Genomic DNA, 112,702 nt, shown 5'->3' with positions numbered 1-112,702 from the left:
GCGGGAAGTCTACACTGCGTCGATGACGGCGTGGTGGATTGCTATGTTAGGGTTTTGTACAAGGCAGGATGCTTCACACCCCGGGCTTGAATTCCCAGTTCTTCCACGCGGCCAGCACCGCATTCGGGTATTTGGGCTTGCCCCGGCTGCCGTTGTAGCGGCCCAGCGCCAGGTACAGGTCGCCCCGCTCCATGTCGATATACATGCGCAGGATCGCGCAGCCATAGCGCAGATTGGTCTGCATGTGGAACAGGCGGCGGCGGTCGCCGTCGCCGATTGCCTTGGTCCAGAACGGCATGACCTGCATGTAGCCGCGCGCGCCGGCAATCGAGATCGCATACTTGCGATAGGCCGACTCCACCTGGATCAGGCCCAGCACCAGTCCCGGATCGAGCCCCGCGCGCGTCGCTTCATACCACGCGGTCTCGAGAAACTCGGTGCGGGTCTGGACGTCGGGCAGGCGCTTGGCCAGGCGCGGCGACATCTGGTCGAACCACGCCTGGTAGCGCGCCCGCCCCGCCTCGGTGCGGAAGGTCGGGCGCGGCGGACGCGCGTCGGCGATGGCGTTGGCCAGCGCCAGGCGCACCGAATCCGACAGCGCTTCTTCTTTCTGGTTGCCGGCATGCGCCGGCGCCGCCAGACCGAAGGCCAGCGCCAGCAGCACGCCTCCGATCCGGGAGGCCAGGCGCAACGCCATCACTTGCCCAGCTTGGCCTTGATGAAGCCGACCATATCGCCGACAGCCACGCCGCTCGCTTCTGCATCGCGGCGGCCCTGGTATTCGAGGTTGCCTTCTTTGAGGCCACGCTCGCCGATCACGACGCGATGCGGCACGCCGATCAGTTCCCAGTCGGCGAACATCGCGCCCGGACGCAGGCCGCGGTCGTCGACGATGACGTCGATGCCGCTTGCCGCCAGCGACGCATACAGCTGCTCGGTGGCGTCCTTGACCATCTCGCTGCGGTCCATCCCCATCGGGCACAGCACCACTTCGAACGGCGCCAGCGCGTCCGGCCAGACGATGCCCTTGTCATCGAAGTTCTGCTCGATCGCCGCGCCCAGGATGCGGGTCACGCCGATGCCGTAGCAGCCCATCTGCAGCGGCGCAGGCCGGCCGCCGTCGTCCAGGAAGGTCGCGCCCATCGCCTGCGAATACGCGGTGCCTAGCTGGAACACGTGGCCCACTTCGATGCCGCGCTCGATCGCCAGCACGCCCTTGCCATCTGGCGACGGGTCGCCTTCGACGACATTGCGCAGGTCGGCCACGATTGGCTCGGGCAAATCGCGGCCCCAGTTCACGCCGATGTGGTGGAAGTCTTCTTCGTTCGCGCCGCAGACGAAATCGGCCATGTTGGCGACCGTGCGGTCGGCCACGACGGTGACTGGGAGCTTTGTGCCGACCGGGCCAAGGTAGCCCGGCACGGTGCCGAACACCTCGAGGATTTCGGCTTCGGTCGAGAAGCGGTGGCCGGCCAGGCCCTCGACCTTGCCGACCTTGATCTCGTTGAGTTCATGGTCGCCGCGCAGCAGCAGCACCCAGTAGCTCTTCTTGCCGTCGTTTTCGGTAGTCAAAGCGATGGTCTTGACGGTCTGCGCCAGGTTCACGCCCAGGAGCGCAGCGACGGTCTCGCACTTGGTCGTGCCCGGGGTCGGGGTCTTGGTCAGCGTCTGCGTGGCAGCGCCGCGCTCGCCGCTGGCCACGGCTTCGGCCGCTTCCATATTGGCCGCGAAATCGGACGTCGGGCAGTAGACCAGCGCATCTTCGCCAGTGCTGGCGATGACGTGGAATTCGTGCGAGCCCGTGCCGCCGATGGCGCCGTTGTCGGCCGCCACCGCGCGGAACTTCAGGCCGAAGCGCGTGAAGATGCGGGTGTAGGCGTCGAACATGGTCTGGTACGACGTCTGCATGCCGGCGACATCGCGGTCGAAAGAATACGCATCCTTCATCGTGAATTCGCGGCCGCGCATCAGGCCGAAGCGCGGACGGCGCTCGTCGCGGAACTTGGTCTGGATGTGATAGAAGTTCACCGGCAGCTGGCGATACGACTTGATCTCGCTGCGCACGACGTCGGTGATGACTTCTTCGGACGTCGGCTGGATCGCGAAGTCGCGGCCATGGCGGTCTTTCACGCGCATGAGCTCATCGCCCATCTTGTCCCAGCGGCCTGTTTCTTGCCACAGTTCGGCCGGCTGCACGAGCGGCATCAACAGTTCGATACCACCAGCGCGATTCATTTCTTCACGGACGATCGCTTCGACCTTGCGGATGACGCGCAGCCCGACCGGCATATACGTATAGATGCCGGAACCCAGGCGCTTGATCATCCCGGCGCGCATCATCAGCTTGTGGCTGACGATCTCGGCATCGGAAGGCGCTTCTTTCAGAGTAGAAATAAAAAATCGTGAGGCACGCATATCTGTGAATTCTTTTTAAAAAGAGAGGGTTATAATCGACCTAATTTTAAAGGATTAGCCGGCTGATGCGTCCAATCTTTCTACAAACAGGGTCCGGAACCAGCATCATCGACCGCGCAAGCGGTGCGGAAACCCCATGGGCGTAAAAATACGTAAGTAAAAACATAAGGGAACGTCCGCCGGCAGAAAGTATCGAGGTGCACTTATGCTCGACCGTGAAGGGTTTCGGCCCAACGTCGGCATCATCCTGCTGAACGCTAACAACGAGGTCTGGTGGGGCAAGCGGGTGCGAGAGCACTCATGGCAATTTCCTCAAGGGGGAATCAAGTACGGCGAAACACCCGAGCAGGCAATGTACCGCGAGCTCGAGGAAGAAATCGGTTTGCGTCAGGAGCACGTCAAGATCGTGGGTCGCACCCGCGACTGGCTGCGCTATGAAGTGCCCGATCACTTCATCAAGCGTGAAATTCGCGGGCATTACCGTGGCCAGAAGCAGATCTGGTTCCTGCTGCGCATGGTCGCGCGCGACAACGAAGTCAATCTGCGCCTGACCGACCACCCCGAATTCGACGCGTGGCGCTGGCACGACTACTGGGTGCCGCTCGATGTCGTGATCGAGTTCAAGCGCGACGTCTACCAGCGCGCGCTACAGGAACTGTCGCGCTTTCTGAGCTGGCCGGCCAAGGGCCAGCACGGCGAGCGGCGCCACAGCGCGCGCTATCTGCGTCAGCCGCATGGCCGCGCGCAGCCTGGCGCCAAGGCAGGGCAGGAGCTGCTCGGGGCGGCCGGGCCGGGCAATCCGGCGGCGCCCGATGCACTGGTGCTGGCGCCGAACAAGTAGGCTGTAGCGATCGGAAGCGGCGCAGGCCGCTTCTCGATTTCATGCTTAAAGCATTGCTTTGATAGCAATATTCGCCGGTACAATGGTGGCATGAGCCCACTTATCCGTCACCTGCGTTTGCTGCTATTGCTACTCGCCGCGCTGACAGCGGCGCCTGCTGCCCATGCCTGGCAGAACACGCCGGCGCGCTGCCAGCTGAGCCTGTTGACCACCCTCCCCATACGGTACACCGGCCCGAGCCTGAGCCTCACGCTCGAAGGCCGGATCGACGGGTCTCCGGCCGACATGCTGATCGACACCGGCGCGGCCGGCAGCATCCTGACGCGCACCGCGACCGAGCGCCGCGGCCTGGCACTGCGCTCAACCGATGCACTCGCAAGCGGTATCGGCGGCGTTTCGCGCATTTACACGACGCGCATCAAGGAATTCAAGGCCGGACCGGCGTCGATCACGAATAGCCGCGTGAACGTGCTGAGCGACTTCGGCACCGCGCCATCGTTCGACGCCATCCTGGGCGCCCCGTTCCTGCTCCAGTCCGACCTCGAGATCTCTCTGGCGACCAAGGAAATCAAGTTTTTCAAACCGACCAACTGCGACAATGCGGTGCTGTCGTACTGGGACCATGACGCGGTACAGATCCCCTTCAAATGGCGGTCGGCCGGGCGCGACAATCCCCAGTTCAAGGTACTGCTGAATGGGAAAGAAGCAACGGCGATCATCGATAGTGGCGCCTCAACCACAGTCATCACGTACCGGGCGGCCGAAAAGGCGGGCCTGAAGATGGATGCGCCCGGTGTCGAACAGGCAGTTGCGACAGGCGGGGTGGGTTTGAAGCGCATCGCGCGCTGGAACGCGACGCTGGGCACGCTGCAGATCGGCCGCGAGACCATTGAAAACGCCGACGTCGGTGTGATCGCCGCGGACGATTTCGATGCCGACGTGATCCTGGGCGCCGATTTCCTGCGCTCGCACCGTGTATTGTTCGCCATGAGCCAGAAGAAGCTGTATATCAGCTACGTCGGTGGCGATGCGCTTGGCCAATGGCGCCGCATCGAGCCCTGGTTGCAACAGGAAGCCGACGCCGGCAACGGTGACGCCCAGATGATGGTGGCATCGATGCATGGCCGCGGAAACGGCGTCCCCCTGGACAAGGTACAGGCGCATGCCTGGGTCGACAAGGCAGCGGCCGGCGGACATCCCCGCGCCAATCTGATGGTCGGCGCGCGTCTGGTCAAGGAACGGCGCTACGCCGAAGCAGCCGTGCGAATCAGGCAGGCGCTGGACCGCCTGCCGGCCGATCGCAGCGGCGCACTGCTGCTGTACACGGCGCGCATGCACAACGGTGACACGGCGCTGGCGCGGCGCGAACTGGAAGCCACGTTCAGTCACGACACCGATGAATGGCCAGGGCCACTCGCCGATTTCTATCTTGGCAAGATCGATGAAGACAAACTCATGCAGCTGACCGTTGCCGCGCCCGACCCCTCGGTACAGCGCATTTGCCAGATGCACTTTGCGATCGCCGAGGGATACCTCTTTGCGGGCGATACCGAACGCGAGAAACTGGCGCGGGAGAAAGAGGCTGTCTGCCGCCCGGCGCCCACGTCCACGCCCTGAGAGCCGGCCCCGCGCCGGACCGGCGGCTGCGCTACAATGCCCGCTCTCCCCTTTTTTCGCCCCCTCCTGCCATGTTCACTCCGTCCTCGCACGACGTGCGCCGCTTTTTCTGCGACGCCTATCGCAAGCAACGCAATGGCGAGATCCTGACGCCGATGGACGCCATCGCGGCCGACTGGATCGTGCAGCATCCCGAATACCACGACCAGTTCGAGGACATCGAGGCGGCAATCGCGCGCGACTATTCGGTCGAAGGCGGCAAGCCCAATCCGTTCTTGCACCTGTCGATGCACCTGTCGATCGCCGAGCAGATCTCGATCGACCAGCCGCGCGGCATCCGCGCCGCGCATGACATGCTGGTGGCCAAACGTGGCGAGCACGATGCCCACCACGAAATCATGGAGTGTCTGGGCGAGATGATCTGGGCCTCGCAGCGGGGCGGCGTGCCGCCCGATACCGAGGCGTATATCGAGTGCGTGCGGCGCCGCGCGTTTGCCTGAATGCGACGTGACTTGCGCGTGATTTACGCCAGCTTGTCGTCCGCGACCCGGTAACGCGGGTCTTCCACCAGGTTCACCTCGATCATGTCCTGCGCCTTTTCCAGCAGCTCGCGGCAGTCGGGGCTCAGGTGGCGCAGGTGCAGGCGCTTGCCCAGCAGGCGGTAACGCTCGGCCAGCGCGTCGATTGCCTGGATCGCCGAATGATCCACCACGCGCGCGTGCAAAAAGTCGATCACGACATCCTGCGGATCGTCCTTCGGCGTGAAGATACCCTGAAACGCACTCACTGACGCGAAGAACAGCGTGCCGTCGAGCGCGTACACTTTCCAGCCTTGATCATCGACCGCGACCGCCGCCTTCACCTGGCGCGCATGCTGCCACGCGAACACCAGCGCCGAGACGATCACGCCGGTGAGCACCGCCACTGCCAGATCGACAACCAGCGTGATCGCCGCCACCAGCACGACCACGAACAGATCCGCACGCGGCACGCGCCCGGCCAGGCGGAACGTGCCCCATTCGAAGGTCTTTTCACAGACGACGAACATCACGCCGATCAGCGCCGCCAGCGGAATCGCCTCGATCCAGCTGGAGCCGAACAGGATGAAGCACAGCAGGATCACGGCCGCCGCGATGCCCGACAGCCGCCCGGTCGCGCCGCTGTTCACGTTGATCATGCTCTGGCCGATCAGCGCGCAGCCGCCCATGCCGCCAAACACGCCGCTGACGACGTTGGCCGCGCCCAGCGCCAGCGATTCGCGGTTCGGCTGGCCGCGCGTGTCGGTGATTTCGTCGATCAAGGTGAGCGTCAGGAGCGACTCGATCAGGCCCACGCCCGCCATCACGAGCGCGTACGGGAACACGATGCGCAGCGTGTCCCACGTCATGGGCACGTCGGGCAGCGCAAAGCTCGGCAAGCCGCCGGCGATGGAACCGAGGTCGCCCACGGTGCGCGTCTCGACGCCCAGCAGCGCGCAACCGACGCTGGCCACCAGGATGCCCACCAGCGTGGACGGCACCGCTTTGGTGAGGCGCGGCGTCAGGTAGATCACCGCCATCGTGATGGCGATGATGACGCCCATCGTGACCAGCTGCGCGGCGGGCATCCATTCTGGCGTGCCGTCAGGGCCCGCCACCTTGAAGTGCCCGAACTGGGCGAGAAAGATCACCAGCGCCAGCCCGTTGACGAAGCCGAGCATCACCGGATGCGGCACCATGCGGATGAATTTGCCGAGCCGCGCGGCGGCAAACAGCAGTTGCAGCACGCCCATGAGCACCACGGCCGCCAGCAGGTACTGCGCGCCATGCTGCACCACCAGCGCGATCATCACGACGGCCAGCGAGCCGGCGGCGGCCGAGATCATCCCGGGCCGCCCGCCGAACGCGGACGTGATGAAGGCGACCAGCACGGCGGCGTACAGGCCGGTAAGGGGCGACAGGTGGGCAACCAGGGCGAAGGCGATCGCCTCGGGCACGAGGGCCAGGGCGACCGTCAGGCCGCTGAGCAGGTTGGTTTTGAGGTAGGCAGGCGAAAGAGATGACACGAAGAGCTCCGGCGGGTGACGCGGCAAGGGGCTGGCATGTTACCAGCAAGCGCCTTGCGCGTCTGGCGCCGGGCTTATTTCTTGGTCACCAGCTGCCCCGGCAGACTGCCCAGGTACGCGCCGAGATCGGCCATGTCGCGGTTCGACAGCGGTTGCACCAGCGCCGACATGATCGGGTTCACGCGCCCGTTCGGGCCGGCCCCGCGCTTGTAGGCACGCAGCGCCGTCGTCAGGTAGTCGGCGTGCTGCCCGGCCAGCTTGGGATAGCTCGGGTCGATCGGCTTGTTGAAGTCGGCCCCGTGGCACGAGGCGCAGTTGTGCGTCTTGGCCAGCGCCGCGCCGCGCGCGATGTCGGCGGCCGATGCGCTCGCGCCGAGCGCGCCCAGGACCAGCGAAAAGACAATCCGTTGCATGGCGTGGTTCATCGCGTGGCCACCGTCTGTTGGGAGTAATAGGCCGCCACGTCGGCGATGTCCTGGTCGGTCAGCGACTTGGCGATATTGACCATCGACGGATGCTTGCGGTCGCCCTTGCGGTAGGCCTTGAGGGCGGATTCGAGATACTTTGCCGACTGGCCGCCGATCATCGGCACCCGGTAGACTTCGGGGAACGCCGTCTTGTAGCCACCCTGGATGCCGTGGCAGCCGATGCACATCTCGACCTTGGCGACGGCCGCCTTGGGATTGCCGACGACTTCTGCAGCCGTGGCGACGGCGCTGCCGGCGGTACAGGCGCATGCTGCCAGTACCAATGGTGCCAAACTTGTTTTCATGGGCGTCTCGTTAGTTGTAATTCGAAAACCGCAACCGCATAAAAAGTTAGCAAAGGTCTACCAACGGGCCGATTCTATCTGAAGACTTGACACCAGTCTACAAACCGGACGGCAGCGGCGCGCCCGGGGTTATGGCGTATACTTCCTGCCACCGACCGACTCGACAAAGCACCCGCCATGCATGCAGCTCCCCGCTTCGAAGGCAGCGACAAGTACGTCGCCACCGCCGACCTGAAACTGGCCGTCAACGCGGCCCTGACGCTGGGCCGCCCGCTCCTGATCAAGGGCGAGCCGGGCACCGGCAAGACCATGCTGGCCGAAGAAGTCGCGGCCAGCCTGGACATGCCGCTGCTGCAGTGGCACGTCAAATCGACCACCAAGGCCCAGCAGGGCCTGTACGAATACGACGCCGTCTCGCGCCTGCGCGACTCGCAACTGGGCGACGAGCGCGTGCGCGACATCCAGAACTACATCGTCAAGGGCGTGCTGTGGCAAGCCTTCACGGCGCCCGAACCCGTCGTGCTCCTGATCGACGAAGTCGACAAGGCCGACATCGAGTTTCCCAACGACCTGCTGCGCGAACTCGATCGCATGGAGTTCTATGTGTATGAAACGCGCGAGATGGTCGTGGCCACCCACCGCCCGCTTGTGATCATCACATCCAACAACGAGAAGGAGCTGCCGGACGCCTTCCTGCGCCGCTGCTTCTTCCACTACATCCAGTTCCCGGACCGCGAGACGATGGCCGACATCGTCGGCGTGCACTTCCCGAACCTGCGTCAGGATTTGCTGGCCGCGGCGCTGCAAAGCTTTTATGCCATGCGCGACGTCCCCGGCATCAAGAAGAAGCCATCGACCTCGGAATTTCTCGACTGGCTCAAGCTGCTGCTGGCCGAGGACGTGCCGGCCGAAGCCCTGCGCGCCAGCGCCGAAGGCAAGGTGGGTATCCCGCCGCTGCACGGCGCCCTGCTCAAGAACGAGCAGGACGTCGGCCTGTTCGAGCGCCTGATGTTCATGGCGCGGAACAACCGGTGATGGTGGCGCCAGCCCCCTCGATGCGATGCTGATCGATTTTTTCCGCGCCCTGCGCGATGCCCGCATCCCGGTCTCGATCCGCGAATTCCTGACGCTGCTCGACGCGCTGCAACGCGGCGTGATCGCGCCGTCGCTCGACGACTTCTACTACCTCGCGCGCCTGACGCTGGTGAAGGACGAAGCCCATTTCGACAAGTTCGATCGCGTCTTCGGCGCCTGGTTCCGCGGCATCGATGCCGTGTTTGACGAGAAGGCCGAGATTCCGCTCGACTGGCTGATCAAGCGCTTCGAGCGTGAACTCACGCCGGAGCAGAAAGCGCAGCTCGAAAAATTCGGCTACGACAAGCTGCAACAGCGCCTGCAGGAACTGCTGAAAGAGCAGAAGGAACGCCACGCGGGCGGCAGCAAGTGGATCGGCACCGGCGGCACGTCGCCGTTCGGCCATGGCGGCACCAACCCGGAAGGCATCCGCATCGGCGGTGAGAGCCGCAACCGGACAGCGGTCAAGGTATGGGACCAGCGCACCTACCGCGACTACGACGGCGAGCGCGAACTGGGCACGCGCAACCTGAAGGTGGCGCTGCGCCGTCTGCGCCGCTTCGCGCGCCAGGGCGCAGCGGACGAACTGGCGCTGGACGACACGATCCGCGCCACCGCCAGCAATGCCGGCTGGCTCGACATCCGCATGCGGCCCGAGCGCAAGAACCGGATCAAGGTCGTGATGCTGTTCGACGTCGGCGGCTCGATGGACGACCATATCGAACGTACCGAAGAACTGTTCTCGGCCGCCAGCAGCGAATTCAAGAACATGGAGTTCTACTACTTCCACAACTGCGTCTACGACTACCTGTGGAAGAACAACGCACGCCGGCACAGCGAGCGCTTTGCCACCTGGGACGTGCTGCGTAAATATCCGGCCGATACGCGCGTGCTGTTCGTCGGCGACGCGACCATGAGTCCCTACGAAGTCATGGCGCCCGGTGGCTCGGTCGAATACAACAACGACGAAGCCGGCGCGGTCTGGCTGGCGCGTTTCATGACCGCGTTTCCGAAGTGCGCCTGGCTCAATCCCGAGCCCGAGCACCTGTGGCAGTACCGCCAGTCGATCGCGCTGATTCGCCAGGTGATGAGCAACCGGATGTTCCCGATCACGCTGGAGGGCCTGGAACGGGCCATGCGCTTGTTAAGCAAGTAGTGTTAGCACGGACACGGACGCGGGCTGCCGGGCGCACTAGAATCGCGCAACGATAAGAAGAAGGAGACCGCATGCCTGACCTGTTGTCCGTATTGACGAGCCTTGCCTGGCCCCTGGCGATTGCGCTGGCGTGGCTGGCCGGTGAATTTGGCCAGCGCTGGACCGGCCTGCCCCGCATCAGCTTCTACGGCCTGGTCGGCTTCGCGCTGGGCAGCTCGCAGATCGGCGTGCTGCCCGCTGCCGATCTGGGCCCGGTCGCGCTGCTGGCCAATATCGCCTTCGGCCTGGTCCTGTTCGAACTGGGTAACCGCATCAACCTGCGCTGGCTCGTCAACAATCCGTGGATCGGCGTGGCCGGCCTGGTCGAGTCCAGCCTGACGTTCGTGCTCGTCTACCTTGTCGCCATCGCGTTCGGCGCGGCCCAGATCACGGCGCTGCTGATGGCGGCGCTCTCCATGGCCACCTCGCCTGCCACCGTCGTGCGGGTCATCAACGAACAGAAAAGCTCGGGCCAGATGACCGAGCGCGTGCTGCACCTGTCGGCGCAGAACTGCGTGCTGGCCGTGTTCGCATTCAATGCCATCATCGGCGTCTGGCTGTTCCACACGCAGGACGCCGTCAGCGAGGCACTGTGGCAAAGCCTGGTCATGCTCGCTGCGTCGATCGTGGCCGGCGCCGTGTTCGGCTTACTGGTGCCGGCGCTGCTGCGCGCGATCGGCAATGCGCAGCAGGATACGACCGTCGCATTCGCCCTGGCCGTGATTCTGCTGGTGTCGATGTGCGATGTCGGCGGCCTGTCGCCGGTCGTGGCGGCGCTGGCCTTCGGCCTGACCGTGCGCTCGCGCCGCGTGACCTTTACCCAGACCCAGCGCAATTTCGGCGCGCTCGGCGAAGTGCTCACCGTGCTGCTGTTCGTGTACGCCGCCTCGACCCTCGACTGGCGCCTGGTGGCAGCCGGCGGCGTGATGGCGGTGGTCGTCGTGCTGGTGCGGCTGCTGGCCAAGACCGCCGGCGTGGCCGCGTTCTCGCACCTGTCGGGCGTCACCTGGCGCAAGGGCGCGCTCACGGGGCTGGGCCTGGCGCCGCTGGCCGTGTTCGTGATCCTGATGCTCGAACATGCGCGCTATGCCGGCCTGAAAGTGGTCGACGACCTGCACGCGATGGCCGCGGTGGCGATGCTGCTCGAAGTGTTTGGTCCGATCATCATCCAGCGCGCCCTGATCTGGGCGCACGAAGCACCGGAGTCCCATCATGCCGCTTGACGCGTTTACCCCGTCCACGCCGCTCACCTTCGGGGTCGAGCTCGAACTGCAACTGGTCAATCTGTCGGACTTCAACCTGACCGCCGCCAGCCCCGATCTGATGCATCTGCTGGAGCGCAAGCCGTTCCCTGGCAACGTCACGCCCGAGATCACCGAGAGCATGATCGAGATTAATTCGAGCGTGCACACGGCGTATGGTCCCTTGCTGGCCGAGCTGACCGAGATCCGCGACACGCTCGTCGCGGCAAGCGACACGCTCAATATCGGCATCGCCGGCGGTGGCACGCACCCGTTCCAGCACTGGTCCGACCAGCGCATTTCAGCCAAACCGCGCTACGAATACCTGTCGCAGCTGTATGGCTACCTGGCCAAGCAGTTCACGGTATTCGGCCAGCACGTGCACATCGGCTGCGCCAACGGCGACGATGCGATGTACCTGCTGCACGCACTGAACCGCTACCTGCCGCACTTCATCGCGCTGTCGGCGTCGTCGCCCTTCGTGCAGGGCCACGACAGCCTGTTCGAATCGGCACGCTTGAATTCCGTGTTCGCGTTTCCGATGAGCGGGCGCGCGCCCTTCACGCTCAGCTGGCAGGAGTTCACCGACGTGTACTTCGCCAAGATGGAACGCACGAACATCATCAAGAGCATGAAGGATTTTTACTGGGACCTGCGACCCAAGCCCGAATTCGGCACGATCGAGCTGCGCGTCTGCGACACGCCGCTGACCGTGGAGCGCGCCGCGGCGCTGGCCGCCTACCTGCAGGCGCTGTGCCGCCATCTGCTTGAGCGCAAGGACGAGGCCCCTGTTGAAGACGACTACCTCGTCTACAACTACAACCGCTTCCAGGCCTGCCGCTTTGGCCTGGATGGCAGCATCACGCACCCGAAAACCTACGAGAGCATCGTGATCCGCGACGATATCCTGGCCACGCTCGAACGGATGCTGCCGCACGCCGAAGCGCTGGGCAGCGTCGAGGCGCTGCAGCACCTGGCAGCAGCCGCGCGCGGCGGCAGTGACGCGGCGATCCTGCGCCGGCATGCCGAGCGCGAAGGCTCGGTCGAAGGGATGGTCAATGCGGCGATCGGGCACTTCCGGGGTGACCGCAGCGCCTGATCGGGCAACCGCTTACCCGGCCACCGGCACGCCCTTGCCGACCCAGCCCGTCTTCATGAAGCGCGCCAGCAGCGGCTGTTTGGCAGGCGCCGGTGCCGGCAGCCTGGCGTCGACCACGTTGGCCCACTGGTCGGCCAGCTGCTCGCAGGTGGCGCGCAGCACCGGGTCGATCATTGGCAGGCGCGCCAGCGCGCACAGGTGGCGCTCGATCACGGACGCCAGCTTGACGCACGGCGGCTCGCCGTCGCCTTTCGCGCTGTAATGCGACATCAGGTGCAGGAGCGAGGCAACCAGGAGCGTGTCCTGGTTGCGCGGCTCGGCTGCTGCGGATGGCGTGGTGGGTGTGGGGGAAATCGTCATGCGAAGCGCTCCATGGACCATAACAAGACAATGAGATGAGAATGATTCTCATTCATTATTCCTGTGTCACACGGCGAAAGCAAGCGATTTCGTGCTACAGCCGCGTCTCGCGCGCCGCACGCAAGAACTCGTCGAGCACCGGCGTGCAGTCGAGCAGATCGACACCGCCCGCACGGTGGAACTCGGGGTGCCACTGCAAGCCCATGACGAAGTTGGCGCGCTGGTAGCGGATCGCCTCGATGATGCCGTCCGGCTCGGACATCGCCTCGATGCGGATATCGCGCCCCAGGTCCTTGACGGCCTGGTGGTGAATCGAGTTGACCATCGCCTGCTGGACGTTGGGGAACATGCGGCCCAGGGACGAGCCCTTGGGAAACACGATCGCGTGGCGATGCGCGTCATACAGGTCGTGCACGTGCGCCAGCGCGTCGGGGCGGTCGGTGGCGACGTCCTGGTGCAGCGTGCCGCCGAAGGCCACGTTGATCAGCTGGCAGCCACGGCACACGCCCAGCACCGGCTTGCCGGCGTCGACAAATTCGTGCAGCAGTTCGAGCTCGTACACGTCGCGTGCGCGGTCGCCGCTCCATTCGGGACGCGTGGGCGTTTCGGAATAGGTTTGCGGGGCGACGTCGGCCCCGCCCTGCAGCACGAGGCCATCCAGATGACGCGCATAGTGGCGCAGCGTGATGTTGCTGGGATGGAGCAAGCCGTTGGTATTGACCGTCGGGATCATGAACACCAGCACGTCGCGCGACATGACCCACTGGGCAATCGATTCCTCGAGATACTGCAGGTTCTTGCTCAGCAGCCCCTTGGCGCCCGCTTCGGGGTGAAAGATACGGGCCGAAACACCGATGTGCAGCGTGCGCTGCATGATGTCGCGACTGAAGCGTTCACGCAGCGAGCGAAAGCGCGACGTGATGACCCGGCCGGCCAGGGCCATCGGGTTGTCGCCATCGCGCAGGTAGCGCGCCGGCCCGCGTGCGTGCTGGCCGCCGCTGGCGCGCCGGTCGGGCACGCGCACGCGTGTCTCGCGACGTTCATCGATATCCGCCTCTGGCGAGGGGTCGTCTGGATTGCGCTTGATGGGTTCGTCTTCGGTCATGTCAATAATATAACTTCGGCAATGCTGCGCACGATTCAAAGTTGTTACAAAAGGTCGCCATGTGCTCAGACCGGCACGTCGAGCAGCTTCTGGAACGTTAGCATCAGGTGGCGCCCCGCCACGGGCGTCTCGAGCAAGCCGCGGGCGCCGGCCAGCCGGGCTCGCGCGCTGTCGTAATGAAACGATGGCGTGACCATGAACACCACGGGTGTGCGCCCGGCCCCGGCCTGCGCCTTGATCGACGAGCACAGTGCATACGGTTCGATGCCCGGGACCGCCGTGTTGATCAGCACCAGCGCCACCGGCGTTTCGTCGCACAGGCGCACGGCGGCGGCCTGGCTGTCGGTCCATTCGACGCCGATCCGGCGCGGCCCGAGCACCTGCGCCACCCGGTTGCGCAGGTTGCACGCCTGATCGACGATCAATACCGAACCATCGACGGGCCCATGGCGCAGTCGCGTGTAGAATGCGGGCGTTTCAAGATCCGGCCCCAGACGCGGACGGCGGCGGCGTTCGGCCAGCACACGGCGCGCACGGGCGCCGTGCTGGGCCAGCGCATGCACGCGCGTGTCGAGCAGTTCGGCCAGCTGGCCATGCAGCGCCCGTTGGTCAAGCGGGCGGGTTAGAGTCGGCCAACAGGTGCTGCCAGTGCCGCCGATGACCAGTGCCGGTTGCAGTGCATCGGGTGGCCGGCACGCCAGTTGCGCCAGCGCAAACGGGCTGTCACCGTTGGCAACCAGCAGATCCGGCTCTTGCAAACTATCGGCATGCAGGCAAGAATACGACGGCCCGGCGCCCGGCGCGTCTTCGAGCAGCGCCGCCAGCCGGGCGGTTTCAACCGGATCAAAGCCGATCGGACGCACGGTGAACAGACAATGGGATCGCTGCATCGGGCCCCACCCTTCTTGCATCGATTATGTATTTACAGCGTAATCTAGCACAAAGGTGCAAGGCGAAAAGCACGACATAAGCGCAAAATACTGTATATTTATACAGTTAAAAAGCATTTCCTTTTCCGCTCGACAAGATAGAATGCCAACGCATTCTACAAATACTCTTCAAGATGGCCTCCAAGAAACCCGCTCCAGACTACAGCGAATCATCCATCCGTGTCCTCAAGGGACTCGAACCTGTGAAACAGCGTCCGGGCATGTACACCCGCACGGAAAATCCGCTCCACATCATCCAGGAAGTGATCGACAACGCCTCTGACGAGGCGCTGGGTGGCTATTGCAAGAACATCAGCGTCACGATGAACCCGGACGGCTCGATCACGGTCGAAGATGACGGCCGCGGCATCCCGGTCGGCATCCACCCCGAAGAAGGCGTGTCGACGGTCGAAATCGTGTTCACGCGTCTGCACGCCGGCGGCAAGTTCGACAAGGGCTCGGGCGGCGCGTATGCGTTCTCGGGCGGCCTGCACGGCGTCGGCGTGTCGGTCACCAATGCGCTGTCCAAGCGCCTCGAGATCGAGGTCTGGCGCAAGGACGATCAGGGCAACGGCCAGCACAAGCTGGTGTTCGCTGCCGGCGACGTGATCGAGCCCCTCACCTCCGCGCCGTTCGAGCGCGGCGGCAAGAAGAACGGCACGCGCGTCACGGCCTGGCCGGACGGCAAATACTTCGATTCGCCGACCATCCCGATGAACGACCTGCAGCGCCTGCTGCGCTCGAAAGCCGTGCTGCTGCCGGGCGTGACGGTCACGCTCACGAACGCCAAGGGCGAAGTGCAGACCTGGCGCTACGACGAGGGCCTGCGCGGCTACCTGACCGAAGCGCTGGCGCAAAGCTCCAACGGCGAAACCCTGATCCCGCTGTTCGAAGGCGCGCAGTACGCCGCGGCCGGCGACGACAGTTTTGCCGAAGGCGAAGGCGCGGCCTGGGTCGTGGCCTGGACCGAAGAAGGCGGCGTGGTGCGTGAATCCTATGTCAACCTGATCCCCACCGTCAGCGGCGGCACGCACGAAGCGGGCCTGCGCGACGGCCTGTATGGCGCCGTCAAGAACTTCGTCGAGCTGCATGGCCTGCTGCCGAAAGGCGTCAAGCTGCTGCCCGAAGACGTGTTCGCGCGCGTCTCGTTCGTGCTGTCGGCCAAGGTGCTGGACCCGCAGTTCCAGGGCCAGACGAAAGAACGCCTGAATTCGCGCGACGCGCTCAAGCTGGTCTCGACCTTCACCAGGCCGCCGCTCGAACTGTGGCTGAACCAGCACGTCGAATACGGCAAGAAGCTGGCCGAACTCGTGATCCGCCAGGCGCAATCGCGTCTGCGCTCGCTGCAAAAAGTCGAAAAGAAAAAATCGTCGGGCGTGGCCGTGTTGCCGGGCAAACTGACCGATTGCGAATCGAACGACATCACGCGCAACGAGCTGTTCCTGGTCGAGGGCGACTCGGCCGGCGGCTCGGCCAAGATGGGCCGCGACAAGGAATTCCAGGCCATCCTGCCGCTGCGCGGCAAGGTGCTCAACTCGTGGGAAACCGACCGCGACCGCCTGTTCGCCAACAATGAAATCCACGATATCTCGGTGGCGATCGGCGTCGACCCGCACAGCGCGGGCGACTCGCCCGACCTGACCGGTCTGCGCTACGGCAAGATCTGCATCCTGTCCGACGCCGACGTCGACGGCTCGCACATCCAGGTGCTGCTGCTCACGCTGTTCTTCAAACATTTTCCGGCGCTGTTCGCGAACGGGAACATCTGCATCGCGCGTCCGCCGCTGTTCCGCGTCGACGTGCCCGCGCGCGGCAAGAAGCCGATCCAGAAGCTGTATGCGCTGGATTCCGGCGAGCTGCTGGCGATCGAAGACAAGCTGAAAAAAGAAGGCCTGAAGGAAGGCGTGTGGAGCATCTCGCGCTTCAAGGGCCTGGGCGAGATGAACGCCGAGCAGCTGTGGGAAACGACGATGAACCCGGACACGCGCCGCCTGCTGCCCGTGTTTTTGGGCGACTACGACCACGCCGAATCGTCGGCACGCTTCAATATGCTGATGGGCAAAGGCGAAGCCGCCGCGCGCCGCGCCTGGATCGAAGAACACGGAAACGAGACCGAGGCCGATATCTAATACGCCGCACCGGCCATCCGCCCCGCGCGCAACAGAACAGACACCATGACGAACCAACCAAGTCTCTTTGAACAGCAACACGAGCCGTCCGACGTCGAGACGCTCACCCTCTCCACCTTCGCCGAGCGCGCCTACCTCGACTACGCCGTCTCGGTGGTCAAGGGCCGCGCGCTGCCGGACGTGTCGGACGGCCAGAAGCCGGTCCAGCGCCGCATCCTGTACGCGATGAATGAACTGGGCCTGGGCCCGACCGCCAAGCCGCGCAAGTCGGCGGCCGTGGTCGGCGACGTGCTCGGCAAACTGCATCCGCACGGCGACCAGTCGGTGTACGACGCGCTGGTGCGCATGGCGCAGGACTTCTCGCTGCGCTACCCGCTGATCGACGGCCAGGGCAACTTCGGCTCGCGCGACGGCGACGGCGCTGCCGCGATGCGCTACACCGAAGCGCGCCTGACGCCGATTGCCCGCATCCTGATGGATGAAATCGACATGGGCACGGTCGACTCGCAGCCCAACTACGACGGCTCGACCACCGAGCCGCGCACGCTGCCGGCGCGCCTGCCGATGGTGCTGCTCAACGGCGCCTCGGGCATCGCGGTCGGCCTGGCCACCGAGATCGCGTCGCACAATCTGCGCGAAGTGGCTGCTGCCGCCGTCGCCATGATCCGCAATCCGAAGATGTCGCACGCCGAGCTGATGGCCATCGTGCCCGGCCCCGACTTCCCGGGCGGCGGCCAGATCATCACGCCGGCCACCAGCATCGCCGACATGTACGCGGTGGGCCGCGGCTCGATGAAGGTGCGCGCGCGCTGGAAGATCGAAGAACTGGCGCGCGGCCAGTGGCAGGCGATCGTCTACGAACTGCCGCCGGGCTGCTCGTCGCAGCGCGTGCTCGAAGAAATCGAAGAACTCACCAACCCGAAGGTCAAGGCCGGCAAGAAGGCGCTGCTGCCCGAGCAGCTCGCGCTGAAGAACACGGTGCTGGGCGCGCTCGATACGGTGCGCGACGAATCGGGCCGCGAAGCCGCGGTGCGCCTGGTGTTCGAGCCGAAGTCGAAGAACCAGGACCAGAACGAATTCATGCTGATGCTGCTCGCGCACACGTCGCTCGAGTCGTCCAGCCCGATCAATATGGTGATGATCGGCGGCGACGGCCGCCCGCGTCAAAAAGGCCTGGGCACGATCATCCAGGAGTGGATCGATTATCGCTTCACGACGATCCGCCGCCGCACCGACTTCAAGCTGGCCAAGGTCAACGACCGCATCCATATCCTGGAAGGCCGCGAGACGGTCCTGCTGAACATCGACAAGGTCATCGCCATCATCCGCAACTCGGATGAACCGAAGGCCGCGCTGATCGAGGAATTCCGCCTGAGCGAACGCCAGGCCGAAGACATCCTCGAGATCCGCCTGCGCCAGCTGGCGCGCCTGGAAGCGATCAAGATCCAGCAAGAGCTGGCCGACCTGCGCAGCGAGAAGGAAAAGCTGCAGGACATCCTCGAGAACCCGTCGTCGATGAAGCGCCTGATCATCCGCGAAATCGAAGCCGACGCCAAGCAGTTCGGCGACGAGCGCCGCACCGTGATCGAAGAAGCACAGCGCGCAGTGGCCGAGCAGAAGGTCGTCGACGAACCGGTGACCGTCATCGTGTCCGAAAAAGGCTGGGTGCGTGCCCGCACCGGCATCGGCCACGACCCGGCGCAGTTCGCGTTCAAGGCCGGCGACTCGCTGTACAAGGCATTCGAATGCCGCACGGTCGACCATCTGCTGGGCATTGGCGACAACGGCAAGGTGTATTCGGTGCCGGTGGCGGCGCTGCCTGGTTCGCGCGGTGACGGCGTGCCGATCACGACGCTGGTGGACCTGTCGGGCGGTATCCGCATCCTGCATTATTTCGCGGGTAATCCCGAGACGCGCCTGCTGCTGTCGACGTCGGACGCCTTTGGCTTCATCACCAGGGCGGGCGACATGGTCAGCCGTCTGAAAGGCGGCAAGTCGTTCATCACGCTCAACGACGGCGCGACACCGCTGCCGCCACGGATCGTGACCGACAGCTGCGGCGCGATCGCGTGCCTGTCCGAAAAGGGCCGCGTGCTGGTGTTCGGCATTGACGAGATGAAGGTGCTGACCAATGGCGGCCGCGGCGTGACGCTGATGGAACTCGAGCCGAAAGAAACCATGCTGGCAGCGCAGCCGATCAACCAGAAGGGCCTGAACGTGATCGGCACCTGGGCCGGCGACAAGGCCCGCACCGTGGAGCTGTTCGCGTCAGGCCTGGAGCCGCACTTCGGCAAGCGCTCGCGCAAGGGCAAGGCGTTGTCTGCGCGCATGAAGGCGCATGATCTGGGGATGCGGGCAGCCGAAACCGATACCGTGAAAACGTAACGCGACCACAATCCCGTTCAGTAAAACAGCTGGGGTCAGGTCTGACATTCGGACACGACCTCAGCTGCGCCATTTCCCCAGCCGGGGTCAGGTCTGACATTCGGACACGACCTCAGCTATGCCATTCTGAATGGTATTTTGCCCCAGTATTAGCATGGCGCGGTGCCAGCTAGTTTTGACTACCGGACTGTCGAGATCGTGTCCGAATGTCAGACCTGACCCCCGCTTTTCCAGCTAGTTTTGACTACCGGACTGTCGAGATCGTGTCCGAATGTCAGACCTGACCCCCCGCTTTTCCAGACGAAAAAAATGCCGGCTGAGCCGGCATTTTTCATTGGAGCTGTTTGCTTAGTTCTTTGCAGCAGCCTTGTGGACGTCAGCCTGGGCTTCAGCGCGGACCTGTTCGGTCTTGGCAGCAGCGGTTGCCTTGTCGGCAGCAGCGTCGACTTGCGCTTTCAGCACTTTCTCGTCAGCCTTGATCATCTTCTTCTCGGCCTTCAGGTTCGCGTCAGCCACTTTGCCTTCGGCCTTAGCCATTGCCTTGGCGCGGTCTTCCGGATCAGCTTTGGCGACGTTGGCAGCAGCGTCGGTGTGGGTCTTGACCAGCTTGGCGTGTGCATCGCCCTTGGCTTCGGTCGCCTTGGCCACGGTCTTGTTCAGCTTTTGGTCAGCCTTGACTGCAGCCTTGATTTCTTTTTGTTCGGCCTTGATGACGTCTTTTTCGGCGCTGGCTTCCGCCTTCACGATGCGGTTGTCCGCAGCGGTGGTGGTTGGGGCGGTGGTCTGGGCGTGAGCAGCGGTAACCATCAGGCCGGCGATAAGGGTTGCGATCAGTTTGTTCATGATGAGTTTCCTTTTGGTGGTCGCTGTACAAAGCGGGTTGCCCGTGCAGTCGTTGTTGTTTTTCAGTGATTCCAGAATACGGCTTCACCACCGTCCGGTCTGTTAGCCACCACACGCAGAAATTGTCAGAGTTGTAAGCAAAGATTACTGACGAACAGAACCCGCATACAAATCGATGATGTCCGTGACCCCGTCGCGGCACACCGGGCAGAACGCATCGCTGCGGTCGAACATCAGGCACTGCATCGCGGGCCGGTAGTAACCGCTGGCCTCATAGTTGGCACCTTCAAACGCGCCAACCGCGTGGCGGTGCGGCTGCCGGTCGAACAGCGCGTTGGTCTGTTTGAGGTCTTCATGGAACAAGGCGCTCATCTCCGACTCCGGCCGGCTGGCCTCGCGCAGTGCGGCGCGCTTTTTCTGGTAGGCGCGCGACGCGGCCTCGTATTCAGCCTTCGGCCATGGCGTCGGCAATGGCGTACCGGCCGTCACATGACGCTGCCATTTGAGCCTGGCCGGGTCACGCAGCGCCGTGACGTTCGGTTCCCACGGCTCCATGCGTCCGCTCGCTGCGGCGTAGGCCACCGGCGACGTGTAGTACTCGTCGGCCAGGCCCGCGAAGTGGTGACCAAACTCGTGCACGAACAGGTAGTCAGCCCAGTCATTGCTGGCTGCCGCGGTGCTGAACTGGCCGAAGATCCCGCCGCCGCCGTAGGTCTCGTTGTTGACCAGGATCTCGATGAATTCGTACGGCGCATGCTGGGCGATGTCGCGCAGTGCGCGGTTGTCAAGCGTGAGCACATAGCGCTCGCTCCCAAAAATGTCGTAGCGTGTGCCCAGCGCCGAGGCATGGTGTACACCGGTCGATGGCCGGCTGATGCCCGATTGCCCGGTCGGCACGGCCATCGCCCAGACATTGAAGTCCCTCGCCCGCTCCTTGAACGGCGAGACCGAAAACAGGTGCGCCGACAGGCGCCGCGCATCCTGCTCGAATTTTTTCATCTCTGCCTGCGTGTAGCCATCGCCCAGGATCAGCAGGTCGACCTTGTCGGGTGACGGGCCGCTGACCCGGATCGGGATCGGCTTGGCCGCCGCCGGCGGCTGGCGCTTGACCACGTCGGGTGCGTTCGGATCGACGTCGATGCTCCAGGCGACCGAAAACTGGTTGCGCTCGTCGCGCTTCAGGATGCGCACGCGCACCGGCTGCGCGAACTGGGGAAAGCGCACCGACTCGCTGAAACTGCGGCTGATGCGCCCTGCTTCCTCGGTCGTGCGCCACTCGCCGAACACGGTGGAGAAACCGCGCGAGTACAGCACGTCGCCCGTTTTCGGATCGACCACTTCGACGCGGTTCTGGCCACGGTTGGTGTCGTCCAGATTGCGCGCGGCGCTACCGGGCCAGGGAAGCGGCTCGATGACGACGCGTTCGATCGCGTAGTTGTCCGCCAGCGCATTGCCGCTGTGCGTGTAGTCCAGGCGGACCGTGGCCGGCTGCGCGGCGTGGGCGAGTGAAGCGAACGCGCCAAGCAGCAGCGCAGCAAAGGAGTGAAACAGGCGCATCGCGAATCCCCGACAAGTAGATCGCGCTATTCTAAGCCCGCCGCGACCTGCAGCGACGCCGTCACCTGTCAGATGTGCCAGGCCAGGACGATTGACCCGGCCGGACAGCCACGCCACAATCGACCTGGTCACCCTTGTCGAACCGGAGTTCCGATGTTCCGCCTGCGCGCCTGCCTTGTCGTTCCGCTGTTCAGTGCCTGCCTGGCCCACGCCGCCCCGGCCTGCAAGCCCGGCCAGCCGGTCGACGAAAGCGGCTTCGTGGAGATCGGCGGCATCGCACAGTGGGTCACCGTCAGCGGCGACGACTGTGCCAATCCGGTGCTGCTGTACGTGCATGGCGGCCCTGGCAATCCGACTTCTGTGTTTGGCGCCGGCCCGTATGCGTCGTGGCGCAAGCACATCACGCTGGCGCAATGGGATCAGCGCGGCAGCGGCATGACCTGGGGCCGTCACCGCCCTGGCGAGGACGTCCCCTTGCGCATCGAACAGCTGCGCGACGATGGCCTCGACGTGGCGCGCTATCTGACGCAGCGTTTCGGCAGGGACAAGGTGATCCTGCTGGGCAGCTCGTGGGGCTCGATGATCGGCGCCCACATGGCCAAGGAGAAGCCAGGACTGTTCTGCGCCTATGTCGGCGTGGCCCAGCTGGTGGGTTACCGGGACAATGCCACGTCATGGAGCACGGTCATTGCCCGCGCTAGAAAGGCGAATGACACTGCCACCGTCACGCAACTGGAGGCGCTCGGCCCGCCGCCCTGGACCAATCCGCGCAACTTCGGCATCGTGCGGCGCGCCGTGCGCAAGTACGAGGCGCCCAACATCGATCCGACGCCGCCATCCTGGTTCGAGGTGCTGCCTTTGTATGCTTCGCCGCAGGCGAAGGCCGACTACACCGAGGGCGAGGATTATTCGTTCCTGAAGTTCGTCGGCTGGAAAGGCGATGGCATGGCGTCCACGATGGACCTGTACCGCCTGGGCACGCGCTACGAGCTGCCGGTCTATCTGGTGCAGGGAACTGAAGACCTGCTGACCGAGCCGAAGGTCACGCGCCGCTTCTTCGAAGCCATCACGGCGCCGGAGAAGGCACTGGTCGAGGTGCCGCGCGCCGGCCACGATCCGAACGGCCCGCTGATCGATGCACAGCGCCAGGTGCTGGCCGGGCGGCTGCAGTGGCGCTGCGACTGAGCGTTCATCGGTACTGATACAGCGGCCGTTGCACCACGATCGGCCTAATATCGAGCCGCACGTTGTAGACCGAATAGGCTTCGCTGTACGCCGACTGGTAGCCGACCGTCTCGTTCACGCGACCGAGCTTGAACTCGAAGCCCAGGTCGGGCCGGTCGGCATTCGGGCTGTCGAGTGACAGGCCGATCGCATCCGGCTGGTCGCTGTCGACCAGCTTGGACATCAGGTCGACCACCGTGCCGTTGCCGAGGATATCGGCCGAGAACAGCGGCCCGCGCCAGTACGGCTTGTTGGCATCGAGCTTGCCGCGCACTTTCTCGGGCGCCGGCGTGAACACCTTGCTGTCCAGGTTGAAGCGGTCGCCGTTATCCAGATAGCTCAGGCGGCCATTACTGAGGTTGAAGGTGCCGTCGCGCGTGGCGGCGTTGCTCAGGTCAACCAGCAGCGCACCGCGATAGCCAAGCACTTCGACGTCGCGCTTCGGCCCCACCACCATCGCCGTGTTTTCGTCGATGCCAAGGCCGATGTTGTAGCCCTTGGCCAGCATCGCCGGCAGCATGCGCGCAAAGCGCCCGCGCACCAAGAGGTGCTGGTCGATGAAGACGTCGTCGCCGATGAAGCCCAGGCCGCGCGTGATCTGGCGACCATCGGCCACGCCGTGCTGGAGCGTGCCCAGCACCGAACGCGGATGGCCGAACATCGTGGCGCTCATGATGGCGGCGCCGGCGCTCGAGCCGGCGATGACGCCGCCGCGCCGGTACATGTCCCACAGCGCATCGAGCAGTTGCGTGTTGCTGCCATCGGGCCGGCGCAGCGCGTTCGTGATGCGCGCCTGATCGCCACCCGAGAAGTAGGCGCCGCCGGCCGAACGCACTGCCTCGACCAGCGCCGGATCTTCGGCTGCGGCGCGCACGTCGGAACCGTCGAGGCGTTCGGCAACGGGGACGAAGAAGGCGTTGGCGCCATGCTGGTCCAGCCGTTCGATGAGATAGTTGCCAGCGCGCTCGGGGCTGGCCGAGGCCGAAGCGAACACCGCGATGCGGGCATTCTTGCCACCGGCAAGCTGCACGATGCGCGACCAGACGGCGTCGTTGTCATCGCGCAGCGCGCCACCAATGATGACGAGCGAGCCCTTCGGCTGCGGTAACGCTGGCATGGACGGCAACTCGGCGGCGTGGCTACTGATGCTGGCGACGACGCCCAGCGCAAGCGTGGCATGGACAACAAAACGGACGAAAAATTGGCACATGCGACTTCCCCCGATGAGTCATCAGCGTAAGCCTGATTCCAGTTTCACGTCGCCATGTTGAGTGCGCTCAGGATAAGTAGATGTTGGGAAAGTAACGCTCCATCAATGTCTCTGGATGCAACGGCGGGGTGAACCCGAAGCGTTCGTACAAGCCGTGGCAATCCGATGTGGCCAGCGTGAAGCGGCGTAATTGCTGCAGGCTGGGATGCCGCATCACCACACCGATCAATTGCTTGCCATAACCACAGCCACGCGATTCCGGCACGACGAACACGTCCACCAGGTTGGCGAAGGTGGAAAAATCGGTGATCACGCGCGCAAAGGCGATCTGGCGACCATCGAGGTAGCCGCCAAAGCACAGCGAGTTTTCAATGGCGCGCTCGACGACGGGCCGCGAAATCCCCACCGCCCAGGTGGACTGCTCGCTGAGAAAACGGTAGATCATTGGAATGTCGAGACGGGTCTGGTCGGTGCTGACCTCGAAGCTGGAATCGTTCGTCATCATGGCCTGGACAAGGTGACAAAAAGTCATTCTAGCGCCGATTGGTACCAACGCAAGCGGCGATGTGGCGTGCCGCACCGGATTTCGCCAGGCCCCGCATGGAAGCCTGTCCGCAAGCCTGCCTGCGAGCCCGGGCAGCCATGCCGCATGGCACACGGGCAGCGCAGTTTATAATCAAGGGATCCCCAACCGGAATCCCACCATGACCGAACAATTCTCCAAAAAAGCCGAAGCCTGGTCTGCCCGCTTCTCCGAACCTGTATCGGATCTCGTCAAGCGCTACACCGCATCGGTCTTCTTCGACAAACGCCTGGCCCCGCACGACATCGAGGGCTCGCTGGCGCATGCCGAGATGCTGGCCGCCCAAGGCATCATCAGCGAGCACGACCGCGCTGAAATCGAACGCGGCATGACGCAGATCCGGGCCGAGATCGACGCCGGTACCTTCGAATGGCTGCTCGACCTTGAAGACGTGCACCTGAACATCGAAAAACGCCTGACCGAACTGGTGGGCGACGCCGGCAAGCGCCTGCACACGGGCCGCTCGCGCAACGACCAGGTCGCAACCGACATTCGCCTGTACGTGCGCGCCGCGATTGACGACATCGTCACGCTGCTCGCCAGCCTGCGCGGCGCACTGACCGACCTGGCCGAACGCCACGCCGACACGATCATGCCGGGCTTCACGCACCTGCAGGTAGCCCAACCGATCACCTTTGGCCACCACATGCTGGCCTACGTCGAAATGTTCGGCCGCGATGCCGAGCGCATGCTCGACGCGCGCCGCCGCGTGAACCGCCTGCCGTTGGGCGCCGCCGCACTGGCCGGCACCACCTTCCCGATCGACCGCCTGCGCGTGGCCAAAACGCTCGGCTTCGACGACGTGTGCCACAACTCCCTCGATGCAGTGTCAGACCGCGACTTCGCGATCGAGTTCACGGCCGCCGCATCGATTCTGATGATGCACATCTCGCGCATGTCCGAAGAACTGGTCATGTGGATCAGCCCGCGCATCGGCTTCATCGACATCGCCGACCGCTTCTGCACCGGCTCGTCGATCATGCCACAAAAGAAGAACCCGGACGTGCCGGAGCTCGCGCGCGGCAAGACCGGCCGCGTGTATGGCCACCTGATTGGCCTGCTGACCCTGATGAAAGGCCAGCCGCTGGCCTACAACAAGGACAACCAGGAAGACAAGGAACCGCTGTTCGACACGATCGACACCGTGATGGACACGCTGCGCATCTTCACTGACATGGCCTCGGGCATCACGGTCAAGGCCGAGAACATGCGTTCGGCAGCGCTGCAGGGCTATGCCACGGCGACCGACCTGGCCGACTACCTCGTCAAGCGCGGCCTGCCATTCCGCGACGCCCACGAAGCGGTGGCGCATGCCGTGCGCGCCTGCGACGATGCCGGTTGCGACCTGTCCGAGATGTCGCTCGAGACGCTGCAGACGTTCTCGCCGCTGATCGAAGAGGACGTGTTCGCGGTGCTCACGCTCGAAGGTTCGGTGGCCGCGCGCGACCACGTGGGCGGCACCGCGCCGAACCAGGTCCGCATCGCCATCGAGCGCGTACGCAAGCAGCTGGCCGAGTAATTTCACACCCCTGGAGCGGGCTGGCGCTGTTGCAGCGCCGGCCCGCTTTTCCACGCCTTTTTAGATTGATGACGCCATGACCGCACTGCCCGCACGCGACTACGCCGCCTTCCTGTTCGACATGGACGGCACCATCCTGACATCGATCATCGCCGCCGAGCGGGTCTGGGCCGACTGGGCGCGCAGCCACGGGCTGGACGTCGACGTGTTCCTGCCGACGATCCACGGCAAGCGCAGCGTCGACACCGTGCGCGGCCTGGGCCTGCCGGACATCGACGCGGAAGCAGAAGCGCACCGCATCACGCTGGCCGAGATCGACGACGTCGACGGCATCGAAGCGATTGCCGGCGTGGCTGCTTTCCTGGCCACGCTGCCAGCGGAGCGCTGGGCGATCGTGACGTCGGCGCCGCGCGCGCTGGCGCAGGCGCGTATCGCCGCAGCCGGCCTGCCGCTGCCGCCGGTACTGGTCGCGGCGGAAGACGTCAAGCACGGCAAGCCGGCGCCGGACCCGTTTTTGCTCGGCGCCGAGAAGCTGGGCATGCGCCCGGAAGAATGCCTCGTGTTCGAAGACACGCTGGCCGGCTTGCAATCGGCCGCCGCCGCCGGCATGGACAGTGTGATGGTCACCGCCACGCACAAGCATCCGGTCGAGACCGACGTGACGGGCGTGCCGGATTACGATGATTTGCGGGCGATTCGTACGGGTGAAGGCTTGCTGCAGCTGCAGCGTACGCGCTCGTAATTTTTTCAAGCCGTTCGACGCATGTTGAACGCGTGGATGGGAGACCCATCCACCCTATGATCCGTGGCACTGCGTAGGGTGGACGTGTTTCACGTCCACGCGTTCAATCAATGCAAAGACGATTCGTCCACTGCGCGCTTCTGCACCAGCGTCAAAATGTCATAACTGGCCACCAGCTCATCGCGCTGGTTGGTCACCTGCACATCCCACGCCACCACGCCCTGCCCCCGGCCCTGTTCATCCGTGCGGTTGCGATCGACCTTGCGCTTGCACGTCAGGCGCGCGCGGATCGTGTCGCCGATCGCCACGGGCGCCACGAAGCGCAGATTGTCCAGCCCATAATTGGCCAGCACCGGCCCTGGCGCCGGCGAGACAAACAGGCCCGCGGCTGCCGACAGCACGAAGTAACCGTGCGCGATGCGCTGCCCGAACTGCGTGTCCTTCGCCGCGATGGCATCGAAGTGCATGTAGAAGTAGTCGCCCGAAACGCCGCCAAAGTTGACGATATCGGCCTCGCTCACCGTGCGCCGGTGCGTCAGCAGCGAGTGCCCGACTTCCAGGTCCTCGAAATGCCGGCGGAACGGATGCAGGTCGCTTTCCTTGACCGCGCCGCCGCGCACGTATTCGCCCGTAACGGCGCCGAGCATCGTGGGCGAACCCTGCACCGCCGCGCGCTGCAGGAAGTGCTTCACGGCCCGGATACCGCCCAGTTCTTCGCCGCCACCGGCGCGCCCAGGCCCGCCGTGTTTCAGTTGCGGCAGCGGCGAGCCATGGCCGGTGCTGTCCACCGCCGCCTCGCGATCAAGAATCAGCACACGGCCGTGTGACGCCGCCACGATCGGCACCGCATACGCGGCCAGCGCCGGATCTTTCGTGGCAAAGGTGGTCACCAGGCTGCCCTTGCCGCGCGCCGCCAGCTCGAGCGCTTCGTCGATGTCGGTGTAGGTCATCAGGGTGCTGACCGGGCCGAAGGCTTCCACGTCGTGCACGGCGTCGTTGACCATCGCATTGCGGCACAACAGCAGCGTGGGCGAGAAGAAGGCGCCGCTGGCGACGTTCTCGCCCACCGGCTTGAACCCGTCGCGCGCACCGAACAGCACCTCGTTGCCGCGCGCGAGCAGCTCGACCCGCGCGCTCACGTCACGGTGCTGGTCCATCGAGGCGAGTGCACCCATGCGTACCCCCTCCACCTTCGGGTCGCCCACCGTGATCTTCGCCAGGCGATCGCGCAGCCGCTCGCCGACCGCGTCGACCAGCGCTTCCGGCACGATCACGCGCCGGATCGCCGTGCACTTCTGGCCCGCCTTGCCGGTCATCTCGCGCGCGACTTCCTTGATGAACAGGTCGAACTCGGGATCGGATGGCGTCACGTCGGGTGCCAGCACCGCGCAATTGAGCGAATCGGCTTCGGCGGTAAACGGCACCGAGGCGCGGATCAGGTTTCCGTTCGCGCGCAGCATCGCGGCCGTGTCGGCCGAGCCGGTGAACGTGACGGCGTCGAAGCCGCCGAGGCGATCGAGCAGGTCGCCCGTGCTGCCGATCACGAGCTGCAGCGCGCCATCGGGCAGCAGGTTCGAGTCCACCATCATCTTGACCACCGCGTGGGTCAGGTAGCTGGTGGCGGTGGCCGGCTTGGCGATGCACGGCATCGCGGCCAGAAAGCTCGGCGCAAATTTTTCGAGCAAGCCCCAGATCGGGAAGTTGAAGGCGTTGATGTGCACCGCCACACCGCCCCGCGGTACCAGGATATGGGTGCCCGCAAAGCCGCCCCGCTTTCCCAGCGCGATGGCCGGGCCTTCGTGCAGCACGTTCGACGACGGCAGCTCGCGCGAGCCCATGCTGGCGTAGGCGAACAGCGTGCCGATGCCGCCTTCGACGTCGACCCAGCTGTCCTGGCGCGTTGCGCCGGTCAGGTGGGAGATGGCATACAGTTCTTCCTTGCGCTCCATCAGGTACAGCGCGAGCGCTTTCAGCGCGGCGGCGCGCTCCTGGAATGTCTGGCGCATCAGCGCCTTGACGCCCGTCTTGCGCGCAAAGGTGAGCGCTTCGTCGAAGTCGATCTTCTCGGCGTGCGTGTGATAGATCAGGGTGCTGTCGAGCGCGCTGTGCAGCGGCGTATGCGATGCGGCGCCGTGCCAGCGGCCGGCGATCAGGCTTTGCAGTGTCGGGATGTGGCCCATAAGGTCTCCAGTAGGTTCAGGACTTCGGCGTGTGCAGCGCGCTCGTGTCGAAAGCAATGCGGCCACGGTCCGGCGCCACGGCGGTGTCGGCATCGACTTCGCGCATCGTCTGCAGCGAGCGCACGGCCAGCTCGTGGTACTGGCGTGTGCCGAAACTCTTCCACGCGACGTCGTCGTCGCTCAAGGCGCGCACCACCTTGGCCGGCGTGCCCATGACCATCGAGCGCGGCGGGATGACCATCCCGGCTTTCACGAAGCTCATCGCGGCGACGATCGATTCCGCGCCGACGACGGCCTTGTCCATCACCACCGCGTTCATGCCGACCATCGCATTGCGCCCGACGCGGCAGCCATGCAGCACGGCGCCGTGGCCGATGTGGCCATCGACTTCGACGACCGTGTCTTCCAACGGAAAGCCGTGCATGACGCACGAATCCTGCAAGTTGGCGCCTTCTTCGAGGATCAGGCGCCCGAAGTCGCCGCGCAGGCTGGCGCACGGGCCGATATAGCAGCGCGGGCCGACGATCACGTCGCCGATCAGCACGGCGGAAGGATGCACATAGGCGCTCGGATGCACGACGGGCCGCACACCATCGATTTCGTAGACTTTGACCATTCGGCTAGACCCGCTCGACGATCAGGGCGATGCCCTGGCCGACGCCGATGCACATCGTGCACAGCGCGTAGCGCCCGCCCGTGCGGTGCAGCTGGTTCACGGCGGTCATGACGAGGCGTGCACCGGACGCGCCCAGCGGATGGCCCAGCGCGATCGCGCCGCCGTTCGGGTTCACGTGCGCCGCATCGTCCGGCACGCCCAGGTCGCGCAGCACGGCCAGACCCTGCGCGGCAAAGGCCTCGTTCAATTCGATCACGTCCATCTGGTCCAGCGTCAAGCCCGTCTGCGCCAGCAGCTTCCTGACAGCGGGCGCCGGGCCGAAGCCCATGATGCGCGGCGCCAGGCCGACGGTCGCCATGCCGATCACGCGGGCGCGCGGGGCCAAGCCGTGGCGCGCTGCGGCCTCGCCAGAGGCCAGCAGCAGCGCGCAGGCGCCGTCGTTCAGGCTCGAGGCGTTGCCGGCGGTGACCGAGCCGTCCGGGCTCACCACGCCCTTCAACTTCGCCAGCGCCTCAATGCTGGAATCGGCGCGCGGCTGTTCGTCGGTGTCGACGATGCGCGTTTCCTTCTTGCCCTGGAGTGTGACCGGCACGATCTCGTCCTTGAAGACGCCAGCGGCATGCGCCTGCGCCCAGCGCTGCTGGCTGCGCAGCGCGAACGCATCCTGATCGGCGCGGCTCACATTGAATTCGCGCGCCACGTTTTCGGCCGTTTCGGGCATCGAGTCGATGCCGTACTGCGCCTTCATGCGCGGATTGACGAAGCGCCAGCCGAGCGTCGTGTCCTCGATTTTTGCGGCGCGCGAAAACGCGCTGTCGGCCTTGCCCATGACGAACGGCGCGCGCGTCATGCTCTCGACGCCGCCCGCGATCACCAGCTGCGCTTCGCCGGCCTTGATCGCGCGCGCCGCGGTGCCGATGGCGTCCATGCCGGAGCCGCACAGGCGGTTGATCGTGTTGGCCGGCACGTCCTGCGGCAGCCCGGCCAGCAGCGCGGCCATGCGGCCGACGTTGCGGTTGTCTTCGCCCGCCTGGTTCGCGCAGCCGTAGAACAGGTCGTCGACCTGGGTCCAGTCCACGCCGGGGTTACGGGCCATCAGCGCGGCGATGGGCAGCGCGGCCAGGTCGTCGGCGCGCACGGTCGAGAGCAGCCCGCCGTAGCGGCCGAAGGGCGTGCGGATTGCATCGCAGATGAAAGCGTCAAGCATGCTGGTTTCCTTGTTCATTGTTTGGGACGGCCGTCGACCACGCGCCGGGCTTTGCCGGTCAGCGTGCGCTCGATGCCTTGCGGCGGCAACAGGCGCACACGCGTGGTCACGCCGACATAGGTCTTGATGCAGTGCTGCAGTTCGCGCGCCTGCGTCTCCACGGCGTCAGGCGCAAGCCGCGTATCGCGCAGCTCGCACAGCACCTCGAGCGTGTCGAGATGGCCGTCGCGCGCCACGACCAGCTGATAATGCGGCGCCAGCGCCGGCATGCGCAGCACCAGTTCCTCGATCTGGCTGGGGAACACGTTCACGCCGCGGATGATCAGCATGTCGTCCGAGCGCCCCGTGATGCGGCCCATGCGGCGCATCGCGCGCGAGGTCGGGGGCAGCAGGCGTGTCAGGTCGCGCGTGCGGTAACGGATGATCGGCAGCGCTTCCTTGGTCAGCGACGTGAATACCAGCTCGCCCTCTTGCCCATCGGGCAGCACCTCGCCCGTGTCGGGGTCGATGATCTCGGGGTAGAAATGGTCTTCCCAGATCACCGGGCCATCCTTGCTCTCGATGCATTCGCTGGCCACGCCCGGGCCCATTACTTCGGACAGGCCGTAGATGTCGACCGCATCGATGCCGGCGCGCGCCTCGATCTCGCGCCGCATCGCATCGGTCCACGGTTCGGCGCCGAAGATGCCGACCTGCAGCGACGACGCTGCAGGGTCGAGCCCCTGGCGCGTGAATTCCTCGACGATGTTGAGCATGTATGACGGCGTGACCATGATGATCGACGGCTTGAAGTCGCAGATCAGCTGCACCTGTTTTTCGGTCTGCCCACCCGACATCGGCACGACCGTGCAACCGAGGCGTTCGGCGCCGTAGTGCGCACCCAGGCCGCCGGTGAACAGGCCGTAGCCGTAGGCGATGTGCACCAGGTCGCCCCGGCGCCCGCCGGCGGCGCGGATCGAACGCGCCACGATGTTCGCCCAGGTGTCGATATCGTTCTGCGTGTAGCCAACGACGGTGGGCTTGCCGGTGGTGCCGGACGACGCATGCACGCGCACCACCTGCTCGCGCGGCACGGCGAACATCCCGAACGGGTAGTTGTCGCGCAGGGCTTTCTTTTCGGTGAACGGAAATTTCGCCAGGTCGGCCAGCGTCTTGACATCGGCCGGATGCACGCCGGCGGCATCGAACGCGGCGCGGTAGTGCGGCACGTTGTCATACGCGTGCTGCAGCGTCCATTGCAGGCGTTGCAGTTGCAGCGCCTGCAATTCGTCGCGGCTGGCGCGCTCGATCGGTTCCAGGTCGCCCGCTGCGGGAAGGTGTTGGACCATCTGTCGACTCCTTGTGGTTCAGGCGTCCACGGGCGCCACGGTGCCGCTGATGCGATGCGATTTGCCGCGAAACAGCGCGATGGTGCGCCCGTCCGCGGTCTTCACCGTGACGTCGTAGACGCCGGTTTTGCCCTGCAGCGCCTGCTCGGTGGCTTCGGCCACCAGCACGTCGCCAGCGCGGCTAGGAGCGAGATAATCGATCGTGCAGCCGGCGCCCACGGTGCTGAGGTTGTGCGAGTTGCAGGCGAACGCAAAGGCGCTGTCGGCCAGCATGAAGATGTAGCCGCCGTGGCAGGTCGCATGCCCGTTGAGCATGTCGGCGCGCACGGTCATCGTCATGCGCGCATAACCGGGGCGGATTTCATCCAGCACCATGCCCAGCGCCTGGCTGGCCGGGTCGCGTTCGAACATCGTGCGCCCGGCCAGCTCGGCGAGCGCCTGTGCGTTCTGATCCTGACCATCATGCATGAAAGCGCGCCCCCTGCGGATCGGCAGCCAGCTTGCGGCGCAGCAGCGGCGAGACGCGGTAGCGGTCTTCGCCATACGTCGCGGCCAGATTCGACAGCACGGTCACGACCTGCCCCATGCCGATCGCATCCAGCCAGGCCAGCGGCCCGCGCGGATAATTCACGCCCTTCTGCATTGCGATGTCCACGGCGCGCGCGCTGCACACGCCCTGGTGCACAGCGTCGGCCGCTTCGTTGGCCAGCATCGCCACCGTGCGCATCACGGCCAGGCCGGGGATGTCGTCCAGGCGCGTGACGACGAAGCCGGCAGCCTGGAACAGGCCGACCGCAGCCTTCCAGGCTTCATCGCTGCACCCGTCAGCGCGTGCGAGCGCGATGCGCGGCGCCGTGGCCGCATCGAACAGCAGGTCGAACACGATCGTGTCCCGCCCGTTGTCCGCCTGCGCGCGCTCGGTGGCGCTGCGCCCGTCAGTGAGATGGATCGCCGCACCGCCGCAGTACAGGCCCGGTGCGGCTTCGATCTCGGTCAGCTCGATGCCGGAAGCCTGCAGCCGCGCGACAAGCGCATCGACGCTGCCGGGCGCACCCGCGTACTTGACCGCCGCTGGCCGGTCGCAGGCAGCTTCGGACTGCACGACCGGCGTTTCCACACCGTCGCCATAGCGATAGAACCCGCGCCCCGTCTTGCGGCCTAAATAACCCGCGTTGACCAGCTCCTGCTGCAGCACCGATGGCGTGAAGCGCGGGTCGCCAAAGTACGCCGCGAACACCGACTGCGTGACCGAGAAATTGACGTCATGCCCGATCAGGTCCATCAGCTCGAAGGGTCCCATGCGAAAACCGCCGCACTCGCGCATGACGGCGTCGAACGTGGCAACGTCGCCCGCCTGTTCGAGCAGCAGGCGCAGGGCTTCGCCATAGAACGGGCGAGCCACGCGGTTGACGATGAAGCCGGGGGTGGACTTGGCATGCACGGGGCTTTTGCCCCATTTCTCGGCGGTCGCGTACACGACCTGCGCGACATCGCGCCCCGTCGCCAGGCCGCTCACCACTTCCACCAGCGCCATCAGCGGCGCCGGATTGAAGAAATGCATGCCGACCAGGCGTTCGGGATTCGCCAGTTGCGCGCCGATCGCTGTGACCGAAATCGATGACGTGTTGGTCGCCAGGATGCAGTCGCTGGCGACGACGGCTTCGAGTGCGGCAAACAGCGCGCGCTTGACCTGCAGGTCTTCGACGATGGCCTCGATGACCAGCACCGCACCGGATGCTTCGTGCAAGGCATCGATGCGGCGCAGGCGCTCGCGCGCGAGATCGGATTCGACGGCGCCCATGCGGCCCTTCGCGACCAGGCGCGCATAGGTGGCGCCGATCTGCGCGATGGCCTTGTCGGCGGCGCCGGTGCGGGTATCGAACAGCAGGACCTGATGGCCGGCCGTGGCCGCGACCTGGGCGATGCCGGCGCCCATCGCGCCGCTGCCGATGACGGCAATCGTCGAATGCGGTGGCAGTGACTGCATCCCTACTCCCCCTTGAAATGCGGCGCGCGCTTGGCCAGGAATGCGGCGACGCCTTCGCGGTAGTCGTGGCTGTTACCGAGTTCGCGCATCATGTCGGCTTCGAGCTGCAGCTGCTGTTCCAGCGTGTTGGCATAGCTGGCCTGAAAGGCGCGCTTGGTGAATGCCAGGCCCTTGGTCGGCGCGGTGGCAAAGTGTTTCGCCATGGCCAGGGCTTCGTCCATCAGCACGTCGTCCGGCACGCAGCGCCAGATCAGGCCCCAGGCTTCGGCTTTTTCGGCGCTGAGTTTTTCGCCCAGCATGGCCAGGCCCATCGCGCGCGCGGGGCCGATCAGGCGCGGCAAATGCCAGGTGCCGCCGGTGTCCGGGATCAGGCCCAGTTTGCTGAAGGCTTCGATGAAGCTGGCCGATTTCGCGGCCAGCACGATGTCGCAGGCCAGCGCTAAATTAGCCCCGGCGCCGGCGGCCACGCCGTTGACGGCGCAGATGACGGGCATCGGCAGGTTCTTGAGCGTCAGCACGAGCGGCGCATAGAACTCCTCGACCGACGCGCCCAGATCGACACTGGGCGCACCCGGGTCGACGGCGCGGTCGGCCAGATCCTGGCCGGCGCAAAAGCCACGGCCGGCGCCGGTCAGCACCAGCACGCGCACGGACTGGTCGGCCTGCACGCGGGCAAGCGCATCGCGCACTTCGAGGTGCATGGCACGGGTGAAGCTGTTGAGGCGATCGGGGCGGTTCAGGGTCAGGACGGCGACGCCGCCTTCTACCTTGAACTGGATGCTGTCGTAGTTCATCGTGGTCTCCGTTTTTTGTTCTGGTGGCGCGCGGCTATTCGGCGATATCGAAGTCCACCACCACCTTGTCGGTCACCGGGAAACTCTGGCAGCTGAGCACGAACCCGCGCGCGACTTCATAGTCTTCCAGCGCGTAGTTCACGTCCATCTCCACTTCGCCAGCCAGCACCTTGCAGCGGCAGGTGGAACACACGCCGCCCTTGCACGAGTAGCGCATGTCGATGCCGGCGCGCAGGCCCGCGTCCAGCAGCGATTCGGTGTCCCGGTCCATCGTGAAGCTGGCGGCGCTGCCGTCCATGATCACGGTCACTTCGGTGTGCTGGCGCGCGCTGGCAGCAACCGCCCGCGGCGTGCGCTCGCGGGTGGGCGCGCTCGCGGCAAACAGCTCGATGCGGATCTGCTCTTTCGTCAACCCGGCTGACTGCAGCGCGCGTGAGACGCCATGCATCATGTCTTCGGGCCCGCAGATGAAGGCGACGTCGATCGCCTTGATGTCGATCCACTGGCGCAGGAACTGCGTGCACTTGTCTTCGGTGATGCGGCCGTTGAACAGTTCAATGTCCTGCTGCTCGCGGCTCATCACGTACACCAAACGCAGACGGTCCATGTACTGGTCTTTCAGGTCGGTGAGTTCGTCGCGAAACAGCACGCTCGACGAGGCGCGGTTGCCGTAGACGATCGTGAAGCGGCTGCCCGGTTCGGCCAGCAGCGTGGTCTTGACGATCGACAGGATCGGTGTGATCCCGCTGCCGGCGGCAAACGCCAGGTAGTGGCGGGCGCTGGCTGCGTCGAGCGGCACATTGAAGTTGCCGCTTGGTGGCATGACGTCGAGCTGCGCGCCCGGTTGCAGGCTGTCATTGGCCCAGCTCGAGAACTGGCCGCCGGGCGTGCGCTTGATCGCCACGCGCAACTGGTCGTCCTGCACCGCCGAACAGATCGAGTACGAGCGGCGCACCTCGTCGCCATCGATCGTGGTGCGCAGCGTCAGGTACTGGCCCTGGCGGTAGGCGAAGGTCTCTTTCAATGCCGGCGGCACGTCGAACGTCACGCACACGGCGTCGCGCGTTTCGTGTTTCACCTTGCTGACGGTGAGGGGATGGAATTGGCTCATGCTGGGCTTTAATGACACTTGAAGTAATCGAACGGCTCGCGGCAATCGAGGCACTTGTAGAGCGCCTTGCACGGCGTCGAGCCGAATTCGCTGGTCAGCTGGGTGTGCGCCGAACCGCAGTGCGGGCAGCTCACGGCCGGCGCAGCGCGACGGCGGATGCCGGCGTGCAGGCCGCTGATGTCGATCGCCTGCTGCACGGGCGGCGCGATGCCGTAGCCGGTGAGGGCGGCCTTGCCGGCAGCGCTCATCCAGTCGGTGGTCCAGGCAGGCGCCAGGCGCGTCGCGATGCGCACGCGTTCGAGGCCATGCGCGCGCAGTGCGTCGCCCACGCTGTCGGCGATCACGGTCATGGCCGGGCAGCCCGAATACGTCGGCGTGATCGTGACCACCCACGTGTCGTCGTCCAGCGCCACGTCGCGCACGATACCCAGGTCGACGATCGAGATGACGGGGATTTCCGGATCGGCGACCTCGCCCAGCCAGGCCCAGACCTGCTCGACCGAAACGGCCAGCGCAGTCATCACCAGGCCGCGCCCGGATAGGCGCGCTGCAGGAACTGCATCTCGGCCAGGATGAAGCCGAGGCGCTCGCTGTGCCGGCCCTGCTTGCCGCCGCGCTGCATCCAGGCGTCGGGCGATGGCATGGTCAAGGTGGCTTCGGTGAATATCTCAGCCAGGTGGTTCAGATAAGCTTCGCGCAGCGGCCCGACGGCCGGCGCGACGCCCTGCGCCACCATCGCCTCGTCGACCGCGTCGTACAGGAACATCTCGCCGCTGTACATCCACAGGTCGTCCAGCGCGGTCTGCATCATCGCGTGGCTGGTGGCCGTGCCGTCGCCCAGGCGCACCACCAGGTCGCCGCTGCGGCGCAGGTGGTAGGTGACTTCCTTGAGCGACTTGGCTGCGATCTCGACGATGCGTGGGTCGCTCGAGCGGGTCAGGCCATCCATCAAAAAGTAATGCCACGCATCGAACAGGAACTGGCGCATGACGACGTCGGCATAACTGCCATTGGGCTGCTCGAGCAGGATGCAGTTGCGGTACTCGCCGCTGTCGCGCAGGAAGGCCAGGCGGTCTTCGTCGCGGCCCTGGCCTTCGAGTTCGGCAGCGTACGACAGCCACATGCGGGTCTGGCCCAGCAGGTCGAGCGCCACGTTCGACAGCGCCATGTCTTCTTCGAGCGCCGGTCCCTTGCCGCACAACTGGCACAGTTGCTGCGACAGGATCAGGGCGTTGTCGCCCTGGCGCAGCAGGTAGTCGATTTTTGCATCCATGGGATTGGTCTCCGGCGCGCTCACAGGTTCTTGACTTCTTCCGGCATCGGGAAGAACGTCGGATGGCGATACACCTTGCTGTTGGCCGGCTCGAACAGCGACGATTTATCGGCCGGGCTGCTGGCGACGATGTCGGCGGCGCGCACGACCCAGATCGAGACGCCTTCGTTGCGGCGCGTGTAGACGTCGCGCGCGTTGTTGACCGCCATTTCGGCGTCAGGCGCGTGCAGGCTGCCGACGTGCTTGTGGGCGAGGCCATGCTGGCTGCGGATGAAGACTTCCCACAGGGGCCATTCTTTGCTCATTGTTGTCTCCGTATTGCCATCGCATCGTGTGAGTGTGCGAATGTGCGGTGGAATCAGGCGGCCACTTTTTTTGCGGCCTGCTTGTCGGCGTGCGCCACCAGCGCGTCGCGGAACCATTCGCCGTCGTCCCAGGCTTTGACGCGCGTGCGCAGGCGCTCGCGGTTGCACGGGCCGTTGCCCTTCAAAACGTCGTAGAACTCGCTCCAGTCGATCGCGCCGAAGTCGTACGAGCCGCGTTCGGCATTCCATTTGAGGTCGGGATCCGGCACCGTGAGGCCGAGGTACTCGGCTTGCGGCACGGTCTGATCGACCATGCGCTGGCGCAGTTCGTCGTTGGAGAACAGCTTGATGCGCCAGGCGCTCGACTGCGCGCTGTTGACCGACTCGGCATCGGACGGCCCGAACATCATCAGCGACGGCCACCACCAGCGATTGAGCGCATCCTGCGCCATCGCCTTCTGCTCGGGCGTGCCCCTGGCCAGCGCCATCATGATGTCGTAGCCCTGGCGCGCATGGAACGACTCTTCCTTGCAGACGCGGACCATGGCGCGCGCATACGGCCCGTACGAGCAGCGGCACAGCGGGATCTGGTTGATGATCGCCGAGCCGTCGACCAGCCAGCCGATCGCGCCCATGTCGGCCCAGCTCAGGGTCGGGTAATTGAAGATGCTCGAATACTTGGCTTTGCCGGCATGCAGGGCCGCCAGCAGCTCGTCGCGCGAGACGCCCAGGGTCTCGGCCGCGCTGTACAGGTACAGGCCGTGGCCAGCCTCGTCCTGGATCTTGGCCAGCAGGACTGACTTGCGCTGCAGGGTCGGCGCGCGCGTGACCCAGTTGCCTTCCGGGAGCTGGCCAACGATCTCGGAATGGGCATGCTGCGAGATCTGCCGGATCAGCGTCTTGCGGTATGCTTCCGGCATCCAGTCCTTCGGTTCGATCTTGATCCCGGCGTCGATACGCGCCTGGAATGCCCCCTCTTCGGCGCTCATGTCCTGTTCTGTGCGGACTTTATTGAGGCCTGTCTCCACCATTTGTGCGTACATGGATCTCTCCCGTTGCAAAACCTGTGCGAATCATAATACGATACAAAAAATCGGAAGTACACAATAATTTTGAATCATATCGAGCCCGATCGTGAATGACATGACCAGCACCCAGTGGATTGCACTCAGCCTGGCCACCGATCCACCGCGCCATAAATCGCTGGTGATGACGATCTGCGGCGACGCGATCGCGCCCCACGGCGGCGCCTTCTGGCTCGGCAGCATGATCGAGCTGCTCGCCCCCTTTGGCGTGAACGACCGGCTGGTGCGCACCAGCGTGTTCCGGCTGGTGCAGGAAGGCTGGCTGACGGCCAGCCGCGAAGGCCGGCGCAGCCGCTATGCGCTGGCGCCGACGGCGCTGCCGCGCTTTGAACGCGCCAACCGCCGCATCTACGCCGCGCCCGGGCAGGACTGGGATGGCCGCTGGACGTTCGTGCTGGCCACCAATGGCAGCATCGACAGCGACCTGCGCGCGCTGGTGCGCAAGGAACTCGAATGGGAAGGCTTTGCGATGCTGGCCAGCGGCGTGATGGCGCATCCGGCGCCCGACCGCGACCTGCTGCGCGATATCCTCGCGCGCACGGGCGCCGAAGGCCGCGTGTTCGTGTGCCAGGCAGATGAGGTGCCGGATGCCGGATCGCGCCCGCTGCCCGAACTGGTGGGCGACTGCTGGAACCTCGATGCGGTGGTGCTCGGGTACCGCGGCTTCATCGAGACGTTTGCGCCGCTGCCGGCATTGCTGGCACGCGGCGACGTCAGCCCGGCGCACGCGTTCGCGATCCGCACCTTGCTGATCCACGCCTACCGACGCGTGCAGCTGCACGACCCGATGCTGCCGCTGCCGCTGCTGCCCGACCCGTGGCCGGGCGCCGACGCGTATGCGCTGGCACGCACCATTTATCAACTGAGCCACGAACGCGCCGAGGAACACGTGCTGGCCATGCTGCGCGTCGAGGATGCGGCCACGCCCGAAGCAGATGCGGCGTTTCACGGCCGCTTCGGCGGGCTGGCGCCACGGTAGCGCGGCGAAAGCGGTATCATTTCTTCTTTGACGTCTTCCCAACACAGGACAACACCATGTCTATCAAGATCAGCAGCCAATTCGACGCTGGCGCCATCGAGGTCGTGAACGCCACGAGCGCGAACGCCATCGACCTGAACATCCGCAAGGATTCGCACGCCGACATCATCCAGTGGTTCTACTTCCGCCTGCAGGGCGCGCAAGGGCAAGCCTGCACTATCCGCCTGCTCAATGCCGGCAAGGCCGCCTATCCGGCCGGCTGGGAAAACTACCAGGCGATGGCGAGCTACGACCGCGTGAACTGGTTCCGCGTGCCGACGTCGTTCGACGGCAACGTGCTGGCGATCGAACACACGCCCGGCATGGACAGCGTGTATTACGCCTACTTCGAGCCGTATTCGTTCGAACGCCACCTCGAGCTGCTCGACCGCGCCCAGATGGCCGAAAACGTGCGCATGCTCGACCTGGGTTCGACCGTCGACGGCCGCGACCTGAACATGCTGGTGATCGGCGAGCCGGCCGAAGGCAAGAAGAAGGTCTGGGTCATCGCGCGCCAGCACCCGGGCGAGACGATGGCCGAATGGTTCGTCGAAGGCATGCTCGACGCGCTGCTCGATCCGGCCAACCCGTTCGGCCGCCAGCTGCTCAAAGAGTCGGTGTTCTACGTCGTGCCGAACATGAACCCGGACGGCTCGGTGCGCGGCAACCTGCGCACGAATGCCGCCGGCGCGAACCTGAACCGCGAGTGGCGCAATCCGAGCATGGAGCGCAGCCCTGAAGTCTTCCTGGTGCGCCAGAAGATGCACGAGACGGGCGTGGACGTGTGCCTCGACGTGCACGGCGACGAAGGCTTGCCGTACGTGTTCGTGGCGGGCAGCGAGTCGCTGCCGAACTTCACCGCCGAGCAAGGCGCGGCGCAGGCCAGCTTCATTGCCGACTTCAAGATCGCCAGCCCGGACTTCCAGGACGTGCACGGCTACGGCAAGACGCCGTACACCGACCAGACCCTGACCATGGGCTCGCCACACATCACGCACACCTTCGGCGCCCTGTCGCTGACGCTCGAACTGCCGTTCAAGGACAATGCGAACGACCCGGATCCGCTGGTCGGCTGGGACGGCGCACGCAGCGCGCGCCTGGGCGCAGCGGTGCTGCAGCCAGTACTCAAGGCAATCCGCTCGCGTAAATAACAGCTAACTATGTAATGCAAAGCGCCGTCAAATCGACGGCGCTTTTTTATGGCGGCTGCACGGCTTACAGGCCCACAGCTGCACAGCTGGGGTCAGGTCTGACATTCAGACACAACCTCAGCCTTAGCCACTTCCAATGGTATCTTGATCAGTATCAGCGTGGCACGGTGCGAGCTAGTTTCGACTGCCCGACTGTCGAGATCGTGTCCGAATGTCAGACCTGACCCCAGCTTTTCGGAACGAGGCCGCGCAATGGAAAGCGCCGTCGGATCGACGGCGCTTTTTTTATGGAGGCTGCACGGAGCGCATCAACCGTGCGGGTTAGAGATCGACGCCCAGATGTGCCTTTACCCAGGCGTTGGCGTCGCTGCTGCTGTCGAAATGCAGGGTGGCGATCGCGGTTTTATCCGGCGCCAGGAAAGTGGCATACACCTTGCGGCCGTCCCCGCTCGAGCTGAGCAGATCGGATTGGGGAGCGAGCTCCACGGTGGCTACCAGGTCGAGGTTCAGCAGCACCGTCTTGGGGCTGCTTTCCTTGTCGATGCGAACGAAGCGGGTCATGCGTTTTCCTTAGTTGCCGGCAATGACCATGTTCTCGATCAGGATCGAGCCCGTGGTCTTGTTGCCGCGAACCAGCGTGTCGGTGCCGACGGCAACGATCTGCTGGAACATATCGCGCATATTGCCGGCGATCGTGATTTCTTCGACCGGATACTGGATCACGCCCTGCTCGACCCAGTAACCGGATGCACCGCGCGAATAGTCGCCGGTGACGTAGTTGACGCCCTGCCCCATCAGTTCGGTAACCAGGAGGCCCGTGCCGAGTTTGCGCAGCATGCCTTCAAAGTCATCGGTGCGGCGGGTGGCCGTCGAGACGATCTCGAGGTTGTGCGCGCCGCCGGCGTTGCCGGTCGTTGGCATGCCCATCTTGCGCGCCGTGTACGACGACAAGAAATAGCCTTGCAGCACGCCATCGCTGATCACCTTGCGGCGCACGGTCTTGACGCCTTCGTCATCGAACGGGGCCGAGCCAACGCCGCCGATCAGGTGCGGGTCTTCGACCACCTGGATATGCGATGGGAACACCGGCTTGCCGAGCATGTCGAGCAGAAACGTGGACTTGCGGTACAGCGCGCCACCGGAGACGGCTTGCACGAACGCGCCCAACAGGCCCGCGGCCAGCGGCGCTTCGAACAGGACCGGGCAGGTGCGGGTGTTGAGCTTGCGGGCATGCAGGCGCGCCAGCGCGCGCTCGGCGGCGTAGCGGCCGACTTTTTCAGGTGCGGCCAGTTGCTTCGGGTCGCGCGACGACGTGTACCAGTCGTCGCGCTGCATCCCGTTGCCCTTGCCGGCAATGGGTGCGACCGAGATCGTGTGGCGCGAGAATGGATAGCCACCGAGAAAACCACGCGAATTGGCGGCGACGAAGTGCGACTGCTGCACGTAGACGCTGGCGCCTTCGCTATTGGTGATGCGCTTGTCGACGGCGAACGCGGCGGCTTCGCAGCGCTGGCCCAGCTCGACGGCTTCTTCGGTGGAGATCGGCCACGGGTAGAACAGGCGCAGGTCGCGCGGCGCGGTTTCGATCAGGTCGGCGTCGGGCAGGCCGGCGCAGTCGTCCTCGGCTGTAAAGCGCGCGATGTTGGACGCGGCTTCGACCGTGGCCTTGAGCGAATCGGCGGAAAAGTCGGACGTGCTCGCGTTGCCGCGGCGCTGGCCAAAATACACGGTGATGCCCAGGCCCTTGTCCTTGTTTTGCTCGACCGTCTCGATGTTGCCTTTACGCACAGAAACCGACAGCCCGCTCCCTTCACTGATTTCGACCGCTGCATCGGACGCACCCTGCTCGCGCGCAAGCGCCAGCATGTCGCGCGCCAGCTGTTTTAGCTGATCCTGGGTGTGGGTAAAAGGGGTGTCATTCATGTGTGTTTTTCGTGGCCGTCCCTAAAACAGTTATCATAGCAGCCGTTTACTGTTTTCACTGATCGGCCCAGCGCCAATCAAATCATCCAAATCATGCCTAATCCAAATCGCGGCTCGGTGGGCTTCCAGTCCAACGAGTTCGAACCAGAGTACGACCGTCCTTCCAAATCTGAGCTCAAGCGCCAGTCGAACGAGTTGCAGAAGCTTGGCGAGCAGCTCGTCGAAGCAGCGCGCGACCGCGTCAAGCGCGTCGAGATGCCGGAGGACGTGCGCGATGCCATCCTCACGTGCCAGACCATCACCAACCACGAAGGCCGGCGCCGCGCGCTGCAATTCGTGGGCAAGAAAATGCGCACGCTGAACGAAGAAGAAGTCGCCGTCATCCAGCGCACGATCGACAGCTGGAAAGGCGCGTCGAAGGCCGAAACAGCATCGCTGCACGCGCTCGAACGCCGCCGCGACAAGCTGCTGTCGGATGACACCGCGCTGACCGTGCTGCTCGAAGAAAACCCCGAGCTCGACGTCCAGCACCTGCGCACCCTGATTCGCAACGCGCGCAAGGAAGTGGCCGAGTCCAAGCCGCCGAAAGCCTTCCGCGAAATCTTCCAGATCCTCAAGGACCTGCAAAAGAAGAAGAAAGCCGATGCGGCTGCCGCTGCCGACGACGAAGAAGCGAACGATGACGAGTCCGACGACGAGTAACGCTGTCGGCAACGACGAGCTGGTGATCGGCCTTGTCTCCGTTTCCGACCGCGCCAGCGGCGGGGTCTACGAAGACAAGGGCATCCCGGCGCTGAACGACTGGCTGGCCAGCGCGCTCACGACGCCGTATCGCATCGAGACGCGCCTGATCCCGGACGAGCGCGCGGCCATCGAAGCCACGCTGATCGAGCTGGTCGACACGGCGCGCTGCCACCTGGTGCTCACCACCGGCGGCACCGGCCCATCGCGGCGCGACGTCACGCCCGAGGCCACGCTGGCCGTGGCTACCAAAGAGATGCCGGGCTTCGGCGAGCAGATGCGCCAGATCAGCCTGCGCTTCGTGCCGACCGCGATCCTGTCGCGCCAGACCGCCGTGATCCGTGAAACCGCCGACCACGCGGCCCTGATCATGAACCTGCCGGGCCAGCCCAAGTCGATCAAGGAAACGCTCGAAGGCCTCAAGGACGACGCCGGCGCCACGATTGTCGGCGGCATCTTTGCGGCCGTGCCCTACTGCGTCGACCTGATCGGTGGCCCGTATATGGAAACCAATCCGGCGGTGAGCAAGACCTTCCGCCCCAAATCGGCATTGCGAAAGACACCATGACCCAGTTGCTGGACAATATCGAAATCGAGACCGCCCCGAATCCGACCATCGCCGTCGTCTGGCTGCACGGCCTGGGCGCCGACGGCAACGACTTCGTGCCGCTCGTGCGCGAACTGGACCTGACCGGCCTGCCGGGCATCCGCTTCGTGTTCCCGCATGCGAACACGATGCCGGTGACGATCAACGGCGGCTACGTGATGCGCTCGTGGTACGACATCGTCGCCACCGACCTCACGCGGCGCGAAGACGAAGGCGGCCTGCGCGCATCGCAGCTGCAGGTCGAGGCGCTGATCGCCCGCGAAAAAGCGCGTGGCATCCCGGCCTCGCGCATCATCCTGGCCGGCTTCTCGCAGGGTTGCGCGATGACGCTGCAGACTGGCCTGCGCCATCCAGAGAAACTGGCGGGCATGCTGTGCCTGTCAGGCTACCTGCCGCTGTCCAGCGTCGCCGGTGCCGAGCGCAGCGAAGCAAGCCTGGGTACGCCGATCTTCATGGCGCACGGCGTGCAGGATCCGGTGGTGCCGTTTGCCCGCGCCGAAGAGTCGCGCAAGGTCGTCGAGGCGCTCGGCTACCAGGTCGAGTGGCATGCGTATCCGATGCAGCACACGCTGTGCCTCGAAGAGGTGCAGGACATCTCGGCCTGGATTCGCAAGGTCGTCGCGTAACCACGCACGTCAATGTAGGGTGGATGGCTACGCCATCCACGCGGTGATGGTTGGCAGCCAGATCATCCGGCACGACAGCGGCACCGATAACCATCACCGCGCGGACGGCGTAGCCGACTGCGCGTCCCGGTCTCACCCTACGGCTGCCTCCACCGCATCAGCAAGCCGCGACACGATCTCCGACAGCTCCCCCGGCGTCACGATGAACGGCGGCGCCAGCAACACATGGTCACCCAGCTGGCCATCGATCGTCCCGCCCATCGGATACACCAGCAAGCCGCGCGCCATCGCCTCGGCCTTGATCGCCGCGTGCAGTTTGACCTCCGGCGCAAACGGCGCCTTCGTCTCCCGGTCCCGCACCAATTCCAGCGCCATGAACAGCCCGCGCCCGCGGATATCGCCCACGTGCTCGTGCGTGCCAAACGCATCGCCCAGCATCTGCCGCAGCAGCGCGCCGCGGCGCCCTACCTGCGCCAGCAGATCGTCACGCTCGATCACCTGCTGCACCGCCAGCGCCGCCGCTGCCGCCACCGGGTGGCCGATATACGTGTGCCCGTGCTGGAACATGCCGCTGCGCTGGCGCAGCGTGTCGACGATCGCCTCGTGCGCGAGCACCGCGCCGATCGGCTGGTAGCCGGCGCCCAGGCCCTTGGCCACGGCCACGATGTCCGGCGCCACGCCCTCCTGCCCGATCGCGTACATGCTGCCGGTGCGGCCCATGCCGCACATGACTTCATCGGCGATGAACAGGATGCGGTGCCGGTCGCAGATATCGCGCACGCCCTGGAAGTAGCCCGGCGTGGGCGGGATCGCGCCACCGGTGGCGCCAACCACCGGCTCGGCGACAAAGGCGATGATGGTGTCCGGCCCGGCCTTGATGACGGCGGTTTCGAGTTCGTCGAGCAGGCCGGCCGTGTAGTCGTCGAGCGACATGCCTTCGCCGCAGCCCCGGTAGGCGTAACAGGGCGCGACGCGCAGCGCCTCTTTCAGCAGTGGGGCAAAGGCGCGCTTGCGCCACTCGTTGCCGCCCACGCCCAGTGCGCCCAGCGTGTTGCCGTGGTAGCTCTGGCGGCGCGCAATGAATTGCGTGCGCTGCGGCTCGCCCGCCTCGACCCAGTACTGGCGCGCCAGCTTGAGCGCGGTTTCCATCGCTTCCGAGCCGCCCGAGACGAAATACACGCCGCCCATGTCCTGCGGCCCGCCGGCGATCAGGCAATCGGCCAGTTGCTCGGCCACGTCGGTGGTAAAGAACGCGGTGTGGGCGTAGGCGCAGCGGTCGATCTGGCGGTGCATGGCCGCGATCACGTCCGGGTGGCCGTGGCCGAGCGACGACACGGCCGCGCCGCTGCTGGCGTCGAGGTAGGTCTTGCCGCTGCTGTCGCGCAGCACGATGCCCTCGCCGCCAACCGCCGTGGGCGGCATCTGGCGCAGGTTGCGGTGGATGATGTGGCTCATGGACGGCTCCCTCGGCGGTGACTGCAACGCTTGACGATAAGCGTGCTCCGAGGCACTTCTTTTGATTTTTAGCGCGGGCCGTGCGAATATTTTCCTGCCTTCAATTTCGATACAACAGGCGGGTATGCTCGATGAATGAACGTCTCGGTCCCATCCCCGATCACGCGTTGACCACGGCCCAGCGCGCCGCCGCGCAGGAGATCATCGACGGCCCGCGCGGCGCCGTCTACGGTCCGTTCGTACCGCTACTGCGCAGTCCCGAACTGATGCTGCATGCGCAGCGCATGGGCGAGTACCTGCGCTACCGCAGCATGCTCGGCGTGCGGTTGTCGGAGCTGGCGATCCTGGTCACGGCGCGCCAGTGGGACCAGGCCGTCGAATGGGCGATCCATGCGCCGATCGCAGCGCAGGCGGGGATTCCGTCAGCCGTCATCGCGGCGATTGCGGCGCGTGAGCGGCCCGCCGATATGCTGGTCGACGAAGCGGTGGTGCACGACTTCTGCATCGAGCTGCACGAGACAAAAACGGTGTCGGACCGCGTGTATGCGGATGCGCTGGCACTGTTCGGTGAACAGGGCGCGGTCGACCTGACGGGGATCTGCGGGTACTACACGCTGCTGGCGATGGTGATGAATACGGCGCGCACCGCCGTACCGGATACAGGCGAGCCGCGCGGCGGCCCACCCTGACACAACTTACTTCGGATACGCCACGACGTCGGCCTGCTGCTCGCCGAGACCGGCAATCCCCAGGCGCAGCTGGTCGCCCTTTTTGAGGAAGCGCTGCGGCTTGCGGCCCATGCCCACGCCCGGCGGCGTGCCAGTGGTGATGATGTCGCCCGGCTCGAGCGTCATGAAGCGTGACACGTAGCTCACGAGTTGCGCGACGCTGAAGATCATGCTGGCCGTGTTCCCGGTCTGCATGCGCTTGCCGTTCAGTTCCAGGTACAGGTCGAGGTCCTGCACGTCGAGGATCTCGTCGCGCGTGACGAGGAACGGGCCGACCGGGCCGAAGGTATCGCAGCCTTTGCCCTTGTCCCACTGCGAACCCATCTCGAACTGGAAGGCGCGTTCGGTGACATCGTTGACGACGCAATAACCGGCGACGAACTTGAGCGCATCTTCTTCGCTCACGTACTGCGCGCGCGTGCCGATGATCACCCCGAGTTCAACTTCCCAGTCGGTTTTCTTCGAGCCTTTCGGCAGCTGGATCGGATCGTCCGGGCCGTTCAGGGCGCTGATCGCCTTGGTGAAGAAGATCGGTTCCGTTGGCACCTCGGCGCCTGTTTCGCGCACGTGGTCCAGGTAGTTCATGCCCACGCCGATGAATTTGCCGATGCCCCTGACCGGCACGCCCAGGCGCGGATTGCCGCGCACGAGGGGCAGCGTCTTCTGGTCAAGCTTGGCGAGTTTGCGCAGCGCCTTGTCGGACAGCTGCGACGGATCGATGTCGTCGATGATCCCGGACAGGTCGCGCAGGCGGCCCTCTTCATCGAACAGGCCCGGCTTTTCCTTGCCCGGGCGGCCATAGCGGACCAGTCTCATGATGTCATTCCTGTAGAAAAACGCGAATGATACCAATGAATGGTGTCAACGACTCATCTCATCGACTGCGTTAGTGGCTCAGCAGGTAAGCGCTGATGTCGATCGCATCGCGCTCGCTCACGCCCATGTTCGGCATCGCATTGCCCGGATCGATCGCCTGCGGATCGCGGATCCAGCGCACCAGGTTGGCCTGGGTGTTGGGCAGCTTGCCGGCAATGTAGCGCTGCTGCGCGAGCTCGTCGAGCGGCCTACCCACGCGCACGTCCGAGCCAGGAACACCCGGCACCACGTGGCATGAATGGCAGGCATACTGCGCGGCGGCGATCTTGCCGCGCACCGGGTCGCCCACGATGCCGGGGGCCAGTTTCGGGCCGCAGCCGGCCAGCAGCACGGACAAGCCGAGAATGATGGTGATCGTGGATTTCATGGCTGGCCTTCCTGACCCTGCTGTGCGCGGCCCGTTGCTGTCTGCTCGACATGCGGCGGAACCGCACCGCCCGCCGTCATCCGTTTGAAGTCCTGGCTCGTCATGCCCGGCATGGCGCCCACGAACGCCACCACCGCCCACATGTCCGGCTCACTCAGGTGGTATTCCCAGGCCGGCATGCCGCTCATCTTGATGCCGTTGCGGGTGATCCAGTACAGCTCGCGCGTCTTCCAGTTGACATCGGCGTCGACCAGCGGACCCGGGGCCGGCTGCATGCTCATCCCGATCGTATTGGGCGCGACGCCCGGCCCGCCGTGACATTGCACGCAGTTGGCCTGGTAGACGAGCGCGCCGCGCTGCAGGCGTTCAGGCGTGTTCAGGTTGGGTGGCACCACGATATCGCGCGCATGGTTCTGCACTGAGTACTGCATGCCCTCGCCGAGCACCCGATAGACGAACGCGTAATGTGGCGTGATCGCACTCAGGTCATAGAAGCCGCCGCGCAGCACGATCAGGCCACCGACGGCGCCGATCGTGCCTGCCCCGAGCAGGGTCAGCACCATGGTCTTGACAATAAGTCGTGCGCGATTCGATAGCATAGCCTAGGGCGTCCAGTTGAAAGAATGACATCTACTTTCCTTGTATTATAAAAGCCATCGCTTTTTCACGAAAAATCAACCGTGCGCAACCCATCTCGTCAATATCAAGGCCTGTCTTCTGTGCTGAGGGCATTCCGCCCTACGCACCTGACGACAGGCGCCCTGCTCTGCGCCGCAGCCCTGGCGAGCGGCTGCGCAAAAGAAGAACCCGCCTCGCGCGTTGTGGGCGGCGATCCCGAACGTGGCCGCTTACTGGTGCAGCAGTACCAGTGCGCCGCCTGCCACTTCATCCCCGAAGTACAGGGTCCGAACGGCGATGCCGGTCCGTCACTGCAGTACATGGGTCGCCTGAGCTATATCGCCGGCAGCATCCCGAACCAGCCCGAGAACATGATCCGCTTCCTTCAGAATCCCCCTGCCGTGAAACCCGGCACCCTGATGCCGGCGCTCGGTATTACCGACGACGAGGCGCGCCACATGGCCGCCTTCATGTATTCGCTCAAATAATATGACTCCCTTGAGCGACATCCAGTCCGTCATGCATCCGGCCGGCGCCGACGCGGCCATCATCTATCAGTTCACATGGGTCCTGTTCGTCGGCGGCACGGTGATCTTTGCCATCGTCATGGGCCTGCTCGCGCTGGCCATGCGGCGTCAGGCGCGCCCGATCACTCCCGGCGTCTGGATCCTCGGCGCCGGCATTGCGTTCCCCGTCATCGTGCTCACCGCGCTGCTCACCTGGAGCACGTGGCGCACCGGCCAACTGGTGCCGCAAACCTCGCACAAGGCATTGACCATCTCGGTTACCGGCAAGATGTGGTGGTGGGAAGTGCGCTATCGCGACCCGGCCAGCAACCGCGAAATCATCAGCGCCAACGAGATCGTCATTCCGGTCGGCGAATCGGTGTACCTGGGCTTGACCGCATCGGACGTGATCCACAGCCTGTGGGTGCCGTCGCTGGCGGGCAAGCGCGACATGATCCCGGGCCGCGTGACGGGCCTGAACCTGCGCGCCGACAAGCCGGGCACCTACCGCGGCCAGTGCGCCGAATACTGCGGCGAGCAGCACGCACGCATGGCGTTCCACGTGATCGCCCTGCCGCGCCCTGAATTCGACGCCTGGCTCGCGCGCCAGGCCCAGCCGGCCGTGCCGGCCGACACCACGGTGCTGCAGCGCGGCCGCGAGGCCTTCCTCGCGCAGCAGTGCCAGACCTGCCACACGATCCGCGGCGTGACCGATGTCGCGCCGCAGCTGGATGCCCGGATTGCCGATGCCCCGCGCCTCGGCCCCGACCTCACGCACATCGGCAGCCGCCGCCACATCGCCGCCGGCACGCTGCGCAACCACCGCGGTACGCTGGCCGGCTGGATCGCCGACCCGCAAGCCATCAAAACGGGCGTCTTCATGCCGCCCTCCCCGGACCTGGACGGCGAGACCCTGCGCGCACTGGCCACCTACCTTGAGCACCTGAAATGACGCGCGACGCAACCTTACCCAACTCCGCCCCACGCCCGCCAGAGGAGCTGGAAAAACTGGAGGCCGTGTGGAAGACGCCATCCGGCCTGGGCTTCTTCAAGTCGGTCAACAACACCAATATCGGCCTGCTGTACATCGGCACCGCGATCCTGTTCTTCATCCTGGCCGGCATCCTGGCCCTGATCATGCGGGTGCAGCTGTCGGTGCCGGACAACGATCTGGTCTCGGCCGGCACCTACAACCAGATCTTCACGATGCACGGCACCGTGATGATGTTCCTGTTCGCGATTCCGATCGTCGAGGCGATCGCGGTCTACCTGCTGCCCAATATGCTGGGCGCGCGCGATCTGCCGTTCCCGCGCCTGTCCGCGTATGCGTTCTGGTGCTACGCCTTCGGTGGCCTGGCCTTCTTCTGCACGCTGTTCTGGGGCCTGGCGCCGGACGGCGGCTGGTTCATGTACCCGCCGCTGACGGGCATGAAGTATTCACCCGGCCTGAACGCCGACTTCTGGCTGCTCGGGATCGGCTTTATCGAAATTTCCGCCATTGCCGGCGCCATCGAACTGATCGTCGGCATCCTGTTTACCCGCGCGCCGGGCATGACGCTGCGCCGCATGCCCGTGTACGCGTGGGCCATGCTGGTCGTGGGCGTCATGATCGTGATCGCCTTCCCGGCCGTGATTGCCGGCACTGCCCTGCTCGAACTCGAGCGCGCGCTGAACCTGCCGATCTTCGACCCCGAACGCGGCGGCGACCCGATCATCTGGCAGCACCTGTTCTGGTTCTTCGGCCACCCCGAGGTCTACATCATCTTCCTGCCGGCCGCCGGCATGATCTCGACGATGATCCCGACCATCGCCGGCAACCGCCTGGTGGGCCGCCGCACCATTGTCGTCGCGCTGGTCGGCGTGGGCATCTTCAGCTTCGGCCTGTGGGCGCACCACATGTTCACGGCGGGCCTGGGCGTCATTGAAATGAGCCTGATCTCGGCGGCCAGCATGGCCGTGGCGATCCCCACCGGCATCCAGGTATTCGGCTGGATCGCCACGCTCTGGAGCGGCCGTATCAGGATGAACGCGCCGACTCTGTTCATGCTCGGCTTCATGTTCATCTTCGTGCTCGGCGGCCTGACCGGCGTGATGGTCGCCGTTGTCCCATTCGACTGGCAGGTACACGACACCTACTTCATCGTGGCCCACCTGCACTATGTGCTCATCGGCGGCATGGTGTTCCCGGTGTTTGCCGCGATCTACTACTGGATGCCGCTCATCAACGGCAACACGATGTCCGAGCGCCTGTCGAAATGGACGTTCTGGCTGCTGTTCGGAGGCTTCAACATCAGCTTCTTCCCGATGCACATCACGGGCCTGTTCGGCATGCCGCGCCGCGTCTACACGTATTCAAGCGAGATGGGCTGGGATGCCCTGAACATGATCTCGACCCTGGGTTCGTTCCTGTTCGCCCTCGGCATCCTCTTGATGATCGTCGACGCCACGCGCACGCTGCGCCGCCCGACGAAGGACGTGGGCAATCCGTGGAATGCGGCGACGCTCGAGTGGCTGCCGTCGGAAGACTACGGCAACCGCAGCATCCCGATCGTCACATCGGACGACCCGCTGTGGGACCAGCCGACGCTGTCGAAGGAAGTCGCCGAAGGCCGCCACTACCTGCCCAACACCGTCACCGGCCGCCGCGAAACCATCTCCACCAGCCCGGTCAGCGCCAGGCCGACCTACCTGATGATTCTGCCGGGCGACAGCTGGCTGACCGTGCTGGGCGCCTTCGGCACCGCCGGCTTCTTCCTGCTGCTGACCGTCAAGGCCAACGTACTGGCGATCATCTGCGGCCTGATCGCGATCGGCTCGATCATCGCCTGGCTGTGGCAGTCGGACCAGAAGGTGCCGATGCGCGAGGCCGACATCGGCGGCGGCGTCACGCTGCCGATCGGCGCGCGCGGCACGGCGTCGCACTCGTGGTGGGGCACGTTCATCATGCTGATCGTGCTGTTCCTGATTTACTGCTCGTTCGCCTACGTCTACATCCACACGTCGATGCGGCTGCAGATCTGCCCACCGCCTGGCGCATCGCTGCCAGCGTGGTCGTGGACGCTGCTGTCGGCCGCCATGCTGCTGGGCGGCTCCGCGCTGGTGTGGCTGAGCGACCGGGTGTCGAACAAGCTCACGCCGTGGGTGCTGATCGTGGCACTGGCCTGCACCGCCGGCGCCTTCGGCGTCGACGTCTACAGCTGGCGCCTCGTGGACCTGGACGGCACGCGCGACACGTGGAGCGCGTCGATCTCGATCCTGCTCGGCTTCCAGGGCCTCATGCTGTTCGTGCTGCTGCTGGCCGCGCCGTACCTGTGCGTGCGCGCCTGGCGCGGCATGATCGTCCCCGAGAACCGTGCCACGCGCGACAATATCGCGCTGATCTGGCATTACGTGACGCTGCAGGGCCTCGCCGGATTCCTGGTGATCCGTGGCCTGCTGCTGGTGATGGAGTGATGCGATGAGCGACCATTTCTTTTCGCGCGCCACGCGTGCTTCGCTGCCCCTGCTGATCTGGGGCGCGCACTTCGCGTTCGCCTACATCGTCGCCGCGAGCCAGTGCACGCCGGGCGCGCTGCGCGCCGGGGGCCCCAATCCATGGCTGCTGGGGGGCGCCACGCTGCTGTCGATGGCGGCGTGCGTGTGGATCGGCGCCCTGGCCGGCAAACGCCTGCGCCAGGGGTCCGACGAGTTCGTGGATTATGTGGGTGCGGCCAGCGCGGTGCTGGCCGTGGTGGCGCTGGCGTGGACCGGGATTCCGGTGCTTCTGGTGACGGGGTGTGCCTGAGAATCTGACGCGAGAACGGAAACGCCAACAATCGACGCGTGGACGGCAGAGCCGTCCACCCTACGTTGCTGACATCGGTAGGGTGGAAGGCTCTGCCTTCCACGCGGTGATGGTTGACAGCGAGATCATCCGGCGCAAGTACGGATCGTCGCCGGATAATTGACGGGTGTTATCCGGCGTCCGGCACCACCCGCCAGATCACGTTGCCGACGTCGTCGGCCACCAGCACCGCGCCCTTCTTGTCCACGGCAACGCCCACCGGCCGGCCCTGCGCTTCGCCATCCTTGTTGACGAAGTCACTGAGGATGTCGACCGGCTTCCCGTTCGGCATGCCATCCCGGAACGGAATGAACACGACGTTGTAGCCCGAGCGCGGCTTGCGGTTCCATGAGCCGTGGTTGCCGATGATCGCGCCGTTGCGGTACTGGGCCGGCAGCAGCGCGCCTTCATAGAACGTCAGGCCCAGCGCGGCCACGTGCGCCCCCAGCGCGTAGTCGGGCACGATCGCCTTGTCCACTAAATCAGGCCGCTGCGGCTTGACGCGCGCATCGATGTTCTTGCCGTAGTAGCTGTATGGCCAGCCATAGAAGCCGCCCTCTTTCACCGACGTCAAGTAATCGGGCACCAGGTCGCTGCCGATTTCGTCGCGCTCGTTCACGACCGTCCACAACGCGCCCGTCTGCGGATTCCACGCCATGCCGTTTGGATTGCGCAGGCCTGACGCGAATACGCGCGTGGCGCCACTGGCCAGGTCCACCTCAAGGATCGCGGCGCGGTTCTTTTCAACGTCCATGCCGTTCTCGGCGACGTTGCTGTTCGAGCCGACCGTGGCATACAGCTTCTTGCCGTCCTGGCTGGCGATGATGTTCTTGGTCCAGTGGTGGTTCAGCCCGGCCGGCAGCGGCGCGACCGGCTGCGCGGCTTGCGTGATTTCGGTGGCGCCTTCCTTGTAGTTGAAGCGCACGATGGCATCCGCATTGGCCACGTACAGCATGTCGCCCACCAGCGCCATCCCGAACGGCGAATGCAGGTTCTTCAGGAAGACCGTTTTGAGTTCGGCCACACCGTCGCCGTCGGCGTCGCGCAGCAGCGTGATGCGGTTCGCGCTCGGCACGCCAGCGCCGGCGCGCGCCATCACCTTGCTCTGTATCCAGTTGCGGATCCCGCCGGCCTCCGGCTTGGCCGGGGCATTCGATTCGGCCACCAGCACGTCGCCGTTGGGCAGCACGTACACCCAGCGCGGATGGTCGAGCGCCGTGGCGAAGGCGTTCACTTCCAGGCCGGCCGCCGCCGTGGGCATCACGCCGGCGGGCCAGCCGGTGGCCTTTGCGATGTTGACGGTGGGGATCAGGGTTTTGCTGGGCGCCTTGAGCTCGGGCTGCGGCCCGATGTCGGCGCCTTGCGGCAGCGTCGATTTGTCGCCGCAGGCGGCCAGCAACAGGATGGTGGCGCCGGCGCACAGGCGCGGCAGATGGTGTCGCATGGTGTTCCCCCAAAATACAGAATGGGGAAATCTTATATTGACAAAACATTACACCACGTACGTTACGGGGCAGCAATCTCAGGTCGCCGGCAACGGAGTACCCCTGCGGCGCCGCGCGTACAGCCACAACCCTGGCACCTGGATCAGCACCAGCAGCGCGAACGCGCAGCGGTAAGCGGCGGCAGGCGCGTGGCCCAGCAGGTCGGGCTGCCACAGCCCGATCACCACGCCAAAGCCGGCCTGCACCAGGAAGGCGCCGATGAAGATCAAGAGGTTCAGGAAGGTGGCGGCGCGCCCGGTCAGGGCCCGTGGCATCGACTGGGCCACGATCGCGTAATCGATGCCGGTGACCGTGCCTGCCAGCGTGAACATCACCGACAGCCATGGGAAGCTGGGCCGGTAGCCGATCACGAACGCGGCCTGGATCAGCACGAACATCGTGATGCCGGCGGCCGCCACATCGAGCGGCGGCATGCCGCGCCGCCCGGCCCACTCGGTGATCATCCCCACTGCGATGGCGCCGAACACCACGGCCGCCATGCCCAGGTACAGCAGGTAGGCGACAGCGTCTTCCGGGTACAGCGCCACGTCGGCCAGCCAGCGTCCGATCCACAGGCCCTGTACGCCGAAGAACACCGCGTGCGGCACCAGTACCAGCGCCACCACGGCGCGAAAGCCGGGCGCGCGCCAGACCTCGCGCAGCGCCGGCAAGAGCGGTGATAACGGGCTCCGGGCAGGCGCCGCATCATCCGTCTTCGGGTACAGCAGCGCGATCAGCAGGCCGGTGCAGGCGACCAGGCCGGCCAGCAGCACGAACAGGCCACGCCAGTCGGTGTACTCAAGCATTGCGCGCACCGGCATCGTGGCGCTGGCCGCGCCCATGCCGCCGACGGCGATCAGGTAGCCGTGCACCGACGGCAGCCGGCTGGGTGCGATCCAGATCGACACGGCCTTGACCGCCGCCATGAAGCAGCCACCCAGGCCGCACCCCATCACGGCGCGCGCCGCGAGCAGGCTCCAGAAGCCGCCGCCACGCGCAAACAGCACCGCGCCGCAGGACGCCACCAGCAGCATCGCCACCTGCACGCGGCGCGGCCCGTAGCGGTCCAGCGCCATCCCCACCGGCAGCTGGGCCAGCGCGAACGCAAAGAAGAACGCGCTGGTGAGCAGCCCCAGTTGGCCCGGCGTGAGCGCGAGCGCGCTCGCCAGTTGCGACGCCAGCACCGCGTTCACGTTGCGCAGCAGCGAGGACAGGTAATGCCCCAGCGCGAACGGCACGAACACGTACACGAACACCGCCAGGCCGGACAGGCGCGGGGTAGCGGGAGACACCAGCGTGGCAGCGGGTTGCATGGCGCAGGATCGGACCAAGCGTCGACCGCTTATGCCGCGTCGGGCTGGGCGTGGCCGCGCTGGCCGGCCGGCACCAGCGGGATCACGCGTCCGCCGGCGCCCCGCAGCGGGCCGCCGCTTTCCGTCTCGAAGAAGAAGCGGTCGCGCCCGAACGCCGGCTTCAGGTGATCGAGCCAGGTCGCCGTGGCGTCGTATCTGGCAAAGAACGGCCGCCGCACCCATTCGGGATTGCGGGCCTGCAGAAACTGCAGCGCGAACAGCTTTTCACCATTGATCGTGACCACGCCGTCGATCACGACCTTACCGGGGAACGCGCTCATCGACGGTCCACGCACGGTGCGCGACAGGCCCGAAACCATCGAATAGGCTTCCTGGAAAATCTCGTGGGCGCGCGCCAGCGGCAGTGCGAAGTAGTCGCGCGGGCCGGTGTCACGCTCGACGAACATATAGTAGGGAATCGCGCCCAGGCGCACGCCCGTGGTCCACAGTTCGGCCCAGCTTTTCGGGTCTTCGTTGATGTGGCGGATCAGCGGGCCCTGCATGCGCAGCGTGGCGCCGGTGCCGACGATACGCTTGACCGCCTGCTGCGCGATCGGTGCGCGCAGTTCAACCGCGTGGTTGTAGTGGCCCATGATGGCCAGGTTCTTGCCGCTGGCGACCACCTTCTCGAACAGGCGCATCAGATCGTCGCTGTCCTTGTCCGACACGAAGCGCTGCGGCCAGTAGGCAACCGACTTGGTGCCGATGCGGATGTTCTGGATGTGGGCCAGTTCGGGGATCAAGAGCGGCTCGAGGAATTCGGCCAGCGAGCGCGTATTCATGATCATCGGGTCGCCCCCGGTGATCAGGACGTCGGTGACCTCCGTGTGCACCTTCAGGTAGTCCACCAGTTCGCCGCACTCGCGCGCATCGAACTTCAGGTCGTCCATGCCGACGAACTGCGGCCAGCGAAAGCAAAAGGTGCAATAGGCGTGGCAGGTCTGGCCGGCGCTCGGGAAGAACAACACCGTTTCCTTGTACTTGTGCTGCAAGCCCTTGAGCGGCGCATCGTTCACGCGCGGCACGTTGTGCGTCATCTGGCCGGCCGGGTGCGGATTCATGCGCATGCGGATCGCGTGCACCAGGCGCGCGATCGCGGCGTCATCTTTTTTGACCAGCACCAGATCGCGCAGCTGCTCGTATTCGGCGCGCGGGAGCATGTCGCGGTGCGGGAACGTCAGCCGGTAGATCGGATCGTCCGGCACGCGCGACCAGTCGATCAGCGTATCCATCACATACGCATTGGTGCGAAACGGCAGCACGTGCGAGACCACCTGTACGGCTTCCTGAAGGTCGGGCGTGAGCCATTCCCATTGGCGCGCGGTCATGATCGACTGGCGCGTGAAGGGCTTGAACTTGGTGGGCGTCGTTGCAGTCGTGTTCACGAAAATCTCCAGAAGAAGACGATGGGAAGGCGGCGGATTGCCGGAAAGAACCCATCTTAGGGAGGCCGAATGGACAGCAATTGCCATCAATCAATGAGATGGTGTCTGACGGCGTGAATAGGACAATCACAGGCTGCTGTAGGAAAAAGTGCGGCATCGGCGCAACGGCGCCCGTGCGATTTCCACGCGCTTGTGCGTGCGCAATCCGGCCCGAGCACGCGCCGCTAGAGTAGTGAATGCACTTAAGCAATATTTCTGATGCATTCAACGCGAAAGGACTGCCATGAAACTGATCGCCACCGCCGCCGCCCTATGCCTGGGGCTGGCATCAACCGCCGCCCTGGCCAATGAACCGACCGAAAAGGACGCCATCGCCATGGCCGAGCGCGGCGCCGCCCTGATCAAGGCCAAGGGCAAGGATGAAATGATGAAGCGCATCAATGCCAAGGACCCGGATTTCGTCCAGGGACAGTTGTACATCGACCTGCGCGACGTCAAGACCGGCATCGTGCTGGCCCACCCGTACAACCCGTCGATCGTCGGCAAGGACCTGACCGACGTGCCCGATGCAAACGGCAAGAAGTACCGGCGCGAGATCATCGAGCTGGCCGCCGCCAAGGGCAAGGGCTGGGTCGACTACCAGTACAAGAATCCCGCCACCGGCAAGATCGAACCCAAGACGACCTACATCCTGCTGGTCGACGGCGTGGTGCTCGAAGCGGGCATCTACAAGAAATAAGCCTGCGCCGGTCTCGCGCATCCCCTGCTGTCGCTGCCGTCGCCCTGCCCGCGATGGCAGCTTTTTTTGTGGAGTGACCCATGCTGAACAAACTGCGGATCGGCCAGAAACTGCTGCTGGCCCCGGGCCTCGTGCTCGTGCTGCTGACCATGCTGTCGGGCGCCGCCTATTACGGCATGGTGCGCCAGAACGCCTCGCTGGAACACATGGTGCAGGTGCGCGCGGCGCGCCTGCAGGCGGTGGCCGATGTCGCCGGCGAGGCGCGCTTCGCCCATGCCAACGCCTACCAGTTGCTGGCCTGGACCAACGGCAGCTTCGCCCAGAACCGCCTGAGCGCGCTGACGGCCGACATCGGCCGCCGGCATGCCGCCATTGGCGACAAACTGGGCAAGTTCGCGCACGCCGCCGAGCGCGAAGAACGCGCGCCGGTCACGGCATCGCAGGCGGCGCTGGCGCGCTATCGCAAGGCGATCGGCGAGACGATCGAGATGGCGGCCGTGGACCAGTCGATCGCCACCAATGCGATGCAGAAGGCCGAGCAGCAGTTCGGCGCGCTCGACACCGCGCTGACGCAACTTGCGCAGATCGAAAAGACCATGAACCAGGAGGCCTACGCCGCCGCCAGGGCCGAGTTTCGCACGCTGGGCTGGACCATGGCCGGCCTGGTGCTGCTGTCGGTCACGCTGTCGCTGGCGGTGACGATGCTGGTGCGGCGCGCGATGCTGGCCGGGATCCATTCGATCGCGCACACGGTCGGCGAACTGGCGGAAGGCCGGCTCGACGCGCCGCCGGTGGACGCGCAGGGCCGCGACGAAATCGCCGACACAGGCCGCGCGCTGGATCACACGATCGCGCGCCTGAATGCCGCGCTGCGCAGTGTGATGACGGCGGTACGCTCGATCGATACGGCGTCGCAGGAAATCGCCACCGGCAATATGGACCTGTCGAGCCGCACCGAAATGCAGGCCAGCTCGCTCGAGCAGACGGCCAGCACGATGGAGACCTTGACCACGGCGGTCAAGGACAACGCCACCAATGCGCGCCAGGCGTCCGAGCTCGCGGCCGAAGCCGCGCAGCTGGCCGCGCGCGGCGGCCAGGCGGTGCAAGGGGCGGTGACGACGATGGAATCGATCCAGGCCAGCTCGCGCAAGATCGTCGAGATCATCGGCGTCATCGACGGCATCTCGTTCCAGACCAATATCCTGGCCCTGAACGCAGCGGTGGAAGCGGCGCGCGCCGGCGAACAGGGGCGCGGCTTTGCCGTGGTGGCGTCCGAAGTGCGCACGCTGGCGCAGCGCTCGGCGGCAGCAGCCAAGGAGATCAAGGGCCTGATCGCGGACTCGGTCAGCATCATCGAACGGGGCAACGCGTCGGTGAGCGAAGCCGGCGCCAGCATGGGCGACATCGTCTCGTCGGTGCGCCAGGTGAACGACATCATCGGGCGCATCAGCATCGCCAGCACCGAGCAGGCCGACGGCATCGCCGACGTCAATCGCGCGGTCGGGCAGATGGACAGCATGACGCAGCAGAATGCGGCGCTGGTCGAACAGGCTGCAGCGGCGGCCGAGAGCCTGCACGAGCAGACCGTCAATCTGGCCAAGGCCGTGGCGATCTTCCGCATCGCACCGGGTGACGACGACGCCGAAGAGGTGGAAGAAGCGCATGACGACGCGCTGGCGGTGGGCTTCCAGGGCGTGGCCGATCGCCGCAGCCGCGCCAGCACGATGCGCGCAAAGCCGGTGCCGGCCCTGCCGCCGGCGACAGCGCGCCGGCGCGGATCGGCTTAGTTGCGGGCTTCGCCGCGGATTGGCCGGCTCAGAAAGCGCGAGCCGGCCAGGCCGAAGCGCCACGGCACGTCGACCGCCTTCGAGATGCCGATGCGGATGCCCTCCACGACGACCAGTCCCGCCTCCGCCGGCAGCAAGGTAAACGACGCTCCCGCCAGCGCCATCCCGTCGTGCGCACGCGTCACGCCCAGCGCCTGGCACAACTTGCCCGGCCCCGAACACAGCGCGCGCTCTTCCAGCGCATCGCGGCGCGCGCGCATGACGTCCAGCCCTGCCACCGGTTCCAGCGCGCGGATCAATACCCCGGCCCCGTGCCCTGCTTCGCGGCACACGAAGTTCAGGCACCAGTGGATGCCGTACGAGCGGTAGACGTAGGCATGTGCGGGCGGCCCGAACATCGAGGCATTGCGCTCCGTCTCGCCGGCAAACGCGTGCGAGGCCGCATCTTCGCGGTCATATGCTTCGGTCTCGACGATGCGCCCGCCCACCCCGTCGAGCAGCACCGTCACCCCGATCAGCTGGCGCGCCACGGTGGCGGCGTCGTCTGAAAAATCAATTCCTGCAATTGTCGAAATAGCCATGCCGGGATTCTAGCGCGCACGCCCGTGCCCTGGCGCTATGGTGGAATTGCCACATTAACCAGTTGATTTGCACATTGCCTTGCTGCAATATTTTATCGGCTGGAGTATAGTGACACGTTCCCCCGCAACGTCCGAGATACCCTCTCGCGCCCCGCCATTTCATGAATACCGTCGTCGAGTCCGCCCCCCAAACCGACCAGGTCGATGCCCTGATCAAGTCGATCCGCATTCCGCCGCGGCCGAGCCTGCTCGCCGATCTGCAGCGCGAGCTGGGGGCCGACGATCCCTCCCCCGACGCCATCGGCAAGATCGTGGCCAGCGACGTCGGCATGTCCGGCGCCCTGCTCAAGCTGGCCAATTCGGCCGTCTACGGCGGCCGGCGCAAGGCCAAGTCGATCGAGCAAGCCATCCTGTTCCTGGGGATTAACCAGGTCGCGGCCCTGATGACCGGGCTGCTGGCGCGCCAGGCGATTCCCGTCAACAGCGCCGCACTGGCCAGCTTCTGGGACATCTCGACCCGCCGCGCGCACGCGATGGTGTTCCTGACGCGCCGCCTGCGCATGGGCGAGGCCGACGTGGCGCACACGTTCGGCCTGTTCTGCGACACCGGCGTGCCGCTCCTGATGGACCGTTTTAAGGATTATGAAGCCACCTACGGCGCGGCATCGATGGAAGCCCATCGCCCGTTCACCGACCTCGAGAACGAACGCCATGCGACCAGCCACGCCGCGATGGGCTGCCTGCTGGCCCGCAACTGGGGCCTGTCCGACCACGTGGCCTGGGCCATCCTGCACCATCACGACTTCGCCGTGATCGACGACGCTGCCACTGCGGGGCCCGTGCGCTCGCTGGTCGCCCTGTCGCTGCTGGCCGAGAACGCGATCTCCCGCTACCAGGGCCAGACCGAGTCGAACGAATGGAACAAGGGCGGCGTCGCGGCCTGCGCGTACCTGGGCTTGTCGGACGAAGAAACCGCCGAGATCATGGACGAACTGCTGGAAGCGTTTCACGAAGACTGAGTTTTGACTTCGCCTGCAAGGGAGCGGATACTGCCATGTCAGTACGCTCGTTTGCAGGAGGCGCCATGCGCGGAGTCTTGTTCAATTGGCTGTCGCTCGTTTGGCTGTCGTTGTCCGTATTGCTGGCCGGCTGCGCCAGCCTCGCTCCTCCCCCTGCCCCGCCAGCGGCCCTGTTTGCCGACGCGCGCTTTGCGCCACCCTCCGAGCCCATCGGCGCGCACGACCTGTTCGCGCTCAGTCCTGCGATGCGCACTTACCTGAACAGCAGCGCATTCACATCACGCCTGCGCACCAAGGGCCTGCAGCACGGCCTGGTCGATGCGCTCTACAGCAAGTCCGACCTCAAGCTCGAATACGAATCCACCACCACCCGCACCGCCAGCCAGACCTACGCCGCGCGCACGGGCAACTGCCTGTCGCTGGTGATCATGACGGCGGCCTTCGCCAAAGAACTGGGCATGCCGGTCCGGTTCCAGAGCGTGGATGTCGACAACACCTGGAGCCGCACTGCGGGCCTGTACCTGTCCAGCTCCCACATCAACGTCAGCCTGGGCGAACGCCCGGCCGACGCGCCGCGCGGCTACCACCCGCAGCGCGTGCTGGTCGTCGATTTCATCCCGCGCGACGAGGCCGCGCGCCTGCGCACGCGCGAGCTGGAAGAAGACGACATCGTCGCCCTGTTCCTGAACAACCGCGCCGCCGAGGCACTGGTGCAGGGCCGGCGTGACGACGCCTACTGGTGGGCACGCGCGGCAGTACTGGCGCGCCCCGGCGTGGCGAGCACGCTCAACACGCTGGGCGTGATCTACCAGCGGCATGGCGAACCGGCGCTGGCCGAGCGCGCATTCCAGGCGGCGCTGGTGCGCGAGCCCGAAAACCTGGCGGTGCTGCACAACCTGCAGCCGGTGCTGGTGGCGCTTGGCCGGCCGCTGGAAGCGGCGGCGCTGGCCAAGCGCATCGCGGCGGTCGATCCGACGCCGCCATATCACTATTTTGATCTGGGCACGGCCGCGCTCAAGGCCGGCCGCTATGACGATGCGGTAACCCACTTCGCGCGCGAAGTGCGGCGCGCGCCGTACAACGACGAGTTCCGGTTCTGGCTGGGCGTCGCCCATTTGCAGCTGGGGCATGTGCGCGATGCGCGGGAACAGATCGCGCTGGCGGTGGATCACAGCACGCGGCAGGACATGCGCGAGGTGTATGCGGCGAAGCTGGCATATCTGCGGAAAATGGCGGCGGGGACCGGGACGCATATTCGGTAAGACAGCGCGCACAAACGATACACAATCCCATGTCAACGATCTCACTGAAACTTACCGATGAACTCAAGCAGCGCACAATCGATGCTGCCCACGTGCTTGGCATCAGCCCGCATGCATTCATGGTCGCCGCGATTCGACAAGCCGTCCATGGGGTTGAGAAGCGTGCCGCCTTCATTGCGCAAGCTCGTGACGCCAGAGCAGAGATGTTGGCGGAAGGCCAAGGTTACGCGGCTGACGACGTGCGCGCCTACCTGCGCAGCCGCCTGACAGATGGAGCGGCAGCCAGACCTGGCAAGACACCGTGGCGGAAATAAGCTAAACAAGTCGCATGCTCTGTGACCTGGAACGAGTCAGCGCTGTCAGTCCGCCAGCAAGCACTGCCAGGCCAGCAGCTTTTGCGCAAACGGCATCGCCGCGTACGCGGGCGAAGTCGATGGCAGCAGCACCGTCCGATACCCGGCGTCGGCAAATTGTGGTGCAAATTTGCCCGCCGTCTTGCCATTGAAGCCGACGGTTGCAAGCTGCGGACAACGCTCACGCAGCCGCGCGAAGTCGTTTGCGGCCGGTGCACGGATGGCCGAATCGAGACTGCCCGTGCGTTCGCACGCACCCAGCACATCCCACAAGCCGATGCCGTGCGCTAAAAGTCGCGGCAGGCGCTCATCGTAGGGCAAGCCAGCCAGGTCTTCGCCTGTCAGATGCGACAGGATCGGCCACAACAGATTGCGCGGGTGCGCATAATACTGCCCGGCCGCCAGCGACGCGGCGCCGGGAAAACTGCCCAGCACGAGAATGCGGGTAGTGGCGTCGATGACGGGCGCGAGGCCGGTGAGCGGTGGAACAGGAACACAAGCAGATGCGATGGACATGGCGCCATTGTAGCGGCGCCCAGCCGCATCACGTCGACGACCGGCCGCCGTCGCCGGCAGCCGGTACGTCACACACAGCGGATCCTTACTTCATCCACACCGCGTAATTGCTGCCCGACGTCTGCAGCACCCAGCCCGTGCCGGCCGGGCTCCAGGCGTTCGGCCCGATCTTCATCGCGAGCTGGCGCGTGTTGCCCGTGACGACTGCCGCATACAGTCCCTGCGCCGCCTGCTGGATCGCCACCGGCGACGTCGACGTTACCCCGGCCGCCCGGCGCGCTGCCATCAGCGCAGCGATCGGCGTCTTCAGGCCCCAGTTGTAGATGTGCGGGTAGTACACGGTCGGAATGCCCGGGTGGCTCAGCACATAGGCGTAGCCCTGCATCACCGAACCGCACGGCACCGCCCAGTGGTTCTGGCCGTTGCCGCAGCTTTCGGACGGACCGGTGTCGTGGTTGTCGACGAAGGTCACTGCCATCGCCGGCCACCAGCCGATCGCGCCCTGCGGCTTGCCGGCGGCATCCTTCAGGCGCCAGTAATTGCCGTTTGCCAGCGCATCGTTGAGCAGGCCCTTTGTCGTGAAGTCGAACGCGCCGCAGCTGTTGCTGGTGCCGTTAATCCAGTTCATGATTTCCTGGCGGTGCGCGTCGACGTTGTTCAGGTTCAGGTCGTTCCACAGCTCGCCGACGCAGAACTCGGCGTTGAAGGCATTCGCATACTGCCCGACGTAGCTGGGGCTGAAGCCGCGCACATAGTCCACCCGCATGCCGGTAAAGCCCACGGGTTTCAGCGTGTAGTTCAGCCACGTGGTGATGCCGTTCTGGACTTCGCCGACGTTGCGGTGGTCCAGGTCGCGCCCGCCGTTGAAGCCGAGCGCCGTATCGGCGCTGCCCAGGCCGCAGTTGCACTCGTCATTGTTGACGATCGAATACGTGGTCCAGTTGGGATTGGTGAAGTCCGACCAGCCGGTGGTGCCGACGCGGTGGTTGACGACGACGTCGGCCACCGCCTTGATACCGCTGTTCGTGAACGCGCGCACGACGTTGGTCAGCTCAGCCGAGCTGCCGTAGGCGGAATTCAGGTTGTTCAGCTGGCGCGGCAGATAGCCCTGCGAGGCTGCCGAATCGGATGGCGGCGGGAACCAGACGTGGGAAAAGCCCATGGTTTTCAGCTCGCCCACATTGCCCTGCAGGGTGTTGTACCAGTTCGGGCTCCTGGCGCTCGACGAATTCCAGTGGAAGCCCTGCAGCAGCACGGCTGAACTGTTACCCGCCTGGGCAGGCGGGGTGGCGGCCAGGGCCGGGTTACTCAATGCCACAACGCTGGTGGCAAGCATGGCGATGATGCTTTTCTTCATTTTGTCTCCTCCGGTGTAATTGATGTGTTTCAGTCCTCCAGGACATCGACGGACATACTGTCGGTCACGTAGATAAACTACGTAACTGGTTGCCGTGGTCTCTGAGCGGACATTTTCGGCCCACAGATTCTGTTCTTGTCGTTTAACCGCGTCAATTGAATCTGAATATTTTTGTAGTTTTGCTACACGAGCAAAAAAAGCGGCGGTGCGTTTGCACGCACCGCCGCAAAGGGCAAACAATTTTCGGTAGGGTGGGCGGGTTTCCCGCCCACGCGTTCAACGCGCCTTCGCCCATCGCTGAGCGAGGTTGGTTTGAACGCGTGGGCGGCGCAGCCGCCCACCCTACCGGCTGATCGATATTACGCAGCAGGCAAACAAATCCCTCGTTGGATCAGCGTTGCGCCACCGCCGCATTCACCGGCTGCGTCGCATCCCAACCGCCGCCCAGCGCGCGAATCAGCGCCACCGTCGTCAATGCGCGCTCACCGCGCAACTGCACCGCCGTGCGTTCCACGACCGCCAGGTTGCGCTGGGCGTCGAGCAGTTCCAGATAGCTCGAGCGGCCGGCGTCGTACAGCTTCTGCGCCAGGTCGGCCGAGCGACGCGCCGAGACCACGGCCGCGTCGATCTCACCGGCCTGCCCTGCGAGGATGCGCAGGCCGGCCAGGTTGTCCTCGACCTCGGCAAACGCCACCAGCACGCTCTGGCGGTAGGTGCCCACCGATTCTTCGAGCACCGCTTCGCTGCGCACGATGTTGTTGCGGTTGCGGCCACCGTCGATGATCGGCATCGAGGCCAGGGCCCCGAGCACCCACGAACGGCTGCTCCACTTGAACACTTCCGAGAACACGCCGCCCACGCCGCCACCATCGGCATTGATGGTCAAGGCCGGGAACATTGCCGCGCGCGCCACGCCGATGCGGGCGTTCGACGCTTCCATCGCGCGCTGGGCGGCGACGATGTCGGGCCGGCGTTCGAGCAGGCTCGATGGCAGGCCGGCAGGAATCGCCGGCATCAGGCTTGCATCGAGCAGCGGGCTTGGGCCAGCCACGTAGTCGGCCGCCGGCTTGCCCAGCAAGACCGCCAGCGCGTGCTCGGTCGTGGCGCGCTGGCGCTGCACGCCGATGGCTTCGGCGCGCGCCGTGGACAGCTCGGTGCGGGCGCGCGACAGGTCGAATTCACCGATGTCGCCCAGATCAAAACGGCGTTGCGTGACCTTGATGCTTTCTTCACGCAGCCGCACCGTGTCGGCCAGCGTCACCAGTTCGGCATCGAGCGCGCGCAGCCTGAAATAGGTCTGCGCGACGTCGGCCTGCAAGGCCAGCAGCACCGAGCGGAAGTTGGCTTCGGAGGTCGCCGCATCGCCCCGCGCCGCCGACACGCCGGCCGCCACGCGGCCAAACAGGTCGACTTCGTAGCTGGCCGACAGGCGCGCGCTGTAGCTGGTGTAAGCGTCGGTCCCCACACCTTGCGGCAGGTTCGATTCGCGTGGCGACAGGCGCGCACGCTGGGCGCCGATGCCCACGCCCACCTGCGGGCTGCGATCCGCTTCGGCGATACCGGCAATCGCGCGCGCCTGCTTGACGCGGCTGGCCGCGACCGACAGGTTGGCATTGTTGGCGGCTGCTTCCTCGATCAGCGCGGTCAGCGCCGGATCGTTGAAGGCCAGCCACCATTGGCCGCGCGGCTGCTGCTCGGCCGGCTGCGCCGGCTTCCAGCGCGCGCCGTCGATGCCCGCCACTTCCGCCGCCGGCGCTGGCGTCTGCGACTCGCGGAAGGCCTCCGGCGTGGCCACGTGCGGCTGCACGAAGTCGGGCGTGGCGCAGGCCGTCAGCAGCAGCGCCGCCAGCAGGGGCGCGACGCCCTTTGCAATCATCGTATTCATCAGTGCACTCCTTCTGCGCTGTGCGCCACCGCAGGCGCGGTGTGCGCGGGTTTTTCAAAACGCTTGGCCAGCGAGCGCAGCAACACGTAGAACAGCGGCGTGAGGAACAGGCCGAAGAAGGTCACGCCCAGCATGCCCCAGAACACGGCGACGCCGATGGCGTGGCGCATCTCGGAACCCGCGCCGCTCGAGAATACCAGCGGCACCACGCCGGCGATGAACGCGATCGACGTCATCAGGATCGGCCGCAGACGCAGGCGGCTCGCCTCCAGTGCTGCCTCGACGACGCTGCGGCCATGGTCTTCCAGCTCGCGGGCAAATTCGACGATCAGGATCGCGTTCTTCGACGCCAGTCCGACCAGCACGAACAGCGCAATCTGCGTGAACACATTGTTGTCGCCACCGGTGAGCTTGACGCCAATGAGCGCGCACAGGATCGACATCGGCACGATCAGGATCACCGACAGTGGCAGCGTCCAGCTTTCGTACTGGGCCGCCAGCACCAGGAACACCAGCAGCACGCACAGCGGGAACACATAGATCATCGTGTTACCCGACAGGACGTCCTGGTAGGTCAGCTCGGTCCACTCGTACGACACGCCCTTGGGCAGCACTTCTTTCGCAATGCGTTCCATCGCCGCCTGCGCCTGGCCGGACGACACACCGGGCGCGGCGCCGCCATTCATCTCGGCCGAGACATAGCCGTTGTAGCGCGTCACGCGATCCGGACCATACGTATCCTTCACGCGCATCATCGACGACAGCGGAATCATTTCGCCCGTATTGCTGCGCACCTTGAACTGCTCGATCTGCTCGCGCTGCGAACGGAACGGCGCGTCGGCCTGCACCCGCACCTGATACGTGCGGCCGAACTGGTTGAAGTCGTTCACGTACAGCGAGCCAAGGTTCACCTGCAAGGTCTGGTTGATGCTCGCCAGCGGCACGCCCAGCTGCTTGGCCTTCACGCGATCGATGTCGGCGTACAGCTGCGGCACGTTGATCTGGAAGCCCGAGAACACACCGGCCAGTTCCGGCGTCTGCGCGGCTTTGGCCGTCAGCGCCTGCACTGCCTTGTTCAGCTCTTCGTAGCCGACGTTGCCGCGGTCTTCGATCATCATCTTGAAGCCGCCCGTCGTACCGAGGCCATTGACCGGCGGTGGCGACAGCACCATGACGAACGCATCCTCGACCGCGCCCATGCGCTTGTTGATCTCGGCGGCGATGGCTTCGGCGCTTTTCGCCTTGTCCTTGCGCTGATCGAACGATTTCAGGCCCACGAACACGATGCCGGCGTTCGGCGCATTGGTAAAGCCATTGATCGACAGGCCCGGGAAGGCGATCGACGATTCGACACCGGGAATCTCCTGGGCGATCTTCGACATCTGGCGGATCACGGCGTCGGTGCGGTCGAGCGAAGCGGCGTCCGGCAGTTGCGCGAAGCCGATCAGGTACGCCTTGTCCTGCGGTGGCACGAAGCCCGGCGGCACTGCCTTGAACATGAACACCCCGGCCACGGCCAGCGCCAGGTAGACGCCGATCGCGGCGCTCTTGCGGCGCAGGACGCCTTTCACACCATGCTCATAACGCACCGACGAGCGGCCGAAGAAGCGGTTGAAGGCGCCGAAGAAGCGGCCCAGCACAGCGTCGATCATGCGCGTCAGGCGGTCTTTCGGCGCGTTGTGCGGTTTCAGCAAGGCTGCCGACAGGGCCGGCGCGAGCGTCAGCGAGGCAAACGCCGAGATCACGGTCGAAATCGCGATCGTCAGTGCGAACTGGCGATAGAACTGGCCGGTCAGGCCCGACACGAAGGCGATCGGCACGAACACGGCGCACAGCACCAGCGCAATGGCGATGATCGGTCCGCTGACTTCCTTCATGGCCTGGATGGTCGCATCGCGCGGATTCAGGCCATCGGCGATATTGCGCTCGACGTTTTCCACCACCACGATCGCATCGTCGACCACGATACCGATGGCCAGCACGAGGCCGAACAGCGACAGCGTATTGATCGAAAAGCCGAAGGCCAGCATCACGGCAAACGTACCGACCACCGACACCGGCACGGCCAGCAGCGGAATGATCGAAGCGCGCCAGGTCTGCAGGAAGATGATGACCACCAGCGCGACCAGCACCACCGCTTCGAACAGCGTCACGATGACCGAGTTGATCGACTCGCGCACGAACTGGGTCGGGTCATACACGATCGAATACTTCACGCCTTCCGGGAACTCCTGCGACAGCGCTTCCATCGTCGTGCGCACGTCAGCCGAGAGCTGCAGGTCGTTCGCACCAGGGGCGGCGAAGATCGGGATCGCGACGGCCGACTTGTTGTTCAGCAGCGAGCGCAGTGCGTACGAGCTCGAACCGAGCTCCATGCGCGCGACATCCTTGAGCAACGTGGTGCCGCCTTCGGCATTGGTCTTCAGGACGATGTCACCGAATTCGTCGGTGCTTTGCAGGCGCCCTTGCGTGTTCACGGTGAGCTGGAAATCAGCGTCCTTGGCAGGACCCTGGCCGATCACGCCGGCTGCGACCTGCACGTTCTGTTCGCGGATCGCGTCGATGACGTCGCCCGCGGTCAAGCCGCGCGCGGCGACCTTCTGCGGATCGAGCCAGATACGCATCGCGTAGTCGCCCGAGCCGAACAACTGGACTTCGCCCATGCCCTTGATCCGGGCCAGCTGGTCCTTCACGTTCAGCACCGCGTAGTTGCGCAGGTACAGGTCGTCGTAGCGGCCGTCCGGCGAATTCAGGTGGACTACCATCGTCAGGTTGGGCGACGACTTCACGGTCGTCACGCCGATCTGGCGCACTTCTTCGGGCAGCCGTGGCAGCGCGCGCTGGACCCGGTTCTGCACCGCGGTCTCGGCCTGCTCGACATCGGTGCCGATTTTAAACGTGACGGTCAGCGCCAGCGCGCCGTCGGACGTGTTCTGCGACGACATGTACAACATGTCTTCGACGCCGTTGATCTGCTCTTCCAGCGGCGTGGCCACCGTTTCGGCGATGACCTTCGGGTTCGCGCCCGGATATTGCGCGCGCACCACCACGGAGGGCGGCGTGACTTCCGGGTACTCGGAAATCGGCAGCATGAAGATCGAGATCAGGCCGGCGACGAAGATGATCACCGACAGCACAACCGCGAAGATCGGTTTGTCGACAAAGAATTTAGGAAAGTTCATGGTGACTTATGCTCCCGTTGCAGCCGCTGGGGTGGCCGCTGCCGGTGCCGGTGCTGCGTTGGCCACCATCGGCACGACCTGCGCGGCGATCGGGGCGCCCGGGCGCACGCGCTGCAGCCCATTCACGACGATCTTCTCGCCTGGTTTCAGGCCTTCACGGACGATGCGCAAGCCATCGTCCAGGGGCCCGAGTTTGACGCTGCGGTATTCGGCCTTGCCGTCCTTGTCGACGACGTAGACGAACTTGCGGTCCTGGTCGGTGTTGATGGCGCGGTCGACGATCAGGATCTGCGGGGTCGGCGCGCCACCGGCGATCTGCACGCGGGCAAAGAGGCCCGGCGCCAGCGCGCGGTCGGTGTTGGCCAGCGTGGCGCGCATGCGCACGCTGCCGCTGCGGCTGTCGAGCTGGTTGTCGACGAATTCGAGCTTGCCGCTGTGCGGGAAGCCTTCTTCGCCGGCCAGGCCCACCTTCACGTCCACCGGCTGGCCGGCGTTGGTGCGGCGCGACACGCGCAGGTAGGTGGATTCATCGCCATCGAAGCTGGCGTAGATGCGTTCCAGCGAGACGACCGAGGTCAGGACCGCGGTGGCGTCCACCAGGTTGCCCAGGGTGATTTCGGCTTTCGAGACGCGGCCGTCGATCGGCGACGTGACGCGGGTGTAGGCCAGGTTCAGGCGCGCCGTTTCGTGCTCGGCCTGGGCGGCGCGCACGCTCGCATCGAGTTCTTTCTGGCCGGCCGAACGTTCGTCGAACTCGCGCTGGGCGATGGCCTTGTCGGCCAGCAGAAGTTCGGCGCGCTGCAGTTCAAGGCGGGCCAGTCCGGCGCGTGCCTGCGCGGCAGCGGCGACGGCCTTTGTGCGGTCCGCTTCGGCCTGGTACGGCCGTGGATCGATCACGAACAGGACCTCGCCCTTTTTCACTTCGGCGCCCGGCTTGAAGTTCACGGCGGTGATATAGCCCGACACGCGGGGGCGGATTGCAACGACTTCGATCGCTTCCAGGCGACCGGAGAATTCCTGCGTTTCGGTCACGGGGCGCTGGATGACGACCGCGCTCGTGACTGGCGGCGCACTTGGCGTTGCCGCTGCCGGTGCGTCGTCGCTGGTGGCGTCCGCGCAACCGGTGATACCGGCGCCCGCGAGACCTGCGATTGCCAGCGCGGCGATGATGACGCGCAGTTTGCCCATCCCTGATTGGTTATTCATGATTAACCCTCTTATTAAGAACGATGAAATACGACGATGAAAAAAAAGACAATAGAACCCCGTCCCGCGTCGCTGGCATGTCGGCCAGACGAAACGCAGGCAAAACGAATCCCCTTCCGCGCCGGGGCGTGGAAAAAATTTCTGTTATCTGATGTAGGGCCGGTGGCTTAGTCCGGCGGGTGGTTGTGCGTTATCTGCAGAGCAGGTACTGCACTTGGGCGCTTTGATTCATTTGCACTCTCTTATTACTACCAACTATTAATTACAATTCTGATTGAACCGTCGTAGGGTGGACGGCTACGCCGTCCACGCGTTCAAATTCACTTGGTTTTGTGGCACGCCATCGTCCGTTGGACGCGTGGACGGGAAACCCGTCCACCCTACGTCATTGTTGCGATGACGTAATCGGAACAACCCGACCGGGTCACGCCCCCTGCCGCCCCTCCAGCCGTGCCAGAAAGTTGGCAATCTCGCCCATCGCCTGCCATTTGCAGGCGCACTCATTGCGGCCGTTCGGGTCTTGCAGATCGGCGGGCGCCATGCGCCGCACCGTGGTGCAGATGCCCGCATTGATCAGTTTTGCGCCATATAGCTCGGCTTCGTCGCGCAGCGGGTCGTCTTCGGCCGACAGGATCAGCGCCGGCGCCAGGTTCTTCAGCCGGCTCGAATGCAGCGGCGCCGCGTACGGATGCGAGCGGTCGGCGGCGTGGGGCAGATAGCCGCGATAGGCTTCGGCGCAGATCGTGGCGGCCTTTTCGCGGTCGGAGCATTGCGTGAGCTGGCGCATCGAGCCGGTGCTCAGGGCCGGATCGAGCATCGGCATGACCAGGATCTGGCCAGCGAGTGCCGGACCACCACGATCACGCGACATCAGCGCGCACACGGCCGCCAGGTTGGCGCCGGCTTCGATCCCGGCCGTCACCAGGAGCTTGCCGTTCCAGCCAAGCTTGGCCTTGTTCTTCTTGGCCCATTGCAGCACTGCATGGGCATCCTCAACGGCCGCCGGGAACGGGCTGACCGTGGCCAGCGTATAGCTCGGCGCCAGCACCAGCGGCAGGTGATCGCATTCGGCCAGCGAGCGCAGGAAGTCGTCCGCCTCATCGAGGTCGCCGCTGTCGAAGCCGCCGCCGTGGTAGAACACGACCAGCATGTCGCGCTTGGCGGCCGGGCCGGCAGCGTACAGGCGGGCAGGCAGCCCACCGGTGGCGCCCGCGACCTCGAGGTCACGTACTTTCAGCGCGCGCTCCGGCATGTCGCCCACGGCGTTCATCGGGGCACCTGCCGGAGCTCGAGTTCGACGATACGCTCGTCAACGGCAGCGCAATCGCCCACGCAGCTCATCTGCATCTGCATCGACAGCGCCCGCACACCGCGTGCTTCGGCGCCGGCGGCGCGGGAGTAAGCATCCGTGCAAAGCAATCCCGCCAGCGCGACGCCGCTAAGCGTGACTGCAACCGTGGTAAAAATGCCATCTCGAATACTCATGTCCTGCTCCGTCTTCTCAAGTAAATACTTTGTTGCGATGCACACATAATAGTCTTGATCCCGAATCGGATAAAGATGACAATACCGAATTGATTGTTCAGATTCCTGAACAATGGCGCGATTTTTTTGAGTCACCATCCAGATGAACAAGCTGCAAGCCATGGAAGTGTTTGTACAAGTCGTCGATGCCGGCAGTTTCACGCGCGCCGCCGATACGCTCCAGATGCCCAAGGCAACCGTATCGACGTTGATCCAGGCGCTCGAAACATCGCTTGCCTCACGCCTGCTGCATCGCACGACCCGCCATGTGTCCGTGACATCCGACGGCGCCGCCTATTACGAGCGCTGCGTGCGGATCCTGTCGGACGTGCGCGACACCGAAGAATCGCTCACGCGCCACCGCTTCAGTCCCAGTGGCCGGCTGCGGGTGGATGCGCCCACGGGCCTGACCTGCGAAATCCTGATTCCGGCCCTGCCCGATTTCTTCGAGCGTTATCCCGATATCACGCTGGAGATGGGCAGCACCGATCGCCCGGTCGACCTGGTCGAGGAAGGCGTCGACTGCGCCGTGCGCGGTGGCGACCTGATCGACAGCAACCTGATTGCGCGCCGTGTTGGCGTGATCAATTTCGTCACGTGCGCGGCGCCCTCCTATATCGAGCGCTTCGGCATGCCGCTGCATCCGAACGATCTGGAGCGCCATCGCTGCGTGAATTATTTTTCGTCCAAGTCGGGCAAGGTCAGCGGCTGGGATTTCACCCGTGACGGCGAGCGCATCGAGGTCATGCTGCCCGGCGCTATCGCGCTCAACGACTCGAATGCCTATATCAAGGCGGGCCTGGCAGGCCTGGGCGTGATCAATATGACCGACTATCTTTTGTCCGAGCAGCTCGCGACCGGCAAGATGGTGCGGCTGCTGCCGGATTGGCGCTGCGATCCGATTCCCGTCCACGTGGTGTATCCGCACAACCGCCATTTGTCGGCCAAGGTGCGGGTATTCGTCGAATGGATCGCCGAGCTGTTCGCGAACCATGCCCATCTGCGCGTGCAACCGGCCGACACCATGGCGCCCACGCCGGCGTTGCCGCCACGATAGGCTGCCGAACGGGGAACAGCAGCGGTAGAATCGTCCTTACAACAATACAGGGAGACGCCGCCATGCACACCGCATCCACGCCCCGTGCCATCGATGTCTTGCTGGCGCGCTATGGCGAAAGCCACCGCAATCCGGTCAATGAGCTGATCCACATCGTGTGCATACCGGCGATCGTGTTCAGCCTGCTGGGCATCCTGTGGGCCATCCATCCCGTCGTCCCGCTGCTGGTCGTGGCGGTAGCGCTCGTGTATTACAGCAAGCTGTCACGCGCGTTTGCACTGGGGATGGCTGTGATGGCCGGCGCCATGCTGGTACTGCTGGCCATGTTGCCGGACGGGACCGTGTTGCCGACGGCGATCGGCGTGTTCGTGGCGGCCTGGATCGGCCAGTTCGTCGGTCACCATATCGAGGGCAAGAAGCCATCGTTCTTCGACGATCTGCGCTTCTTGCTGATCGGGCCGCTGTTCGTGCTGAGTATTCTGTACCGGCGTATCCGGCTCGCATGGTGATGTTGCATTTCTACTACATCGGGGATGCCGGTCGATGAGGTGATGCCGACAGGAACCTGGCGGGCCATCTATACTCCCGCGATGTCTTCCCCCATCCTGTTTACCATCGCGTCCCTGATCTGGGGCTCGACCTTCTGGGCCATCACCCTGCAACTGGGACACACCGCGCCGGCGGTGTCGGTGGCCTACCGCTTCTTCCTCGCCGCCGCGGCCCTGTTCGCCGTATGCATCGCACGCCGCGAACGCCTGAGCCTGCCATGGCGCACGCACCGCTGGATGGCGCTGCAGGGCGGCCTGACCTTCGGCATCTCGTATATCTGCACCTACCACGCGGAGCAGCACGTCGTCTCCGGCCTGGTGGCCGTGATGTTTGCGCTGATGGTGTTCTGGACGCCCATCTGGAGCCGCCTGTTTTTCGGCACCGCGATCAACCGCCGTACCTGGACCTGCGGCGCGGTCGCCACGGTGGGCGTCGCGCTGCTGTTCTGGCACGCCATTGGCGATGCCTGGCAGGCGATCCAGGCCGGCGGCAACGGCCACTTCATTGCCGGCGTCGTCCTGGCGCTGGCCGCGACCATGGCCAGTGCGGGCGGCAGCGTTGTCGTCACCAAGGTCAAGCAGCAGTGCGCGAACCTGCCGCTGACGATGGCGTGGTCGATGCTGTGGGGCGCGTCGATGGTGACGCTGTGGTCGCTCGCGAACGGCGACACCTTCACGCTGCCCGACAGTGGCACCTACTGGGCCGGCCTGTTCTACCTCTCGATCTTCGGCTCCGTCGTCGCCTTCTTTGCCTACTTCACGCTGATTGCCCGCATCGGCGCCAACAAGGCCGTGTACGTCACCGTCGCCACGCCCGTGCTGTCGGTGCTGCTGTCGGTGCTGCTTGAAGATTACCGCCCCGGCGCGCTCGAGTTTCTCGGCATGATCGTGTGCCTGGCGAGCGTGGCCTGGGCCGTGCGCGCACCCGCGCCGAAAATCGTGCAATCCGCTAACCTGAACAATCCCATCGAATCACCATGACCACTGCGCCATTTTCCATCCGCCCTGCCCGTCCGGACGACGTCACCCACATCCACGCCATGATCGTGGAACTGGCCGTCTTTGAAAAACTCGAACACATGGTGGTGGCCACCGAAGCCCTGCTGCACGAAGGCCTGTTCGGCGCCCACCCGTCGTGCGAAGCCATCGTTGGCGAAGAGATCGGCGAGGTCGTCACCTTCGCGCTGTTCTTCCATAACTTCTCGACTTTCCTCACCAAGAAGGGCCTGTACCTCGAAGACCTGTATGTGAAGCAGGCGCATCGCGGCAAGAACATCGGCACGCGCATGCTGCAACGGCTGGCGCAGCTGGCAGTCGAGCGCGGCTGTGGGCGTTTCGAGTGGTCGGTGCTGGACTGGAACGAGCCTGCAATCAATTTCTACAAGGCGATGGGTGCTGACGTGATGCCCGAGTGGCGCATCTGCCGCGTGACGGGTGAAAGCCTGACGGCGCTGGCCGAACGCAGCTGATTTCGGCCGATTTCGGCTAACACTAAACCCAACCGACAAAGAAAAACCCACGACGCGTTGGCGCCGTGGGCAAACCCATTTTGGCAAATGGGGAGGGGAGAAGTTGAATCACGAGAAGGACTATAGCCAGCGATCCTTAACGATTGATTAAGCCTTACATTTGCTTACGGCGGTCACCGTTTTTTTTACACGTCGTGAAATTCATCTTCTCCGAAACGCAGATGACAGCCTTGCGGGCGATCAAAAGCTCAGCCGATGGTGCGCAAGACGCCGCCATGGATCACGGCTTTGCAGGGATTGAAACCGATCGCGTAGGCGAGATCGGCAGGTCGCGCGATGTTCCATAACGCCAGGTCGGCGCGCTTGCCGACCGTGAGCGTGCCGATCTCGTCCTGCAGACCGAGCGCGCGCGCCGCGTGCGCGGTCACGCCCAGCAGTGCCTCTTGCGGCGTGAGGCGCCACAAGGTGCATGCCATGTTCAGCGCCAGCAGCAATGACGTCAGCGGCGAGGTGCCGGGATTGCAGTCGGTGGCCACGGCCATCGGCACGCCGGCGGCGCGCAAGGCGGCGATCGGCGGCATGGTCGTTTCGCGCAGATAGTAATAGGCGCCCGGCAGCAGCACGGCCACTGTGCCGGCGCGGGCCATCGCGGCGATGCCCTCTTCGCTCAGGTGTTCCAGATGATCGGCCGACAAGCCGCCATGGCGCGCCACGAGTGCGGCGCCGCCCTGGTCGGACAACTGCTCGGCATGCAGCTTGACGGGCAAGCCCAGCGCGCCTGCCTTCTCGAACACGCGCGCGGTCTGGGCATTGGTAAAGCCGATGCGCTCGCAGAACGCATCGACTGCGTCGACCAGGCCCTGCGCCGCCAGCGCGGGCAGCATCACGTCGCACACGTCGCGAATGTAATCGTCAGGACGCCCCGTGAATTCGGGCGGCAGCGCGTGCGCACCGAGGAACGTGGTGACGACGCGCACCGGCAGCAGTTCGCCGATGCGGCGCGCCGCGCGCAGCATGCGTTCTTCGGCGTCGGGCGCGAGACCGTAGCCCGACTTGATCTCGAGCGTCGTCACGCCTTCGGCCAGCAAGGCCTTCACACGCGGCAGGCTGGCCGCGACGAGTGCATCGATGTCGAGCGCGCGCGTGGCGCGCACGGTGGCCATGATGCCGCCGCCCTGGCGCGCAATGTCTTCATAGCTGGCGCCGTTCAGGCGTGCTTCCCATTCGTCGCTGCGGTTGCCGCCGTGGACGATGTGGGTGTGGCAATCGATCAGGCCGGGCGTGAGCCAGGCGCCACCGCAATCGTGTTCGCGCGCGGCTGGCGGCGCATCGCAGCGCGCGCCGATCCAGGCGATGCGGCCATCCTTGATCGCCAGCGCGGCGTCGTGCAGTACGCCGTAGCCGTTGTCCATCGTGGCCAGGTGCACGTTGGACAGCAGCAGGTCAGTCATACATCCCCATGTCGTCATCATCGTCGTCGGAGTAATAATGGACATCGACGATATAGATGGTGGCCTGCCCCGCTTCGAGCGTCCACACGGTGCCCTGGTCGAGCACCACCGCGTCGTAGCGCACGAGGCCAATACGCTCGTTGTCGCTGGCCAGCTGCAGGCTGTCGCCTTCGGCCAAAAACAGCACCGTGATCTCGGCGCGCGCGATGAAGGTCGAGTCGCCGCTCAGGCGCCGCCGCCCGAACTGGTGATAACAGCGCTCGCTGCGCGACATCACATTGAAGTCGGTCGTCGGCCCGCGATTGAGCTTGGCCCGCACTTCCGAGCTGCCGTCGAACGCCACCACCGGTTCGGCGTGCGTGATCAGGGTCGGCTCGCCATCGATCTGCAAGGTCATGCCGTGCCCGTCGACCAGCGCCAGCGTGCGGTCGACGCCCTCGAACTGCGAGAACGCGCCGTCTTCGGCGATGGTGGCGAGGCTGACGCGCCAGTCGAAATCGTCAAAGCCGGCGTCGAGCGGGCCGATCGCGATCTCGGTCGTGTTGCCGCCGCCGTTCTTCCACGGTACCGGGGCCAGGCCTGCAAACGGAATCAAGACAGTCATGTGGTCACCTTTCTAAGAACGCAAATCCCGGAGCGCCTGGCGGTAGCGCGAGGCAATCGCCTCCTGCGCCCGGTGGCGGCCGCTTTGGACCACCCAGCGTCCGCCGCACAGCACGTCGCGCACGAGGTTATCGTTACCGCAAAATACCATGCGACCAAGGACCTCGGCGTGGTCCACGCCGTCGAGGTTCGGATGCTGGGCATCCAGCACCAGCAGGTCGGCGCGCCGCCCTGCTGCCAGTGCACCGACGCGCCGGCCAGTGGCCTGCGCGCCGCCAGTCAACGCAGCTTGCCACAAAAAGTCGCCGACGCTGCGCTGCGCTGGCACGTGCGCGACATTGCGCTGCCGATGCTGCAGGCGCTGGCCGTATTCGAGCCAGCGCAATTCTTCGACGGGACTCTGCGATACATGGCTGTCGCTGCCGATGCCGAAGCGCCCGCCGGCGGCGATGTACGGCGCCAGCGGGAACAGGCCGTCGCCCAGATTCGCCTCAGTGGTCGGGCACAGGCCGGCAACGGCGCCGCTGGCCGCCAGCCCTGTGATTTCCACTGCATCCAGGTGCGTGGCATGCACGAGGCACCAGCGCTCATCAGGCGCGAGCTGCTCCAGCAGATAGGCAACCGGCCGCCGACCCGTGTGCGCGATGCACTGGGCCACCTCGGCCTCTTGTTCGGCGATGTGGATGTGCAGCGGCCGCGCGGCGGGCAAGCCGGCCGCCAGCGCGCGGATCGCATCGATGCCGGCCGCGCGCAGCGAGTGCGGCGCGGCGCCCACTTCGAGCTGGCCACCCCGCAGCGGCGCCAATGCATCGACGATGCCCAGCACATCATCGACGTCGGTGCGAAAGCGCGCCTGGCCCGGCGTGAGCGGCTGCGCGCCAAACCCGGCGTGGCTGTACAGCACCGGCAGCAGCGTCACGCCCATGCCGGCCAGTTGCGCGGCTGCGGCCACGCGCTCGGCGGTTTCGGCCGGCCGCGCATAACTGGCGCCATCGACCGCGCGCTGCAGGTAATGAAATTCGCAGACCGATGTATAGCCATGGCGCAGGCACTCGGCAAACAGCTGCGCGGCGATGGCTTCGATCCCCTCCGGCGTGATGCGCGCGGCGAAGCGGTACATCAGGTCGCGCCAGGTCCAGAAGCTGTCCGGCCCTTCGCTGCCCGTTTCGGTCAGGCCGCCCAGCGCGCGCTGGAACGCGTGCGAGTGCAGGTTGACCATCCCCGGCAGCACGTACTCGGCGCGCGCCACGTTCAGCGGCGGGCGCGCGCCGGGCGCAACCTGCGTCAGGTCGCCCCCGCTGTCCCATTCGAGCAGCACGTCGCGCTGCCAGCCCTGCGGCAGCAGCGCGTGGCGCGCGAACAGCGCTGTCATGGCCGCACCCAGTCGACGGCGGCGCCAATCATGTCGCGCAGCAGCGGCTGCAGCGTCGCGGCGACCGCTGGCCGGTACTCGAACGGCGGCGCTTCGTTCATGTACAGGTACTGGCATTTCTCGAGCTGGATCGCGTGCACGCCCGATGCCGGCTGGCCGTAGTGGCGCGTGATGTGGCCGCCCTTGAAGCGGCCATTGAGCGCGATCGAGAAGCGCTCCTGCGCGCGCGCCACGTCCAGCACCGCGGCTTCGAGGCCCGGAGCGCAGGACTTGCCTTCGGCCGTGCCGAAGTTCAGGTCGGGCAGCTTGCCGTCGAAAAAGCGCGGGACGACCGAGGCAATGGAATGCGCTTCCCACAGCACCACGCGCCCGTGTTCGGCCTTCAGGCGGTCGAGCTCTGCGCGCAACTGCGCGTGGTACGGCTGCCAGTAGAGCGTCAAACGCCGCTGCACCTCGGCCGCGTCGGGCTCCATGCCGTCGCGGTACAGGCGTTCGCGCCCGAAGGTGTCGAGCGGGCACAGGCCGGTGGTGTCCAGGCCCGGATACAGGTTCGTGTCTTCGGGCGGGCGATTCAGGTCGATCAGGTAACGCGACCAGCGCGCCGAGATGGTCGAAATGCCCATCTCTTCGAGAAAGCCGTACAGCTCGGGCAAGTGCCAGTCGGTGTCGGCACGCGCGGCGGCGCACGGCGCCAGACTGGCCGCCACCTCGTCGGGAATATCGGTGCCCGCATGCGGCATCGATACCAGCATGGGAAGCCTGCCTGCCTTGAACCGGAATTCCATTGCAACTCCCTGGTCGATTTACGGATGCAGCGCCGTGAACAGCGTCTTGCACGAGGCCGACAACGCGCCCTGCCACACCATCGTGCGCGCCGCCTCGATGTCGGGCGCAAAGAAGCGGTCGGCATCATATGGCGCCACCTGCTCGCGCAGCTGCGCGTGAACGGATTCCAGCGTCTGCGAACTGCGCAGCGGCCGGTGGAACTCGATGCCCTGGCACGCGGCCAGCAGCTCGATGCCGACAATCACGCAGGTATTGTGCGCCATCTGGTGAAGACGGCGCGCCGCGAAGGTGGCCATGCTGACATGGTCTTCCTGGTTGGCCGAGGTCGGCAGGCTGTCGACGCTGGCCGGATGGGCCAGCGACTTATTTTCGGACGCCAGCGCCGCCGCCGTCACGTGGGCGATCATGAAGCCGGAATTGAGGCCCGGCTCGCGAACGAGGAAGGCCGGCAAGCCGGACAGATTGGCGTCGATCAGCAGCGCGATGCGGCGTTCGGCCAAAGCCCCGATCTCGGCGATGGCCAGCGCCAGCGAATCGGCGGCAAACGCCACCGGCTCGGCGTGGAAATTGCCGCCCGAGAGGATGACGCTGCCCGCCTCGCCGTCCGTGAACAGCAGCGGATTGTCGGTGACGGCATTCGCCTCGATCAGCAGCGTGCGGCCGGCATTGCCGATCAGGTCCATCACGGCGCCCATCACCTGCGGCTGGCAACGCAGGCTGTACGGGTCCTGCACGCGTTCGTCGCCCACCAGGTGCGAGGCGCGGATCGCGCTGCCGGCCACCAGCTCGCGGTAGATGGCCGCCGCCGCGATCTGGCCGGGCTGCCCGCGCACCGCGTGGATGCGGGCGTCGAACGGCGCGTCGCTGCCACGCGCGGCGTCGACCGACAGCGCGCCGGTGACCATCGCCGCTTCGAGCAGGCGCTCGGCCAAAAACAGGCCGTGCAGCGCCAGCGCGTTCGAGACCTGGGTGCCGTTGATCAGCGCCAGGCCCTCTTTCGCGCCCAGTACGACGGGTGCGATGCCGGCCGCCGCCAGCGCATCATTGGCCTCGACCAGCACACCGTTGTGGCGCACCTGGCCCACGCCCAGCATGGCCAGCGTCATGTGCGCCAGCGGCGCCAGGTCGCCCGACGCGCCGACCGAGCCCTGCACGGGAATGGCCGGCATGATGTTGGCGTTGTACAGCGCAATCAGCGTCTCGACGATCAGCGGCCGCACACCCGAGTAGCCGCGCGCCAGGCTGCCGATCTTGGTCAGCACGATCAGGCGGACAATCTGGTCGTCGATCAGCGGCCCCGTGCCCACCGCATGCGACAGGATCAGGTTGCGCTGCAGCGTGGCCAGTTGCTCGACCGGGATATGGGCCTTGGCCAGGATGCCGAAGCCCGTGTTGATGCCGTAGGCCGGATCGCCCTTGGCGACGATGGCGTCGACGGCCGCGCTGGATGCGGCGATGTCGCGCCAGGCCCCGCTGGCCAGGGTCAATGGTGCGTGCGCGCTCCAGGCGGCGCGCAGGTCGCCCAGGGTCAGCTGGCCGGGTTGCAGAGTGAATTCGTTCATGGATTTATTTGATCATCGGAAGATTGAGGCCATTGCGCCGGGCGCAGTCGATGGCGGTGTCGTAGCCGGCGTCGGCGTGGCGCATGACGCCCGAGCCGCAGTCGTTGACCAGCACGCGCGCCAGGCGCTTGGCCGCGGCATCGGTGCCGTCGGCCACGATGACGACACCCGAGTGCTGCGAATAGCCCATGCCCACGCCGCCGCCATGGTGCAGCGAGACCCAGGTCGCGCCGCCGGCCGTGTTGAGCAGCGCATTGAGCAGCGGCCAGTCGGATACGGCATCGGTCCCGTCGCGCATCGCTTCGGTTTCGCGATTCGGGCTGGCGACCGAGCCGGTGTCGAGGTGATCGCGCCCGATGACGATCGGCGCCTTCAGTTCACCCGTGCGCACCATCTCGTTGAACGCGAGGCCCGCGAGATGGCGTTCGCCCAGGCCCAGCCAGCAGATGCGCGCCGGCAGGCCCTGAAACGCGATGCGGTCGCGCGCCATGTCGAGCCAGCGGTGTACGCGCGCGTCGTGCGGGAACAGCTCCTTGATTTTCGCGTCCGTCTTGTAGATGTCTTCGGGGTCGCCCGACAGCGCCACCCAGCGAAATGGCCCGCGCCCTTCGCAGAACTGCGGCCGGATATACGCCGGCACGAAGCCAGGAAAGTCGAACGCATCCCCCACGCCTTCGTCCCTGGCCACCTGGCGGATATTGTTGCCATAGTCGACCGCGTGGCAGCCCATCGCCTTGAAATCGAGGATGGCGCGCACGTGCTGCGCGCACGACGCCGCCGCGTCGCGCGTCAGGCGCGCGTGCTGGCCGGGATCGCGCTGCGCGGCCTGCCATTCGGCCACGCTCCAGCCGCTTGGCAGGTAGCCGTTGATCAGGTCATGGGCCGAGGTCTGGTCGGTCACCAGGTCGGGCTTGATGCCGCCGGCACGGGCGCGGCGCACCAGTTCGGGCAGCACGTCGGCGGCGTTGCCAAGCAGGCCAATGGAGACGGCATCGCGCTGCGCCGTGTGCTGCTGCACCATCGCCAGCGCCTCGTCGATATCGCGCGCCTGCTTGTCGAGGTAGCGCGTGCGCAGCCGGAAATCGATGCTGCTTTGCTGGCACTCGATGGTGAGCGACACGGCGCCGGCGAAGCTCGCGGCCAGCGGCTGCGCGCCGCCCATGCCGCCCAGGCCCGCCGTCAGGATCCAGCGCCCCAGCATGTCGCCGCCAAAATGCTGGCGCCCTGCTTCGGCAAAGGTTTCGTAGGTGCCCTGCACGATGCCCTGCGTGCCGATATAGATCCAGCTGCCGGCCGTCATCTGGCCGTACATGAACAGGCCGCGGCGATCGAGCTCGTTGAAGTGTGCCCAGTCGGCCCACTTGGGCACCAGGTTGGAATTTGCCAGCAGCACGCGCGGGGCGTCCGGGTGGGTCTGGAATACGCCGACGGGTTTGCCGGACTGGATCAGGAGGGTCTGGTCGTCGTCCAGCTCGCGCAGGCTGGCCAGGATCTGGTCGTAGCAGGCCCAGTTGCGGGCTGCGCGGCCGATGCCGCCATAGACGACGAGGCGCTGCGGGTTTTCCGCGACCTCGGCGTCCAGGTTATTTTGAATCATGCGGTAGGCCGCTTCGGTCAGCCAGCTCTTGCAACTGAGCGTCGTGCCGCGCGGGGCCTGGATTACGCGCGAGGGGTCGAAACGGGGATCGTCGCGTGAATCGTCGATAAGACTGGCATCTTGGGACATGGCGGCTCCTTTGGGTCAGGGATGGACTCCGCTTGCTTGCCGGATGGGTGGCTGCCAACCATCACCGCGTGGACGGAGAATCCGTCCACCCTACCGAATGATTGGCCTGGACGGAGAGTCCGGCCACCGAACCAAACGGGTTGGCGTGGACACAGAATGCGTCCACGGTACCTCATTCGAGTTGTCTATACAACCCTATCCAATTACTTTTTGAAGACCTGCTTGCCTGCCACCCAGGTTTCGAGCACGCCGGTCTTGTGGATGTCGTATGTCGGCATCTTGAACAAGTCCTGGTCGATCACGATGAAGTCGGCCAGCTTGCCTGCTTCGAGCGAGCCGAGGCTGTCTTCGCGGTGTCCGGCGTAGGCGGCGTCGAGCGTGAAGCAGCGGAACGCTTCCTTCAGCGACATCGCCTGGTTCGGGTACCACCCGGCCACCGGCTGGCCCTGCGCATCCTGGCGCGTGACGGCGGCGTGCAGGCCGAAGAACGGGTTCGGCGCTTCGACCGGGAAGTCCGAGCCGCAGGCGATGCGCGAACCCTGATGCAGGAAGGTGCGCCACGCATACGCGCCCTTGATGCGCTCGGGGCCGACGCGGGTCTCGGCCATGTTTTTATCGGACGTCGCGTGGGTCGGCTGCATCGACGGGATGATGCCGATCGACTTGAAGCGCGGGATGTCGCCCGGCTGCACGACCTGCGCGTGTTCGATGCGGTGACGCTGCGCTGCGCTCTTGGTTGCGGACACCTCTTTCTGGTAGATGTCGAGGATCTGCTTGTTGCCGGCGTCGCCAATCGCATGGACATTGACCTGGTAACCGCGGCGCATCGCCTTCGTCATCATGGTGTCCATCTGCCCGCTCTTGAAGAACAGCAGGCCGTGCGAATGCGCGTCGTCGCTGTACGGCTTGATCAGCGCCGCGCCGCGGCTGCCCAGCGCGCCGTCCGAATACAGCTTCACGGCGCGCAGTGCGTACATGCCGTTGCCGTAGTCGTTCAGCGGGCCGTTCTTGGCCAGCACATCGAAATCCGCGCCGGCGCCGCCGATCATGCCGTACACGCGCGTCGTCAGCTTGCCCGCATCGGCGTAGGCGCGGTACAGGCGGTCCTGGGTCACGTCCACGCCGGCGTCGTGCACGCTGGTCAGGCCCACGCGCGCCAGTTCGCCCAAGGCGCGATCGAGCATCGTGCGCGATTCGGCTTCGGTCTGCGGCGGCAGTACTTTGGTCAGCAAATCCTGCGCCGTGTCGACCAGGACACCGGTCGCTTCGCCATTCGCGTCACGCACGATCTTGCCGCCGACCGGGTCCGGCGTGGCTTTCGTGATGCCGGCCAGCGCCAGCGCGCGGCTGTTGGCCCAGCCGGCGTGGCCGTCGACGCGTTCGAGCCACACCGGCCGGTCGCTGACGACGGCGTCGAGTTCAGCGGCGGTGGGGAAGCGGCCCAGCTTCCAGTTTTCCTGGTTCCAGCCGCGCCCGCGCAGCCATGGGTGCCCCGGATTGGCGCCCGCGTACTCGCCGATCGACTTCAGTGCGCCGGCCAGCGACGTGCTGTTGAACAGGTCGAGCTGCGTCAGTTGCTGGCCCAGGCCGAACACGTGGCCGTGGGCGTCGATCAGGCCGGGCAGCAGCGTGCGGCCTCCCATGTCGATGCGCTTGGCCTGCGGCGCCTTGGCCGCGACATCCGCGCTGGCGCCCACGGCGATGATGCGGCCGGCATCGTCAAAGGCGAGCGAGGTGAACTGCACCAGGTCGCCCTTGGTGTTGAGGGTATAGCCGTTGGCGTTGTCGATCAGGGTCGCGGCGTGGGCTGGCAGGCTGCCGGCAACGGCCAGGACGATCAGGGAACACAGGGGGGTCAAGCGGGCGCGCATGCGTGGTTTTCTCCGTCGGTTGGGGTCCCGCGCCTCGTGGGCGCAGCTCGGGAGAGTGTATCGAAATTTGCATGCCCGGCATAGCACCGGCGCCCGTTCAATCCGGGTTGGATACTGCCTGCTCCTGCTCGCGTTCAAGTAGCGTGCGCTTGCGCTCGATGCCCCAGCGATAACCCGACAGCGCCCCGCCGGTGCGCACCACGCGGTGGCAGGGAATCGCCACCGCCACCGGATTGGCGGCGCAGGCCCCGGCCACGGCGCGCGCGCCGCCGGCCACACCGACGATGGCGGCCAGTTCGGCGTAGCTGACGGTGCGGCCGGCGGGGATGCTGCGCAGCGCCTGCCACACGCGCTGCTGGAATGCGGTGCCGCGCACGTCCAGTGGCAACTCAAGACCGATGCGCGGCGCTTCGACCAGCGCGACCACCTGCGCCACGGTCTGCCCGAACGCCGCGTCGGCGCCTTCAAGTACGGCCTGCGGAAAGCGCGCCTGCAGATCGTCCAGCAGCGGCGCCGGCGCATCGCCGATCAGGATCGCGCAGATCCCGCGCCCGGTCGCCGCCACCAGGATCGCGCCCAATGAACACTGCCCGATGGCGAAGCGGATCGTCTCGCCGCGCCCGCCGGCCCGGTAGTGTGCCGGTGCCATGCCCAGCACCGCCTGCGCACCCGCATAAAAGCGCGTGCTCGACCCGTAGCCGGCGTCGAACAGCGCATCGAGCACCGGCGCGCCCTGCGCCAGCCCGCGCCGTACGCGCTCGCCCCGCCGCGCGGCCGCATAGGCTTTCGGCGTGATCCCGGTCTGCGCCTTGAACACGCGGTGGAAGTGAAAGCGGCTCATGCCGGCGGCCTGCGCCAGGCTGTCGAGGTCCGGCGCTTCGTCGGCGGCATCGATCAGCTGGCACACCCGCGCGACGGCTTCGCGCTGGCGCTGGGCGAGCGGCGGCAAGTGCGGCGCGCAGCGCAGGCACGGCCGAAAGCCGGCCGCTTCGGCGGCATTTGGGTCCGCATGAAAGGCCACGTTGGCGCGCCGCGCCGCGCGCGATGGACACGACGGCCGGCAATACACGCCGGTGGTACGCACCGAGTACACGAAGCGGCCGTCGAAGGCCGGGTCGCGCTGCTCCACGGCGGCCCAGCGCAGATCGGCGCTGTCGGCGCTGTCGGCGTCGGCATTGGCATCGGCATCGGCATCGGTGGGAAGGGGCATGTTGATCTCCATGGGTCAGGCGGCAAGCCTATCGTAGCCTCATGCCTGGTGCCATGCACGCCGGGTCTTGCTTTCGAATCGAATGCTAGAATCCCGGCTGGTCAGACAGGCCGTCACTCCGGAGAACCGCTTGGACCCAAGGACCACACACGATCCCCTGCAAGACAGCCCACCGGACAAAGCACCCATTTTCCGGCAAATCAAAGATTACCTGGTAGGCGAAATCGCGGCCGGGCGCTGGAAGGAAGGCGACCTGGTGCCATCCGAACAGGCGCTGGTGCGCCTGTTCGGCGTCTCGCGCATGACGGTCAACCGCGCCGTGCGCGAGCTCACTGCCGAACACGTCCTGGTGCGGCGCCAGGGCTCGGGCACGTATGTCGCGCCGCAGAAGTACCAGGCCACGCTGGTCGAGATCCGCAATATCGCCGACGAGATCCGCGAACGCGGCAGGCAGCACACCAGCCGCGTGCTGGTGCTGGCGGCCGGCGTGGCGGACGATGGACTGGCGGCCGAATTCGCGCTCGAGGCGGGCAGCACGCTGTACCACTCGCTGATCGTCCACTTTGAGAACGACGTACCGATCCAGCTCGAGGACCGCTGGGTGAATCCGGCCTGCGCCCCGGCCTACCTGGATCAGGATTTTTCCAGCATCACGCCCAATGAACACCTGATGGTGAGCGCGCCGCTGCAGGGCGCGACCTATACCATCGAGGCCCTGCCGGCACCGGGCGACACGGCCAGGCATCTTGGCATCATGCCCGGCGCGCCCTGCCTGGTGCTGCATCGGCGCACGACGTCGGCCGGCCGGATCGCTTCGGTGGCCACGATGTGGCATCCGGGCCACCTGACCCGCTTCACGGGTAGCGTATAGCAATTAATTATGCGAACAGACAATAAACCATGCCACACTCTGGCTATCTGGCGCACCAGCCATCACCTTCCCCGTCGGGTATGACCATGCCATCGCCAGCCGCCAACGCGCCAGCCAAGAAAGCGCCCTTGCACGTGCTGGTGCTTGACGACGATCCGCTGCTGCTGGACGTGATGCGGGAAATGCTCGCCGCATGCGGGCTGAGCAACATCGTGCTCGAAACGCAGGCGTGCAGTGCGCTGCAGCGCCTTGATCAATCCGTGCCAGACGTCGTGATCTGCGACCTGATGCTCCCGGAAATGGACGGCATCGAGTTCCTCCAGGCTGCAGCGGCGCAAGGGTATCAGGGCAAGGTGATCCTGATGTCGGCGCTCGAGGACGGCGTACGCGAAGCGGCTGGCGAACTGGCACGTGCACTGGGGCTGCAAGTCGTCGGTTCATTTCGCAAGCCGCTCGAACAAAACCAGTTGCGCGCAGCGTTGGCCTGTTGAAATTTTGTACAAGCGGCTAAACACTTTTCAAAAAAATGCGGTATTATTCGGCTCATTCCCCGCCTGACACCCTCTAGCCGTTCTTCCAATATTGAATTTCGCACACAGTGCCTCCACCATTGTGTAGTAACAATATTAAGCAACACAGGAAGATGCCCGGTAGCCGGTCGAGACGTTCCGCATGTCCTGTCTCAAGGCGTTAATCACAGTTACTACCTCTTATCGAGGAAACCATGAGCGAAAACATCAAACACATCAACGATGCATCCTTTGAATCCGACGTGCTCAAATCCGAGCTGCCGGTGCTGGTCGATTTCTGGGCCGAGTGGTGCGGTCCTTGCAAGATGATTGCCCCAATCCTCGAAGAAGTCGCCAAGGAATACGGCGGCAAGATCACGATCGCCAAGATGGACGTCGACGCCAACCAGGCTGTTCCAGCCCAGTTCGGCATCCGCGGCATCCCGACCCTGATCCTGTTCAAGAATGGCGAAGTCGCTGCGCAGAAAGTCGGCGCACTGGCAAAAGGCCAATTGACCGCGTTCATCGACAGCAACATCTGATTCAGCTGATACAATAAGCGGCGACGACGCGCCCGCGTCATCGCCTCCCGGCCGGGAGGGCCCACGGCCCATCGCCACCTTCCCGCCTTGATTAACCCACGCAGTTCCCTCCCCTACCTTTTTTACCCGTCACGGGTTACCCAAACACATGCATTTATCTGAACTGAAGGCGATGCACGTTTCCGCGCTGCTGGAAATGGCAATCGGCCTCGATATCGACAACGCAGCCCGCCTGCGCAAACAGGAATTGATGTTTGCAATCCTGAAAAAGCGCGCAAAAGGCGGTGAGCAGATCTTCGGCGACGGCGCTCTGGAAGTGCTGCCGGACGGTTTCGGTTTCCTGCGCTCGCCTGATGCGAGCTATATGGCCTCGACCGACGACATTTATATCTCCCCGTCGCAGATCCGTCGTTTCAACTTGCATACGGGTGACTCGATCGAAGGCGAAGTGCGCACGCCAAAAGACGGCGAACGCTATTTCGCGCTGGTCAAGGTCGACAAGGTCAATGGCGAATCGCCGGAAGCCTCGAAGCACCGCATCCTGTTCGAGAACCTGACGCCGCTGCACCCGAACGAGCCGCTGCGTCTCGAGCGCGACATGAACGGCGCCGAAAACATCACCGGCCGCATCGTCGACCTGATTTCGCCGATCGGCAAGGGCCAGCGCGGCCTGCTGGTGGCATCGCCAAAGTCCGGCAAATCGGTCATGCTGCAGCACATCGCGCATGCCATCACGGCCAATCACCCCGACGTGACGCTGATCGTTCTGCTGATCGACGAACGTCCGGAAGAAGTCACCGAGATGCAGCGTTCGGTGCGCGGCGAAGTCGTCGCCTCGACCTTCGACGAACCAGCAACCCGCCACGTGCAGGTTGCCGAGATGGTGCTGGAAAAAGCCAAGCGCCTGGTCGAAATGAAGAAGGACGTCGTGATCCTGCTGGACTCGATCACCCGTCTGGCGCGCGCCTACAACACCGTGATCCCTGCCTCGGGCAAGGTCCTGACCGGTGGTGTCGACGCCAATGCGCTGCAGCGTCCGAAGCGTTTCTTTGGTGCGGCCCGCAATATCGAAGAAGGCGGCTCGCTGACCATCATCGCGACTGCGCTGATCGAAACCGGTTCGCGCATGGATGACGTGATCTTTGAAGAATTCAAGGGTACCGGCAATATGGAAGTGCACCTCGAGCGCCGCCTGGCCGAAAAGCGCGTCTACCCGTCGATCAACCTGAACAAATCGGGCACCCGTCGCGAAGAACTGCTGATCAAGCCGGACCAGCTCCAGAAAATCTGGATCCTGCGCAAGCTGTTGTACTCGATGGACGAGATCGAAGCGATGGAATTCATCCTCGACAAGATGCGCGCAACGAAGAACAACGTGGAGTTCTTCGACATGATGCGCCGCGGCGGCTAAGCCACTGCAACGCATGACGCGCAAAGGCAGCCTTCGGGCTGCCTTTTTTGTTGGGCATTGCCGGAAGCTGAAAACCTATTTATAATCGCCGGTTCTGCCCAACCCTGGCAAGTGATCGGCAATCGGGTCAAGAAGCGAGACGACCGACGAAGTGCTGTTTGGCTACCAACTCTATAGAAAGCAAGACCATGAAGACCGAAACTCACCCAGAATACCGCGACGTCGTGTTCCATGACGTGTCGTGCGACTTCAAGTTCATCACGCGCTCGACCATCAACACCCGCGACAAGATCGAACACGAAGGCAAAGAATACCCACTGGTCAAGATCGAGGTGTCGGCTGAATCGCACCCGTTCTTCACCGGCAAGCACAAGATCGTCGACACCGCCGGTCGCGTCGAGAAGTTCCGCCAGAAATTCGGCGCAGTTGGTTCGAAGACCTCGGTCGCCAACGGCTAATTGCCGACGTAATACCGTCAAAGCCTTCACCGGCTTTGGCCAGACAGCCGGCTTTGCCGGCTTCAGAAAAGAAGCCGCTTACCCGGCTTCTTTTTTTTTCGCGGCTATACTACGCGCTCATTTCCCCCATCAGACTTATCGATGAAACCAGTCCGTCTTCCCGCCGCCGCCACCCTGGCACTGCCCCGCTGGGCCCTGCTTGCGCTGGGCCTGTTCTACATCCTGCCAGGCCTGATCGGCCGCGACCTGTGGAAGGAAGACGCCGCCAGCTTCGGCATCATGTGGACGATGGCGCATGGCACGCTGGCCGACTGGCTGTATCCCAACATCGCGGGCCTTGCCAGCGTCGACGAAGGGCCGCTCGCATTCTGGCTCGGCGCCGTGTGCATCAAGCTGTTCGGCTGGCTGCTGGGCGACGTGCTCGCCGCCCGCGTCTCGACCGTCGGCATCTTCGTGCTGGGCACGATGTCGCTCTGGTACACCGCCTTCCACCTGGGCCGGCGCGCCGAAGCGCAGCCGCTGCGCCTGGCCTTCGGCGGCCAGCCCGAACCCGACGACTACGGCCGAACGCTGGGCGATACCGCCGTCCTGATCTACCTCGGCAGCCTGGGCCTGCTGCTGCAAAGCCACCTGACGCTCGCAGCGACGCTCCAGGGCGCCCTGCTCGCCTTCTTCCTGTACCGCGCCGTGCGCTATGTCGAACTCGCCGGCACGCGCAACGCGGTGCTGGTGGGCATCGCCCTTGGCGCGCTGACGCTCACGCAAGGCTTCCTGCCACCGCTGGTTCTGATCGTGGCGCTGTTTGCCTGCACCCGCTACCTCGAGCTGCCTACGCCACGCGCGCTGCGCGACCTGGCTGTTGCCGCAGGTGTCGGCTTCGCCATCACGCTGATCTGGATCGTACCCGCCACGGTATTGCAACCCTATGGCCTGTCGCCCGTCGCCGACTGGCTCAACTGGAACGCGCACCAGATCGGCTTGCCCGGCTGGCCAGCGCTGAAAGCCTTCTTCCGGATCGGCATCTGGTTCTTCTGGCCAGCCTGGCCGTTCGCGCTGTGGGCAGTCTGGGCCTGGCGCCGCCAGCAGATGCTGCACATCGTGCTGCCCGTGTTCTTCTTCCTGGCACTGGTGCTGCAACTGCTGGCCGACCCGGCGCCCGAAAACAGCGACTTCCTGAAAATGCTGCCGCCGCTGGCACTAATGGCCGCTTTTGGTCTGCCGACGATGAAGCGCGGCGCGATCAATGCTATCGACTGGTTCTCGGTGATGGTGCTGACGATGCTGAGCGCAATCATCTGGCTGTTCTGGATCGCCAAACTGACCGGCTGGCCGGCGCAGCTGGCCAAGAACGCACTCAAACTGGTGCCGGGCTTCACACCCGAAATCGGCGTGGTCACCTTCATCGTCGCGGCCGGCGCCAGCGTCGGCTGGATCATGCTGGTGCACTGGCGCCTGTCGCGCCAGCCGGCGGTGCTGTGGCGCGCCGTGGTGCTGTCCTCCGGCGGCCTGATCCTGCTGTGGGTGCTGTTGATGACGCTGTTCCTGCCTGACCTGAACTACGGCAAGAGCTACGCCGGCGTGGCCCAGCAGATCGCCGCCCGCCTGCCGGCGGACGCCAACTGCATCGCCACCAACGTCGGCGCCGCCCAGCGCGCCTCGCTGGCCTTTTACGGCCGCCTGCCGTTCGTGACGCTCGCTGGCGGCAAGTGCGACTACGTGCTGCTGCAAGACAGCCTGCGCAACCGCCGCGATGCCACCCTGCTGCCTAAATGGAACGTGCGCGACGCAACGCCGCTGTGGGAAGGCCGGCGCGCCTCGGACCGCGACGAACGCTTCCGGTTATTCCGCCAGAAACCCTGAGCACTTCCCCCGACAAGCCGCACTTCTGTGCGGCTTGTTCGTTCTGGGCCAATGACTGGCCGAAATCCACCTGTGCGCGGCAAGTGTTGTCTTTATGAGAAGCTGGCTTCAACGAGTGCGTGTTTGCGCGCAGTCAAACGTCAGCCACTAAGTGCTTGTCACAATGATCAAGTCAATGACGATTCAACTAATAGTTGGCTGGATATTGCACCAGTTTTCTTGATCGGCGCGAACACGGGCTGATGCAGGCAGCCAGGGAGAGCAGCATGAACAGCGTGACATTTTCTGAAATCGAACGCGTCAGGAAACGCCCTGGCTTCCTGCAGCGCATCGACACCTGGCGTCAGTCGCTGCCATGGGCGCTCACGCTGCTGGCGGGGCTGCCGCTACTGGTGCTGGCCCTGCACCTGATCGATCCCGACACCCCGATGCCGTTTCTTGTGGTACCCATCGTCGTCGGTGGTTTGCTCCCTATCTGCATGCTGGGCCCGGGCCGCTTTGAAATGCGTAGCCGCACCGATGACTGCCAGATGATCGCCAGGCTCGACGAAGCGCTTGGAGCGCTTGGCTACCGCCGCACGGCCGCCGACAGCACCAGCATCCGCTACTTCCGTCCCCGCCCCTGGCTGCGCGGGCAAGAAGGCGCGATCGATGTCGCGGTGCGCGAGCATGTGCTGGAGATCGTCGGGCCGATGGGGAGCTTGCGGTTGTTACAGCATCGGATGATGTGTTAGCCAGCGTGGCGCTTGCCACTGGAGGGTCCATCTGGCAGCCTGCACAGCGAATTTCGCGGCGCACTGGCCAGCTGAGCAATCGATGTGCTAAGATGCCCGCCTGCGATTGGGCCTCTGTGGCGGAATTGGTAGACGCACTTGACTCAAAATCAAGCGCCGTAAGGCGTGCCGGTTCGATTCCGGCCGGAGGCACCATTACCCTGTCGCAACATGTATCACTGAATGCCAAAACCCGCGTTTCTCATAGAGAGCGCGGGTTTTTTGTTGTGCTATGCTGTCTCACCAAAAGTTATCCCAGGGCAGAAAATTGATGGTAGTTCTGTGGGGATTTCAAAAAAGACCATCACGCAACTACCATCATGGCCCTCACAGATACCTTCGTTCGCCAGGTAAAGCATTCTGGCAGCGCAGCCGGCGACAAGCACACGGACGGCCTGGCGCTGTACCTATTCGTCAACCGGGTAGGCAAGTACTGGCGCATGAACTACCGGATCCACGGCAAGCAGAAGACCCTGGCGCTTGGCGTCTACCCCACCGTCAGTCTGGCGAAGGCGCGCAAGCTGCGGGACGCAGCGCGCGAGCAAATCAGTGACGGCATCGATCCGATGGAAGCCAAGCGCGAAGGCCGCGCCGCCAAGAAGCTCGCCGCATTGAATGACTTCGAGAGCGTGGCCCGTGCCTACCTGGCGAAAGTGGCATCCGACCGCGCCGAGAGCACGCTTGAGAAGAACACGTCCTGGCTCGAGCGCAATGTGTTCCCCATCCTTGGCGCCAGGCCGATTACGTCTATCGGGCCACGTGACGTCCTGGCGATGCTGCAGAAGATCGAGGCCCGCGGTGCGATCGAGTCGGCGCACAAGATCAAGCAGCTATGTGGCCAGGTATTCCGGTTTGCCGTGGCCACCGGCCTGGCCGAGCGCGATGTGACGGCTGACCTGCGCGGCGCCCTGTCGGCCGTGCCCAAGACTCACTATGCGGCGATCACCGACCCAGCGGAAGTGGGGCCGCTCTTGCGCGCCATCCACGCATACGGCGGCCACCCGTACGCCCAGGCGGCGCTCAGGCTATCGCCGCTCCTCTTCGTTCGTCCTGGCGAGCTGCGCGCTGCAGAGTGGTCCGAAATCGACCTGGATGCCGGCGAGTGGCGCATACCTGGCGTCAAGATGAAGATGGGCGTCGATCACGTGGTGCCGCTGGCGCGCCAGGCCGTCGAGATCCTGCGCGCGGTTCATCCAATGTCTGGTCACGGCAAGTACGTGTTCCCCAGCATCCGCACTGGCGATCGGTGCATGAGTGAGAACACGGTAAACGCCAGCCTGCGCTCGATGGGCTACGACAAAGACATGATCACCGGCCACGGCTTCCGCGCCACGGCCCGCACGATCCTGGATGAAGTGCTGGGCGAGCGCGTCGACCTGATCGAGCACCAGCTGGCGCACGCGGTGCGCGACACAAACGGCCGAGCCTATAACCGTACCGCCCACTTGCCTGCACGCCGAGAAATGATGCAGCGTTGGGCCGATTATTTAGATAACCTACGAACAGAAAAGGTGAACCATGCCGAATAAGGGATTTTTCTCGGCGCTGAATGCAAGCCAAAAGAATCTTTTTATTAGCGCCAAGGAGGCATTGATAAAACTTTCAGAAGATTCGGGTGATTCATTTTCCGATGTTGCTCGCACATTGAAAAGAATATCCAAAAACACTCCCGATGTTTATTGGGATGCAAAGGAAGAGGAACTCGATGACGAAGAATCTGCCTTCGATCTTTTAATATTGTTAGAGGCAATTATCCAGACTAATAAATTAGAAATCGTAAAAACCAACGTCGGGGAAATTGATCCTGCACTGGTAGGCTGGATGAGAGAGGAACTATTTCACCTGTTCAAATATCAGTTGCCAGACTACGCACTACCCGAGTCCCTTCAAGAGCGTAGCGAAATTGAGTACCCGGACTACCCCAATATAACCTACCAAAAATCTGCAACTCGCCCGGCTTACCTTGACCCATCCAACCCTAGATATTCGGCAAAGTTGGCTGCAGCGGTGTGTGCTTGGGAGGCCATGGAAGATGAGACTCTCCGCAGGGGGAAAATGCCTCAAGCGGCCATGAAAGCATGGCTAGAGCGCAATTACGTGGCGCTCAACCTAGCGCATAAACGTGGCAGTAAATCTCACGGCTATAATGCCGGCGACATGAATAAAACCGCTATCGACGAGGTGGCGAAAATATGCAATTGGGAAGTTGACGGTGGCCCCCCACCCACCCCCGACATGTAACTCACCCCCCCCCCTCCATTTGAAACTCACCCCCCGCCATTAGACATGCGGCCGGGTGAGTTTTCCAAGCCCATCCACCTGTTCTGCCTTATTAATTTCGACAATGATTCATCCCGTGCCGCAGCAGATTGCGGAGTATCTTTTAGGGGTGCATCGTGTCACAACAAGTTATTCGAATTGCCGAACTGGCGACCACCAAGGGAAAGCCCGGCAAGCTGCCAGTGAGCCCGGCAACCATCTGGCGCTGGGTCCGTGAGGACAAGTTCCCGAAGCCATTCAAGCTGGGCGAGTCCGTTACAGTCTGGGACGCCGCCGAGGTCGATGCGTTCCTGGCCAAGCGCGCCGGCGGTGCGACGTCGAACAAGGTTCAGTGATGATTGTGTCAACATATCTCACTGTCGAAGGGAGCAAAAAAGCACCGAAGGGAGCGAAGGGAGCGCATTTTTTAACGCACACTCTTCGGCACTCTTCATGCTCCCTTCGTGCTCTGGTCCAAAAAAATCATATGGCCCCGGCGCCGAATCGCTTGACGGTTTACAACCGGCCAGCGTATTCTGGTCACGTCGCGAATAAAGACGCGACCGGGTTTGGCGACTCGATCTACACTAGGCGGACAACCGCCCCCAGGCGGGTTTTTTTTGTCCGAGCCATTGCATCTCCTATGAGCGGCAGTGGTGGGGATACCTTCGGGTATGCCGGTTTCCCAGTGTACCGGTTCGCCAACCCTGCCATTTGCTGCTCACCCCGTTTGGCGACGGGTTGTGTGGCCTCAAAGCACACTCGGGAGACAATCATGTCAAGCACTGCCACGTCCGTACCATCCCACACCGAACAAATCCGCCGCCTCGCCGGTATCGCTGACACCATCGGCTCCATGCTCGGCGTCTTCGCGATCCTTCCAGTTGATGGCCAAGCTGACGCAATCGCCGTCTCTGCCAGCCTGGCCGATGACTTGGCCCAGCAGCTGGCCGCCATCGTGCGAGGTGCAGCATGAGCACCCAAAACGACGTCCTCATGACCGCGCCGTATTCACAGCTGCACATTGCTGCCGAAGATGTTGGCGACCATGCGCTGATGCGCGCACGCCAGCTGGCCCGCTTGCTGGTACTCATCCAGCCATCCCAGGGTGCCGATTCCATGCTGTGGCTCGCTCAGCAAATGGCCGATGAAATCGTCGCCACCGTTGCCGGCATGATGGGAGCGAAACCATGAGCGCCCGGGCCCCACACTCCCTGCAGCGACCAGCACACGCAGGCCGCCATGAGCCATTCTCCTATCTCGATCCGAGCCTGCGACATGACCAGGATGCGCAGTTCACCGCGATTGTGAAAGACTTCGCGTCCGGTATCGGTCTGTGCCTGGAAATGATCAACACCAGCGTGTTGGCGCGCGAGATGAATGAGCACGAGGAAGAGCAAGTAGATGTGCCGCTGCTCGACAAGTTGGACACCGAACGCCTCCTGCGATTCGCCAATGCCAGCGCGGACATGCTGGCCAGGCATGCGGAGGATCGCATCGAGTGGATGAATAAATATCGCGCGAAACGCAAATCGCTTGGAAGGGAGGCAAATTGAACGCTCCCCAAACTAATATCGAGGCGCAGTTTGGCGCCGCGCTGGCAGCATTCGACCTCAATCCATCCGAAATCGTGGCCGATGGCCAGCGCCACCGATTCGACGCCGACGACGAGAAGAAGGGAAAGAAATCGGCCTGGTACGTCTTGCATGCTGATGGCGTGCCGGCCGGCGCTTTCGGGAACTGGAAAACGGGCCTGTCCGAGAAGTGGTGCGGCAAGTCCGACCAGGCACTGACACCGATCGAGCGAACCGACTACTTGGCCAAGATCGCCAAGGCCCGCCAGGATGCCGAGTTCACACGCCTGCAGCTCGAGCAAGAGGCTGCTGCTGACTGCACGCGCATCTTCTCCGGCGCACTGGACGCAACCGAAGACAACCCGTATTGCGTCCGCAAGGGCATCAAGCCGTACGGCCTGAAAGAGTTCAAGGACAAGCGCACGCTGCTGGTGCCGCTGCGCGACGCCCAAGGTACGATGTGCAGCCTGCAGTTCATATATGCCGATGGAACGAAGCGCTTCAAGTCCAACGGCCGCGTGCAGGGCGCCTACTACAGCTTCGGTGGCAAGCCGGTCGACACGGTACTGGTCTGCGAAGGCTTCGCCACCGGCGCCAGCCTGTTCGCTGCACTCGGTCACCCGGTCGCGGTCGCCTTCAACGCCGGCAATTTGGAAGCGGTGGCGGTGACGCTGCGCGGCAAACTCCCCGGTGTGCAGATCATCGTGTGCGCCGACAACGACCGGTTCAACGCGGCCGGCAACGTGGGCGTCGAGCGCGCCACCGCCGCAGCGCGCGCTGTTGGCGGCTGGCTCGCGGTACCGGAGTTCGAATCCGATGAGGGAAGCCCAACCGACTTCAACGACCTGGCCCAGCGCCAGGGCGCCGAAGCGCTGGTGGCCGCACTGCCGAAAGCCGTGTACTTCGAGCCGCCAGCCGCCAAGCCGGCCAAGACATCGAAGGAGCGCCCAGCAGCACCGGCACCAAGCCGTGTGGTGAAGATCCGGTGCGGTGCCGACATTAAGCCCCAAGCCATTACCTGGCTGTGGCCTGGCTGGCTCCCGGCCGGCAAGCTGACGATCCTGGCCGGCGCGGCTGGCACCGGCAAGACCACGTTGGCGCTGGCGCTGGCTGCCGTCATCACAGCCGGTGGCCGCTGGCCCGATGGCACGGTGACCAAGACCAAAGGCAACGTGCTGATCTGGTCCAGTGAAGACGTGGCCGACGATACGCTGGTGCCGCGGCTGATCGCGGCCGGCGCCGACCTGTCGCGCTGCCACTTCATCGAGGGCATCGCGCAGAACGGCGAAAGCGTGCCATTCGATCCATCGCAGGACATTATCGAGCTGCACCGCGCGGTGCTGGCCATGGGAGGCGTCAGCCTTCTGATCATCGATCCGATCGTGTCGGCCGTCGCCGGCGACATGCACAAAGCGAACGACGTCCGACGCAGCTTGCAAGCGGTGGTCGACTTCGCAGACGCGCACGATTGCGCCGTTATTGGCATCACGCACTTCGCCAAGGCCGGCGCTGACCGCGATCCGCAAGATCGTGTCATCGGATCCCAAGCGTTCGGCGCCCTGGCCCGCATGGTGTTGGTCACGGCGAAGGAGAAGGAAACCACCAGGCGCGTACTGGCCAGGGCCAAATCCAATATCGCCAAGGACGACGGGGGCGTGGCCTACATGATCGAGCCGATGACGATCGAGGGAGGTATCGAAACGACTTGCGCTATGTGGGGCGACCTGATCGAGGGCAGCGCGCGCGAAATCCTGGGTGAGGTCGAGACTGATGAGAGCGACGACGTCAGCGCACGCGATGAGCTCAAGCACATGATCGCCGACATGCTCAAAGACGCCGGTGGCTCGATGCCAACGAAGAAACTGCAGAACGAAGTGCGCGACGCCGGACACTCATGGGACGTGGCCAAGCGCCTGAAAAAAGAGTTGGGCGTTGAGTCTGTCAAGTTGAGCATGGGCGGTGCGTGGGTCTGGCGTCTGCTGCAGAACAGCAACCGATCATCCGAAGGGAGCACGAAGAGTGCCGAAGAGTGTGCGTTAAAAAATGCGCTCCCTTCGCTCCCTTCGGTGCTCCCTTCGGACGTCGAATTGCTGGCTGCTAGCGTTGTACGGGAGGAACTGTGACGCTCGATCTGATGCTGGAGTGCTGCGCGGCGGAGGGCGTCAAAGTCTTTGTCGACGGCGAAAAGTTGGTCATCACAGGCACGCCGGCCGCGCTCGACGAGTGGCGCCCGCTGCTGCGATCGTTCAAGGCCGAACTGTTGGCGCTGCTGGGCGGCGACCTGGTGCTGATCGCGCAGCGCGCGGCCCACTTTGTCAGGCAACACATCACCCCGAGCACAGCGCACGCCCTGGCGCTACGCCTCAAGACACGCGACGCGCAGCATGACGAGCGCCGGCTGTGCCTGGAGTGCAGCCACCTATTTGACACCACACGCACACACCGTTGCGCTCAATGGCGCCAGGCCGGCCACGCTGGCCCGCAGCTACCGCGCGAACTACCGATCATCCTGCAACGCTGCAAGGGCTTCCACCTGGCTGACCTCAAACCAGCTGCGCAGGCAACGCATTACACCAGGCCGGTCAGCATCGCCATGCCGGCCACTAGTTTTGAAGGAGCTACCCAATGACGGCGATCATCAGCCAATACATGCGGCGCCAGCTAGTCGCATACGAACTCGGAATCAGCCGCCACACGCTGACGCGCATGGTCAAAGCAGACGCCTCGTTTCCTCGATTCTTCGAAATCACACCAGGCATCGCAGTCATTGCGCGCGCGGACTTCGACCACTGGCTACGTGCTAAGCGCCTGGCGTCCATAGCTGCACCGCGTTGAGCCGACTAGCACCTCAGTGCGCCCCATAGCAGCTTGAGGCGCAGGCGCGATTACGCGATTCTGTCAGGACACTTTCTCACAAGGAATTCCATGAAATCGCTACAAGACCTGCGCATCGAGCTCGACCAAGTTCAGGCGAACTGCAACAAGATGCTCGAGACCACGCCGGCCGCAAGCTGGACCCAAAAGAACGAAGTCGAGTTCAACAAGGAAATGGCGCGCGGTGACGCGATCAAAGCCGAAATCCAGACGGTGCAGAAAGGTATGCAAAGTCTGATCGAACCCACCAGCAACCACGCTGGCGGCGACGTCAAAGTGCTCCGCAATAGCAAGGATATCCGCGCCCACTACAGCGCCATGAACAACGGCGTGCAGTATGGCGCCATGAACAGCGGCCGGCCTGGCGAAGAGATCCGCATCGATGACTTCGTGCGGGGCGTGGCCGGGATGAAGTCCAACGCAGCTGTGCAGGCCGCCTTGTCCAGCGGTACCGACACCGCCGGCGGCTTCCTGTTGCCGAGTGTGGTTATGCCGGGCATCCTGGAAGCCCTGGTCCCAGCATCGTCCCTGCTGTCTGCTGGCGCTGGCATCGTGCCGCTGGACGGCGGCGCCAAGAGCTTCACCACCGCCGCCATCGACACGATCCCGAACGCTCAATGGCGCTTGGAGTCGGGCGCGGTGGCTATGTCGGACGCCACCTTCCGCGCCGTGGTCGCACAGCCCAAGAGCCTGGCGTTCATCTTCAAGGTCAGCCGTGAGCTGTTGGCCGATGCGTCGAACATGGCCGAGGCGCTCAACATCGCCATTGCCCAGGCCTTCGCCAAGGAGCTGGACCGCGTGGGCCTTCGCGGGTCAGGCATCGCGCCCGAACCACTCGGCATCCTCAACACGCCAGGTATCCAAAAGGTCGACAACGGCGCCAACGGTGCCGCGCTGGCTGGTTACGCAAACCTGCTGGGAGCAACCCAATCGATCCTGCAGGCGGACGCGTCACAACCGGCCGCCGCCATCATGTCGCCACGCTCCCTGGTGCGCTTGGCCGGCCTGACCGACAACCTCGGCCATCCGATCGAGAAGCCATCGATGCTGGAGAGCTGGAACATGATCGCCACCAGCCAGGTGCCGAATAACCTGACCGTGGGCACGGCGAAGGACTGCAGCGAAATCTACGTAGGCGATTTCTCCAAGGTGCTGTTCATGATGCGCGAGCAGGTGAGCATCCAGCCAGCGAAGGAGCTGTTCGCCGGCACTGGTGAGGTCGGCTTCATCTGCCACGTGCGCGCCGACATCGCTGTGATGTATCCGAAGGCGCTCGCGGTAGTGACCGGCGTGCGCTGATTGCAGGCGTGCCACAAAAGTGACACAGGGCGCCAAAGCGCGCCCGTAGATACAGGCATTACGTTTGATTAACGATCAGCAGAAATAGCAAGTTCAGGGCGTTACTCGGTGAGTGGCCCAGCATCATCAAACCCCGAGAGCGTGCAGCGGAATGTGTGACCGCGTGGCACGCACCACTCTTTCAATCTCCCAGGCATAGCAACAGCGCCATCGCGCGGCCGTCAGCGGCCCCACAAGCTCATCAGACGTGGACACCAAGCCATCCAGCGCCCAGTCAGCGCCGTCGCCGCCAGCGCCCGGCAAGCAAGCCCCCGGGGGCATCCAAATCTCTGTGACCTTCCTCCAAGGGGACCGCCTGCCCCCTCTTTGTGCAGAACCGCGAATTGAAACTTTTTTTCCTAGCCCGAACTGACGGCCTGAGATCGCCGTAGGCCCAGTACCAGCAAGGCATCCATGGGGAATTGGCGGGATCTGCGCTGACCAGAAAAAGCGCGAAAAACGTGCAAAAACGTTGCTTTCTAGTCGCGCGCTGTGCGGACGAATTTCGTACGAGGACCACCATCAGGCCGGCCGCCGCAACGATACGCCAGCAGCGGCCACCAAGCCGACGAATTTCGTCCAGTTGGTGCGATCACAGATAGAATATCCAATTTCACAACCTGCCTATCATGGAAGCCAATAAACCCGCCGTCGCTTTGCAAACCAATGACGCAGGCTTGAGTAAAGCGAAGGCAGTTGTTGCGCCCCCAACTGCGCCCAATGTCAGCGCACGCATTAGTGGCACTCAGTCGCAGATTCTTGTAGCGCCTCAACCCATCAAGATTGAGGTAGACTCACCTACCGATTGGGTCGCGGTTCTACTTACTCCTTTGGCCCTTGCAATTGCGGCAGCTGTCTTTGCTGCCCGGACGAATCGCCAACAGACTCGAAGCAACACAGCGAATTTCCGCCACACTTGGCAGCTCGATCTTCGCAGTGCGCTAGTGTCTTACGTTGGCGCCGTTCAGCAGATGAACCTTAAGGCGGCGCTGAACCCGAGGTTCCCGCTTTCTGACGAGGGTGAGGCTTTACGAAACCAGTTGCTCAGTACTCAGGCTACTGTTGTACTCATGTTAGACACCGAGAAACAGTATGCCAAAGACTTGAATGCTGCAATGAGCGAAACCAGCAATGCCATCTTCGATGTCCCGCCAGATGTCCCTGCAGCGATGGTTGGTATGACGAAAGTGATACCGGCTGCCAAAGTAGCTCTTGAGAACGCCTGGAACGATATCCGGCGTGACTTGATGCACGAGCCGAAGCAGAAGCCGTAGGGCTATTCAGGGCGCGCTCAGCAACAAAACCATCTGATGGTATTTTTGCTGGTACTTATTCTTCGAACCGCAATTTTCCATAGGAATATGTGATTCCGGCCGGAGCACCACCTACTCGCATCACGCATTCGTATTACGCTAAAACCCGTCATCTTCCCAAGGAAGCGCGGGTTTTTTGCTATCTGCCTTCGCATCATCAAGCGTCTTCAGCCTAGCGCACCCCACGGGCGATGGAATTGCATGGCACGGTGAGGTCATGGTCTTCTGGGGCACTCGCTCCAGTTCAGGTCTGACATTTGGACACCAATTCTGACGTAGTCAAACACACTCGCTTTTCAAGGCGTAACTGAGGAAATATCAGCTTTTCCCAATGCCGTCACCTAGCATTGGAGCCGGGCAAAAAGTAAACCCGGGCTTTGCACTTGACTCGTGCAAAGCTGAGCCTGCGTCCGAATGTCAGACCTGACACTAGCTAACGAGCTACGCATGAGATTTCCTTGAGGTGATCCAAAAACAAAATCGCATGCAGGCGCAAGAATGGCTTTCTCAATACATACGTAGGAGAAGTCATGGCAACCGACATTTATCTACGAACCAATGGAATCAAATGGAAGTCGGAAAACAGCGCTTACGTTCCAAAGTTGAAGTTCGAGTTCACGCATACTAAGGGCGACGATAAACAGCGGCAACACGTCGGGACTGAGCTCAAAAATCTATTGATCAGCCAAGTAACTCCCTGCATTGAATCTGCCTCGTGCCTGTCTGAAAACGTCTGCTTGACGTTTGCGAAGGTGAATTGGAGAGACAGCAAACAAAAGATGAGTGGTGGCGCCGGTGCTCAGACGCTGAGTGGGTGTGATCTTCCGCAAAACAAGATCGGGTAGTTTCATCATGCCAGTCGATATTGAACGCTACACTCACCACCTCAGGACGAAAGCCAGGCCGCGCAGCATTGCCCGTTGCGCGATGTATGTGCGGGAGGCCCTCGAAGCGGGCGGCGCCCATACCAAGGGAATACATCCAATCGATGCCAAGAACTGGGGCCCTATACTGCTGAGGCTCGGATTTCACAGACTCAACGTGGAGAATTCCGATACCTTTATGCCGATGAAAGGAGACATCGTCGTCATTCAACCTTACCCCAAAGGGAACGTCTCAGGGCACATCGCGGCCTTCGATGGCCGGATCTGGATCTCCGACTTCAAGCAGCGTGATTTTTGGGGCGGAGCAGAATACCGTAAGCAAAGGCCACCACATGTCTTCTACCGTCCGTAAGCTTCTCGCCCCGTTTTTGCTCGTTCTGGCATGCACATCGGCCATGGGCGCGCCACCGCCACGCATGCTTCAAGAGCCGCTGTTGGGCTTGCAATACGATCGCGAGCGGGTAAAGTTTGAGCCGCTCCCCGCCAAGCTGGCTTCTGAATGCCATGCGCTGAATGATAGCGAAGAGATTTCCGGCGTGTGGTTCGTCTTCGCCAAAGCGAGCGATGCGTCCGGGCGGACGTACTATCTGCTCAACGGTTACGATGTTGACAACAAACCGGCAAGCGCTGACCGGCAGTACACGGCGGGAGGCTCCGGTTTCATTCTTGGCGTGAATGGGGACAAGTGCGACGTCCTGGACGGCGACGCCCGGCAACTCTTCTCAGCGAGAGTTTTCGATGACGAGTTCCCGTTCGACATGATGCAGCGTCTTGCTGCGGACTTTGCTGCCCGGCTCGCGAAGGCTTACGGCGGAGCAGACACGCTAAGGCGAGAGCTGGTCAAACAACGCATTAGTGTCGAGGCCCAGCCCGAAGAGGTTCGGCATGCTCTCAAAGAGATCCGCGTAGCGACGCGGTGATTTTCCGGAAGCTATCGGCTCTTCTTCCACTCTATCCGGTTCAAGCTTCATCGAGCTGCAGTCACTCGCCAATGCGCCAACGCGCCTGGACGTGCCGCTTGCCAGGAAGCGCGGATTTGCTATCCCGCCTCAGGATCACTAGGCGCCGCCACCCCAGCTGGTCCAACCGGCAACCGAATCGCAAACGTCGCCCCCCTTCCCCTCCCTTCACTGCTGACACTGAGCGTCCCCTCATGCAGCTCCACAATCCGCCGCGCGATATACAACCCCAGTCCCAGCCCGGTCGCATTGTCATGCTGCTGCAGCTTGAACGCGCCAAACACATGCGGCAGATCGTCCGCCTCGATCCCCTGCCCCGAATCGGCGATATCGATCTCGACCCATCCCCCGCTGCGGCGGATACCAATGCGGATCACCCCGCCAACAGGCGTGAACTTGACCGCATTGAACAGCAGATTCCAGCACACCTGCTGCAGCCGCTGCCCATCCGCCTCAAAGCGGATGTCCGCGCCGTAATCGGCCGGTGTCACCTGCATCAGGATCTGCTTGGCATGCGCATGCGGCTCTACCGTGGCGATGGCTTCGCGCAGCACCTGCCCCAGCACGATCGGCTTGCGCACGATGGACATCTGCCCGGTCAGCGTGCGCGCCGCGTCGATCAGGTCGTCGACCATGCCGGCCTCCTGGCGCACGTGCACGCGCATCGATTCCAGGCCGCTGACGGCCTTCTCTGGCAGGTCGGGGATCGTGCGCAGCATCAGCTCGATGCGCATCGACAGCGCCGAGAGCGGCGTGCGCATCTCGTGCGAGACGGTCGCCAGGAACAGTTCGCGCGTGCGGTTCACGCGCGTCAGGTCGTCGATGGTTTCGCGCTGCCGGTCGAGCGTGCCCGAGAGCGTAAGCAGCAGGGTTTCATAGGTGGCCATGCGCTGCGCGGATACAGGCGCGTCAAGCCGCACTTCACTCCACAGCAGATGGCCCGACACGCCGATCTGCCGGCCGATGCGCTCGCAGGCCAGCGGCGAGCTGAAATCGGCAAAGCGCCAGCCGAATACCAGCACGCCATACACATCGCCATGCAAGAGCAGTGGCAACGCACGCACGCAGAAGCCTTCGCTGAACTCGCTGGCTCCAGGTGCGCCCTGCTGGCAGACGTCGCGTGCCAGGCTGCGCTCGAGCGCCGTGCCGGGACCGTCCTCGGCCCACAGCGTCGACTGCTCGGCAAGGAAGGTCGACATGCGCGAGCCGGTCAGCGGTCCGATGCGGCGCACGCCGGTCGCGTCGTAGACGGACGTCACCAGCCCGGTCGCCTCGGTGTACTGGCGCAGCGGCGCGCGCCAGTCGTCCCAGTCGATGGGCGGCTTGTCCGGCAGGTCGACGGCGATCACCGGTTGGTTTCGACCGGCTGGTGCGTCGACTCGGGCAAGGGCTCGCCATTGGCGACGGCTTCCTCGATCATTGGACTCTGGCGCGATGGCGAACGCGACAGCAGACCGTAATACGACGAGAAGGGTAACTGCGGGACGGCCTGGTTATTGTTGTCGCTTTCGTCCAGCAGATTCAGGCCGCCCAGGCCGATCGTGTATTCGCGCGTTACTTGCAGGTTGCGGCTGCCGCGCACCTTCGGCACGGCCAGCGCGCGGCGCAGCACGGTGGAGATTTCGACGTAGTTGAGCAGGATGATGTTGTCAACCAGGTGCGAGCCCTTGAGCTCTTCGCTGATCTGCGATACGCCCAGCAGTTCGGGGCTTTCGTAGTTGAACAGCGTCGTGGCCAGCCGGTTCTTGAAGAAGCTCGCCAGCGCGTACAGGTAATCGGCCACTTCGCTGCGGCTGGTCATTTCATACACGGCGATCGAATCGAACACGACGCAGTCGATGCCTTCCTTTTCCACCAGCTTGATGATGCGGTCGAAGTGCACGTCCAGCTCGAGTTCAAGCGGCGACTCGTAATGGATGAACAGGTCGCCCGCATCGACCAGTGCCTGCAGATCAAAGCCCAGGGGCTTCGCGTTGCGCATCAGCTGGCGGGCGTGTTCGTCCAGGCTCACCAAGAGCGCCTTGTGGCCGTTCTTGATCGCGTCGCTCAGGAACTGCACGCTGAGCACCGTCTTGCCGGTGCCGGAAATGCCGCTGACCAGCGTCACCGAGCCCTTGTAGATGCCGCCGTCCATCATCTTGTCGATGGCGGGCGAGCCGGTCGACAGGCGTTCTTCCGACGTCGGCTGATCGGGCGACATGACCGGGCGCGACTGGGCGCGGCGGTACACGTGCACGCCCTGGTGCGCCTCGATGCGCATGGTGTGGCTGCCGCCGATGAAATCCTGGCCGCGCGACTTGGCCACCGTCAAGCGGCGGTGCACGCGGCGGCGCGATTCCTCGAACGTCAGCGAGATGATGGTGTCGAACACGAAGCGCTCATGGGCCAATACGCCGCCGAGCGACGCATCCTTTTCGGCCGTGACCATCGTCGTCACGCCCAGGCGCGTGAGCCCTTCGATCAGCAGATGCACGTCTTCGCGGAACGGGATGTCGTTGCTTTCGGCGTACAGGCGCAATGGCGTCAGGCCGTCGATCAGCAGGCGCTTGGCGCCCATCGCGGTCAGCGCAGCCGAGAACGCGCCGTCGCTGCTGCGAAATTCGCTCATCAGCACGGCGGGGCTGGTCTGGATGATCTTGATGCGGCCCTGGTCGATCATGCCCTGCAGGTCCCAGTCGAAGCCGGCGGCGTCGCGCAGCAGCTTGGCCGGGTCGAGCTCGAACGAGACGATGGCGCCCGGCTCGTCGAAGTCGACGGCGCCGCGGTAGATGAAGCCCAGTCCCAGCGTCGTCTTGCCCGCACCGGGCGGCCCTTCGACGAGCAGGTTGTTATTGCGTGGGATACCGCCGTGCAGGATCTCGTCCAGCCCCACAATCCCCGTCCTCACCAACGCGCTCATGAACTCACCTTTTTTGCAGAATGGGGCAGCTTATCATGTGTGCAAGCTGCGCTCCAGCAGCAGCGGCACGCAGCCGGGTCTGGTGTCTGGCAAGTCCGTCCCGATGCCGATGGCACGTGCACACGTCCATGCGCGCTCTTGGTCTGCGACAGGACACGCCGTGGCGTACTTGCCCCGGTCAACGTGACGTAGCACGCCGTTCGTAGCGCTGCTCGATGGCGCGTGCCGTGCCGTCGCGCTCGATCGCGTCAAACCCGGCATTCAGGCGCTTGACCAGCGCGTCGGGCACGGCCCGGTTGCAGGCCAGGTAGACGGCGACCCGGTTGAACACGAACACCGGCACGATCTGCTTGTCCCAGCCATTCCGGGCCAGCACGTCGCTGCCGGCGCGCCAGCTGGCGGCCCACAGGTCGATGCGGCCCTGCAGGAGCTTGGGTGGATTGAGCATGTCATGGGGCGACGTATCGACGACAAGGCCCCGGCTGCGCAGATAAGTATCACGCGCGTCGCCGGTGTAGGTGCCGATGCGCAGGCCGCGTGCGTCCTCCAGGTTCGTGATACGCCAGGCGCGGTCGGCGCGCCCCATCAGGACCCACTGCGCCTCGTCGGTCGGCCCGATCCACTTGAACAGGGCTTCCCGTTCCGGCGTGCGGGTGGCGGAGTACACGCAGCCATTGGCCTGCTGCAGCGCCGCTGCGTACGCGCGCTTCCAGGGCAGCAGCGTGATGTCGTGGGTGACCCCGGCCCGTTCCATGACAACCCGGATCTTGTCGGTGGCAATGCCGACCACGCGCCCGTCCTCGAGCATGCTCGATGGCGCCGAGCTTTCGGTGGTGATCGACAGGTAGGGCGCCGCCGGCGGGGCCGCCCGCGTCATTGCCGACAGGCTGCCCGACAGGATGACAAGACCAATGCAGAGTTGCCGAAATCGCATTTGATTCTCTTGGGATGACCGCCATCGGCACGGCGCGCAAGGGCGTCGGGAAGTTGTTGACCGCACCCCCAGCATAACAGCGAGCATGATTTTTACGCAATGAACAGCCTGAGATGGTCGCTTGGACGCTACAGAACACAACAATTCGTCCAGCAATCTCACGTGCACCAACACAGTAAATTCGGAAAATGCAATACTTCGATTTAATGCTCCATGGAAGTTTTCTTTACTCCAGCACAACCCTGCCTTCACTATGCTGCCATCGTTTGCCGTTCCTGAAGATCCATCCTTGCTGACGTACGGGATGTACGACCCCACCCTGGTGGGACTGTCGCTGCTGGTGGCGATCTTCTCGTCGTGGATGGGCTTGCAGGTGACCGGCCAGGCCAGCGCCCATCCGTCGCACCGCGCCATCGCGCTTGGCACGGGCAGCCTGGCGCTCGGCGCCGGCGTCTGGGCGATGCACTTCATCGGCATGCTTGCCTTCGACCTGTGCACGCCGGTGCATTACGACCACTGGACAACGCTGCTGTCGGCGCTGCCCAGCATCGGCGCATCGTGGGTGGCGCTGAGCCTGATTTCACGTCCCGAACTGCGCCTGTCGCATTTGCTGGTCGGCGGCGTGCTGGTCGGCGCCGGCATCGGCGCGATGCACTACGCCGGCATGGACGGCATGCGCATGCGGCTGTCGCTGCACTACGACCCGTTCACGTTCGCGGTCTCGATCCTCGTGGCCGTGATCCTGGCCACGCTGGCCCTGAGCGTGCGCCACGGCCTGTCGCGCTTTCAGTCGGTGTCCGAATCGCGCCGCCTGCTGCTGTCGGCGTGCGTGATGGGCTGCGCGATCGCCGGCATGCACTACACCGGCATGGCCGCTGCGCGCTTTTCGGGCACGGTCGATCCGGCCGGCGCGGCCGCTGCCAACAGCGGCTTCCTGGCGCTGTCGATCACGGTGACCACGGTGGCGCTGTCGGTGGCAGTACTGGGCGTGAACGGCCTGCTGCGCTATCGCCAGATGTTCCAGGACCTCTCGCGCAGTGAAGCCTGGATGCGCGCCCTGCTCACCACCACGGTCGACGGCGTGATCACGGTCGGGCGCGACGGCATCATCACTGAATTCAATGCGTCGGCCGAGCGTATCTTCGGCTGGCGCCGCGGCGAGATCGTCGGGCGCAGCATCGCGCTGCTGCTCACGGAGCGTGGTCGCGCCGCGAAGTTCAACGTGCTGACCGTGCTGGCGCGCGGCAGCCTGGAAGGCATCAACACCAGCACCGAGACCTGGTGCCTGCACAAGGATGGCCACGAAGTCCCGGTACGGGGCGCGATCGGCCATGCGCGGCTGCGCGAGCAGGACCTGTTTGTCTGCTTCGTCACCGACATCAGCGAGCGGCGCGCGATGGAAAGCGCGCTGCAGGCCAGCGAGCAGCAGTTCCGCTCCCTGATCGGCAATATTCCGGGCATCTCGTACCGCAGCGCGCTCAATGAAGAATGGCCGATGATCTTCATCAGCGATGCAGTCGAACGTGTCACCGGTTACCCGGCGCGCGACTTCCTGGGCAGCCCGCCGCGCCGCGTGTTCGGCGCGATGATCCACGCCGAAGACCGCCTGCGGGTGGGCAAGGAAACCAGCGCCGCGATGCGCGAGCACCGGCCGTACCTGGTCGAATACCGCCTGCTGCATGCCGATGGCAGCGTGCGCTGGCTCTGGGAAAACGGCACCGGCGTGCATGACGACGCCGGAAACCTCCAGTACCTCGATGGCGTCATCCTCGACATCACCGAGCGGCGCGAGATGGAAGAAGCACTGCGCTGCGCCAAGGAGAAGGCCGAGCAGGCCGCGGCCGCCCGCGCGACCTTTGTGGCGAATATGAGCCACGAAATCCGCACGCCGATGAATTCGATCCTGGGCTTTACCGACGTGCTGCTCGATGGCGAACTCAATGTCGAGCAGCGCCGCCACCTGGACACCGTGCGCAGCGCCGGCCGCGCCCTGCTGCGGCTGCTCAATGAGATCCTCGACACGGCCAAGCTCGAAAAAGGCGCGGTCGAACTCGAACAGAACGACTACAACCTGCTGTCGCTGATCGATGAACTATCGTCGACGCTGGCGGCCAATGCGCGCGCCAAGGGCCTGCACCTGGATATCCAGTACGACCCGGCGCTGCCCACCGGCCTGCGCGGCGACGAACTGCGCATGCGCCAGGTGCTCACCAACCTGCTCGACAACGCGATCAAGTTCACCGCCACCGGCGGCGTGACGCTGACCGTGAGCGCCGATGTCGACCAGCTGTGCATCGCCGTGATCGACACCGGCATCGGCATCGCGCCCGAGCGCCTGGCCGCGATCTTCGATCCGTTCACGCAGGCCGACGCCTCGATGACGCGCCGCTTCGGCGGCACGGGGTTGGGCACCACGATCAGCAAGCAGCTCGTCGAGCTGATGGGCGGGCGGATCTGGGCCGAGAGCCAGCCAGGCCAGGGCGCGACCTTCCACGTGCGCGTGCCGCTGATCCTGGCGCGCTTTTGCAACCAGGCGCCGCGTGTGCGCAGCGCCGCCGTGCTGCCGCCGCTGCGCGTGCTGGTGGCCGACGACGTGCCGCAGAACCTCGAACTGATGCAACTGTTGATGACGCGCCGCGGGCACACGATGACGGCCGCGCGCGACGGCGGCGCGATCGTCGAACTGGCCACGAGCGGCGAGTACGACGTGGCGCTGATGGACTTCCAGATGCCGGTGATGGATGGCCTGGACGCGACGCGCGCCATTCGCGAGCACGAGGCGCGTCACGGCACCGCGCGCCTGCCGGTGATCGCGATGACCGCCAGCGTGCTGGCCGAGCACCGCCAGGCCAGCGTCGATGCAGGCATGGACGGCTTTGCCAGCAAGCCGGTCGACTGGTTCGCCCTGTCGCACGAGATCGCGCGCGTACTTGGTCTGGAAGGCGGCGTGCCGGTCGAAGCGGCCGCCGTCCCGGCGGCGCCACGCGAAGTGCTCAACCGGCGCGCCGGCCTGCACCGCTGGAGCAACCGCGAAGACGCTTACGCCGAAGCCCTTGACCACTTCAGCCGCCAGTACGCGCAGCTGGACGGCGCGATGCGCCTGCATGCCGCCGGCGGCGAGCACGTGCAGCTGCGCATGCTGGCGCACAAGGTGCGCGGCGCCGCCGCCAACGTCGGCCTGGAGCGCTTGTCCGACGCGCTGGCCACGCTGGAGCAGGCAACCAATGCGGTGCCGACGGACGAGCGGCACGCGGCCGAGGCGCTCGGCGTGGCGGGACAGGCGCTCGAGGCCGCGCTGGCCGCGATCGGCAATGTCGCCGCCACGCCAGTGCCGGCCACGCCAGGCGCCGGCATCGACCTGACGCGCGCGCGGCGCGCCGGCGGCGTGCTGCTCGAAGCGCTGCGCCGCGGCGCCCTGAACGACGGCGCCATGACCAGCCTGGCCGTGGCGCTGGCCGCCCACCCGGCCATCACCCGCGTGGTCCAGGTGCAGTCGGCCATTGCCGATTTCGACTTCGATCTCGCCCTCGATCACCTGGAAGCCGTGCTGGCGATCCTGGGGACCGAGTCCTCTGACGGCGCGCCTGGCGACGCCACCAACGATCCTTCCGCATGAACCAACCGACTACCCGACCGCTGATCCTGGCCGTCGACGATGAAGCGAGCAACCTGCAACTGCTGCGCCAGATACTGCAGGATCATTACCGCCTGCTGTTTGCCAAGGATGGCGCGCGCGCACTCGAACTGGCACGCCAGGAGCAGCCCGACCTGATCCTGCTGGACGTGATGATGCCCGGGATGTCGGGCTACGAAGTGTGCGCGGCGCTGAAGGCCCATCCGGCCACGGCGTCGGTGCCGGTGATTTTCGTGACCGCCCTGACCGAGACGGCCGACGAAGTGGAAGGGTTCGAAGCCGGCGCAGTCGACTACATCACCAAGCCGGTCAGCCCGCCGGTGGTGCGCGCGCGCGTGCGCACCCACCTGTCGCTGGTGCGCATGGAAGCGCTGCGCGCGAGCCGCCTGGAGATCGTCCAGCGCCTGGGCCTGGCGGCCGAGTACAAGGACAACGAGACCGGCCTGCACGTAATCCGCATGAGCCATTTTTCGCACATCCTGGGCATTGCGGCCGGCCTGAACGAAACGGAAGCGGACGACCTGCTGCACGCGGCGCCGATGCACGACGTGGGCAAGATCGGCATCCCGGACCGCATCCTGCAAAAACCGGGACCGCTCGACGCCGACGAATGGAAGATCATGCAGAGCCACGTGACGATCGGCGCCGAGATCATCGGCGAACACGCGAGCGGCATGCTGGCCCTGGCGCGCCAGATTGCGCTCACGCACCACGAAAAATACGATGGCAGCGGCTACCCGAACGGCCTGGCCGGCGAAGCGATTCCGCTGGTCGGCCGTATCGTGGCCATCGCCGACGTCTTCGACGCGCTGACCTCGCTGCGGCCCTACAAGAAAGCCTGGACCGAAGAAGACGCAGTCGCCTTCCTGCACGAGCAGAAAGGCCGCCATTTCGACCCCCAGCTCGTCGACCTCTTCACCACCCGCCTCCCCGCCATCCGCGAAATCCGCACCCGCTGGGCCGAAAAACCCTAACCCCTCCCCCCAAAAAAACAATGAGGGTCAGAGTGAGATGCACCGGGATGGTGGACAGATTGAATCAGGTACACCTGAGAATTTTTTCCACCTGGTCGGGGGTTCGATAGCCGAGGGTTTGGTGGAGGCGCTGTTGATTG

General features: G+C 64.7%; 106 protein-coding genes and 1 tRNA gene. 55 read left to right on the top strand and 52 right to left on the bottom strand.

Going from position 1 to position 112,702, the window contains the following annotated elements:
• Window positions 1-73 precede the first annotated feature (73 nt).
• Both AC56LV_RS16195 and AC56LV_RS16190 read right to left on the bottom strand, forming a co-directional pair.
• The gene (locus AC56LV_RS16195; protein ID WP_499559082.1) at window positions 74-697 is read right to left on the bottom strand and encodes a lytic transglycosylase domain-containing protein; all 624 of its coding nucleotides are present in this window, start codon (window positions 695-697) and stop codon (window positions 74-76) included.
• A complete protein-coding gene (locus AC56LV_RS16190; protein WP_499559080.1) occupies window positions 697-2,415 on the bottom strand; it encodes a proline--tRNA ligase in 1,719 nt (572 codons plus the stop codon). The genes AC56LV_RS16195 and AC56LV_RS16190 overlap by 1 nt, the downstream gene beginning before the upstream one ends.
• A 205-nt stretch (window positions 2,416-2,620) precedes the next feature.
• Between AC56LV_RS16190 and AC56LV_RS16185 the strand changes: the two genes are divergently transcribed.
• From AC56LV_RS16185 to AC56LV_RS16175, 3 genes are all read left to right on the top strand, one after another.
• Window positions 2,621-3,256: an RNA pyrophosphohydrolase gene (locus AC56LV_RS16185; protein WP_499559079.1), complete on the top strand. Its 636-nt coding sequence runs from the start codon at window positions 2,621-2,623 to the stop codon at window positions 3,254-3,256.
• Between the two features lie 90 nt (window positions 3,257-3,346).
• Entirely contained in the window at window positions 3,347-4,873 is a 1,527-nt protein-coding gene (locus AC56LV_RS16180; protein ID WP_499559077.1) for an aspartyl protease family protein, read from the top strand.
• A 71-nt stretch (window positions 4,874-4,944) separates the two neighbouring features.
• Window positions 4,945-5,373, top strand: coding sequence for a DUF1841 family protein (locus AC56LV_RS16175; RefSeq protein WP_183556282.1), 429 nt, complete (start codon window positions 4,945-4,947; stop codon window positions 5,371-5,373).
• A gap of 23 nt (window positions 5,374-5,396) precedes the next feature.
• Here the strand turns inward: AC56LV_RS16175 and AC56LV_RS16170 are convergent, their stop codons facing one another.
• The 3 genes from AC56LV_RS16170 to AC56LV_RS16160 all read right to left on the bottom strand — a co-directional run bounded on the left by AC56LV_RS16170 (window position 5,397) and on the right by AC56LV_RS16160 (window position 7,689).
• Entirely contained in the window at window positions 5,397-6,917 is a 1,521-nt protein-coding gene (locus AC56LV_RS16170) for a SulP family inorganic anion transporter (RefSeq protein ID WP_499559075.1), read from the bottom strand.
• Window positions 6,918-6,991: 74 nt separating this feature from the next.
• A complete protein-coding gene (locus AC56LV_RS16165; protein WP_499559074.1) occupies window positions 6,992-7,330 on the bottom strand; it encodes a c-type cytochrome in 339 nt (112 codons plus the stop codon).
• An 8-nt stretch (window positions 7,331-7,338) separates the two neighbouring features.
• A complete protein-coding gene (locus AC56LV_RS16160; RefSeq protein ID WP_258835684.1) occupies window positions 7,339-7,689 on the bottom strand; it encodes a c-type cytochrome in 351 nt (116 codons plus the stop codon).
• A 177-nt stretch (window positions 7,690-7,866) separates the two neighbouring features.
• Here AC56LV_RS16160 and AC56LV_RS16155 point away from each other — a divergent pair, with 177 nt between their 5' ends.
• The 4 genes from AC56LV_RS16155 (at window position 7,867) to AC56LV_RS16140 (ending at window position 12,298) form a co-directional block, all read left to right on the top strand.
• On the top strand, window positions 7,867-8,724 hold the full coding sequence (locus AC56LV_RS16155; protein WP_499503785.1) for an AAA family ATPase: 858 nt from the start codon (window positions 7,867-7,869) through the stop codon (window positions 8,722-8,724).
• Between the two features lie 25 nt (window positions 8,725-8,749).
• Window positions 8,750-9,919, top strand: a complete 1,170-nt coding sequence (locus AC56LV_RS16150; protein ID WP_499559072.1) for a vWA domain-containing protein — start codon at window positions 8,750-8,752, stop codon at window positions 9,917-9,919.
• Between the two features lie 71 nt (window positions 9,920-9,990).
• Window positions 9,991-11,181: a cation:proton antiporter gene (locus AC56LV_RS16145; protein WP_258835687.1), complete on the top strand. Its 1,191-nt coding sequence runs from the start codon at window positions 9,991-9,993 to the stop codon at window positions 11,179-11,181.
• Window positions 11,171-12,298 (top strand): YbdK family carboxylate-amine ligase, encoded by a 1,128-nt coding sequence (locus AC56LV_RS16140; protein ID WP_499559070.1) that lies wholly within the window; start codon window positions 11,171-11,173, stop codon window positions 12,296-12,298. The genes AC56LV_RS16145 and AC56LV_RS16140 overlap by 11 nt, the downstream gene beginning before the upstream one ends.
• A 12-nt stretch (window positions 12,299-12,310) precedes the next feature.
• Here the strand turns inward: AC56LV_RS16140 and AC56LV_RS16135 are convergent, their stop codons facing one another.
• The 3 genes from AC56LV_RS16135 to AC56LV_RS16125 all read right to left on the bottom strand — a co-directional run bounded on the left by AC56LV_RS16135 (window position 12,311) and on the right by AC56LV_RS16125 (window position 14,653).
• Window positions 12,311-12,658, bottom strand: a complete 348-nt coding sequence (locus tag AC56LV_RS16135) for a hypothetical protein (RefSeq protein WP_499559068.1) — start codon at window positions 12,656-12,658, stop codon at window positions 12,311-12,313.
• A 94-nt stretch (window positions 12,659-12,752) separates the two neighbouring features.
• Window positions 12,753-13,763, bottom strand: a complete 1,011-nt coding sequence (locus tag AC56LV_RS16130) for a gamma-glutamyl-gamma-aminobutyrate hydrolase family protein (RefSeq protein ID WP_499559066.1) — start codon at window positions 13,761-13,763, stop codon at window positions 12,753-12,755.
• A 65-nt stretch (window positions 13,764-13,828) separates the two neighbouring features.
• Window positions 13,829-14,653: a response regulator gene (locus tag AC56LV_RS16125; RefSeq protein ID WP_499559064.1), complete on the bottom strand. Its 825-nt coding sequence runs from the start codon at window positions 14,651-14,653 to the stop codon at window positions 13,829-13,831.
• A gap of 173 nt (window positions 14,654-14,826) precedes the next feature.
• Between AC56LV_RS16125 and AC56LV_RS16120 the strand changes: the two genes are divergently transcribed.
• Complete coding sequence (locus tag AC56LV_RS16120; protein ID WP_499559062.1) at window positions 14,827-16,821, top strand: DNA topoisomerase IV subunit B; 1,995 nt, start codon at window positions 14,827-14,829, stop codon at window positions 16,819-16,821.
• A 45-nt stretch (window positions 16,822-16,866) separates the two neighbouring features.
• Entirely contained in the window at window positions 16,867-19,206 is a 2,340-nt protein-coding gene (gene parC, locus AC56LV_RS16115) for a DNA topoisomerase IV subunit A (protein WP_499559060.1), read from the top strand.
• A gap of 348 nt (window positions 19,207-19,554) precedes the next feature.
• Here the strand turns inward: parC and AC56LV_RS16110 are convergent, their stop codons facing one another.
• Entirely contained in the window at window positions 19,555-20,049 is a 495-nt protein-coding gene (locus AC56LV_RS16110; RefSeq protein ID WP_499503792.1) for a hypothetical protein, read from the bottom strand.
• Between the two features lie 144 nt (window positions 20,050-20,193).
• The gene (locus tag AC56LV_RS16105) at window positions 20,194-21,606 is read right to left on the bottom strand and encodes an IgA Peptidase M64 (protein WP_499559058.1); all 1,413 of its coding nucleotides are present in this window, start codon (window positions 21,604-21,606) and stop codon (window positions 20,194-20,196) included.
• 153 nt (window positions 21,607-21,759) lie between these two features.
• Here AC56LV_RS16105 and AC56LV_RS16100 point away from each other — a divergent pair, with 153 nt between their 5' ends.
• On the top strand, window positions 21,760-22,791 hold the full coding sequence (locus AC56LV_RS16100) for an alpha/beta fold hydrolase (RefSeq protein WP_499559056.1): 1,032 nt from the start codon (window positions 21,760-21,762) through the stop codon (window positions 22,789-22,791).
• Between the two features lie 4 nt (window positions 22,792-22,795).
• Here the strand turns inward: AC56LV_RS16100 and AC56LV_RS16095 are convergent, their stop codons facing one another.
• Window positions 22,796-24,040 carry a cyanophycinase gene (locus tag AC56LV_RS16095; protein WP_499559054.1) on the bottom strand — a complete coding sequence of 415 codons (1,245 nt, stop codon included), beginning with the start codon at window positions 24,038-24,040 and terminating at the stop codon, window positions 22,796-22,798.
• Between the two features lie 67 nt (window positions 24,041-24,107).
• On the bottom strand, window positions 24,108-24,545 hold the full coding sequence (locus AC56LV_RS16090; protein ID WP_499559686.1) for a GNAT family N-acetyltransferase: 438 nt from the start codon (window positions 24,543-24,545) through the stop codon (window positions 24,108-24,110).
• A gap of 199 nt (window positions 24,546-24,744) precedes the next feature.
• On the opposite strand from AC56LV_RS16090, the gene argH reads away from it, so the two are divergent.
• Both argH and AC56LV_RS16080 read left to right on the top strand, forming a co-directional pair.
• Window positions 24,745-26,142, top strand: coding sequence for an argininosuccinate lyase (gene argH, locus AC56LV_RS16085; protein WP_499559052.1), 1,398 nt, complete (start codon window positions 24,745-24,747; stop codon window positions 26,140-26,142).
• Between the two features lie 76 nt (window positions 26,143-26,218).
• Window positions 26,219-26,884, top strand: a complete 666-nt coding sequence (locus AC56LV_RS16080) for an HAD-IA family hydrolase (protein WP_499559050.1) — start codon at window positions 26,219-26,221, stop codon at window positions 26,882-26,884.
• Window positions 26,885-26,991: 107 nt separating this feature from the next.
• Here the strand turns inward: AC56LV_RS16080 and paaZ are convergent, their stop codons facing one another.
• The 12 genes from paaZ to paaA are packed head-to-tail and all read right to left on the bottom strand — an operon-like array spanning window position 26,992 to window position 38,728.
• A complete protein-coding gene (gene paaZ, locus AC56LV_RS16075; RefSeq protein WP_499559048.1) occupies window positions 26,992-29,064 on the bottom strand; it encodes a phenylacetic acid degradation bifunctional protein PaaZ in 2,073 nt (690 codons plus the stop codon).
• Between the two features lie 16 nt (window positions 29,065-29,080).
• Window positions 29,081-29,680 carry a phenylacetic acid degradation protein PaaY gene (locus tag AC56LV_RS16070; protein ID WP_183556256.1) on the bottom strand — a complete coding sequence of 200 codons (600 nt, stop codon included), beginning with the start codon at window positions 29,678-29,680 and terminating at the stop codon, window positions 29,081-29,083.
• A 4-nt stretch (window positions 29,681-29,684) separates the two neighbouring features.
• Window positions 29,685-30,887, bottom strand: coding sequence for a 3-oxoadipyl-CoA thiolase (pcaF, locus tag AC56LV_RS16065; protein WP_499559046.1), 1,203 nt, complete (start codon window positions 30,885-30,887; stop codon window positions 29,685-29,687).
• Between the two features lie 14 nt (window positions 30,888-30,901).
• Window positions 30,902-32,215 (bottom strand): phenylacetate--CoA ligase PaaK, encoded by a 1,314-nt coding sequence (gene paaK / locus AC56LV_RS16060; RefSeq protein WP_499559045.1) that lies wholly within the window; start codon window positions 32,213-32,215, stop codon window positions 30,902-30,904.
• 18 nt (window positions 32,216-32,233) lie between these two features.
• Window positions 32,234-32,683 (bottom strand): hydroxyphenylacetyl-CoA thioesterase PaaI, encoded by a 450-nt coding sequence (gene paaI, locus AC56LV_RS16055; protein WP_499559044.1) that lies wholly within the window; start codon window positions 32,681-32,683, stop codon window positions 32,234-32,236.
• Window positions 32,676-34,202, bottom strand: coding sequence for a 3-hydroxyacyl-CoA dehydrogenase PaaH (paaH, locus tag AC56LV_RS16050; RefSeq protein ID WP_499559043.1), 1,527 nt, complete (start codon window positions 34,200-34,202; stop codon window positions 32,676-32,678). Before paaH ends, paaI begins: the two co-directional genes overlap by 8 nt.
• Before the next feature lie 2 nt (window positions 34,203-34,204).
• Entirely contained in the window at window positions 34,205-34,996 is a 792-nt protein-coding gene (gene paaG, locus AC56LV_RS16045; RefSeq protein WP_499559041.1) for a 2-(1,2-epoxy-1,2-dihydrophenyl)acetyl-CoA isomerase PaaG, read from the bottom strand.
• A gap of 34 nt (window positions 34,997-35,030) precedes the next feature.
• Window positions 35,031-36,107, bottom strand: coding sequence for a 1,2-phenylacetyl-CoA epoxidase subunit PaaE (gene paaE / locus AC56LV_RS16040; RefSeq protein WP_499559039.1), 1,077 nt, complete (start codon window positions 36,105-36,107; stop codon window positions 35,031-35,033).
• An 8-nt stretch (window positions 36,108-36,115) separates the two neighbouring features.
• Window positions 36,116-36,628, bottom strand: coding sequence for a 1,2-phenylacetyl-CoA epoxidase subunit PaaD (paaD, locus tag AC56LV_RS16035; RefSeq protein WP_258835995.1), 513 nt, complete (start codon window positions 36,626-36,628; stop codon window positions 36,116-36,118).
• The gene (gene paaC, locus AC56LV_RS16030) at window positions 36,628-37,380 is read right to left on the bottom strand and encodes a 1,2-phenylacetyl-CoA epoxidase subunit PaaC (protein ID WP_499559037.1); all 753 of its coding nucleotides are present in this window, start codon (window positions 37,378-37,380) and stop codon (window positions 36,628-36,630) included. Before paaC ends, paaD begins: the two co-directional genes overlap by 1 nt.
• A gap of 20 nt (window positions 37,381-37,400) precedes the next feature.
• Window positions 37,401-37,685: a 1,2-phenylacetyl-CoA epoxidase subunit PaaB gene (paaB, locus tag AC56LV_RS16025; RefSeq protein WP_183556248.1), complete on the bottom strand. Its 285-nt coding sequence runs from the start codon at window positions 37,683-37,685 to the stop codon at window positions 37,401-37,403.
• 53 nt (window positions 37,686-37,738) lie between these two features.
• Window positions 37,739-38,728 (bottom strand): 1,2-phenylacetyl-CoA epoxidase subunit PaaA, encoded by a 990-nt coding sequence (paaA, locus tag AC56LV_RS16020; protein ID WP_499503807.1) that lies wholly within the window; start codon window positions 38,726-38,728, stop codon window positions 37,739-37,741.
• A 100-nt stretch (window positions 38,729-38,828) separates the two neighbouring features.
• Between paaA and paaX the strand changes: the two genes are divergently transcribed.
• Both paaX and AC56LV_RS16010 read left to right on the top strand, forming a co-directional pair.
• Window positions 38,829-39,749 (top strand): phenylacetic acid degradation operon negative regulatory protein PaaX, encoded by a 921-nt coding sequence (gene paaX / locus AC56LV_RS16015; RefSeq protein ID WP_499559035.1) that lies wholly within the window; start codon window positions 38,829-38,831, stop codon window positions 39,747-39,749.
• 56 nt (window positions 39,750-39,805) lie between these two features.
• Window positions 39,806-40,939 carry a M14 family metallopeptidase gene (locus AC56LV_RS16010; protein WP_499559033.1) on the top strand — a complete coding sequence of 378 codons (1,134 nt, stop codon included), beginning with the start codon at window positions 39,806-39,808 and terminating at the stop codon, window positions 40,937-40,939.
• A gap of 321 nt (window positions 40,940-41,260) precedes the next feature.
• Here AC56LV_RS16010 and AC56LV_RS16005 read toward each other — a convergent pair whose 3' ends face one another.
• Together AC56LV_RS16005 and pmbA are read right to left on the bottom strand one after the other, a co-directional pair.
• Window positions 41,261-41,500: a hypothetical protein gene (locus AC56LV_RS16005; protein WP_183556243.1), complete on the bottom strand. Its 240-nt coding sequence runs from the start codon at window positions 41,498-41,500 to the stop codon at window positions 41,261-41,263.
• A 9-nt stretch (window positions 41,501-41,509) separates the two neighbouring features.
• On the bottom strand, window positions 41,510-42,862 hold the full coding sequence (gene pmbA, locus AC56LV_RS16000; RefSeq protein ID WP_499559031.1) for a metalloprotease PmbA: 1,353 nt from the start codon (window positions 42,860-42,862) through the stop codon (window positions 41,510-41,512).
• A gap of 93 nt (window positions 42,863-42,955) precedes the next feature.
• Here pmbA and yjgA point away from each other — a divergent pair, with 93 nt between their 5' ends.
• From yjgA to AC56LV_RS15985, 3 genes are read left to right on the top strand one after another with little or no spacing between them, the layout of a single operon-like run.
• Window positions 42,956-43,564: a ribosome biogenesis factor YjgA gene (gene yjgA, locus AC56LV_RS15995; RefSeq protein ID WP_332532208.1), complete on the top strand. Its 609-nt coding sequence runs from the start codon at window positions 42,956-42,958 to the stop codon at window positions 43,562-43,564.
• Entirely contained in the window at window positions 43,542-44,171 is a 630-nt protein-coding gene (gene mog / locus AC56LV_RS15990; protein WP_499455699.1) for a molybdopterin adenylyltransferase, read from the top strand. Before yjgA ends, mog begins: the two co-directional genes overlap by 23 nt.
• Window positions 44,168-44,836 (top strand): alpha/beta hydrolase, encoded by a 669-nt coding sequence (locus AC56LV_RS15985; protein WP_258835716.1) that lies wholly within the window; start codon window positions 44,168-44,170, stop codon window positions 44,834-44,836. The genes mog and AC56LV_RS15985 overlap by 4 nt, the downstream gene beginning before the upstream one ends.
• Before the next feature lie 132 nt (window positions 44,837-44,968).
• Here the strand turns inward: AC56LV_RS15985 and AC56LV_RS15980 are convergent, their stop codons facing one another.
• Window positions 44,969-46,291 carry an aspartate aminotransferase family protein gene (locus tag AC56LV_RS15980; protein WP_499559029.1) on the bottom strand — a complete coding sequence of 441 codons (1,323 nt, stop codon included), beginning with the start codon at window positions 46,289-46,291 and terminating at the stop codon, window positions 44,969-44,971.
• Window positions 46,292-46,422: 131 nt separating this feature from the next.
• Here AC56LV_RS15980 and AC56LV_RS15975 point away from each other — a divergent pair, with 131 nt between their 5' ends.
• Window positions 46,423-46,980 (top strand): carboxymuconolactone decarboxylase family protein, encoded by a 558-nt coding sequence (locus tag AC56LV_RS15975; protein ID WP_499559027.1) that lies wholly within the window; start codon window positions 46,423-46,425, stop codon window positions 46,978-46,980.
• Between the two features lie 6 nt (window positions 46,981-46,986).
• Here AC56LV_RS15975 and AC56LV_RS15970 read toward each other — a convergent pair whose 3' ends face one another.
• The 3 genes from AC56LV_RS15970 to AC56LV_RS15960 all read right to left on the bottom strand — a co-directional run bounded on the left by AC56LV_RS15970 (window position 46,987) and on the right by AC56LV_RS15960 (window position 48,861).
• The gene (locus AC56LV_RS15970) at window positions 46,987-47,835 is read right to left on the bottom strand and encodes a fumarylacetoacetate hydrolase family protein (protein WP_499559025.1); all 849 of its coding nucleotides are present in this window, start codon (window positions 47,833-47,835) and stop codon (window positions 46,987-46,989) included.
• A gap of 70 nt (window positions 47,836-47,905) precedes the next feature.
• Complete coding sequence (locus tag AC56LV_RS15965; RefSeq protein WP_499559023.1) at window positions 47,906-48,262, bottom strand: c-type cytochrome; 357 nt, start codon at window positions 48,260-48,262, stop codon at window positions 47,906-47,908.
• Window positions 48,259-48,861, bottom strand: coding sequence for a c-type cytochrome (locus AC56LV_RS15960; protein ID WP_499559022.1), 603 nt, complete (start codon window positions 48,859-48,861; stop codon window positions 48,259-48,261). The genes AC56LV_RS15965 and AC56LV_RS15960 overlap by 4 nt, the downstream gene beginning before the upstream one ends.
• A gap of 120 nt (window positions 48,862-48,981) precedes the next feature.
• Between AC56LV_RS15960 and AC56LV_RS15955 the strand changes: the two genes are divergently transcribed.
• The 4 genes from AC56LV_RS15955 to AC56LV_RS15940 are packed head-to-tail and all read left to right on the top strand — an operon-like array spanning window position 48,982 to window position 53,170.
• A complete protein-coding gene (locus AC56LV_RS15955) occupies window positions 48,982-49,368 on the top strand; it encodes a c-type cytochrome (protein WP_499559020.1) in 387 nt (128 codons plus the stop codon).
• A 1-nt stretch (window position 49,369) separates the two neighbouring features.
• Complete coding sequence (gene coxB, locus AC56LV_RS15950; protein ID WP_499559018.1) at window positions 49,370-50,338, top strand: cytochrome c oxidase subunit II; 969 nt, start codon at window positions 49,370-49,372, stop codon at window positions 50,336-50,338.
• Entirely contained in the window at window positions 50,335-52,839 is a 2,505-nt protein-coding gene (gene ctaD / locus AC56LV_RS15945) for a cytochrome c oxidase subunit I (protein WP_499559016.1), read from the top strand. Before coxB ends, ctaD begins: the two co-directional genes overlap by 4 nt.
• Before the next feature lie 4 nt (window positions 52,840-52,843).
• Window positions 52,844-53,170: a hypothetical protein gene (locus AC56LV_RS15940; protein WP_499559015.1), complete on the top strand. Its 327-nt coding sequence runs from the start codon at window positions 52,844-52,846 to the stop codon at window positions 53,168-53,170.
• Between the two features lie 169 nt (window positions 53,171-53,339).
• Here AC56LV_RS15940 and AC56LV_RS15935 read toward each other — a convergent pair whose 3' ends face one another.
• From AC56LV_RS15935 to AC56LV_RS15925, 3 genes are all read right to left on the bottom strand, one after another.
• Window positions 53,340-54,653 (bottom strand): PQQ-dependent sugar dehydrogenase, encoded by a 1,314-nt coding sequence (locus tag AC56LV_RS15935; protein ID WP_499559013.1) that lies wholly within the window; start codon window positions 54,651-54,653, stop codon window positions 53,340-53,342.
• Between the two features lie 78 nt (window positions 54,654-54,731).
• Complete coding sequence (locus tag AC56LV_RS15930; protein ID WP_499559011.1) at window positions 54,732-56,006, bottom strand: MFS transporter; 1,275 nt, start codon at window positions 56,004-56,006, stop codon at window positions 54,732-54,734.
• 29 nt (window positions 56,007-56,035) lie between these two features.
• Window positions 56,036-57,373 (bottom strand): KamA family radical SAM protein, encoded by a 1,338-nt coding sequence (locus AC56LV_RS15925; protein ID WP_499559684.1) that lies wholly within the window; start codon window positions 57,371-57,373, stop codon window positions 56,036-56,038.
• Window positions 57,374-57,713: 340 nt separating this feature from the next.
• Here AC56LV_RS15925 and AC56LV_RS15920 point away from each other — a divergent pair, with 340 nt between their 5' ends.
• Both AC56LV_RS15920 and AC56LV_RS15915 read left to right on the top strand, forming a co-directional pair.
• The gene (locus tag AC56LV_RS15920; RefSeq protein WP_499559010.1) at window positions 57,714-58,169 is read left to right on the top strand and encodes a cache domain-containing protein; all 456 of its coding nucleotides are present in this window, start codon (window positions 57,714-57,716) and stop codon (window positions 58,167-58,169) included.
• Between the two features lie 80 nt (window positions 58,170-58,249).
• Window positions 58,250-59,956, top strand: a complete 1,707-nt coding sequence (locus AC56LV_RS15915; RefSeq protein ID WP_499559008.1) for a methyl-accepting chemotaxis protein — start codon at window positions 58,250-58,252, stop codon at window positions 59,954-59,956.
• Here AC56LV_RS15915 and AC56LV_RS15910 read toward each other — a convergent pair.
• A complete protein-coding gene (locus tag AC56LV_RS15910; protein ID WP_499559006.1) occupies window positions 59,953-60,537 on the bottom strand; it encodes a DNA-3-methyladenine glycosylase in 585 nt (194 codons plus the stop codon). The two genes, AC56LV_RS15915 and AC56LV_RS15910, sit on opposite strands and share 4 nt — an antisense overlap.
• 161 nt (window positions 60,538-60,698) lie before the next feature.
• On the opposite strand from AC56LV_RS15910, the gene AC56LV_RS15905 reads away from it, so the two are divergent.
• From AC56LV_RS15905 to AC56LV_RS15895, 3 genes are all read left to right on the top strand, one after another.
• Window positions 60,699-61,556: an HDOD domain-containing protein gene (locus tag AC56LV_RS15905; RefSeq protein WP_499559004.1), complete on the top strand. Its 858-nt coding sequence runs from the start codon at window positions 60,699-60,701 to the stop codon at window positions 61,554-61,556.
• 65 nt (window positions 61,557-61,621) lie between these two features.
• On the top strand, window positions 61,622-62,818 hold the full coding sequence (locus AC56LV_RS15900; protein WP_499559002.1) for a tetratricopeptide repeat protein: 1,197 nt from the start codon (window positions 61,622-61,624) through the stop codon (window positions 62,816-62,818).
• 29 nt (window positions 62,819-62,847) lie between these two features.
• On the top strand, window positions 62,848-63,132 hold the full coding sequence (locus AC56LV_RS15895; protein ID WP_499559000.1) for a hypothetical protein: 285 nt from the start codon (window positions 62,848-62,850) through the stop codon (window positions 63,130-63,132).
• 45 nt (window positions 63,133-63,177) lie between these two features.
• Here the strand turns inward: AC56LV_RS15895 and AC56LV_RS15890 are convergent, their stop codons facing one another.
• From AC56LV_RS15890 to AC56LV_RS15860, 7 genes are all read right to left on the bottom strand, one after another.
• On the bottom strand, window positions 63,178-63,687 hold the full coding sequence (locus tag AC56LV_RS15890; protein ID WP_499558998.1) for a DNA-deoxyinosine glycosylase: 510 nt from the start codon (window positions 63,685-63,687) through the stop codon (window positions 63,178-63,180).
• Between the two features lie 85 nt (window positions 63,688-63,772).
• Entirely contained in the window at window positions 63,773-65,044 is a 1,272-nt protein-coding gene (locus AC56LV_RS15885) for a glucan 1,4-alpha-maltotetraohydrolase domain-containing protein (RefSeq protein WP_499558996.1), read from the bottom strand.
• 391 nt (window positions 65,045-65,435) lie between these two features.
• Complete coding sequence (locus tag AC56LV_RS15880) at window positions 65,436-66,929, bottom strand: efflux transporter outer membrane subunit (RefSeq protein ID WP_499558993.1); 1,494 nt, start codon at window positions 66,927-66,929, stop codon at window positions 65,436-65,438.
• A complete protein-coding gene (locus AC56LV_RS15875) occupies window positions 66,929-70,111 on the bottom strand; it encodes an efflux RND transporter permease subunit (RefSeq protein WP_499558991.1) in 3,183 nt (1,060 codons plus the stop codon). Before AC56LV_RS15875 ends, AC56LV_RS15880 begins: the two co-directional genes overlap by 1 nt.
• 6 nt (window positions 70,112-70,117) lie before the next feature.
• Window positions 70,118-71,317 carry an efflux RND transporter periplasmic adaptor subunit gene (locus AC56LV_RS15870; protein ID WP_499558989.1) on the bottom strand — a complete coding sequence of 400 codons (1,200 nt, stop codon included), beginning with the start codon at window positions 71,315-71,317 and terminating at the stop codon, window positions 70,118-70,120.
• 424 nt (window positions 71,318-71,741) lie between these two features.
• Window positions 71,742-72,587: an alpha/beta hydrolase gene (locus tag AC56LV_RS15865; protein WP_499558987.1), complete on the bottom strand. Its 846-nt coding sequence runs from the start codon at window positions 72,585-72,587 to the stop codon at window positions 71,742-71,744.
• A complete protein-coding gene (locus tag AC56LV_RS15860; RefSeq protein WP_499558985.1) occupies window positions 72,584-72,952 on the bottom strand; it encodes a hypothetical protein in 369 nt (122 codons plus the stop codon). The genes AC56LV_RS15865 and AC56LV_RS15860 overlap by 4 nt, the downstream gene beginning before the upstream one ends.
• Here AC56LV_RS15860 and AC56LV_RS15855 point away from each other — a divergent pair.
• The 4 genes from AC56LV_RS15855 to AC56LV_RS15840 all read left to right on the top strand — a co-directional run bounded on the left by AC56LV_RS15855 (window position 72,945) and on the right by AC56LV_RS15840 (window position 75,915).
• Window positions 72,945-73,898, top strand: coding sequence for a LysR family transcriptional regulator (locus AC56LV_RS15855; RefSeq protein ID WP_499558983.1), 954 nt, complete (start codon window positions 72,945-72,947; stop codon window positions 73,896-73,898). The two genes, AC56LV_RS15860 and AC56LV_RS15855, sit on opposite strands and share 8 nt — an antisense overlap.
• 62 nt (window positions 73,899-73,960) lie before the next feature.
• Window positions 73,961-74,407, top strand: a complete 447-nt coding sequence (locus AC56LV_RS15850; RefSeq protein WP_499558981.1) for an Mpo1 family 2-hydroxy fatty acid dioxygenase — start codon at window positions 73,961-73,963, stop codon at window positions 74,405-74,407.
• 81 nt (window positions 74,408-74,488) lie between these two features.
• Window positions 74,489-75,427, top strand: coding sequence for a DMT family transporter (locus AC56LV_RS15845; protein WP_499558979.1), 939 nt, complete (start codon window positions 74,489-74,491; stop codon window positions 75,425-75,427).
• The gene (locus AC56LV_RS15840; RefSeq protein WP_499558977.1) at window positions 75,424-75,915 is read left to right on the top strand and encodes a GNAT family N-acetyltransferase; all 492 of its coding nucleotides are present in this window, start codon (window positions 75,424-75,426) and stop codon (window positions 75,913-75,915) included. The genes AC56LV_RS15845 and AC56LV_RS15840 overlap by 4 nt, the downstream gene beginning before the upstream one ends.
• Window positions 75,916-76,163: 248 nt before the next feature.
• Here the strand turns inward: AC56LV_RS15840 and hutI are convergent, their stop codons facing one another.
• The 8 genes from hutI to ada all read right to left on the bottom strand — a co-directional run bounded on the left by hutI (window position 76,164) and on the right by ada (window position 86,496).
• Window positions 76,164-77,366: an imidazolonepropionase gene (gene hutI, locus AC56LV_RS15835; RefSeq protein ID WP_499558975.1), complete on the bottom strand. Its 1,203-nt coding sequence runs from the start codon at window positions 77,364-77,366 to the stop codon at window positions 76,164-76,166.
• The gene (locus tag AC56LV_RS15830) at window positions 77,359-77,970 is read right to left on the bottom strand and encodes a HutD/Ves family protein (protein WP_499558973.1); all 612 of its coding nucleotides are present in this window, start codon (window positions 77,968-77,970) and stop codon (window positions 77,359-77,361) included. The genes hutI and AC56LV_RS15830 overlap by 8 nt, the downstream gene beginning before the upstream one ends.
• A gap of 12 nt (window positions 77,971-77,982) precedes the next feature.
• Window positions 77,983-79,341: a formimidoylglutamate deiminase gene (locus AC56LV_RS15825; protein WP_499558971.1), complete on the bottom strand. Its 1,359-nt coding sequence runs from the start codon at window positions 79,339-79,341 to the stop codon at window positions 77,983-77,985.
• Window positions 79,338-80,126, bottom strand: coding sequence for an N-formylglutamate deformylase (hutG, locus tag AC56LV_RS15820; RefSeq protein ID WP_499558969.1), 789 nt, complete (start codon window positions 80,124-80,126; stop codon window positions 79,338-79,340). Before hutG ends, AC56LV_RS15825 begins: the two co-directional genes overlap by 4 nt.
• A gap of 18 nt (window positions 80,127-80,144) precedes the next feature.
• A complete protein-coding gene (hutH, locus tag AC56LV_RS15815) occupies window positions 80,145-81,689 on the bottom strand; it encodes a histidine ammonia-lyase (protein WP_499558967.1) in 1,545 nt (514 codons plus the stop codon).
• A 4-nt stretch (window positions 81,690-81,693) separates the two neighbouring features.
• Window positions 81,694-83,415: a urocanate hydratase gene (gene hutU / locus AC56LV_RS15810; protein ID WP_499558965.1), complete on the bottom strand. Its 1,722-nt coding sequence runs from the start codon at window positions 83,413-83,415 to the stop codon at window positions 81,694-81,696.
• Between the two features lie 203 nt (window positions 83,416-83,618).
• Entirely contained in the window at window positions 83,619-85,286 is a 1,668-nt protein-coding gene (locus AC56LV_RS15805) for an amidohydrolase (protein ID WP_499558963.1), read from the bottom strand.
• Between the two features lie 97 nt (window positions 85,287-85,383).
• Window positions 85,384-86,496 carry a bifunctional DNA-binding transcriptional regulator/O6-methylguanine-DNA methyltransferase Ada gene (gene ada, locus AC56LV_RS15800; protein ID WP_499558961.1) on the bottom strand — a complete coding sequence of 371 codons (1,113 nt, stop codon included), beginning with the start codon at window positions 86,494-86,496 and terminating at the stop codon, window positions 85,384-85,386.
• A 157-nt stretch (window positions 86,497-86,653) separates the two neighbouring features.
• On the opposite strand from ada, the gene hutC reads away from it, so the two are divergent.
• The 22 genes from hutC to AC56LV_RS15690 all read left to right on the top strand — a co-directional run bounded on the left by hutC (window position 86,654) and on the right by AC56LV_RS15690 (window position 104,082).
• A complete protein-coding gene (gene hutC / locus AC56LV_RS15795) occupies window positions 86,654-87,367 on the top strand; it encodes a histidine utilization transcriptional repressor HutC (protein ID WP_499559682.1) in 714 nt (237 codons plus the stop codon).
• A gap of 86 nt (window positions 87,368-87,453) precedes the next feature.
• Window positions 87,454-87,858, top strand: a complete 405-nt coding sequence (locus AC56LV_RS15790; RefSeq protein WP_499558959.1) for a response regulator — start codon at window positions 87,454-87,456, stop codon at window positions 87,856-87,858.
• A gap of 233 nt (window positions 87,859-88,091) precedes the next feature.
• A complete protein-coding gene (gene trxA / locus AC56LV_RS15785; RefSeq protein ID WP_499558957.1) occupies window positions 88,092-88,418 on the top strand; it encodes a thioredoxin TrxA in 327 nt (108 codons plus the stop codon).
• A 148-nt stretch (window positions 88,419-88,566) separates the two neighbouring features.
• Window positions 88,567-89,829, top strand: coding sequence for a transcription termination factor Rho (rho, locus tag AC56LV_RS15780; protein WP_183556196.1), 1,263 nt, complete (start codon window positions 88,567-88,569; stop codon window positions 89,827-89,829).
• A gap of 188 nt (window positions 89,830-90,017) precedes the next feature.
• Complete coding sequence (locus tag AC56LV_RS15775; RefSeq protein WP_183556195.1) at window positions 90,018-90,287, top strand: type B 50S ribosomal protein L31; 270 nt, start codon at window positions 90,018-90,020, stop codon at window positions 90,285-90,287.
• Window positions 90,288-90,428: 141 nt separating this feature from the next.
• Window positions 90,429-92,147, top strand: coding sequence for an ArnT family glycosyltransferase (locus AC56LV_RS15770; protein ID WP_499558955.1), 1,719 nt, complete (start codon window positions 90,429-90,431; stop codon window positions 92,145-92,147).
• A gap of 266 nt (window positions 92,148-92,413) precedes the next feature.
• Window positions 92,414-92,881 (top strand): hypothetical protein, encoded by a 468-nt coding sequence (locus AC56LV_RS15765; RefSeq protein WP_499558953.1) that lies wholly within the window; start codon window positions 92,414-92,416, stop codon window positions 92,879-92,881.
• 110 nt (window positions 92,882-92,991) lie between these two features.
• A tRNA-Leu gene (locus tag AC56LV_RS15760) sits at window positions 92,992-93,076 on the top strand.
• 164 nt (window positions 93,077-93,240) lie between these two features.
• The gene (locus tag AC56LV_RS15755; RefSeq protein WP_499558951.1) at window positions 93,241-94,449 is read left to right on the top strand and encodes a tyrosine-type recombinase/integrase; all 1,209 of its coding nucleotides are present in this window, start codon (window positions 93,241-93,243) and stop codon (window positions 94,447-94,449) included.
• Window positions 94,439-95,161, top strand: coding sequence for a hypothetical protein (locus AC56LV_RS15750; RefSeq protein ID WP_499558949.1), 723 nt, complete (start codon window positions 94,439-94,441; stop codon window positions 95,159-95,161). Before AC56LV_RS15755 ends, AC56LV_RS15750 begins: the two co-directional genes overlap by 11 nt.
• Window positions 95,162-95,316: 155 nt before the next feature.
• Complete coding sequence (locus AC56LV_RS15745; RefSeq protein ID WP_499558947.1) at window positions 95,317-95,535, top strand: helix-turn-helix transcriptional regulator; 219 nt, start codon at window positions 95,317-95,319, stop codon at window positions 95,533-95,535.
• 419 nt (window positions 95,536-95,954) lie between these two features.
• Window positions 95,955-96,155: a hypothetical protein gene (locus AC56LV_RS15740; protein ID WP_499558945.1), complete on the top strand. Its 201-nt coding sequence runs from the start codon at window positions 95,955-95,957 to the stop codon at window positions 96,153-96,155.
• The gene (locus tag AC56LV_RS15735) at window positions 96,152-96,373 is read left to right on the top strand and encodes a hypothetical protein (protein WP_499558943.1); all 222 of its coding nucleotides are present in this window, start codon (window positions 96,152-96,154) and stop codon (window positions 96,371-96,373) included. Before AC56LV_RS15740 ends, AC56LV_RS15735 begins: the two co-directional genes overlap by 4 nt.
• Window positions 96,370-96,735: a hypothetical protein gene (locus AC56LV_RS15730; protein ID WP_499558941.1), complete on the top strand. Its 366-nt coding sequence runs from the start codon at window positions 96,370-96,372 to the stop codon at window positions 96,733-96,735. The genes AC56LV_RS15735 and AC56LV_RS15730 overlap by 4 nt, the downstream gene beginning before the upstream one ends.
• Entirely contained in the window at window positions 96,732-98,876 is a 2,145-nt protein-coding gene (locus AC56LV_RS15725) for an AAA family ATPase (protein WP_499558939.1), read from the top strand. The genes AC56LV_RS15730 and AC56LV_RS15725 overlap by 4 nt, the downstream gene beginning before the upstream one ends.
• The gene (locus tag AC56LV_RS15720) at window positions 98,873-99,382 is read left to right on the top strand and encodes a hypothetical protein (RefSeq protein ID WP_499558937.1); all 510 of its coding nucleotides are present in this window, start codon (window positions 98,873-98,875) and stop codon (window positions 99,380-99,382) included. The genes AC56LV_RS15725 and AC56LV_RS15720 overlap by 4 nt, the downstream gene beginning before the upstream one ends.
• Window positions 99,379-99,588, top strand: a complete 210-nt coding sequence (locus AC56LV_RS15715) for a helix-turn-helix transcriptional regulator (protein WP_499558935.1) — start codon at window positions 99,379-99,381, stop codon at window positions 99,586-99,588. The genes AC56LV_RS15720 and AC56LV_RS15715 overlap by 4 nt, the downstream gene beginning before the upstream one ends.
• A gap of 90 nt (window positions 99,589-99,678) precedes the next feature.
• On the top strand, window positions 99,679-100,926 hold the full coding sequence (locus AC56LV_RS15710) for a phage major capsid protein (protein WP_499558933.1): 1,248 nt from the start codon (window positions 99,679-99,681) through the stop codon (window positions 100,924-100,926).
• 668 nt (window positions 100,927-101,594) lie between these two features.
• Entirely contained in the window at window positions 101,595-102,239 is a 645-nt protein-coding gene (locus tag AC56LV_RS15705) for a hypothetical protein (RefSeq protein ID WP_499558931.1), read from the top strand.
• A 569-nt stretch (window positions 102,240-102,808) separates the two neighbouring features.
• Complete coding sequence (locus AC56LV_RS15700; protein WP_499558929.1) at window positions 102,809-103,123, top strand: hypothetical protein; 315 nt, start codon at window positions 102,809-102,811, stop codon at window positions 103,121-103,123.
• 7 nt (window positions 103,124-103,130) lie between these two features.
• Window positions 103,131-103,514 carry a CHAP domain-containing protein gene (locus AC56LV_RS15695; RefSeq protein ID WP_499558927.1) on the top strand — a complete coding sequence of 128 codons (384 nt, stop codon included), beginning with the start codon at window positions 103,131-103,133 and terminating at the stop codon, window positions 103,512-103,514.
• Window positions 103,495-104,082 (top strand): hypothetical protein, encoded by a 588-nt coding sequence (locus AC56LV_RS15690; RefSeq protein WP_499558925.1) that lies wholly within the window; start codon window positions 103,495-103,497, stop codon window positions 104,080-104,082. The genes AC56LV_RS15695 and AC56LV_RS15690 overlap by 20 nt, the downstream gene beginning before the upstream one ends.
• Before the next feature lie 119 nt (window positions 104,083-104,201).
• Here AC56LV_RS15690 and AC56LV_RS15685 read toward each other — a convergent pair whose 3' ends face one another.
• The 3 genes from AC56LV_RS15685 to AC56LV_RS15675 form a co-directional block, all read right to left on the bottom strand.
• Window positions 104,202-105,470 carry a sensor histidine kinase gene (locus AC56LV_RS15685; protein ID WP_499558923.1) on the bottom strand — a complete coding sequence of 423 codons (1,269 nt, stop codon included), beginning with the start codon at window positions 105,468-105,470 and terminating at the stop codon, window positions 104,202-104,204.
• Complete coding sequence (locus tag AC56LV_RS15680) at window positions 105,467-107,020, bottom strand: ATPase domain-containing protein (protein WP_499558922.1); 1,554 nt, start codon at window positions 107,018-107,020, stop codon at window positions 105,467-105,469. The genes AC56LV_RS15685 and AC56LV_RS15680 overlap by 4 nt, the downstream gene beginning before the upstream one ends.
• A 178-nt stretch (window positions 107,021-107,198) precedes the next feature.
• Window positions 107,199-107,954, bottom strand: a complete 756-nt coding sequence (locus AC56LV_RS15675) for a substrate-binding periplasmic protein (protein WP_499558920.1) — start codon at window positions 107,952-107,954, stop codon at window positions 107,199-107,201.
• Window positions 107,955-108,258: 304 nt separating this feature from the next.
• Here AC56LV_RS15675 and AC56LV_RS15670 point away from each other — a divergent pair, with 304 nt between their 5' ends.
• Together AC56LV_RS15670 and AC56LV_RS15665 are read left to right on the top strand one after the other, a co-directional pair.
• Entirely contained in the window at window positions 108,259-111,570 is a 3,312-nt protein-coding gene (locus AC56LV_RS15670; protein WP_499558918.1) for an MHYT domain-containing protein, read from the top strand.
• Window positions 111,567-112,562, top strand: coding sequence for a response regulator (locus AC56LV_RS15665; RefSeq protein ID WP_499558916.1), 996 nt, complete (start codon window positions 111,567-111,569; stop codon window positions 112,560-112,562). The genes AC56LV_RS15670 and AC56LV_RS15665 overlap by 4 nt, the downstream gene beginning before the upstream one ends.
• Window positions 112,563-112,702: the final 140 nt, after the last annotated feature.

The organism is Telluria sp. RB2R28 (genome assembly GCF_059685835.1).
This window is presented reverse-complemented; position numbering and strand designations above follow the sequence as displayed.

What these genes read in the sequence shown, in the direction of transcription:
- AC56LV_RS16195 (WP_499559082.1), bottom strand. Translation starts at nt 697, where the DNA reads ATGGCGTTGCGCCTGGCCTCCCGGATCGGAGGCGTGCTGCTGGCGCTG.
- AC56LV_RS16190 (WP_499559080.1), bottom strand. Translation starts at nt 2,415, where the DNA reads ATGCGTGCCTCACGATTTTTTATTTCTACTCTGAAAGAAGCGCCTTCC.
- AC56LV_RS16185 (WP_499559079.1), top strand. Translation starts at nt 2,621, where the DNA reads ATGCTCGACCGTGAAGGGTTTCGGCCCAACGTCGGCATCATCCTGCTG.
- AC56LV_RS16180 (WP_499559077.1), top strand. Translation starts at nt 3,347, where the DNA reads ATGAGCCCACTTATCCGTCACCTGCGTTTGCTGCTATTGCTACTCGCC.
- AC56LV_RS16175 (WP_183556282.1), top strand. Translation starts at nt 4,945, where the DNA reads ATGTTCACTCCGTCCTCGCACGACGTGCGCCGCTTTTTCTGCGACGCC.
- AC56LV_RS16165 (WP_499559074.1), bottom strand. Translation starts at nt 7,330, where the DNA reads ATGCAACGGATTGTCTTTTCGCTGGTCCTGGGCGCGCTCGGCGCGAGC.
- AC56LV_RS16160 (WP_258835684.1), bottom strand. Translation starts at nt 7,689, where the DNA reads ATGAAAACAAGTTTGGCACCATTGGTACTGGCAGCATGCGCCTGTACC.
- AC56LV_RS16155 (WP_499503785.1), top strand. Translation starts at nt 7,867, where the DNA reads ATGCATGCAGCTCCCCGCTTCGAAGGCAGCGACAAGTACGTCGCCACC.
- AC56LV_RS16150 (WP_499559072.1), top strand. Translation starts at nt 8,750, where the DNA reads ATGCTGATCGATTTTTTCCGCGCCCTGCGCGATGCCCGCATCCCGGTC.
- AC56LV_RS16145 (WP_258835687.1), top strand. Translation starts at nt 9,991, where the DNA reads ATGCCTGACCTGTTGTCCGTATTGACGAGCCTTGCCTGGCCCCTGGCG.
- AC56LV_RS16140 (WP_499559070.1), top strand. Translation starts at nt 11,171, where the DNA reads ATGCCGCTTGACGCGTTTACCCCGTCCACGCCGCTCACCTTCGGGGTC.
- AC56LV_RS16135 (WP_499559068.1), bottom strand. Translation starts at nt 12,658, where the DNA reads ATGACGATTTCCCCCACACCCACCACGCCATCCGCAGCAGCCGAGCCG.
- AC56LV_RS16130 (WP_499559066.1), bottom strand. Translation starts at nt 13,763, where the DNA reads ATGACCGAAGACGAACCCATCAAGCGCAATCCAGACGACCCCTCGCCA.
- AC56LV_RS16125 (WP_499559064.1), bottom strand. Translation starts at nt 14,653, where the DNA reads ATGCAGCGATCCCATTGTCTGTTCACCGTGCGTCCGATCGGCTTTGAT.
- AC56LV_RS16120 (WP_499559062.1), top strand. Translation starts at nt 14,827, where the DNA reads ATGGCCTCCAAGAAACCCGCTCCAGACTACAGCGAATCATCCATCCGT.
- parC (WP_499559060.1), top strand. Translation starts at nt 16,867, where the DNA reads ATGACGAACCAACCAAGTCTCTTTGAACAGCAACACGAGCCGTCCGAC.
- AC56LV_RS16110 (WP_499503792.1), bottom strand. Translation starts at nt 20,049, where the DNA reads ATGAACAAACTGATCGCAACCCTTATCGCCGGCCTGATGGTTACCGCT.
- AC56LV_RS16105 (WP_499559058.1), bottom strand. Translation starts at nt 21,606, where the DNA reads ATGCGCCTGTTTCACTCCTTTGCTGCGCTGCTGCTTGGCGCGTTCGCT.
- AC56LV_RS16100 (WP_499559056.1), top strand. Translation starts at nt 21,760, where the DNA reads ATGTTCCGCCTGCGCGCCTGCCTTGTCGTTCCGCTGTTCAGTGCCTGC.
- AC56LV_RS16095 (WP_499559054.1), bottom strand. Translation starts at nt 24,040, where the DNA reads ATGTGCCAATTTTTCGTCCGTTTTGTTGTCCATGCCACGCTTGCGCTG.
- AC56LV_RS16090 (WP_499559686.1), bottom strand. Translation starts at nt 24,545, where the DNA reads ATGATGACGAACGATTCCAGCTTCGAGGTCAGCACCGACCAGACCCGT.
- argH (WP_499559052.1), top strand. Translation starts at nt 24,745, where the DNA reads ATGACCGAACAATTCTCCAAAAAAGCCGAAGCCTGGTCTGCCCGCTTC.
- AC56LV_RS16080 (WP_499559050.1), top strand. Translation starts at nt 26,219, where the DNA reads ATGACCGCACTGCCCGCACGCGACTACGCCGCCTTCCTGTTCGACATG.
- paaZ (WP_499559048.1), bottom strand. Translation starts at nt 29,064, where the DNA reads ATGGGCCACATCCCGACACTGCAAAGCCTGATCGCCGGCCGCTGGCAC.
- AC56LV_RS16070 (WP_183556256.1), bottom strand. Translation starts at nt 29,680, where the DNA reads ATGGTCAAAGTCTACGAAATCGATGGTGTGCGGCCCGTCGTGCATCCG.
- pcaF (WP_499559046.1), bottom strand. Translation starts at nt 30,887, where the DNA reads ATGCTTGACGCTTTCATCTGCGATGCAATCCGCACGCCCTTCGGCCGC.
- paaK (WP_499559045.1), bottom strand. Translation starts at nt 32,215, where the DNA reads ATGGTCCAACACCTTCCCGCAGCGGGCGACCTGGAACCGATCGAGCGC.
- paaI (WP_499559044.1), bottom strand. Translation starts at nt 32,683, where the DNA reads ATGCATGATGGTCAGGATCAGAACGCACAGGCGCTCGCCGAGCTGGCC.
- paaH (WP_499559043.1), bottom strand. Translation starts at nt 34,202, where the DNA reads ATGCAGTCACTGCCACCGCATTCGACGATTGCCGTCATCGGCAGCGGC.
- paaG (WP_499559041.1), bottom strand. Translation starts at nt 34,996, where the DNA reads ATGAACTACGACAGCATCCAGTTCAAGGTAGAAGGCGGCGTCGCCGTC.
- paaE (WP_499559039.1), bottom strand. Translation starts at nt 36,107, where the DNA reads ATGAGCCAATTCCATCCCCTCACCGTCAGCAAGGTGAAACACGAAACG.
- paaD (WP_258835995.1), bottom strand. Translation starts at nt 36,628, where the DNA reads ATGACTGCGCTGGCCGTTTCGGTCGAGCAGGTCTGGGCCTGGCTGGGC.
- paaC (WP_499559037.1), bottom strand. Translation starts at nt 37,380, where the DNA reads ATGGATGCAAAAATCGACTACCTGCTGCGCCAGGGCGACAACGCCCTG.
- paaB (WP_183556248.1), bottom strand. Translation starts at nt 37,685, where the DNA reads ATGAGCAAAGAATGGCCCCTGTGGGAAGTCTTCATCCGCAGCCAGCAT.
- paaA (WP_499503807.1), bottom strand. Translation starts at nt 38,728, where the DNA reads ATGTACGCACAAATGGTGGAGACAGGCCTCAATAAAGTCCGCACAGAA.
- paaX (WP_499559035.1), top strand. Translation starts at nt 38,829, where the DNA reads ATGACCAGCACCCAGTGGATTGCACTCAGCCTGGCCACCGATCCACCG.
- AC56LV_RS16010 (WP_499559033.1), top strand. Translation starts at nt 39,806, where the DNA reads ATGTCTATCAAGATCAGCAGCCAATTCGACGCTGGCGCCATCGAGGTC.
- AC56LV_RS16005 (WP_183556243.1), bottom strand. Translation starts at nt 41,500, where the DNA reads ATGACCCGCTTCGTTCGCATCGACAAGGAAAGCAGCCCCAAGACGGTG.
- pmbA (WP_499559031.1), bottom strand. Translation starts at nt 42,862, where the DNA reads ATGAATGACACCCCTTTTACCCACACCCAGGATCAGCTAAAACAGCTG.
- yjgA (WP_332532208.1), top strand. Translation starts at nt 42,956, where the DNA reads ATGCCTAATCCAAATCGCGGCTCGGTGGGCTTCCAGTCCAACGAGTTC.
- mog (WP_499455699.1), top strand. Translation starts at nt 43,542, where the DNA reads ATGACGAGTCCGACGACGAGTAACGCTGTCGGCAACGACGAGCTGGTG.
- AC56LV_RS15985 (WP_258835716.1), top strand. Translation starts at nt 44,168, where the DNA reads ATGACCCAGTTGCTGGACAATATCGAAATCGAGACCGCCCCGAATCCG.
- AC56LV_RS15980 (WP_499559029.1), bottom strand. Translation starts at nt 46,291, where the DNA reads ATGAGCCACATCATCCACCGCAACCTGCGCCAGATGCCGCCCACGGCG.
- AC56LV_RS15975 (WP_499559027.1), top strand. Translation starts at nt 46,423, where the DNA reads ATGAATGAACGTCTCGGTCCCATCCCCGATCACGCGTTGACCACGGCC.
- AC56LV_RS15970 (WP_499559025.1), bottom strand. Translation starts at nt 47,835, where the DNA reads ATGAGACTGGTCCGCTATGGCCGCCCGGGCAAGGAAAAGCCGGGCCTG.
- AC56LV_RS15965 (WP_499559023.1), bottom strand. Translation starts at nt 48,262, where the DNA reads ATGAAATCCACGATCACCATCATTCTCGGCTTGTCCGTGCTGCTGGCC.
- AC56LV_RS15960 (WP_499559022.1), bottom strand. Translation starts at nt 48,861, where the DNA reads ATGCTATCGAATCGCGCACGACTTATTGTCAAGACCATGGTGCTGACC.
- coxB (WP_499559018.1), top strand. Translation starts at nt 49,370, where the DNA reads ATGACTCCCTTGAGCGACATCCAGTCCGTCATGCATCCGGCCGGCGCC.
- ctaD (WP_499559016.1), top strand. Translation starts at nt 50,335, where the DNA reads ATGACGCGCGACGCAACCTTACCCAACTCCGCCCCACGCCCGCCAGAG.
- AC56LV_RS15940 (WP_499559015.1), top strand. Translation starts at nt 52,844, where the DNA reads ATGAGCGACCATTTCTTTTCGCGCGCCACGCGTGCTTCGCTGCCCCTG.
- AC56LV_RS15935 (WP_499559013.1), bottom strand. Translation starts at nt 54,653, where the DNA reads ATGCGACACCATCTGCCGCGCCTGTGCGCCGGCGCCACCATCCTGTTG.
- AC56LV_RS15930 (WP_499559011.1), bottom strand. Translation starts at nt 56,006, where the DNA reads ATGCAACCCGCTGCCACGCTGGTGTCTCCCGCTACCCCGCGCCTGTCC.
- AC56LV_RS15925 (WP_499559684.1), bottom strand. Translation starts at nt 57,373, where the DNA reads ATGACCGCGCGCCAATGGGAATGGCTCACGCCCGACCTTCAGGAAGCC.
- AC56LV_RS15920 (WP_499559010.1), top strand. Translation starts at nt 57,714, where the DNA reads ATGAAACTGATCGCCACCGCCGCCGCCCTATGCCTGGGGCTGGCATCA.
- AC56LV_RS15915 (WP_499559008.1), top strand. Translation starts at nt 58,250, where the DNA reads ATGCTGAACAAACTGCGGATCGGCCAGAAACTGCTGCTGGCCCCGGGC.
- AC56LV_RS15910 (WP_499559006.1), bottom strand. Translation starts at nt 60,537, where the DNA reads ATGGCTATTTCGACAATTGCAGGAATTGATTTTTCAGACGACGCCGCC.
- AC56LV_RS15905 (WP_499559004.1), top strand. Translation starts at nt 60,699, where the DNA reads ATGAATACCGTCGTCGAGTCCGCCCCCCAAACCGACCAGGTCGATGCC.
- AC56LV_RS15900 (WP_499559002.1), top strand. Translation starts at nt 61,622, where the DNA reads ATGCGCGGAGTCTTGTTCAATTGGCTGTCGCTCGTTTGGCTGTCGTTG.
- AC56LV_RS15895 (WP_499559000.1), top strand. Translation starts at nt 62,848, where the DNA reads ATGTCAACGATCTCACTGAAACTTACCGATGAACTCAAGCAGCGCACA.
- AC56LV_RS15890 (WP_499558998.1), bottom strand. Translation starts at nt 63,687, where the DNA reads ATGTCCATCGCATCTGCTTGTGTTCCTGTTCCACCGCTCACCGGCCTC.
- AC56LV_RS15885 (WP_499558996.1), bottom strand. Translation starts at nt 65,044, where the DNA reads ATGAAGAAAAGCATCATCGCCATGCTTGCCACCAGCGTTGTGGCATTG.
- AC56LV_RS15880 (WP_499558993.1), bottom strand. Translation starts at nt 66,929, where the DNA reads ATGAATACGATGATTGCAAAGGGCGTCGCGCCCCTGCTGGCGGCGCTG.
- AC56LV_RS15875 (WP_499558991.1), bottom strand. Translation starts at nt 70,111, where the DNA reads ATGAACTTTCCTAAATTCTTTGTCGACAAACCGATCTTCGCGGTTGTG.
- AC56LV_RS15870 (WP_499558989.1), bottom strand. Translation starts at nt 71,317, where the DNA reads ATGAATAACCAATCAGGGATGGGCAAACTGCGCGTCATCATCGCCGCG.
- AC56LV_RS15865 (WP_499558987.1), bottom strand. Translation starts at nt 72,587, where the DNA reads ATGAACGCCGTGGGCGACATGCCGGAGCGCGCGCTGAAAGTACGTGAC.
- AC56LV_RS15855 (WP_499558983.1), top strand. Translation starts at nt 72,945, where the DNA reads ATGAACAAGCTGCAAGCCATGGAAGTGTTTGTACAAGTCGTCGATGCC.
- AC56LV_RS15850 (WP_499558981.1), top strand. Translation starts at nt 73,961, where the DNA reads ATGCACACCGCATCCACGCCCCGTGCCATCGATGTCTTGCTGGCGCGC.
- AC56LV_RS15845 (WP_499558979.1), top strand. Translation starts at nt 74,489, where the DNA reads ATGTCTTCCCCCATCCTGTTTACCATCGCGTCCCTGATCTGGGGCTCG.
- AC56LV_RS15840 (WP_499558977.1), top strand. Translation starts at nt 75,424, where the DNA reads ATGACCACTGCGCCATTTTCCATCCGCCCTGCCCGTCCGGACGACGTC.
- hutI (WP_499558975.1), bottom strand. Translation starts at nt 77,366, where the DNA reads ATGACTGACCTGCTGCTGTCCAACGTGCACCTGGCCACGATGGACAAC.
- AC56LV_RS15830 (WP_499558973.1), bottom strand. Translation starts at nt 77,970, where the DNA reads ATGACTGTCTTGATTCCGTTTGCAGGCCTGGCCCCGGTACCGTGGAAG.
- AC56LV_RS15825 (WP_499558971.1), bottom strand. Translation starts at nt 79,341, where the DNA reads ATGACAGCGCTGTTCGCGCGCCACGCGCTGCTGCCGCAGGGCTGGCAG.
- hutG (WP_499558969.1), bottom strand. Translation starts at nt 80,126, where the DNA reads ATGGAATTCCGGTTCAAGGCAGGCAGGCTTCCCATGCTGGTATCGATG.
- hutH (WP_499558967.1), bottom strand. Translation starts at nt 81,689, where the DNA reads ATGAACGAATTCACTCTGCAACCCGGCCAGCTGACCCTGGGCGACCTG.
- hutU (WP_499558965.1), bottom strand. Translation starts at nt 83,415, where the DNA reads ATGTCCCAAGATGCCAGTCTTATCGACGATTCACGCGACGATCCCCGT.
- AC56LV_RS15805 (WP_499558963.1), bottom strand. Translation starts at nt 85,286, where the DNA reads ATGCGCGCCCGCTTGACCCCCCTGTGTTCCCTGATCGTCCTGGCCGTT.
- ada (WP_499558961.1), bottom strand. Translation starts at nt 86,496, where the DNA reads ATGCCCCTTCCCACCGATGCCGATGCCGATGCCAATGCCGACGCCGAC.
- AC56LV_RS15790 (WP_499558959.1), top strand. Translation starts at nt 87,454, where the DNA reads ATGCCATCGCCAGCCGCCAACGCGCCAGCCAAGAAAGCGCCCTTGCAC.
- trxA (WP_499558957.1), top strand. Translation starts at nt 88,092, where the DNA reads ATGAGCGAAAACATCAAACACATCAACGATGCATCCTTTGAATCCGAC.
- rho (WP_183556196.1), top strand. Translation starts at nt 88,567, where the DNA reads ATGCATTTATCTGAACTGAAGGCGATGCACGTTTCCGCGCTGCTGGAA.
- AC56LV_RS15775 (WP_183556195.1), top strand. Translation starts at nt 90,018, where the DNA reads ATGAAGACCGAAACTCACCCAGAATACCGCGACGTCGTGTTCCATGAC.
- AC56LV_RS15770 (WP_499558955.1), top strand. Translation starts at nt 90,429, where the DNA reads ATGAAACCAGTCCGTCTTCCCGCCGCCGCCACCCTGGCACTGCCCCGC.
- AC56LV_RS15765 (WP_499558953.1), top strand. Translation starts at nt 92,414, where the DNA reads ATGAACAGCGTGACATTTTCTGAAATCGAACGCGTCAGGAAACGCCCT.
- AC56LV_RS15755 (WP_499558951.1), top strand. Translation starts at nt 93,241, where the DNA reads ATGGCCCTCACAGATACCTTCGTTCGCCAGGTAAAGCATTCTGGCAGC.
- AC56LV_RS15750 (WP_499558949.1), top strand. Translation starts at nt 94,439, where the DNA reads ATGCCGAATAAGGGATTTTTCTCGGCGCTGAATGCAAGCCAAAAGAAT.
- AC56LV_RS15740 (WP_499558945.1), top strand. Translation starts at nt 95,955, where the DNA reads ATGTCAAGCACTGCCACGTCCGTACCATCCCACACCGAACAAATCCGC.
- AC56LV_RS15735 (WP_499558943.1), top strand. Translation starts at nt 96,152, where the DNA reads ATGAGCACCCAAAACGACGTCCTCATGACCGCGCCGTATTCACAGCTG.
- AC56LV_RS15730 (WP_499558941.1), top strand. Translation starts at nt 96,370, where the DNA reads ATGAGCGCCCGGGCCCCACACTCCCTGCAGCGACCAGCACACGCAGGC.
- AC56LV_RS15715 (WP_499558935.1), top strand. Translation starts at nt 99,379, where the DNA reads ATGACGGCGATCATCAGCCAATACATGCGGCGCCAGCTAGTCGCATAC.
- AC56LV_RS15710 (WP_499558933.1), top strand. Translation starts at nt 99,679, where the DNA reads ATGAAATCGCTACAAGACCTGCGCATCGAGCTCGACCAAGTTCAGGCG.
- AC56LV_RS15705 (WP_499558931.1), top strand. Translation starts at nt 101,595, where the DNA reads ATGGAAGCCAATAAACCCGCCGTCGCTTTGCAAACCAATGACGCAGGC.
- AC56LV_RS15700 (WP_499558929.1), top strand. Translation starts at nt 102,809, where the DNA reads ATGGCAACCGACATTTATCTACGAACCAATGGAATCAAATGGAAGTCG.
- AC56LV_RS15695 (WP_499558927.1), top strand. Translation starts at nt 103,131, where the DNA reads ATGCCAGTCGATATTGAACGCTACACTCACCACCTCAGGACGAAAGCC.
- AC56LV_RS15690 (WP_499558925.1), top strand. Translation starts at nt 103,495, where the DNA reads ATGTCTTCTACCGTCCGTAAGCTTCTCGCCCCGTTTTTGCTCGTTCTG.
- AC56LV_RS15680 (WP_499558922.1), bottom strand. Translation starts at nt 107,020, where the DNA reads ATGAGCGCGTTGGTGAGGACGGGGATTGTGGGGCTGGACGAGATCCTG.
- AC56LV_RS15675 (WP_499558920.1), bottom strand. Translation starts at nt 107,954, where the DNA reads ATGCGATTTCGGCAACTCTGCATTGGTCTTGTCATCCTGTCGGGCAGC.
- AC56LV_RS15670 (WP_499558918.1), top strand. Translation starts at nt 108,259, where the DNA reads ATGTACGACCCCACCCTGGTGGGACTGTCGCTGCTGGTGGCGATCTTC.
- AC56LV_RS15665 (WP_499558916.1), top strand. Translation starts at nt 111,567, where the DNA reads ATGAACCAACCGACTACCCGACCGCTGATCCTGGCCGTCGACGATGAA.